This is a genomic window from Streptomyces sp. NPDC058864, assembly GCF_042742985.1.
GTDB lineage: Bacteria > Actinomycetota > Actinomycetes > Streptomycetales > Streptomycetaceae > Actinacidiphila.
Genome location: NZ_JBHYMQ010000001.1, coordinates 1 through 111464, shown reverse-complemented (window position 1 = coordinate 111464; position 111464 = coordinate 1). Strand labels below are relative to the sequence as shown.

The window sequence follows — 111464 nt, the reverse complement described above, 5'->3', positions numbered from 1 at the left end:
CCAAGTACCCAGGAAGCACGTACCGGTACGGGAAGGGAGCACTCCATGGGCATGTTGTCGGTCATCGGGCTCGTCCTGGGCCTCGTCGCGGTCGCCTACTGTCTCCGCTCGGCCTTCCGGGCCAAGACCCCGGCCGGACGCGCCGGCTGGATCATCGCCGCCCCTGCGGCGGTGCTCGCCGGGGTCTACCTCGTGGGCTACATCCTGATCACCGTGCTGCTGCTGGCCGCAGCATGGTTCACCGCCGCGCATTTCCTGCGCTGAGCCGATGACTTCCGGGCGGCCCGCCGGTCCACCTCCGCGTACACCCTGACACCGGAGGAAACCACGATGACCGCCACCGCCACGACCACCCCGTCCCGCGACCGCAGCCGCGCCGACACCGCCGTGTGGGCGCTGCAGATCCTGCTCGCCCTCTTCTTCGCGATCGCCAGCGCCATGCCGAAACTCGTCGCCCATCCCTCGGCCGTCGAGAGCTTCGACGTCATCGGCTACGGCGCCTGGTTCATGTACCTCATCGGCGCGCTCGAACTCGCCGGCGCCGTCGCTCTTCTCGTCCCGCGCCTGGCCGGGATCGCGGCGGTGGCCTTCATCGGCCTGATGGCGGGCGCGTGCACCTTCCAGGTCGTCTGCTTCGACGGCGAGAACACGGCCACGCCGATCGTCATCGCGGCGCTGATGGGCGTCATCTCCTGGCGTCGGCTGCGCCGCGCGTGACGGCGTACGCCACGAAGTCCACCCACGCCGCCGCGGTGAACGTCAGCCGGGCCCCGGCCCGGTCCTTGGAATCGCGCACCAGGACCGCGCCCGGGCCGAACGCGACCTCGACGCACGCGCCGCCCTCGGAATTGCTGTGGCTGGACGTGAACCACACGTGTCCTTCGGTCATGGCCTCCCCGCCAAGTCTTCGATGAACCGCGCGGACTCCTCGGGGCCGAGGGCCTGGCGGGTGATCATGTCGTGGCGCCGCATGACGATACTGACCCGGGCCGGGTCCGCATAGAGGATTCCCGTGGTCTGCCCCTCCTCGTAGACGAGGTGCTGGTGTTCGGCGGTCTCCAGCAACACGAACGGGCCGTGCAGCCCGGGGTGCAGGCCCCGGTCCGCGGGCATGACCTGGATGGTGATGTTCCGGGCCCGCCCCCGCACCAGCAGCGTCCGCAGCTGCTCCCGGTGCGCGTCGCTGTCCGAGAAGGAGCGCAGCGCCGACTCCTCCACCACGAAGCTGAACGAGCGGGTCCGGTTGTCCAACATCAACTGGCGTTCCAGCCGCGCCGCCACGCGTCCTTCGAGCGTCTCCTCGTCGAGCGGTGGCCAATGGGACGCGAGCAACGTGCGCACGTAGGGCTCGCTCTGGAGAAGCCCCGGGATGTACTGGCTCTCGTACCAGTTGACGGCGATCGCCTCGGCCTCGTACCGCATGTACTCCCGGGCGTAGGTCGGGTACTTCTCCGGGGCCAGGAACGCCTCCGCCGCCGTCAGCTTGCCCCGCGCCCCGCAGAGCCCGTCGGCCACCTGGAGAAGCCGCTGCGTCGGGCGGCGGCGCCCCTGCTCCATCGACTTGACGGTCTCGTAGCCGTACCCCGCCTCGTCGGCCAGCTGCTCGCGCGTGACGCCGGCGTGCTCGCGCCAGAGCTTGACCTGGTTGCCGCAGTACCGCCACGCCATCGGGGGCGGGGACACGTCACTCGCCACTCGGGTACAACCACCCTCCGTACTCGCGCCGCTCCTCCCGACCGTACGCCGCGACCTGCACTTTTGAGCCATGAACGAGACAACTCCCCCTGCCGAGTGGTGGTTTTCGCGCCACCCGCGCAGCGTCGGCCGGGCGCGGGCCCGGCTGCGCGAACAGGCCGTCGCGTGGGGCCTGCCCGCCGAGGCGACGGACACCGCGGTCCTGCTGCTCAGCGAGCTGATGGGCAACGCCGTCCGCCACGCGCGGGTCCCGCCGGACCGGAGCATCGCCGCTCGGGCCGTCCTCGTCCCGGGGATCCTGCGGGTGGAGGTCTGCGACGCCTGCGACGACCCGCCCGTACCGCGGCAGGCCTCGGCCACGGACGAGTCGGGGCGCGGGCTGGCGCTCGTGGAGATGCTCGCCGACGCCTGGAACGTTCAACCTCGGCCGTACGGCATCGGTAAAACGGTCTGGTTCGAACTCAGAGTGACAAAACCGTGCGTAAACAGTAGTGACCAGTGGCCGGATCTCGACGTAGGGTTCGCGCCATGGACAGTGACCTGGGACTCCTGAACGTCATCGACGTCGAGGCGACGTGCTGGGACGGCGAACCGCCGCAGGGCTCGGTGAGCGAGATCATCGAGATCGGGCTGACCGTCGTCGACCTCGTCGCGGGCGAACGCGTCGCCCGCCAACGCGTGCTCGTACGGCCCGCGCGCTCCTCCGTGAGTCCCTTCTGCACCCAACTGACCGGTCTGACGCAGGCCGAGGTGGACTCGGGGCTGGACTTCGCGGACGCCTGCAAGCTGCTCGCGGTCGAGCACCGGGCGGGATCGCGTCCGTGGGCGAGCTGGGGCGACTACGACCGCCACCAGTTCAACCGCCAGTGCCGGGCCACCGACACGACGTACCCCTTCGGCAGCCGGCACACCAACGTCAAGACGCTCTTCACCCAGGCCCACCGCCTCACCAAGCGCGCCGGCATGGCGGAGGCGCTGCGGCTCGTCGGGCTGCCCCTGGAAGGCCGCCACCACCGCGGCGAGGACGACGCGTGGAACGTCGCCGCCCTCGTCGTCGACCTGGCCCGGCGGGGTGCCTGGCCGGCGATGCCGGCCTACTGACCGCCGGGGCCCTGCCCGGCTGTCAGGCGGTCCCGGGTTGCTCGGGCCGGGCGGGCCGTCCGCGCTCGGGCTCGGCCGGCTCGCCCGGCCCGCCCGGCTGGTCCTCGCGGGCGGCGGCCTGTTGCGCGCTGTGCGGGGTGGCCGTCCAGGCCGCGCAGTACAGCAGGAGCTTGGCCGTGAAGTTGATCCAGAGCAGCAGCGCGATGGGCACCCCGAAGGCGCCGTACATGCTCTTGGTGGCCACGCTCTGCAGGTATCCGCTGATGAGCAGCTTCAGCACCTCGAAGCCGATCGCGCCGATGAGGCTCGCCACGAGGACGTCGCGGCGGTTCGGTGTGACGCCCGGCAGCAGGGTGAGCAGGTAGGCGAGGATCAGCAGGTCGACGAGGACGGCGATGCAGAAGCCCGCCACCGACAACAGGGCCCGCCCCGGTCCGTGTTCGTCGAGGCCGATGGCGTCGCCGAGACGGCCGACGGCCGTCCCGGCGAGGGCCGAGCAGGCGACGGAGAACAGCGCGACGGCGCCCAGGCCGACCAGGACGCCGAAGTCCTTGAGCTTCTGGAGGAACGGGTTCTCGGACTCGTCGTCCTTGTGCCAGATCGCCCTGAGGCAGTCGCGCAGGGCGCCGACCCAGCTGACGCCGGTCAGGACCAGCAGGACGGCGGCGATGGTGCCCACCGTGCCCGCGTTGTCGACGAGCCCGCCGATGTTGAGCTGGTCGGCGATGCCCGGCACCTGCTCGGCCAGCTTGCCCTCGAGTTCCTTGAGCTGACCGGGGGACAGCAGGGCCGCGCCGACGGCGGCGCCGACCGTCAGCAGCGGGAAGAGCGCGACGAAGCTGACGAAGGTGATGGCGGCGGCCAGCCGCGTCCAGTGCACGCTCTCCAGGTGCTCGTACGTGCGCCAGGCGTGGGTGCGCATGAGCCGCGCGATCCACGGTCCGATCACTGGGAGCCGAGTCAGCCATTCCATACCGCGCGCCTGCCCTCCGTCACGACGTGCACTCTAGGTGGCGGTCGCCGTCGCGGCGGTGATCGCGTCCAGGACACGGTCCGTGTCGGCCTCGGATGTACGCCAGTTGCTGAACGCGGCGCGCACCGCGGGCACTCCGTGGAGGACCGTCGGGGTGAGGAAGGCCTCGCCGGAGGCGGCGACGGCGCGGACGAACGCGCCCACGCGCTCGGCCGTGGGGTCGCCGGCCAGGGTGAAGCAGACGACGTTGAGCCGGACGGGAGCCAGGAGCCGCAGGCGCGGGTCGGCTTCGATGCGCTCGCCGAGGCGCCGGGCGCAGGCGGCGTTGCGCTCGACGACCTCGCGGTGGCCCTCGACGCCGTAGGCGGTGAGGGAGAACCACGCGGCGAGGGCGCGCAGCCGTCGGGAGTTCTCGGGGGTGAGGTGGAGGAAGTCGGGATCGGGGAGGGCGGGCAGGCCCAGGTAGGGCGAGGCGTTGTGGAAGACCCGGACCTGGAGGTCCTGACGGCGGGTGAACTGCACGGCGGCGTCGTAGGGCACGTTCAGCCACTTGTGGAGGTCGACGCAGACGGAGTCGGCGGCGTCGATGCCCTCGGTGAGGTGCGCGTACGCGGGTGACAGCGCGGCGAAGCCGCCGAACGCGGCGTCGACGTGGAGCCAGAAGTCGTGACGCTCCTTCAGGGCGGCGATCGCACGCAGGTCGTCGAAGTCGACGGTGTTGACGGTGCCGGCGTTCGCGACCACGACGGCCGGGCGGCCCTCCAGAGCCGTCAGCGCCGCGTCGAGGCGGTCGACGTCCACCGCCTCGCGGCCACCGGGCAGCACCGGCACGGAGGTCAGGGACGACCGGCCGAGCCCGAGGACGGACAGGGCCTTGTCGACGCTGGAATGCGGGGTGCCGGAGAGCACCGTCACCGGGCCGAGCGCGGCCAGTCCGTCGCGGGAGACGGACAGCCCCCGCCGCTCGCCGAGCCACTCGCGCGCCACGGCCAGGCCCACGGTGTTGGAGACCGTCGCGCCGGTGACGAAGGCACCGCTGTGCTCCGCGCCGAGGCCGAACATCGCGCGGAGCCAGCCGACGGTCTCGCGTTCCAGGGCGGCGGCGGACGAGTCGCCGCCCGCCGAGACGTTCTGGTCGTAGGTGCTGGTGAGCCAGTCCCCCGCGACGGCGGCGGGGGTCGCTCCCCCGGTGACGAAGCCCAGGTAGCGCGGTCCGGCGCTGCCCGAGAAACCGGGTGCCCAGCGCCGTTCGAAGAGCGCGAGCGCGCCGTCGGCACCGGTCCCGGTGACGGGCAGGGGCTGCGGCTCGGGTGCGGGCCCGGGGCGGGCGGCCGGGCGGTCGTCGACGGCCGCCAGCTCACGGGCGGCCAGGTCCCGTACGGCCTGGAGGAGTTCGGGGAGGTGTGCGCGGTCCGCCGCGAGTGTGGGGTGCATGGCGGCAGCGTAGGCGGGCCGTCGTGCGCGGCCCCGCCCGGCGTGCTCACACGTGCGGCGGGCCTCCCGCGGGAGCCGGGCTGAGCGGCTCGCACGCACCGGGCTGGTGCGGCACGAGGGGATGCCCGGCACCGCCGCCGAAGGGATAGTCCCGCACACTGCGCCAGACGCCCTCGTCGTCCTGCTCGTAGAGCGAGAAGCAGCTGACGGTCCAGGCGGCGGCGAAGTCGGCGAGCTCCGTCTCGGCGCGGTCCAGCGCCTCGTCGGGGATGCCGTGGCCGATGGTGACGTGCGGGTGGTACGGGAACTGGAGCTCGCGGCGGACCGGGCCGGAGCGGACCCGCTCCTGCAGCTCGGCGCAGTCGGGGCCGCCCTGGACGAGGTCGACGTAGACGACCGGGGTGACCGGCCGGAAGCTGGCCGTGCCCTCCAGCCGCATGGGGAAGCCGCGGCCGGAGGCGGCGACCTCGGCGAGGTGCTCCCGGAAGGCCGGGAGCAGCGCCGCGTCCACCTCGGTCGGCGGGAGCAGCGTGACGTGGGTGGGGATGCAGTACGCCAGAGGGTCTCCGTAGCCCGCACGGCGCTGCTGCAGCAGGCTGCCGTAAGGCTCGGGGACCGCGATCGACACGCCGATCATGCGGTTTCCCACGCGTTCACCCCTTCCCCGGGTCGGTTCGCGGCATCGTACGCACGCCGTACGACACAACTCCGTCAGAGCCAGTGTGACGCGCGCGCGGCCTCCCGCGCGAGCGTCGTCCGTCACACCTGCGCGGGACCTAAGGCCCCTCTTTCCCGGGCGTCCCGGGGCGGGAAGGGCCGTCAGTGCTTGGCGGGCAGGAAGCCGATCCTCTCGTACGCCTTCGCCAGGGTCTCCGCGGCGACGGACCGGGCCTTCTCGGCACCCTTGGCGAGGACCGAGTCCAGCGTCTCCGGGTCGCCCAGGTACTCCTGGGTGCGCTCGCGGAACGGCGTGACCCATTCCACGAAGACCTCCGCGAGGTCGGTCTTGAGCGCACCGTAGCCCTTGCCCTCGTACTTCTGCTCGAGTTCCGGGATTCCGGTGCCGGTGAGGGTGGAGTAGATGGTCAGCAGGTTGCTGACGCCCGGCTTCTCCTGCTCGTCGTAGCGGATCACGGTGTCGGTGTCGGTGACCGCGCTCTTGATCTTCTTCGCGGAGGCCTTGGGCTCGTCCAGGAGGTTGATCAGGCCCTTCGGGGACGCCGCCGACTTGCTCATCTTCGACAGCGGTTCCTGCAGGTCGTAGATCTTCGCCGTCTCCTTGACGATGTAGGCGTCCGGGACGGTGAAGGTGTCGCCGAAGCGCCCGTTGAAGCGCTCCGCGAGGTCGCGGGTGAGCTCGATGTGCTGGCGCTGGTCCTCGCCGACGGGGACGGCGTTCGCCTGGTACAGCAGGATGTCCGCGACCTGCAGGATCGGGTACGTGAACAGGCCGACAGTGGCCCGGTCGGCGCCCTGCTTGGCGGACTTGTCCTTGAACTGCGTCATGCGGGACGCCTCGCCGAAGCCGGTGAGGCAGTTGAACACCCAGCCGAGCTGCGCGTGTTCGGGGACGTGGCTCTGGACGAACAGGGTGCAGCGCTCCGGGTCGAGCCCCGCGGCGAGGAGCTGGGCGGCGGCGAGCCGGGTGTTGGCGCGCAGCTCGGCCGGGTCCTGCGGCACGGTGATCGCGTGGAGGTCGACGACCATGTAGAAGGCGTCGTGGGACTCCTGCAGGGCCACCCACTGGCGGACCGCGCCCAGGTAGTTGCCCAGGTGGAACGAGCCTGCGGTGGGCTGGATGCCGGAGAGCACACGGGGACGATCGAGAGCCATGGCACTCATTCTCTCAGGTCCGCGCGGATTCCATGGCCGCGGTGGGAACCCGGGGGCGGGCAGCGGTGTAGAAGGGGTGACGGGGGCCGCACGGGGGCGGCGCCGGCGACGGGAGGGGGTCCGCCACGGAGGGGGAGGCGGCGGTGATCGCGCGCGTGCGCGCCGGTGAGCGGGAGGCGTACGCGGAGCTGGTGCGCCTGCACGCGGACGTCGCGCACCGTACCGCCGTGCTGCTCGGCGCGGGCTCCGACGCGGAGGACGTGGTGCAGGTCTCCTTCGTCAAGGCGTACCGCGCGCTCGCGACCTTCAAGGAGGGGGCGGCCTTCCGGCCGTGGCTGCTGCGGATCGTCGCCAACGAGGCGCGCAACGCCGGGCGGGCGGCCCGCCGTCTGCGGTCGGCGGTGGAGCGCAACGCCGCCCTGGAGGCCCTGCCCCCCGCGGCGGACGACCCGGAGTCGCTGGCGGTGTCGCGGGAGCGCCGGACGGAGCTGCTGGCCGCCGTACAGGCGCTGAGCGAACCGCACCGCATGGTGGTCACCTGCCGCTATCTGCTGGACCTGGACGAGGAGGAGACGGCGACGGTGCTCGGCTGGCCGCGTGGCACGGTGAAGTCCCGGCTGCACCGGGCCCTGGCCCGGCTGCGGGCGGGGCTCGGCGAGCCGGTGCCGGCCGGCCGGTACGACGACGGGGGGCGGCGCCCATGACCGACCGGCTCCCGGAGGAGCTGCGCGAGACGGGCCGGTGGCTGGAGATCCCGGCGCCGTCGCCCGACTCCGTCGCCGAGCAGGTGCTGGCCCGGCTGCTGGCCGAGGCGGTACCGGCCCCTGTCGTCCCCCCGCCGGGCCGCGGCGCCCGTGCGCGCGCGTGGGCCGCGGCACGTTGGCGGGCCCTGACGGCGGTGCTGTGCGGGCTGCTGGTGGTGCTGGTGCTGACCCCGCCGGTGCGGGCCGCGGTCGCGGACTGGTTCGGCTTCGGCGGCGTCGTCGTGCACCGGGACCCCTCCGCCCGCCCGTCCGGCGGCGCGCCGCCGCCGGTGCGGGGCGACGCGCCGCTGGACGGGGCGTACGTGCCGGCGGAGCTGGGCGAGCCGGACGGGGTGGCGGTCGTCGACGGGGGGTGGGTGCTGTCGATGAGCTGGCGGGTGGACGGGCGCACGGTACGGCTCGACCAGTTCCGGGCCACGATCGACATGGTCTTCCTCAAAAAGGTCGGCGGGGCGGCCGAATGGGTCGACCTGGGCACCGGGACCGGCTACGGGGTGTGGTTCGCGGAGCCCCACTACGTGCAACTGGTCGACCCCGACGGCCGTACCCGCCGTGAGGCCCCCCGGACCGCCGGGCCGACCCTGGTCTGGCAGCGCGGGGGGACGACGCTGCGCCTGGAGGGCGTACCGGACCTGGCACGCGCGCTCAGCGTCGCGGACTCCGCCCGGCGGCGTTAGGGCCTGTCTCCTGACACGGACGGGAACCTCGCGGGCCCGGGCGGTGTAACAGGGGCAGGACCGAGCGAGAGGGGGAGCGGATGCGGATCAGCAGGTTCGTCACCTGGGCCGGAGTCACCGTGACGGCGTTCGCCGCCGTGATCGGCGGGTCGGGGCCGGCCGCCGCGGGCGGGCCGACCAGCGTGATGCTGGTCGCTCCGGCCAGCGGCAAGGCAGCGGGTGTGTACACCAGTTCACCCGACTACCGGGAACTGGAGCAGTCCATCGGCGACGGGCCGGCGCAGAAGGCGCCGAAGTCGCTGACGGACGTGATGGACGACCGGCACCGCCAGGTCACCCTCACCTGGCTGGTCCACGACGTGTCGGTCTGGAAGGTGGACCACGTGTACCCGGACGGCCCCGGCGGCGCCTGGGTCCACTCCCTCTCGCCGGCGGAGACGGGTCCGCCGGACGAGGGTGTGTGGCGCAAGGCGGCGCGCTCCGAGGACCTCCGTCGCCTCCTCGGCCGGCTGGGCCTCATGGGCGCCGACAAGGGCCTCGGCGTGAGCGCCCCCGACTACCTGCCCGGCTCTGACGACGCCGCGGCCGTCGAGGAGACCCCCGTGGCGGCCCCGCAGCCCGCGGCGGCCGGCGACGGCGGCGGAGCGGACGGCTGGTGGCTCTCCCTGCCCGGGCTCGGCGCCGGCCTGCTGGTGGGCGGCGCAGGCACCTTCCTCGTCCTGCGCCGGATATCCCGCCGCACGCCCGAGGAGGGGCCCCGCCAGGCACTCGTCGACATCTGACGCGACGGGGGTGCGTGCCGTGCCGGCACGCACCCCGTGCGGGCGGAGGGTCAGCCGAGGTCGATCCCGGGGTAGAGCGGGAAGCCTGCCAGCAGGTCCGTCGCGCGCTGCGCGATCTCGTCGGAGACCTTCCCGTCCAGCACGTGCTGAGCCTTGGACGGCTTGCCGGCCGAGGTGACGCCCGCCGTCGTGGCCGTGAGCACCCGGTCGATCAGCCCGGCGATCTCGTCCATCTCGCCCGTGCCGAGGCCGCGGGTGGTCAGCGCCGGGGTGCCGATGCGGATGCCGGAGGTGTACCAGGCTCCGTTGGGGTCCTGGGGGATGGAGTTGCGGTTGGTGACGATGCCCGAGTCCAGCAGGGCGGCCTCGGCCTGCCGGCCGGTGAGCCCGTAGGAGGACTCGACGTCGATCAGGACGAGGTGGTTGTCCGTGCCGCCGGTCACCAGCGTGGTGCCGCGCCGCAGCAGCCCCTCGGCCAGGGCCCGGGAGTTGTCCACGATGCGCTGCGCGTAGGAGTGGAAGTCGGGGCGCCTGGCCTCCGCCAGGGCCACCGCCTTGGCGGCCATGACGTGCGGCAGCGGACCGCCGAGCACCATGGGGCAGCCGCGGTCGACCTGCTCGGCGAGCGAGGAGTCGCACAGCACCATGCCGCCGCGCGGGCCGCGCAGCGACTTGTGCGTGGTGGTGGTGACGATCTGCGCGTGCGGCACGGGGTCGAAGTCACCGGTGAGGACCTTGCCGGCGACCAGGCCCGCGAAGTGCGCCATGTCGACCATCAGCGTGGCGCCGACCTCGTCGGCGATCTCCCGCATGATCCGGAAGTTCACCAGCCGCGGATAGGCGGAGTAGCCCGCCACGATGACGAGCGGCCGGAACTCGCGGGCGGTCTTGCGCAGCGCCTCGTAGTCCAGCAGCCCTGTGGCGGGGTCGGTGCCGTAGCTGCGCTGGTTGAACATTTTTCCGGAAATATTCGGACGAAAGCCGTGCGTGAGGTGGCCGCCCGCGTCCAGGGACATGCCGAGCATCCGCTGGTCTCCGAGCTCGTGGCGCAGCCGCGCCCAGTCCTCCTCGGACAGGTCGTTGACCTGGCGGGCCCCGGCCCGCTCCAGCGCGGGCGCCTCGACCCGCGCGGCGAGCACGGCCCAGAAGGCGACGAGGTTGGCGTCGATGCCGGAGTGCGGCTGCACGTATGCGTGCTGGGCTCCGAAGACCTCGCGCGCGTGCTCGGCGGCGAGCGCCTCGACGGTGTCGACGTTGCGGCAGCCTGCGTAGAAGCGGCGGCCGACGGTGCCCTCGGCGTACTTGTCGCTGAACCAGTTGCCCATGGCCAGCAGCACCGCCGGGGAGGCGTAGTTCTCGCTGGCGATGAGCTTGAGCGAGGCGCGCTGGTCCTCCAGCTCCTGGCCGATGGCGTCGGCCACGCGCGGCTCGACACCCCTGATCACTTCGAGGGCACTGCGGAAGGCGGTGGATTCGGTGGAACCACTCGGCATGTCAGACCTCCTGCTGCACGACACGGCACACGGGACGGCCCAGGCGCACGGCACACAGTTCACGGGCCGCTCCCCGATGGTCAATCCCATCCCAGCGCGCCAGTCACGACCCGTGGCCAGCCTAGCAACGCCGGTCGGGGCGCCGCCCGGCGCGAGGTTTCTTCGCATCCGGGACGAGCGACGATAGAAAGGGGCCCCACCGGGTCCCAGCGCCACAACTCCCGACGTACCACGAACGGAGCACTCACGTGTCGACCGCCGCCGAGCACATCGCCGCCACCGAGGCGCACAGCGCCCACAACTACCACCCCCTCCCGGTCGTCGTCGCCTCCGCCGAAGGCGCCTGGGTGACGGACGTCGAGGGCCGCCGGTACCTCGACATGCTCGCCGGCTACTCGGCGCTGAACTTCGGGCACCGCAACGCCCGTCTCATCGAGGCCGCCAAGGCCCAGCTCGACCGCGTGACGCTCACCTCGCGGGCCTTCCACCACGACCGCTTCGCGCGCTTCTGCGCGGAGCTGGCCGAGCTGTGCGGCATGGAGATGGTGCTGCCGATGAACACCGGCGCGGAGGCCGTCGAGACGGCGGTGAAGACGGCCCGGAAGTGGGGCTACAAGGTCAAGGGCGTGCCGGACGGCCAGGCCAAGATCGTCGTCGCGGCGGACAACTTCCACGGGCGGACGACCACGATCATCAGCTTCTCCACCGACCCCGAGGCCCGCGCGGACTTCGGCCCCTACACCCCGGGCTTTGAGATCGTCCCCTACGGCGACCTGTCCGCCCTGGAGGCGGCCCTGGACGACCGTACGGTGGCGGTGCTGATGGAGCCGATCCAGGGCGAGGCGGGGGTCCTGGTGCCGCCGGCCGGGTACTGGGCGGGCGTGCGCCGGCTCACCAAGGAGCGCGGGATCCTCTTCATCGCCGACGAGATCCAGTCGGGCCTGGGCCGGACGGGCCGGACCTTCGCGTCGGAGCACGAGGGCGTCGTCCCGGACATGTACGTGCTGGGCAAGGCGCTCGGCGGGGGCGTCGTCCCGGTCTCGGCGGTCGTGTCCTCGGCGGAGGTGCTCGGGGTCTACCGCCCCGGTGAGCACGGCTCCACCTTCGGCGGCAACCCACTGGCCTGCGCGGTGGCGCTGGAGGTCCTCGCGATGCTGCGCACCGGGGAGTACCAGCAGCGGGCCACCGAGCTCGGCGACCACCTGCACCACGAGCTGGCGCTGCTGACCGGCAGCGGGGCCGTCACGCAGGTCCGGGGCCGCGGACTGTGGGCGGGCGTGGACATCGCCCCGGAGCACGGCACCGGCCGGCAGATCTCCGAACGGCTCCTGGAGCGGGGCGTCCTGGTCAAGGACACCCACGGCTCCACGATCCGGCTCGCGCCGCCGCTGGTCATCTCCAAGGAGGACCTGGACTGGGGTCTGGACCAGCTGCGGGCCGTGCTGTCGGCCTGAGCCCGGGGGCACGGGCCCGACGCGGGATGCGTCCCGGCGGTCAGACGCCGTCGGGGCGCACCGCCGGGGACATCCGCGTCGTCACGCCGATGCGGTTCCAGGCGTTGATGGTGACGCACATGGCGATCAGCCGGGGCAGTTCCTCCTCGTCGAAGACGCGTGCGGCCTCGTCGTAGACGTCATCAGGGACTCCGCGTTCGCCCAGCCGGGTCACCGCCTCCGCCAGCGCCAGCGCGGCACGCTCGCGGACGGTGTAGAAGGGGGTCTCCCACCACACGGTGAGCCCGTTCAGCTTCTGCTCCGTCAGCCCCAGCTTGCGGGCGTCGGCCAGGTGCTGGTCCACGCAGTAGGCGCAGCCGTTGAGCTGCGAGGAACGGGCCTTCACCAGCTCCGTGATCACCGGGTCGAGGCCACTGGCCGCGGCCGCGTCCAGGGCGATCATCGCCTTGTAGAAGTCGGGGGCTGTCCTGCCGAGCGCCATGCGCGGCGCGTGGGCAGGGACCAGGTCGTCCGGGCCGGGGCCCGACGGCGCAACGGCGGAAGTCGTGATCATCGTCATGCAGGCCAACCTAGTGACGGGGTGGCCTCGTCCCGTGGTCCACTTGAAGGGTGAACGAGTGGGCCATTTCAGGAGTCGACCTTCATCTGGACCTCGCCGGCGGCTCCGGTGCGCGCGCCGGGCTGGAGGACGCGCTGCGCGAGGCGGTGCGCGACGGCAGGCTCGCCCCCGGCACCCGGCTGCCGTCCTCCCGGGCGCTCGCCAAGGACCTGGGTGTCGCCCGCAACACCGTCGCCGACGCCTACGGACAGCTGGTGGCCGAGGGCTGGCTGACGGCCCGCCAGGGCTCCGGCACACGGGTCGGCGACGGCTGGCGCCCGGCCGGCCCGCCCGCCGCCCCGCCGCCCGGCGGTCGCACTCTCGCCGGAACCCCGCGGCCGGACGGCACCACGGACCCGGCCGGCGCCTCGGAGCCGCCGGCCGGACCGCCGTGGCGCCGGGAGCACGTCCCCTACGACCTGCGGCCCGGCTCCCCCGACCTCGGCTCGTTCCCCCGCGCCGCATGGTCCGCCGCCGCACGCCGCGCCCTGGCGGCCGCGCCCAACGACGCCCTCGGCTACACCGATCCGCGCGGCCGCCCCGAACTGCGCGAGGCCCTCGCGGCGTACCTGGGCCGGGTGCGCGGGGTGCGCACCGCCCCGGAGCTCGTCGTGGTGTGCACGGGCTTCGTCCAGGCCGCCGGGCTGATCGGCCGTACCCTGCGGACCCGCGGAGCCCGCCGCGTCGCCGTCGAGGCGCTCGGCTACCCGCACACCCTGCGCATCCTGCGGAAGTCCGGGCTCACCACCGTCCCGCTGACCGTCGACGACGACGGCGCGCAGGTCTGCGCGCTCGACGCCGGCGTCGACGCCGCGCTGCTCACGCCCGCGCACCAGTTCCCGTACGGTGCCCCGCTCTCCCCCGCGCGGCGCACGGCGACCGTGACCTGGGCGCGCGAGACCGGCGGACTGGTCGTCGAGGACGACTACGACGGGGAGTTCCGCTACGACCGGCAGCCCGTCGGCGCGCTGCAGGGCCTCGCGCCCGAGCACGTCGTGTACGCCGGAACCGCCAGCAAGAGCCTCGTCCCCGGGCTGCGGCTGGCCTGGCTCGCCCTGCCGCCCGCCTTCGTGGAGCCCGTGCTCGCCGAGAAGGTCCTCGCCGACCACCAGTCCCCGGTCCTCGACCAGTTGACCCTGGCCGAACTGATCGTCTCCGGCGGCTACGACCGCCATGTGCGCCGGATGCGGCTGCACTACCGCCGCCGCCGCGACCGCCTCGTCACCGCGCTCGCCACCCGCGCCCCCGCCGTGCGGGTGTCGGGCATCGCCGCCGGCCTCCACGCCGTACTGCGGCTGCCGCCCGGCACCTCGGCCGGCGAGCTCGTCGTGCGGGCGCGGGAGCGCGGCCTCGCCCTGCAGAGCGTCGCCGACTTCGGCGGCACGGACGACGACGCCATCGTCGTCGGCTACGGCGCCCCGCCCGAGCACGCCTTCGCCGGCTCGCTGGACGTGCTCTGCGCGCTGCTCGCCGCCCACACGGACTGAGCAGCACGCGAAGCGGCCCTCCGCCGCGCCCTTGCGGGAGCGCGGCGGAGGGCCGCTCGTGGGACTCGGTGTCCCGGGATCAGATGAGGCCGAGGCCGCGGACCGCCTCGCGCTCCTCCTCGAGCTCCTTCACCGACGCGTCGATGCGCGCACGGGAGAACTCGTTGATCTCCAGGCCCTGGACGATCTCGAACCTGCCGTCCTTCGCGGTCACCGGGAAGGAGGAGATGAGGCCCTCCGGCACGCCGTAGGAGCCGTCGGAGACGACACCGGCGGAGGTCCAGTCACCCTCGGCGGTGCCGTTGGTCCAGGTGAAGACGTGGTCGATCGCGGCGTTGGCGGCCGACGCGGCGGACGAGGCGCCACGCGCCGCGATGATCGCGGCACCGCGCTTGGCGACGGTCGGGATGAACTCCTCGGCCAGCCACTTCTCGTCGTTGACGGTCTCGGCGGCGTTCTTGCCGGCGACCTCGGCGTGGAAGATGTCCGGGTACTGGGTGGCGGAGTGGTTGCCCCAGATGGTGAGGCGGCGGATCTCGCTCACCGGCACGCCGGTCCTCTTCGACAGCTGCGAGATGGCGCGGTTGTGGTCCAGGCGGGTCATCGCGGTGAAGCGGTCGGCCGGGACGTCCGGGGCCGAGGACTGCGCGATGAGCGCGTTGGTGTTCGCCGGGTTGCCGACGACGAGCACGCGGATGTCGTCCGCGGCGTGGTCGTTGATGGCCTTGCCCTGCGGGCCGAAGATGCCGCCGTTGGCCTCCAGCAGGTCGCCGCGCTCCATGCCGGCGGTGCGGGGACGGGCGCCGACGAGCAGGCCCACGTTGGTGCCGTCGAAGGCGACGTTCGGGTCGTCGGAGATGTCGATGCCCTTGAGCAGCGGGAACGCGCAGTCGTCCAGCTCCATCGCGGTGCCCTCGGCGGCCTTCAGGGCCGGGGTGATCTCCAGCAGCCGCAGCTTCACCGGGACATCGGGGCCGAGCAGGTGGCCGGAGGCGATGCGGAAGAGCAGCGCGTAGCCGATCTGGCCGGCGGCTCCGGTTACGGTGACGTTGACGGGAGTGCGAGTCATTGCCTTCTCCTGGCCTTCTCCTGCTGGATCCCTTGCCGCCCCGGCAGCGTCCCATGCCCCGGAACGGGGATCTCTCGGCGTCAAGAGACCCACGCCAGGCTATACCCGCGCCGTCGCGGCAGAAGCCACTGCCGGTGTGGCCCCGGTCACCGTCCGCCCCGTGCGCCCCGCCCGCACCGTCCGCCCCGCCCACACCGTCCGCACCGTCCGCCCCGTCCGCCCCACGCCCTTCGACGTCGGCCGGCACGACGCCACCGGCACACCTGCGGCGCGCCGCACGCGGCGACCGGCCACGAAACCCATGCCGGCACCGAGCGTGGCCCGGCGCCGCGCGCCACCGTCCCGCCGACCCCGCTGCCACCCGCGCCGGCGGTCCCATCGGCTCCGCACCCGCCGCGCCGGAGCGGCGTGCCCGCGGGGCGTCCCCCGGTGTGCCGCGCCGCGCGGTCGTCAGCCCGGCGGAGGTGTGGCGCAGCCGCGGGGGCCCGTGGTGAGGGTGGCGCAGGCGCGGGCGGCACCGGGGGTGCGGACGGCGAGCATCGAGGTGTACGCCGCGGGGTCCCGGCCGATGCGGCTGCGCTGGGAGCGGCGGGCCCCGCCCGCTTCCGTGACGCTGACCGTGTCACCCGGGACCCCGGCGGAGATGCGGGCCCAGACGGCCGCGCAGACCCGGCTGTAGCGCATCTCGACGTACGCGCCGCCCACCCAGGCCGCCGCGGCCGTACGGGCGTTGCCGCCGCCGCAGCCCATGCCCTCGGGGTCCTTGCCGGTGCAGTCCTGGCCGGTGCACTTCACCCCGGCGGGGAGTACGGCCGCGTGGGCGGTACGGGACGGGCCGGGCCGGGCGCGGTCGTCGCCGTCACCGCCTCCGGTCAGCGCGGTGGCGCCGACCACCGCCAGCACGACGGCCACGACGCCCACCACGAAGAGCACGACCGGACGGCGCCGTACCGCGGGGGCGGCCGGCGGCGGCCCCTGCACCGCGGCCGTCACCGCGGCGGCCGGGGCCGGGCCGAACTCCCCCAGCGCGGCACGGGCCTCGGCTATCCGGAGGGCCTCCATCGTGACGTCGTGGCGGCCCTCGGCGCGGCTCCAGACCCGCTCGGTGACCTCCCACATCGTGGTGAAGTGGGCCGGGTCGGCACCCGTCGCCCCGGCGAGCGCGACCACGGCGTGACGGGGCGGCAGCAGCCGCCCGTTGAGATACCGCTCCCAGGAACTCCTGCTGTACCCGGTCGCCTCGGCCAGCGCCGCGACGCTCAGACCGCCGCGGTCGACCTGGCGCCGCAGCTGCTCGGCGAACTCCCGTACCCGCGGGTCCAGGTCATCGGCCAGTGGCCGCCAGCGGGCCATCTCCCGTTCCCCCTCTTGCCGTTGCCGTTCTGTCCGGAAGGCTACCGATGAGGATGCTTCGGGCGGCCCGTCCGGTTGCGCCCGTCATCCGATGCAGATGCCCAGGATGATCAGGCCCAGGCAGAGCCCCTTGCCGGGGCTGCGGCTCGGGGACGCGGAGGGCGCCGGCGCCGCCGGGGCGCTCGTCGCGGGCGGGGGTGCCTCGGTGGTGGGTGCGCCGCCACCGGGCGCGGCCGTCGTCGGCCCGGCCGTGCCGGGTGCCGCCGTGTGCGGGTCGCGTCCCGGGGCGGAGGACGTCACGCCGGGCCGCGCCACCTGCGTCGCGGGCGTGCCGCCGTCCGGGGACATGGCGCCCCCTGTACGCGAGGCCGCCGCGTCCGTCGTCCCCGCCGCGGGGGCCGACCCGGGCCAGGAGGTGACGGCGGAACCGGCCGAGCGGGAGGCGGAGGGCACCGGACCGGCCGGCACGCCGGCCGTGGGGCGGCCGGACAGCGGCGCCCCGGCGCGCCCGCTCCCGTCCGTGGCCACCCCGGACGCCAAGAGCAGTGCGAACACCCCGCCGAGCACCAGCCCGCCCGCGACCGCCAGCAGCGCCTTGCGGCGACGCCTCAGGGCGTGCCGGGGCATCCCCTCGACGGGGGCGAGCGGGTCGAGCGGGTCGGCGTACGGGAAGCCCTTCATGGTCTCGGCGACCCCGCGGTCGGCCAGCTCCCACAGGGCCATGAGCCGGTCGTAGTCGGCGCCGCTGAGCTGCCCCAGCACCTCGACCGCGTCGCGCGGCGGGATCCGCACCCCGTTGAGGTACTGCTCCCAGGCACCGGTGCTGCTCGCCGTGCGCGCGGCCAGCGCCGGGACGCTCAGCCCGCTGCGGTCCTTCATCCGGCGCAGATGCACGGCCAGACGGCGCGCGGCACCGTCCAGTGTCTCGGGCAATGGCTCCCACCGTGCCACCACGCACCCCCCGGCTCCGTCGGTCAACCCACGGTAGCGACGCACATACGCTCGATGCATGAAATCCGGAGAATCCTCATGCTCCCCGCGGGGTGACGAGTCCGGTCTCGTAGGCGAGGACGACGGCCTGGGCACGGCTGCCGAGGTCGAGCTTGGCCATGGTGCGGTTCAGATGGGTCTTGACGGTCGCCTCGCTGATGAAGAGCAGGTCGGCGATCTCCGGGTTCGACAGGCCGCGGGCGATCAGCCGCAGCACCTCCACCTCGCGCGCGGTCAGCGCCGCCAGTTCGGCGGGCGGGGCACGGTCGGCGCCGGCGGGCGGGGCGCCCGGGCGCGGCGGGGCGTACGCCTCGATCAGCCGCCGGGTGACGCTCGGGGCGAACAGGGTGTCCCCTCCGGCGACGGCGTGGACGGCGGTGATCAAGCGTTCGGGGCCGGCGTCCTTGAGCAGGAAACCGGAGGCCCCGGCGCGCAGCGCGGTGTAGACGTACTCGTCGAGGTCGAAGGTGGTGAGCACGAGGATCCGCGGCGGCGGTTCCTCCGCGGCGGCCAGGATGCGCTCGGTGGCGACGACCCCGCTGATGCCCGGCATCCGGATGTCCATGAGGATCACGTCCGGCGCGGTGCGCGCCGCCCGCTCGACCGCCTCCTCACCGTCGCCGGCCTCCCCGACCACCTCGATGCCGGGTGCGGCGTGCAGCAGCGCGACGAGGCCCGCCCGGATCAGGAACTGGTCGTCGACGACGAGCACCCTGGTCATGCCTCCGATGCGTCCCCTCGCCGCTCTGTCCCCCGCGCGGACGTGGGGAGCACGAGCCGTACCTCGAAACCCTCGCCGAGCGGGCCGGTGTCCACCGTCCCGCCGTAGAGCCTGGCGCGCTCCCGCATGCCGATCAACCCGTGTCCCGTTCCCCGGCCGAATGTGGCCGGATCGGAACGTCCGGATGGCGCCCCGGTGTCCCCGCCCCTGCCCGTGGTGCCCGCGCCGTCGTCGGTGACGGTGACCGTCAGGTGGTGGGGCTCGTAGCCGACCAGGACCCGGGCCCGTGCGAGGGGGGCGTGCTTGAGCACGTTGGTCAGCGCCTCCTGCACGACCCGGTACGCGCACAGGCCGACGCCGGGGGCGACCGGCCGGGGCTCGCCCTCGGTCCGCAGCTCGACGGCGAGCCCCGCCCCCCGCACCCGCTCGATCATCTCCCCCAGCCGGGTCACCGAGGGCATCGGATCGTAGGAGGCCCAGCCCTCCTCGGGCTCGCCCGGCCCGGCGCGGAGCACCTTCAGCATGCGGCGCATCTCCTGGAGCGCCTCGCGGGTGGTGTCGGAGATGGTGTCGAGCGCGCCGCGGGCGGTCTGCGGGGACGTGTGGAACACGTACGCGGCCATGCCCGCCTGCACCGAGATCACCGACATGTGGTGGGCGACGACGTCGTGCAGCTCGCGGGCGATCCGCGCCTGCTCCTCCGCCACCGCCTCCCGGGCCCGGTCCTGCTGCTCGGTCCGCAACCGCTCGGTGAGCCGGGCCAGCCGCTCCTCGCGCTTGCCCGACACCCGGGCCGAGCGCCCGAAACGGCACATCACCAACGGGAACACCACGGCCTGGGCGGCCACCGTGGCCATCGAGCCCTGGGCCGCGGTCAGTCCGGCGTACACCCAGACCGCACCGGTCAGCGCGGCGCAGGCCAGCGCGGTGCGCACCGGGCGCAGGGCCGCGACGGTGTACAGCGCGAGGAGCGGCGCCATGGAGTTGACGACCGGCCAGTAACCGGCGGCGACGTAGAGCGTCCAGGCGGCGCAGACGAAGACGCAGACACCGACCGGCGCCCGGCGGCGCACCAGGATGGGCAGGTTGACCAGGGCGGTCAGCGCGTAGCCGAACAGGTCGAGGCGTATCCAGTCGTCGGGCGGCCGTTCGTGCCCCAGCAGCATGCTGGCGGCGGTGAAGCCCACCGCCAGCAGGACGTCGACCAGCCCCTTGTTCCCCACGGGCGCAGCGTAGGCCCCGGTCGTACGGGCGTGCGTCAGCCCGCGGCCGTACCGCGGAAGTTGTACGTCCCCTTGCGAAAGGTCAAACCGGCACGGGACGACCCACCGCCCCCGCCGGCCGTAGCGTCGTGGCCGGGGGCCAGAGGGGGGCGCCCCAACACGACGGTGCCCCGTCCTCCGACGGGGGGAGGACGGGGCACCGGGTCGTGGGTAGGTGCCGCGCGGCGTTCGCGGGAGGCCCGCCTCAGCCGGACATGCGCTTGCGCAGGTTCTCGTCGACGGCTGCCAGGAACTGCTCGGTCGTCAGCCACGGCTGCTCCGGGCCGACCAGCACCGCGAGGTCCTGGGTCAGCTGGCCGGCCTCGACGACCTCCAGGCAGGCGCCCTCCAGCGTTCCGGCGAACCGGGCGAGCTCGGGGGTGTCGTCCAGCCGGGCGCGGTGGGCGAGGCCGCGGCTCCACGCGAAGACCATCGCGATGGGGTTGGTCGAGGTCGGCCGGCCCGCCTGGTGCCTGCGGTAGTGGCGGGTGACCGTGCCGTGCGCCGCCTCCGACAGCACGGTCCTGCCGTCGGAGGTCATGAGGAGCGAGGTCATCAGGCCCGCCGAGCCGACGCCCCGGCTGAGGACCCCGGACAGGATGTCGCCGTCGTAGTTCTTGCACGCCCACACGTAGCCGCCGGCGCCCTTCAGGGCCGAGGCCGCCATGTCGTCGACCTGGCGGTGCTCGTGGCCCAGCCCCGACGCCTCGAACTCGCGCCGGAACTCGGTGTCGAAGACCTCCTGGAAGAGGTCCTTGAAGCGGCCGTCGTACTTCCTGAGCACCGTGTTCTTCGTGGACAGGTGGACGGGGAGCCCGCGCGCCAGTCCGTAGCGGAACGAGGCCCGCGCGAACTCGCGGATGGACTCGTCCAGGTTGACCATGCCGAGCGCCACGCCGGGGCCCGGGAAGTGGTGGACCTCCAGGTCGACCGGGTCGGAGCCGTCGGCCGGGGTGAAGCTCAGCGCGAGGGTGCCGGCGCCGGGGATGCGCAGCTCGGTGGCCCGGTACTGGTCGCCGAAGGCGTGCCGGGCGATCACCACGGGCCGGGTCCCCCCGGGCACGGCCCGCGGCACGTTCCGCAGGACGACGGGTTCGCGGAAGATCCCGCCGCCGAGACGGTCGCGGATGGTCGCGTTCGGGGAGCGGTACATCCCCCTGAGGCCGAACTCCGCGACCCGTGCCTCGTCGGGCGTGACGGTGGCGCACTTCACGCCGACGCCGTGCCGCACGACCGCTTCCGCCGCTTCGGCCGTCACCCGGTCGTGGGTGGCGTCCCGGTGCTCGATGCCCAGGTCGAAGCGGACCAGTTCGACATCGAGGTACGGCAGGACCAGCTCGTCCCTGATGAAACGCCAGATGATCCGCGCCATCTCGTCGCCGTCGAGCTCGACGACCGGGTTCCTTGCCTTGATCTTGGTCATGGGAGTCGTTCTCCCTCTCACGCCGTGACGTGTGCCCGGGGTACACGTCGTACGTCAGGACACTCGCCACACAGCGTAACCGGATCAACGCACGGAGAAACGGACCACGTCCTCCAGGAAGGGGATCTCGAGCACCGGGTGCGGCTGCGCCATCAGCGCCAGGAGCACGATCAGCACGCCCAGCGCACCGTAGGTGATCATGTCGGTGAAGCGGCTGCGGACGGCCAGCATGCCGACCGAGGGCAGCAGCCAGCGCATCAGCGCGCCCAGGAGCAGCGCCGAGCCGAGCACCACCAGGCCGGCCCGGGTGACGTCCGCCGCCACCAGCACCAGGCCGAGCAGCACCGCGCCGGAGACCACGAGGATCGGCCACTGACGCGCCGGGGCCGGGGCGTGGGCGCCCATGGCCCGGCCGCCGCCCTCGGGGCGCGCGGTACCGCGGGTCAGCACCTGGAAGCGGCGGCTGCGTCCGGCGTCGCCGCTCTCCTCCGGCGCCGCCTCTCCCGTACGGGGGCCCGTCCCGGTCATGCGTACCGGCCCTCCGCGGCCTCCACGACGTTCGCCAGCAGCATGGCCCGGGTCATCGGGCCGACGCCGCCGGGGTTCGGCGAGATCCAGCCGGCGACCTCGGCCACGCCCGGGTGCACGTCACCGACGATCTTGCCGTTCTCGTCGCGGCTGACGCCGACGTCCAGCACGGCGGCGCCCGGCCGCACGTCCTGCGGCTTCACCAGGTGCGGGACGCCCGCGGCGGCCACGATGACGTCGGCCTGGCGCAGCTGCGCGGACAGATCGCGGGTACCGGTGTGGCAGAGGGTGACGGTGGCGTTCTCCGACTTGCGGGTCAGCAGCAGCCCGATCGAGCGGCCGACGGTGACACCGCGGCCGACCACGGTGACGTGCGCGCCGTTGATCTCGACGCCGTGCCGCCGCAGCAGCTCCACGATGCCGTTGGGGGTGCAGGGCAGCGGGCCGCGCTCGTTGAGCACCAGCCGCCCGAGGTTCGTCGGGTGCAGGCCGTCGGCGTCCTTGGCCGGGTCCATCAGCTCCAGGACGCGGTTGGTGTCGATCCCCTTGGGGAGCGGCAGCTGGACGATGTAGCCGGTGCACTCCGGGTTGTCGTTCAGTTCACGGACGACCGCCTCGATCTCCTCCTGGGTGGCGGTCTCCGGCAGCTCGCGCTGGATGGAGGCGATGCCGACCTCCGCGCAGTCGCGGTGCTTGCCCGCGACGTACCAGCGGCTGCCCGGGTCGTCGCCGACCAGCAGCGTGCCCAGCCCCGGGGTGACACCCCGCTCCTTGAGCGCCTGGACGCGGGTCGACAGTTCGGACTTGATCGCGGCGGCAGTGGCCTTGCCATCGAGAATCTGGGCGGTCATACCTCCATCTTCTCAGGTCCGCACACCAACGCTGGACAGCGGATGACGCCGACCAGGACGATGTGGCCCGTCCCCAGTCCCATCCGCGCGAAAGAAGCCAACGTGAGCTACCCGCCCGGTCCCGGCAATCCGTACGGCCAGCAGCCTCCGCAGCAGCCCCCTCAGCAGCCCTACGGCTACCCGCAGCAGCCCCCGGCCCAGCCCGGTTACGGCTACCCGACGCAGCCCCAGTCCCCCTACGGCGCCGTTCCGCCGCAGGCCCAGGGCCCGTACGGCGCCTACCCGGGAGGTCCGGCCGGCCCCGTTCCGGGCATGCCGCCGTTCGCGAGCTGGGGCGCGCGCGTGGGCGCGACGCTGATCGACTTCCTGGTCGCCGGGCTCGTGCCGATGATCCTCATCGGCATCGGCTACGGGCAGTTCATCGCCGTGGTGGTCGACGCGGCCCGCGACTGCGACACGAGCGGCACCTATGGCACCTGCCCCGCGCCCGCGATGCCGGGCGGCGCGCTCGCCCTGATCGGCCTCGGCTTCCTGCTGTCCCTGCTCGGCGCCCTGTTCCTGTGCTACCGCGAGGGCAAGACCGGCCAGACGCCGGGCAAGAAGGCCCTCGGCATCAGCGTGCTGCGGGAGTTGGACGGCCGTCCGCTGGGCTTCGGCATGGCCTTCGTCCGCCGGCTGTGCCACGGCCTGGACGGCGCCGCCTGCTACATCGGCTACCTGTGGCCGCTGTGGGACGACAAGAAGCAGACCTTCGCCGACAAGATCCTCAACACGGTAGTCGTCAAGTCCCGTTAGAGCCGGGGCGAGAAGGCCCACGTCCCCGGACCCCGTCCCCGCGAAGGAAGTCAGAAGTGAGCTATCCGCCCGGCCCCGGCAATCCCTACGGCCAGCAGCAACCGCAGCAGCCGTACGGATACCCGCAGCAGCCAGCGGCCCAGCCGGGCCACGGCTACCCGACGCAGCCCCAGCCGCAGGCGCAGCCGCCGTACGGCTACCCCCAGCAGCCGCAGCCGGGAATGACGTTCGCGGCGTACCCGGGCGGGCCGGAGGTCATGCCGTCCTCGGCGCGGGCGGCCCGGGCGATGCTCTTCGTGCTCGGCGGGATGCAGATCCTGGGCGGCCTGCTGCTCCTGCTCGGGGCGGCGGCGCTCAAGAGCGTGGACGACACCGACGAACTGGCCATGCCCATCGGCCTGGTCTACGTCATGGGGGTGCTCTTCCTCGCCTTCGCCGTCCTGTCGATCGGCATGGGCGCCAAGTACAGGACCGGCGGCAACGGCACCCGGATCGGGTCCATCGTGATCGGCGTGCTGGTCGCGCTGAGCAGCGTCGCCACCATGTTCAGCGGTGCCTTCCTGCTGATCGCGCCGCTCGCGCTCAGCGTGCTGCTGATCGTCTTCGCGGCGAAGGCCGAGACGGCGGCCTGGTTCAGGCGCCCGCAGTACTGAGGGGGCCCGCCCGCAGGCCGAAGGCCCCCGCGCGGGCGGGGGCCTTCGGCGTTCCGGCGCTCGGGCCGGTCAGTGGAAGAAGTGCCGCGTCCCGGTGAGGTACATGGTCACGCCGGCCTTGCGCGCGGCCTCGACCACGGCCTCGTCGCGCACCGAACCGCCGGGCTGCACCACGGCCTTGACGCCGGCGCCGGTGAGCACCTCCAGCCCGTCGGGGAACGGGAAGAAGGCGTCGGAGGCGGCGTAGGAGCCCGTCGCGCGCTCCTCACCGGCCCGCTGGACGGCGAGCTTGGCGGAGTCGACCCGGTTGACCTGGCCCATGCCGACGCCGACCGTGGCGCCGTCCTTGGCCAGCAGGATGGCGTTGGACTTCACGGCCCGGCAGGCCCGCCAGGCGAACGCCAGGTCGGCCAGCTCGCCGGCGGTCAGCGGCTCGCCGGTGGCGAGCGTCCAGGTGGCCGGGTCGTCGCCGGCGGCCTGCAGGCGGTCCTTCTCCTGCAGCAGCAGCCCGCCCTCGACGGGACGGAACTCCGTCTGCGCGACGGGCGCCTCGGGGCAGCGCAGCACGCGGATGTTCTTCTTGCGGGCGAGGACCTCGACCGCGCCCTCCTCGAAGTCCGGCGCCACGATGACCTCGGTGAAGATCTCGGCGACCTGCTCGGCCATGGCCACGCTCACCGGCCGGTTGACGGCGATGACCCCGCCGAAGGCGGACAGCGGGTCGCAGGCGTGCGCCTTGCGGTGCGCCTCGGCGACGTCGTCGCCGACCGCGATGCCGCAGGGGTTGGCGTGCTTGATGATCGCGACGCAGGGCTCGTCGTGGTCGTACGCCGCCCGGCGCGCGGCCTCGGTGTCGACGTAGTTGTTGTAGGACATCTCCTTGCCGTGCAACTGCTCGGCGTTGGCCAGGCCCGTCCCGCCGTCGGTGTACAGCGCGGCGGCCTGGTGCGGGTTCTCGCCGTAGCGCAGCACGTTCTTGCGCGCGTAGGTGGCGCCCGTGAAGTCCGGGAACGGGCTGTCGTCGACGGGGGCGTACGAGCTCGCGAACCAGTTCGCGACCGCGACGTCGTAGGCCGCGGTGTGCTGGAAGGCCTCGGCCGCCAGGCGCTTGCGGGTGGTGAGGTCGAAACCGCCCTCACGGACGGCGGCGAGCACGTCCGCGTACCGCTCGGGGCTGGTCACGACGGCCACGGACGGGTGGTTCTTGGCCGCGGCGCGGACCATCGAGGGGCCGCCGATGTCGATCTGCTCGACGCACTCGTCCTCCGAGGCGCCGGAGGCGACCGTCTCGCGGAAGGGGTAGAGGTTGACCACGACGAGATCGAAGGGCTCCACGCCCAGCTCCTCCAGCTGCCGGCGGTGGTCCTCCAGCCGCAGGTCGGCGAGGATGCCGGCGTGCACCTTCGGGTGCAGGGTCTTGACCCGGCCGTCCAGGCACTCGGGGAACCCGGTCAGCTCCTCCACCTTGGTGACCGGCACTCCGGCGGCGGCGATCCGCCCGGCCGTCGAGCCGGTGGAGACCAGCTGGACGCCCGCCTCGTGCAGGCCGCGGGCCAGCTCCTCCAGACCGGTCTTGTCGTAGACGCTGACCAGTGCGCGACGGATCTCCCGCTTGGTACTCACGGCAACAGAACCTTTCGTCCCTCAATGCGATAGCCGTCGCGGGACAACCGCCCCACGACGTCGACGAGCAGCGTTCGCTCGACTTCCTTGATGCGCTCGTGGAGCGCTTCCTCCGTGTCGTCCTGCCGGACCTCGACCGCGCCCTGCGCGATGATCGGACCGGTGTCGACGCCGTCGTCGACGAAGTGGACGGTGCAGCCGGTGACCTTCACGCCGTAGGCGAGGGCGTCGCGCACTCCGTGGGCACCCGGGAAGCTGGGCAGCAGCGCCGGGTGCGTGTTGACGAAGCGGCCGCCGAACCGGGCGAGGAACTCCTTGCCCACGATCTTCATGAACCCCGCCGAGACGACCAGGTCGGGCTCGTACCCGGCCACCGCCCCGGTCAGCGCGGCGTCCCACGCCTCGCGGTCGCCGTGGTCGGCCACCCGGCAGACGAACGTCGGCACCCCGGCGCGCTCGGCGCGCTCCAGGCCGGCGATGCCGGTCCGGTCCGCGCCGACGGCGACGACGTGCAGTCCCGCGTCGAGCAGCGCCTGCAGGTTCGTTCCCGAACCGGAGACGAGCACGACGAGTCGGGCGGGGCGGGAAAGGGGCGGAAAGACTGTGGCCACTGCGGGTCATCTCTCGGGGATCCGGCGCTTGGAGGATCGTACGACTCGAAGATCGCCGGAATTCCGGGGAACTCTACGAGGCCGTCGACCGTCAGCAACGATACCGGCACACCCACCCGCCCCCACGGGACGGGGGAGCGCGCGGGCGGTAGCGTCTGGGGTGAGAACGGCGAAGTCACGCGTCCGACAACACGAGGAGTCGACGGCAAGGGGATGACCCAGGCAAACATGAGCGGTGGCCGAGGCCACGAGCAGGACAACCCGTTCGCCCCGCCGCCGGAGAACGCTCCCGAGCAGCCCTGGCAGCCGCGCCGGCCGCAGCAGCCCTCCGACTCCGGGGACGAGCCCCCCACGCCCACCCCGCCTCCGCCGCCCCCGGCGTGGGGCGGTCAGTGGAGCGACCGGCAGCCCGGCCGGCAGGACGGCGGCTACGGCGACCGCCCCGGTGGCGGCTACGGCGGGCGGCGCCCGGACGGACCGCGCTTCGACCCCACCGACCCCGCCCAGCGGCGTGCCCGCTACGCCATGATCTGCGGCATGTGGGGCCTCTTCTTCGCGCTCTTCCTCGGCTGGACGTACGTGGGGCTGCTGCTCGGCGCCCTCGCCCTGTACTGGAGCGTCAACGCGCTGCGGATGAAGCCCGAGGAGCGGGCCAAGGCCCGCGCGGAGGCGGCCGCGCTGCTGGCTGAGGGCGGGGCCACCCCGCCGCCGCAGCGGCCCGCCGACCCACGCAGCAAGCCGCAGCGCCCGGCCGCGCTCGGCGGTCTGATCATGGGCGGGCTCGCGCTGTGCGTCGTGGCGGTGACCTTCACGACCCAGGTGGTCTACAAGGACTACTACGCCTGCACGCGCGACGCGCTGACCTCCTCGTCGCGCGACGCGTGCGAGAAGCTGCTGCCGACCCCGCTGCGCGACGTGCTCCACACGCCCTGACGCACCCGTTGCGCCGGCCCCGGCCGGAGGCTCAGCCCTCCGCCGGGGCGGCGCCGGGGGCGGCCGCCTCGCCCGCCACGTCCGCGGCCGGCGTCCGCCCGTCCGTTCCCTGCGGGTCGTCCTCCTGCCCGCGCTCCGTCGCGGCGGCCGCGCGGCGCACCCGCACCCAGCGCACCAGCAGGGCCGTCGGCGTACCGGCGGCCGCCGTCCACCCGGCCGCCGCGGCGCCGGTGAGCCACCAGGACGGCCCGAAGTCCTCCAGCGCCCCGGTGCCCAGCGGCCCGGCCGCGAACCCCGTGAGCAGCGCCATGACGATCCCGCACACGAGCCCGCCCAGGGCGGCGTGTGCCGCGGTCCGCCCGAGGCCGTACGGCCGGCTGCGGTCGACGGCGAGCACCCCCACCGCGACCCCGGCGAGCACCGGCACGACCAGGGCCACCCAGGTCAGCGTTGTCCCCGGACCGGGCTGGGGCAGCGCCGCGAGCAGCGGGAAGTCCGGCAGCACCGGCTCCCCCACCACCCCGGCCGGACGCACCACGGCCTGGGTGCCGAGCGCGAAACCGGGGCCCAGCGCGTAGGCCGCACCCCAGACGGCCGCGTTCGGGATCAGCGCGACCGCCACCGCCAGCACCGCCAGCCGCCCGGACAGCGCCTCGCTCAACCGCGTGAAGGACGCCCCCGCGGCGCCGGGGTGCAGCGCCAGCGTCACCGCCGTGAGCGCCGCGCCGCCCGCGACGAGGACGCAGACGCCCGCCGCCGCCGAGCGCAGCACGGCGAGGGCCTCGCGCAGCGGCACCGTCACGGGCACCCGGGACAACCAGGCGGGCAGCGGCATCCGCGGCCGGCCCCGCTCCGCCCAGGCCCCGGCGCCCGCCGCGAGGGCGGCGACGAGGGGCAGGTGCAGTGCGGCGGCGAGGGGGTCGCTGCGCACCGGACCGTACGAGGTGTAGACGACCACACCGGCGCCCACCGCGAGGTACCCCCCGATCAGCCATGCGACGGCGGACCGCGCGACCTTGCCGTCCGAGGCGGGTGCGACGGCGTCCGCCCCGGCCCGGTACAGCAGCCACACCGGGAACACCATGGGCAGCAGCGGTGCGACGCCGATGGGCGCGGCGGCCCCGGAGAGGGTCTCGGTGCGCACGAGGTCGCCCCCGTGGGCGAGCAGCCAGCAGTCCGCGGCGACGTGCAGGGCGCCGTCCAGCCCGCTGTCCGGGAACGGGGAGACGACCCACAGGAAGAGCACGAGCATGGCGAAGCCGCCCAGGCCCAGGCCCGCCGCGACCACGCCGCCGGTGAACGCGGGGGCGGATTCGGAGGTGCGCAGGGACGTGTGGGCCGCCCGGATCCGGTGCACGGCGTGACTCAGGGCGCTGGTGGCACTCACGGATCTCATGCTGCCAAGAACATCCCCTTTCGCCGTGGCAGCATGCGAATGACCGTCGTGTCGCGGAATATGGCGTTATGCGTTTCTTCATTCGATCCGAGTGGTCGATCGCATGAGTCGCACATCCACCGCGAAGGCCGAGAAGGCCGTCAAGAAGCGAAGGCGTCACCGGCCGGCGCAGGCCGGGAACGCCGCGCAGGACCCGCAGGCCGCACCGACGGCCGGCGCGGGGGAGGGCGCCGCGCCCGCACGGCGGCCGCAGCCCACGGGAGCCGGCGGCCCCCGCGACCCCGGGCCGGGCCCCGGTTCCGGTCTCACCGGCCCGGCCCCCGCGTCCGCTCCGCCCGGCGAGCAGGCGGTCGAGGCCGTCCGGATCGCCGAGGCCGCCCAGGCGGCCTTCGACGGGCTCTACACCCGCAACGCCCCCGCCCTGCTCCGCCAGGTCGAACTGCTCACCGGCAACATGGGGCTGGCCCGGCACGCCGTGCACCGCGCCTTCGACCTGGCCTGGCAGCGGTGGCCCGAGGTCGCCGTCGACCCGGACCCGGCCGGATGGATCCGGGCGGAGGCGCACCACCACGCCCTGGCGTCCTGGCAGCAACTGCTGCCCTGGTACCGCACCCCGCCCCGGGAGCGCAGCTCGTTCCAGCGGCTGCCGCGCGGCACCCGGCACGCCGTGCTGCTCCACGACGGACTGGGGCTGAGCCTGCAGCGCACGGCGGCGGAGAGCATGGCCACCACCTCCATGACCAGGCGGCGCATCGTCCGGGGGCGTGAGGCCCTGGGCGAGGGCGCGGCCGTCCGGCTGGGCGACCTGCTGGACGAGCAGCCGCAGCCGGAGTACCCGGCGGCCATGGTGCGCGAGCTGAGCGAGCAGTGGCTGCGCATCCGCACGGTGGGCGCCGTGGTGGTGACGGTGCTGATCGCGCTGGTGACCGCGGTCGGGCTGGTCTTCGGGCCGCTCACCGACCGCGTCGCGGCCGACCGCGACCGGGTCGGGCAGCGCACCTCGGCCCCCGCGCCCTGAGCGCGGCCGTCCCCGCACGCGCACGCGGGCCCGCCCCCCGGAGGGAGCGGGCCCGCGTGGGTGCCTCCGTACTCCGTACGGAGGCGGGGATCAGCCCTGGAGGATGGCGCGCGCGAGGCGGGCCGTCTCCGACGGGGTCTTGCCGACCTTGACGCCGGCGGCCTCGAGGGCCTCCTTCTTCGCCTGGGCGGTGCCGGAGGAGCCGGAGACGATGGCGCCGGCGTGGCCCATGGTCTTGCCCTCGGGCGCGGTGAAGCCCGCGACGTAGCCGACGACCGGCTTGGTGACGTGCTCGGCGATGAAGGCCGCGGCACGCTCCTCGGCGTCGCCGCCGATCTCGCCGATCATGACGATCAGGTCGGTCTCGGGGTCGTCCTGGAACGCCTTCAGCGCGTCGATGTGGGTGGTGCCGATGATCGGGTCACCGCCGATGCCGACCGCCGAGGAGAAGCCGATGTCGCTGAGCTCGTACATCATCTGGTAGGTCAGCGTGCCGGACTTCGACACCAGGCCGATGCGGCCGGAGGTGGTGATGTCGGCCGGGATGATGCCCGCGTTGGACTGGCCGGGGGTGATCAGGCCGGGGCAGTTGGGGCCGATGATCCGGGTCTCGTTGCCCTTGCTGCCCGCGTACGCCCAGAAGGCGGCGGTGTCGTGGACCGCGATGCCCTCGGTGATCACGACCGCCAGCGGGATGCCGGCGTCGATGGCCTCGATGACCGCGTCCTTGGCGAACTTCGGCGGGACGAAGATGACGGTGACGTCGGCACCGGTCTTCTCCATGGCCTCGGCGACGGACCCGAACACCGGCACCTCGGTGCCGTCGAAGTCCACGCTGGTGCCGGCCTTGCGCGGGTTCACGCCGCCCACGATGTTGGTGCCCGAGGCGAGCATGCGCCGGGTGTGCTTGGTGCCCTCGGAACCGGTCATCCCCTGGACGATGACCTTGCTCTCCTTGGTCAGGAAGATAGCCATGATGTGGTGACCTGTCCCTTACTTCGCAGCCAGCTCGGCGGCGCGCTCGGCGGCGCCGTCCATGGTGTCGACCTGCTCGACCAGCGGGTGGTTGGCGTCGGTCAGGATCTGCCGACCCAGCTCCGCGTTGTTGCCGTCCAGGCGGACGACGAGCGGCTTGGTGACCTCTTCGCCCTTGGACTTCAGCAGCTCCAGGGCCTGCACGATGCCGTTGGCGACCGCGTCGCAGGCGGTGATGCCGCCGAAGACGTTGACGAAGACGGACTTGACGTCCGGGTCGCCCAGGATGATCTCGAGGCCGTTCGCCATGACCTCGGCGGAGGCGCCACCGCCGATGTCGAGGAAGTTGGCGGGCTTGACGTTGCCGTGGCCCTCACCGGCGTAGGCGACGACGTCCAGGGTGCTCATGACGAGACCCGCGCCGTTGCCGATGATGCCGACCTCGCCGTCGAGCTTGACGTAGTTGAGGCCCTTGGCCTTGGCCGCGGCCTCCAGCGGGTTGGCGGCGGCGTGGTCGACCAGCGCCTCGTGCTCCGGCTGGCGGAAGTCGGCGTTCTCGTCCAGGGAGACCTTGCCGTCGAGCGCGATGACGCGGCCGTCGGCGACCTTGGCGAGCGGGTTGACCTCGACGAGGAGCGCGTCCTCGGAGATGAAGGTCTTCCACAGGGTCTGCAGGATCTCGGTGACCTGGTCGGCGACGTCGGCCGGGAAGGCGGCCGCCTCGACGATCTCGCGGGCCTTCTCCGGGGTCACGCCCTCGATGGCGTCCACCGGGATCTGGGCGACGGCCGCGGGGTTGGTCTCCGCGACCTCCTCGATCTCCATGCCGCCCTCGACGGACGCGATCGCCAGGAAGGTCCGGTTGGCGCGGTCGAGGAGGAAGGAGACGTAGTACTCGGAGGCGATCTCCGGGGCCAGCTCGGCCAGCATCACCTTGTGGACCGTGTGGCCCTTGATGTCCATGCCGAGGATCTGGCCGGCCTTCGCCACCGCGTCCTCGGGGTCCGACGCCACCTTCACGCCGCCGGCCTTGCCGCGGCCGCCGGTCTTCACCTGGGCCTTGACGACAGCCTTGCCACCGAGTCGCTCCGCGACCTCGCGCGCCGCCTCAGGCGTGTCGATGACTTCACCGGCCAGCACCGGTACACCGTGCTTGGCGAAGAGGTCCCTCGCCTGGTACTCGAACAGGTCCACGCGCGTCCGTCCTTGGTAATCGCGGGTTCGTTGTCTGCGTGCGTGCCGGGGGCGGTCGTCGCTGACGTCTTCGTAACGAACCATGCGAACGGTCGTACGGGGGGCGCACACGTCGGCCGAGCACGCGGCATGTCCGTCTCGCAGGTTATCGCCGCGCGGGGGGCACGGGTAAATCGGAGGTGGCGCGAGAGCGGTGAGAACGGTCACAGACCAGCCGAACGAGCGGCTTTCCGGGGTGACGGGAACGCGGCGGACGCGGGCGGACGGCCGCCCCGGCGGCGGCGACCGGAGCGGGGTGGCTCACCGAGGGTGACCGGGCGGCTCCCGCGCGCCCGCCCGGCGTCACCCGTCGGAGGCGGGCTCGGGCACGGGCAGCGGCCGCCTCTCGATGGCGGCCGCCATCACCTCCGGGAAGAGGTCCGGGGTGCAGGCGAAGGCGGGTGCCCCGAGCGCCGCGAGCGCCGCCGCGTGCTCGCGGTCGTAGGAGGGCGCGCCCTCGTCCGACAGCGCCAGCAGCGCCACGAACTGCACCCCGGACGCCTTCATCGCGGCGACCCGTTTGAGCATCTCGTCGCGGATGCCACCCTCGTGGAGGTCGCTGATGAGGACGACGACGGTCTCGGCGGGCCGGCTGATGCGGGACTGGCAGTAGGCAAGCGCCCGGTTGATGTCGGTTCCGCCGCCGAGCTGCGTGCCGAACAGCACGTCGACGGGGTCGTCCAGATGCTCCGTCAGGTCGGCGACCGCCGTGTCGAAGACGACGAGCCGGGTGTCGATGCTGCGCATGGAGGCGAGCACGGCGCCGAAGACGGACGCGTAGACCACCGACGCCGCCATCGAACCCGACTGGTCGACGCAGAGCACGACGTCCTTCCGCACCGCCCGCGAGGCGCGACCGTGACCGATCAGCCGCTCGGGCACGATCGTGCCCTGCTCGGGCAGGTAGTGCCGGAGGTTGGCACGGATCGTGCGGTCCCAGTCGATGTCCCGGTGACGGGGACGTTCCACCCGGGCCGAACGGTCCAGCGCGCCGGTGAGAGTGGCCCGGGTGCGGGTCGCCAGACGTCGCTCCAGGTCCTCCACGACCGCGCGTACGACCGCCCGGGCCGTCTCCTTCGTCGTCGCGGGCATCGCCTTGTTCAGCGACAGCAGCGTGCCGACCAGGTGGACGTCGGCCTCGACCGCCTCCAGCATCTCCGGTTCCAGCAGCAGCGCGGACAGCCCGAGCCGGTCGATGGCGTCGCGCTGCATCACCTGCACGACGCTGCCGGGGAAGTACCGGCGGATGTCCCCCAGCCAGCGCGCGACCTGGGGCGCCGAACCGCCCAGCCCGGCGCTCCTCGGGGGCGGCGCCCCGCCGTCGCCGCGCGGGGCGGTGCCGTACAGCGCCTCCAGCGTCTGGTCCATCGCCGCGTCCCGGCCGGTGAGGCGCCGCCCCGTGCCGTCGGCCTGCCCACCGCCGAGCACCATCCGCCAGCGCCGCAGCCGCTCGTCGGCGTCCGCGCCCGGGTCCGGGCCGTTGCCTGTGTCCGTCATGCGTCCTGACCCCCGCCCTCTCCGCCGGGCCCGAGCAGCAGCCGCACGGTGGACAGCGCCGCCTCCGCCCGCTCCTCGTCGGGCTCCGGGCCGAAGCCCGGCAGTCCGTCTCCCGCGGCGTCGCCCCCTCCCCCGCCTCCCGGGCCGCGCCGGACCAGCTCTCCCACCGTGCGCCGCACCCCCGGGTCGAAGCCGCCGAAGGTGCGCCGCAGCAGCGGCAGCACGTCGTCGAAGGCGGCCGCCGGCACTGCGGACAGCCAGTCGTCGACCAGCGCGAGCAGCCGCTCGTCGTGGACCAGCAGCATCCCGCCCCCGGCGAGGAAGCCCTCCACCCAGGCGGCCGCCTCGTGGGGCGCCGTGCCGTGGGACAGGGCGAGTCCCATCAGCCGGGCCACCTCGCCGGGCTCCAGACGCGCGTCGTCGAGCAGCAGCCGTGCGGCGCCGCCCCGCAGCAGTCCGGGTACGCCGCGGTCGCGTACGGCCAGCTTCCGCAGCACGCCGGCCCAGCGGTCGCGCAGCGCGTCGTCACCGAGCAGGACCAGGGCCTGCTGCACCTCCGTGACATGACCGCGCATCTCGGCGGCGCCGTCCGCGTCGAGCCCCGCGCAGGCGGGTGGCAGCCCGACGCAGATCCGCTCCGCGAGTCCTTCGGCGACACCGCGCAGCGCCCCCGCGTCCGTGCCCCGCACGTCGCCGTACCGCAGGGAGCGGACGAGCGCCGGCAGTGCCTGCGCGAGGTGGGCGACGTCCGTGTCGAGCGCCGCACGGTCGGCGAGCACCCGCATCACCGTCGGCAGGGCGTCCGGCAGCCCGGCGAGCAGGCAGCGTTCGGCGAGGCCCGTCACCTCGGCGAGCGCCCGCGCGTTCACCGCCGCGTCCTCGGCCCGGGCGGTGGCCGCGGACTCCACCGTGGTGCCCCACACCCCGGCCTCCGCGACCGCCACCGCGAGTTCCGGCTCCCAGCGCAGCCGCCAGCTCTCCCGGAAGGTGCCGGTGGCGGCCGTGCGGGACCGGCTCGGCTCGCCCCACCCGATGCCGAGCATCCGCAGCCGGTGCAGCAGGCGGCTCCGTCCCGCGTCGGTGTCCTTGCGCAGGTCCAGGTCCACCTCCTTCTCCAGGGCCTCCGGCTTGATGCGCAGCCTGCGCTGCTCGCGTGCCAGGTCGCGGGCGAGGGGCACCGCCGGCGCGCCCTCCGGGACCTCGCCCAGCACGTCCCCCACCACCAGCCGGTCCCGGATCAGCGCCAGCGGGACGTCCGATCCGTCGCACATCACCGCCCGTACCGCGTCCGTGGTCTCGCCGAGCCCGGGCAGCGGGCGGCCGCGCAGGGCCGCCAGGGTGTCGGCGAGCCGTACCGCCTCGATGACGTGCGCGGAGGAGACCGGGAGGTCCTCCTCGCGCAGCAGGCCGGCCACCTTGGTCATCCACCGGGCGACGGGCCGGTCGGACGAGGTGAACAGATGGCGGTACCAGCCGGGTGAGTCGATGCCCGCCCCGTAGCCACTTGCCCGGGTGAGCCTGCGGTGCGTCCAGGGCACCCAGGTGACCTCCACCTTCGCCTTGGGCAGGCCCTTGAGCAGGGCCCGGTCGGCGGTGACCCCGCCCGCCCGGGCGAGCGCGGGCACGTGCCAGGCCCCGCACACCACGGCCACCCGCTCGTGGGCGCGGCGCGCCTCCCGTATCCGCAGCCGCATGTGGGCCTCGCGCACCGCGTCCCGGGGGTGTCCCCCGTCGCCGTGGATCTCGCGCAGCGCGCCCATGGCCTCGGCGAGCGCCCCGAACGCGGCCAGCGGATCGCCGTCCCCCTCCCCCCGCCCGTCCCGGCCGCGGTGCTCGACGGCGTCCTCCCACCAGCGCTCCGGGTCGTCGTGGCCGGCCGTCCGCGCCAGCACGGCGAGCGGGTCGATGCGCGCGTGCGCCGTCCCGGCTTCCCCTTCTCCCCCTCCTTCTTCTTCTCCTTTTCCTCCTCCTTCCGTTTGCCGTCCCTCCGGCGCGTCCCCCTCGTCGCGCAGCAGGAGCGAGTGGGCGGCGGGAAGGTCGATGAAGCGCACCGGCACCCCGCGGCCGGCCGCCCAGCGGATCGCCGCCCACTCGGGGGAGAACTCGGCGAAGGGCCAGAAGCCGGCCCGGGACGGCTCGTCCACGACGTGGGCGAGCAGCGCGACGGGCGGCCGCATCCCGGGATCGGCGGCGAGTCCCAGCACCGCGTCCGCCTCCGGCGGGCCCTCGACGAGCACGATCGGCGGCTCCAGCCGGTCGAGCGCCGCCCGTACGCCGCGGGCCGACCCGGGGCCGTGGTGCCGCACCCCCAGCAGCGCCACCCCGTCCGCGGATGTCACGGCGTCACCTCTCGGCAGGCGCGGTAGAAGTCCTTCCAGCCCTCCCGCTCGCGGACCACGGTCTCCAGGTACTCCTGCCAGACCACCCGGTCGGCGGCCGGGTCGCGGACCACCGCGCCGAGGATCCCCGCGGCGACGTCCCCGGCGCGCAGCACGCCGTCGCCGAAGTGCGCCGCCAGCGCGAGGCCGTTGGTCACCACGGAGATCGCCTCGGCCGTGGAGAGCGTGCCGGAGGGCGACTTCACTTTCGTGCGCCCGTCGGCGGTGACCCCGCCGCGCAGTTCGCGGAAGACGGTGACGACCCTCCGGATCTCGTCCGCGCCCTCCGGGGCAGCCGGCAGCTCCAGCGAGCGCCCGAGCTGGCCGACACGGCGGCTGACGATGTCGACCTCCTCCTCCACGGTCGCCGGCAGCGGCAGCACGACCGTGTTGAAGCGCCGCCGCAGCGCGCTGGAGAGGTCGTTGACCCCGCGGTCCCGGTCGTTGGCGGTCGCGATCACGTTGAACCCGCGCACCGCCTGGGTCTCGGTGCCCAGCTCCGGTATCGGCAGCGTCTTCTCGGAGAGGATCGTGATGAGCGTGTCCTGGACGTCCGCGGGAATGCGCGTCAGCTCCTCCACACGGGCGATGCGCCCCTCGGCCATCGCCCGCATGACCGGGCCCGGGACCAGGGCCTCCCGGCTCGGGCCGCCGGTGAGCAGCCGGGCGTAGTTCCAGCCGTAGCGGATGGCCTCCTCCGGGGTGCCCGCGGTGCCCTGCACGAGCAGCGTGGAGTCACCGCTGACGGCCGCGGCGAGGTGCTCGGAGACCCAGGTCTTCGCGGTGCCCGGAACGCCGAGCAGCAGCAGCGCCCGGTCGGTGGCGAGCGTGCTGACCGCGACCTCCACGATCCGCCGCGGACCCACGTACTTGGGGGTGACGACCGTGCCGTCGGGCAGCTCGCCGCCCAGCAGGTACGTGGCGACCGCCCACGGCGACAGGTTCCACCGGGCCGGGCGCGGCCGGTCGTCGGACGCCGCGAGAGCCTTGAGCTCATGGGCGAACGCGTCTTCGGCGTGCGGCCGGAGTGCGGTGTCCACGGACATGGTTCTCCCCTGTTCTCCCATGGAGCGGCTGGTGCGGACGCCCCGTCAGCCCCCCGCGGGGCGTCCGCGTTCCCACCATCGCGCACCCCACTGACAATCCCGATCCGCCGTCATGAAGCCGCAGCTCAGACCGGTTTGTCAGTGCCTGCCCGTAGCGTCGTGGCCATGGACGGGATGGACGGACAGCGGACGGAGCGGTGGACCGCGGACCAGGTCCTGGCACTCGCGCCCGACGCGTCGTCGCGCAGGGCCGGGACGGGGCTGGCGACGGACGCCCGCTGGTCCGGGACGGGTAGCTCGGGCACGGCGGTGTGGGGGCTGTGCGCGGGCAGCGGCGGCACCCCGTACCGGACGGTGGTCGACACGGCGGGGCCCGCCTTCGGGTGCGGCTGTCCCAGCCGCAGGTTCCCGTGCAAGCACGCGCTCGCGCTGCTCCTGCTGTGGGCCGGGGGCGAGGTCGGGCCGGCCGCGCACGGGGGTGGCCGGCCCGACTGGGTCACCGAGTGGCTGGACGCGCGCCGCGCGCGCGAGGAACGGACGGAGCCGGGCGGGCGCGGGACGGCCGGCGGTGACCCGGAGGCGGTGCGCAAGCGCGCCGAGCGCCGGGCGGGAAGGGTCGCCGCCGGCGCCAGGGAGCTGGAGCAGCGGCTGGCGGACCTGCTGCGGGGAGGCATGGCGGGCGCCGACCGGGAGGGCTACCGGCGGTGGGAGGAGACGGCGGCGCGCATGGTGGACGCCCAGGCCCCCGGGCTCGCCTCGCGGGTGCGCGAGTTGGGGGCCCTGGCGGGGGCGGGGGGCGACTGGCCGGCTCGGCTGCTGGAGGAGACGGCGCTTCTGCACCTGCTGGCCCGGGGCTGTCTGCGGCAGGACGCGCTGCCCGAGCCGCTGGCGGCCACCGTCCGGTCCAGGGTCGGCTTCACCGTGGACTCGGGGGAACTCCTCGCCGGGCCGACGGTGCGCGACCGCTGGCTGGTCCTGGCACGGCAGGACACCGCCGACGACCGTCTCACCACCCGCAGGACCTGGCTGCTGGGGGAGGCCACCGGCCGCACCGCGCTGCTGCTGTCCTTCGGCGCGGCGGGCCGGGCGCCGGAGCCCGCGCTGCCGGTCGGTCTCGGCCTCGACGCGGAGCTGGCCTTCCACCCGGGGGCCCGTCCGCTGCGGGCGGCGCTCGGGCCGCGGCACGGCGCGCCGCTGCCGGGCCGTGTGCCACCGGGGGTACGGGTCGCGGCGGCGCTCGGCGCGTACGGGCAGGCCCTGTCCGGCGATCCGTGGCTCGACGCCTGGCCGGTCGTGCTCGCCGGCGTCGTGCCGATACCGGGCGGGACGGGCTGGCAGGTGGCGGACGCGGACGGGAGCGACGCCGTCCCGGTCACGGCGGGCGGTGGCGCCGGGGCCGGAGCGGGGCTGTGGCGTCTCGCCGCGGTCTCCGGCGGCCACCCCGTGACGGTGTTCGGCGAGCTGGGCCACCAGGGCTTCCGGCCGTTCACGGCCTGGGCGGGCACGACCGCGGAGCCGGTGCCGCTGGCGGTGTGATCCCGGCCGGTATCCCCGCGGGAGGCCGCGCGGAGACGACGACGATGGGGGACCGATGACGACGACCTGGGCCGACCTGGTCGGCACCGCACTCCTAGGTACGGGCCGCAGGGGCGGCACACCCGAGGAGCTGCTGGACTCCGCCGCGCTCGCCGTCGTACGGCGCCGCGCCGGCCTGCGACCGGCCACGGCGGGGGCCCGGCCGGCCACCGCGCCGCACGACCCGCGTCCGCCGCTGCCCGAGGCGGCGCGACGGCGTCTGTCCCTGCTGCTGGCGGACCGCTCGGTCGGTGGCGGCGGGGGCAGTCGGCGCGGCGCCGCCCCCAACCTCGCCGAACTGCTGCCCCAGTGGCTCGCCGAGGCCAATGCCCGCGGCTGGGCGGCCCCGCCGGAGTTGCTGCCCGCACTGCTGGACGCCGCCCGTGCACGCACCGACCTGCGGCCGGACGCCCTGGCGCTGGCCGGACCTCGCGGGCTGTGGCTGGCCGAGCTGAACGCGGACTGGCGGTTCGCGCTGCGCGCCGGGGCGCCCGGCGTCGTGCCCGACACCGCCGACCCGGGCGCCGTGCGGACGCTGTGGGAGGAGGGGCTCTTCGCCGAACGGGTGGCGTTGCTGGCCCGGCTGCGGGCCCGCGACCCGCGCCGGGCGCTGGAGCTGCTGCGCTCAGGATGGACCGCCGAGCGCGCCGAGGACCGGCTGATGTTCCTGGACTCCCTCCGGGAGGGCCTGTCCCCGCAGGACGAGCCGTTCCTGGAGCAGGCCCTCACCGACCGCAGCCGCAATGTGCGGGCCACCGCCGCCGACCTGCTGTCGGCCCTCCCCGGCTCCGCCCTCGCCGCCCGGATGGCCGCACGGGCCAGGACGTGCGTCGCGTGGGACCCGGCGGGGGGCCGGATCGCGGTGGAGGCGCCGTACGAATGCGACGCGGCCATGGAGCGCGACGGAGTGGTGGCGATACCCCCGGCCGGGCGCGGGGAGCGGGCGTGGTGGTTCGGCCAGGTGGTGGACGCGGCGCCGCTCGCCACGTGGCGGGAGCGGTTCGGCGGCCGGACACCGGAGGAGGTCATCGCGCTGCCGGTCGCCGACGACTGGCAGGCGGATCTGCACGCGGCGTGGTGCCGGGCGGCGGTGCGCCAGGGGGACGCGGCCTGGGCGCGTGCCCTGCTGGGCCCCACCCCGGCGCCCGCGACGGCGGTCAGCCCGGTCGGGGACCCGGCGAAGCTGCTGTCGATCCTCCCGGCCGCGGAACGGGCGGAATGGGTGGCCCGCTTCATCGCGGCGCACGGCCTGTCGGAGGCGTTCCAGATGCTCGCGGTCTGCGCCGTGCCCTGGGCCGGGCCGCTGGGGGCGGCGGTGGTGGACGCCCTGGACATCGCACGGGACGCGGGCAGCTACCCGTGGAGCTTCAGCGGGGTGATGGGCCTGGCCGAGCGCTGCATGGACCCCGCGGAGGCCGACCGGGCGGCCCCGCTGGCCGCGGTGCCCGCGGAGTCCGCCGACACCTCACCGGGGGCGGGGGCGTACTGGGCGGAGGCCTTCCAGCGGCTGGTCGGCACCCTGCGCCTGAGGGCCGCGATGCTCGCGGAACTCGCCTGAGCGCGCGGCCCGCGGGCCGGCCGGTGGTGGTGCGGACGTCGCCCGCACCACCACCGGTGACGATCAGGCCTCGGCCGGATGGCGGATGTTGTCGTTCACCCAGGTGACCACGTCACCGGTCGACGTGCCCGGGGTGAAGATCGCTGCCACGCCCAGCCCCCGCAGGGGGGCGATGTCGTCCTCCGGGATGATCCCGCCGCCGAAGACCTTGATGTCCTCCGCGTCACGCTCTCGGAGCAACTCGATCACCTTGGCGAAGAGCGTCATGTGGGCACCGGAGAGGATCGACAGGCCGATGGCGTCGGCGTCCTCCTGGATAGCGGTGTCCACGATCTGCTCCGGCGTCTGGTGGAGACCGGTGTAGATGACCTCCATGCCTGCGTCCCGCAGCGCCCGCGCGATCACCTTCGCCCCGCGGTCGTGACCGTCCAGGCCCGGCTTGGCGACCACCACACGGATCGGTCCGGACACTCCCATCGCTGCCTCCATACACGATTGCTGCGCTCAGCGGGCACATGTGTGAACGAACGTTATCGCCAGCATCCCCCGTGCGGACAGTTTCACGGAGGGCCCCGAGGGGGAAATCACACATGGGACACGTTCACGTTAGAAACGCGTTCGGCCCGTGGTCGTCCTCCGTTCAGCAGGCGACGCGGGCCGTCGCGTTCTCGGCGCACGGGGGACAGGGCCGTCTCCGTGTGCCCACGGGAGGTAGGCCATGGGCGTCCTGTCTTTCGGTGTCGGAGACCGCCTGGTACGCCAGGCGGCCTACGTACGAGCCGCGGCGATCGAGATCGCCATCCTGACCGGTCATGTCTTCCTCTACCCGACCGGGATCTTCCAGGAACGCGGGCCGCAGCCGGCGGCCGGTGACCCCGAGGAGCCGCCCCGCCTGCCCACCGCGGGCCGGAGCCATCCCCCGGTGCTCCTGCTGCACGGCTTCGTGGACAACCGTTCGGTGTTCGCGATGCTCCGCCGGTCGCTGCGACGGCACGGCTGGCCGCATGTGCAGGCGCTCAACTACTCGCCGCTGACCTGCGACATCCGTACGGCGGCGGCCCTCCTCGGACGCCACGTCGAACAGATCTGCGAGCAGACGGGGCACCGCCGGGTGGACATCGTCGGCCACAGCCTCGGCGGGCTCATCGCCCGCTACTACGCCCAGCGCCTGGGCGGCGACACGCGGGTGCGCACCGTGGTCACCCTGGGCACCCCGCACGCCGGGACCCGGGCCGCGCCGCTGCTGAACCCGCACCCGATCGTCCGCCAGATGCGGCCCAACTCCGACCTCATCGAGGAGCTGGCCAAGCCGGCAGCCGGCTGCCGCACCCGTTTTGTAGCGTTCTGGAGCGATCTGGACGAGCTGATGAGCCCGGTCGAGGCCGCCCGTCTCGACCATCCGGACCTCATCGCCCGCAACGTCCACGTCGCCGGGGTCGGGCATCTGACGATGCCGGTGCACGCGGCCATCGCCGCCGGCATCCGGCAGGCGCTGCTGGGCGAGGAACTGGCGTCCGGGGCCGTGGACGCCGCCTGACGGCCTTGCCCCCATAACCATCGAAAGGCCGTCGAACACAAGGCATCGGGGATGCCTGAATCCCGCCGAAGATTGTGGGTGTCGCCCGCTGGGGGATACAGTCGCCGCTAATTCTCCTGCTGCCGAGGCGAAAGAGAAGCGGTGAACGACCGTCATCCGGCGGGGTACGCCCCCGAGTACAGCGGCTATGGGTACGAGGGGCATTCCGACGCCTCGTACGCGCCCATGGGTGCCACTCACGCGGATGACGATCCTCTCTTCGGCTCCTGCCAGGGCTACCCCGCCTACGACACGGGGTCCTACGCCACCGCCCCGTACGACTCCACCGCCGGCAGCAGCGCGACCGGCTACTGGCCCTCGGGCCAGACCACCGGCAATCCCGGCTACGGCGACCACACGGGCGCGGCCACCGGCACCTGGTACCTGGACCCCTCGCAGACGCAGCCGACGGCGGCCTACGACTACACGCAGTACGAGCACACGGCCGTCCACGCCGCCTACGAGGAGCCCGAGGTCGCCCACGCTCACGTGCCCGAGCCCGCCGCCTACGAGCAGCCGGAGCAGTACGGGACCGAGGCCTACGCCCCGGAGCGGTACGAGACCGAGCAGTACGGCGCCGAGTCCTACCCGGCCGAGCCGTACGAGCCGGAGCCCCACGACGCCGGGACCTACGAGCCCGGCGGCTACGAGCCCGACCTCCACGACGCCGCCGAGGACGACACCGAGCCGGAACCGGAGCACGACTCCTGGGAGGACGCCCCCGCGGCCGCCCTGCCGCGCCCGCGCGGCGGAACCGGCGGCGGGAGCGGGAGCCGCAGGCGCCGCCCCGCCCGGCGCTCGGCCCTGCTCACCGTCGCCGTCCCCTCCGTGGCCGTGATGGGCGTCGCCTGCGCGGCCGCCGTCACCGTCAACACCGACGACCCCGACAGCAGCCGCACCCAGGCGGACGGCGCCCCGGAGGCGGCCAACGCCCCCACCACGAAGCTCGACCAGCAGCTCGCCGGGGTCAACCGGGACGTCGACGACTTCACCGACCGCGCCAGCCGCAGCCAGGAGCGCATCGACCTCAAGGAGCGCCAGGCCCTGGAGCGGGCGAAGAAGGCGGCGGAGGCGGCCCTCAAGGAGCAGCTGCGCCCCAAGTTCCTGCTCCCGGTCAAGCAGCACGGCCTCAGCGCCTACTTCGGGCAGGCGGGCGTGAACTGGATGTCGGTCCACACCGGCATCGACTTCCCGGTGGACTACGGCACGCCGGTGATGGCCGCGACCGACGGCGTCGTGCGCACCCAGTGGAACAGCGCCTACGGCAACATGGCGATAGTGACCGCCCCCGACGGCACCGAGACCTGGTACTGCCACCTGAGCAGCACCAAGATCCGCTCGGGCTCGGTCAAGGCCGGCGACGTCATCGCCTACTCCGGCAACTCGGGCAACTCCACCGGGCCGCACCTCCACTTCGAGGTGCGTCCCGCCGGCGGCGCCGCCGTCGACCCGCTGCAGTGGCTGCTGAAGCACGGGGTCGACCCGCGCTGAGCCCCCGGACCCCGGACCCGGACCCGCCGCAGCGGGACCGGATCGGGACGCAGCCAGATCGGGACGGAGCCGGGACGGGACCCGCCGAGGACGGCTCCCGGAGCACCGCGGCTAGAGCTTCTCCACCGGCGCGTACCGCAGCAGCAGCACCTTCGGCCGCTCGTCGCCGAAGTCGATGGTCGCCTTGGCCTTCTCCCCGCTGCCGTCGACCGCGACGACCGTGCCCAGCCCGAACGTGTCGTGCGTGACCCGGTCCCCCACCGCCAGCGAGATGACCGGGCGGTCCTGGGTGCGCCGCGTCGCGAAACCGGAGGGGCCGCTCTTCGACGGGGAACGCGACAGCATCGAGGCCGCCGCCGACACCGAGGCGGACGGTGCCGCGGAGGCGCCCGTGCGCTTCCACTCGATGAGCGGCTCGGGGATCTCCTCCAGGAAGCGCGAGGGCGGGTTGTACGAGGGCTGGCCCCAGGCGCTGCGCATGGTGGACCGCGTCACGTACAGCCGCTGCCGCGCCCGCGTGATGCCGACGTAGGCGAGCCGCCGCTCCTCCTCCAGCTCCTTGGTCTGGCCGAGCGCGCGCATATGCGGGAAGACCCCGTCCTCCATGCCGGTCAGGAAGACCACCGGGAATTCCAGGCCCTTGGCGGTGTGCAGGGTCATCAGCGTTATGACGCCGCCGCCCTCGTCGTCGTCCGGGATCTGGTCGGAGTCGGCGACCAGCGCGACCCGCTCCAGGAATTCGGCGAGCGTGCCGGGCTCCTCCTCGGTGCGCTCCTGCTCGAACTCCAGGGCCACCGCCGCGAGTTCCTGGAGGTTCTCGATCCGGGTCTCGTCCTGCGGGTCGGTGGAGGCCTGGAGCTCGGCCAGGTAGCCCGTGCGCTCCAGCACGGCCTCCAGGACGGTGGCGGGGCCGGCGCCGGAGTCGACGACCGTGCGCAGCTCCTCCAGCAGCTCGTTGAAGCGCTTGACGGCGTTGACCGAGCGGGCGGCCATGCCGAAGGCCTCGTCGACCCGGCGCAGCGCCGCGGCGAAGGAGATCCGCTCGCGCGAGGCGAGGGCGTCGACCATGGCCTCGGCGCGCTCCCCGATGCCGCGCTTGGGCACGTTGAGGATGCGGCGCAGCGGGACGGTGTCCTCGGGGTTGGCGAGCACGCGCAGGTAGGCCAGGACGTCCCGGACCTCCTTGCGCTCGTAGAAGCGGACCCCGCCGACGACCTTGTAGGGCAGGCCGACGCGGATGAAGACCTCTTCGAAGACACGGGACTGCGCGTTGGTCCGGTAGAAGACCGCGACCTCGCCGGGGCGGGCGTCGCCCGCGTCGGTGAGCCGGTCGATCTCGTCGGCGATGAACTGCGCCTCGTCGTGCTCCTGGTCGGCGACGTAGCCGGTGATGACCGGGCCCTGGCCGGCCTCGGTCCACAGGTTCTTCGGCCGCCGGGAGGCGTTGCGCTCGATGACGGCGTTGGCGGCGGTCAGGATGTTCTGGGTGGAGCGGTAGTTCTGCTCCAGCAGGATGGTGCGGGCCTGCGGGTAGTCCTCCTCGAACTGGAGGATGTTGCGGATCGTGGCGCCGCGGAATGCGTAGATGCTCTGGTCGGCGTCGCCGACCACGCACAGCTCGGCGGGCCCCTCGCCGCCCTCCTCCGCGTCACCGGTCCCGACCAGCTCGCGCACCAGGGTGTACTGGGCGTGGTTGGTGTCCTGGTACTCGTCGACCAGGACGTGCCGGAAGCGGCGCCGGTAGTGCTCGGCGACGTCCGGGAAGGCCTGGAGCAGATTGACCGTGGTCATGATGATGTCGTCGAAGTCGAGCGCGTTGGCCTCGCGCAGCCGCGACTGGTACATCGCGTAGGCCTCGGCGAGCTTCTTCTCGAAGGGGTTCTCGGCCTGGTCGGCGAAGGTCTCCTCGTCGATGAGCTCGTTCTTGAGGTTGGAGACCTTGGCGCTGAAGGACTTCGGCGGGAACTGCTTGGGGTCCAGGTCCAGGTCGCGGCAGACCAGGGCCATCAGGCGCTTGGAGTCGGCCGCGTCGTAGATCGAGAAGCTGGAGGTGAAGCCGAGCCTCTTGGACTCCCGGCGCAGGATGCGGACGCACGCGCTGTGGAAGGTGGAGACCCACATCACATTGGCGCGCGGGCCGACCAGCTGCTCGACGCGCTCCTTCATCTCCCCGGCGGCCTTGTTGGTGAAGGTGATCGCCAGGATCTGGCCGGGGTGCACCTTGCGGGCGCCCAGCAGGTACGCGATGCGGTGGGTGAGCACCCGGGTCTTGCCGGAGCCGGCGCCGGCGACGATGAGCAGCGGGGAGCCGGTGTGCTCGACCGCGGCGCGCTGCTGCTCGTTGAGCCCCTCGAGCAGCGCGGCCGGGTCGACGGCCGGGCGGGGGGCGCCGTCCCGGTAGTACGCGTCCCGGTCGGCGGGCGCGTCGAAGCGCCCCTCGAAGAGGTCGTCGGGGACCGTGTCGGGCTCGTCCTCGGGAGGCGGCGGGGGCTCCTCCTCCCTCGGTTCGAGGCCGGCCAGGAAGCTGTCGTCAAAGAGGCTGCTCATCGCCTCCCGAGTCTAGGCCGTGGAACGGACAGCGTTGCGCCGCTTGCCCGAGCCCGCCGCCCCGGCCCGGTTCCAGCCCGTCACGACCGGACGGGACACGTCCATCCGCGGCCCCGAACGGTGAAGGTCACGAAATGATTGCGGACAAATCGAACACCAGGGTTCCCACGGACCCCCGCAGTTGACTACCGTGCCGGATCAGGCGGTCCGCTCCACGCGGCGGCGACCGTGCCGTCACGGGCCGCCTCCGCTGAGTCCGGCCACCGCCGGAGCCGGGGACCCAACGACCTTGGGGTGAATCGGCCCGTACGAGCGCAGCGCGCCCGCACGGACCGTAGGGCGGCCTTCCGAAGCCCGAACCCGACAGCTAACCCGGTAGGCGGTCCACGGAAGGAGCCGCCTGACTTGGCGACGCACCGCAAGCCGCGCCCGCGCGCGCTGACCGTCCCCGGCCCCCGGGCCGCGGTCGGACTCACGACCGCCGCACTGGCGACCGTCACCCTCTTCGGCGAGAGCGCGAGCGCGGCGCCCGCCTCACCCGACAAACCGTCCATCACCGAGGTGAAGGCCCAGGTCGACAAGCTCTACCACCAGGCCGAGGCCGCCACCGAGCGCTACAACGGCGCCAAGGAGCAGACCGAGCAGCAGCGGGCGCACGCCGACGCGCTGCTGGACCAGGTGGCCCGCAAGACCGAGACGCTCAACGCCGCCCGCCGCACCATCGGCGAGTACGCAGCGGCGCAGTACCGCGGCGGCGGCCTGGACGGGACGACGACCTTCCTGCTCACCTCCGACCCGCAGCAGTTCCTGGACCAGGCGCATCTGATGGACCGCCTGTCGGACCGCCAGGAGCACGCGCTCGAGACCTTCCGCTCCGAGCAGGCCGAGACGACGGTCAAGCGCTCCGAGGCCGTCGAGAGCCTGCAGAAGCTGACCGAGGCGCAGCAGCGGCTGAACGCGGAGAAGACCGCGGTCAAGCAGAAGCTCGCCGCGGCGCAGAAACTGCTGAACAGCCTCACCGCGCAGGAGAAGGCACGGCTGGCGGCGCTGGAGAAGAAGCGCCAGGAGGAGGCCGCCGCGAAGGCGGCCGAGATCGCCGCCAAGGAGAAGGCAGCGCAGGAGGCGGCCTCGTCGGGCTCGTCCACCGGCTCCACAGGCTCGACGGGGTCCTCGGGCACGACGACCCCGGCGTCCGGGACCTACGCCGCCAAGGCGGCCAAGGCGATCGAGTTCGCGCGGGCCCAGCTGGGCAAGCCGTACGTGTACGGCGCCACCGGCCCAAACTCCTACGACTGCTCGGGCCTGACCCAGGCCGCCTGGGGCGCGGCGGGCGTCTCGATCCCCCGCGTCACCTACGACCAGGTCGACTTCGGCACCCGTGTGAGCTCGGACCAGCTGCAACCCGGCGACCTGGTCTTCTTCTACTCGGACATCACCCACGTCGGTCTCTACATCGGCGGCGGCCAGATGATCCACGCGCCCCACACCGGGAGCGTGGTGAAGATCGCCCCGATCACGGAGATGCCGATCTACGGCTACGCCCGGATGGCCTGAGCCCCCGCCCGGCCGTCCGCGGCCGGGCTCAGGTCCACAGCACCGCGATGAAGATGTTGGCGGTGGTCAGCGCGCCGACGGTGCCGAAGGCCGCCGCCGGCAGCTTCTCCTCGTCCCGCTTGACGTAGACCAGGCCGAGGATCACCACCAGGACCGCGAGCTTCACGCCGATCTTGATGTTGTTCACCGGCTGGTCGTCGGCCTGGTTGAGGCCGACCAGCAGCGCGCCCGTGACCAGCATGGTCAGCGCGCCGTGCAGCATGCCCGGCACGAAGCGGGCCTCGCCGCGGCCCATGGCCTTCATCTGGGTGAGGAAGCCGCCCAGGAGGGCGGCGATGCCGATGATGTGCAGGCCGACGATCAGGTTGATGAGTACGTCCATGGCTCAGGACCCTAGCCAGAGCCATATCAGCGCCCGGCACCGAGGTCGCAGTCTTCCGGCAGATCGGTCATGTCCGGACCGGAAGTGACCAGGTCACCCGTCGAACAGCGGTCATCCGCGTACAGTCCGCGGCCGAATCGGACCAGTCCCGCACACTCCGGCGCCCCCTCGCGGCGTCCAGGTTTAGCGTCCTGCACCAGGTGGCCGATCCCCACTGCCGCGCGGACCCCGTCCCCGGCACGGCCGCCCCCGCCGAAGGTCCGGCGGTGGACGGCTCCCCGTCCGCCCGCCGCCGGACCGCCGGGGGGCGTACGGACAGCCCGGAAGGAGTGACGGCGCGTGGCGTCGCACAGCAGGCCCAAGCAGCGCGGTCCGGCAGGCACGACCGCGCGCGCCGCCCTCGGTCTCGCCCTGGCGGGCGCGGCCTCCGTGACGGTGTTCGGGGAGGCCGGGCACGCGGAGCCCCGGCTGACCACGGACGAGGCCAGGGCCCGGGTGGACCGGCTGTACGAGGAGGCCGAGCAGGCCACCGAGCGGTACAACGGCGCGAAGGAGAAGGCGGACACGGCCACCGGGCGGATCGAGCGCCTCCAGGACGAGCTCGCCCGCAGGACCGAGCGTCTCAACAGCACCCGCGACGGCCTCGGCTCCCTCGCCACCGCCCAGTACCGCAGCGGCGGCATCGACCCCGCCGTCCAGCTGGCCCTCGCCTCCTCCCCCGGCGACTACCTGGAACGCGCCGGGATGCTGGACCGGATGAGCAGCCGCCAGAACGCGGCGCTGCGCGCCCTGTCGGCCCAGCGGCGGGACATCGAGCAGCTGCGCGCCGAGGCGGGCGCCGAACTCGACGAGCTGGCCGGCACCCGCGCCGAACTCGCCCGCCACAAGCGCACCGTGGAGCAGCGCCTGGCCTCCGCGCGGCAGCTGCTCGGCCGTCTCACCGCAGGCCAGCGTGCCGAGGTGCTGTCCTCCGGGGGCCACGGTTCCGCCGACCCGGCCCGGGCCGGCCGCGCCGCCGGCTCCCGCGCCGGCCTGGCGCCCGCCGCCGCCCCCAACGCACGGGCCGCCCGTGCCGTCTCCTTCGCCTACGGCTCCCTCGGGCTGCCCTACGTATGGGGCGCCACCGGGCCCTCGGCGTACGACTGCTCGGGCTTCACGCAGGCGGCGTGGCGGTCGGCCGGGGTCTCCCTGCCGCGTACGACGTACACCCAGATCAACGCGGGCACCCGCATCTCGCGCTCCCAACTGGAGCCCGGAGACCTGGTGTTCTTCTACTCGGGGATCAGCCACGTCGGCCTCTACGTGGGCAACGGCATGATGATCCACGCCCCGCGCACCGGTGACGTCGTCAAACTCGCCCCGGTCGACCAGATGCCCTTCGCGGGCGCCACGCGTCCGGCGTGACGCCCGAACCGCGAGGGCTCAGACCAGCCGGCGGGCGGTCGCCCAGCGGGTGAGTTCGTGCCGGTTGCTGAGCTGCAGTTTGCGCAGCACCGCCGAGACGTGCGACTCGACCGTCTTCACCGAGATGTAGAGCTGCTTGGCGACTTCCTTGTACGCGTAGCCGCGCGCGATGAGCCGCAGCACCTCGCGCTCGCGCTGGGTCAGCCGGTCCAGGTCCTCGTCGACCGGCGGGGCGTCGGTGGAGGCGAAGGCGTCCAGGACGAAGCCGGCCAGCCGGGGCGAGAAGACGGCGTCGCCGTCGGCGACCCGGAAGACCGAACTGACCAGGTCGGGGCCGGTGATGGTCTTGGTGACGTAGCCGCGGGCACCGCCGCGGATCACCCCGATGACGTCCTCGGCGGCGTCGGAGACCGACAACGCCAGGAAGCGCACCGGGTGTTCGGCGTCGGCCATGAGCCCCGCACAGCGCTTGAGCACCTCGACCCCGCCGCCGCCCGGCAGGTGGACGTCGAGCAGGACGACGCCGGGCCGCGTCGCGGTGATGACGGAGACCGCCTGGTCCACGTCCGCGGCCTCGCCGACCACGTCGACCCCGGTCCGCTCGGTCTCGCCGATCTCCGCCTGCACCCCGGTGCGGAACATGCGGTGGTCGTCGACGAGGACGACCCTCACGCGTCGTTCCGTGCTCATGACGACCTCCCTGGTCCCTGGGCCCTGTCCATCTCCAGCTCCACTTCCGTCCCCCCGCCCGGTGCGGGGCGCAGCCGCGCCTCGCCGCCGTTGCGCCGCATCCGGCCGATGATCGACTCCCGGACGCCCATCCTGTCCGACGGTACGTCGTCGAGGTCGAAGCCGGGGCCGCGGTCGCGGACCGATACGAAGACCTTGCTCTCCTCGACCTCCGCGTACACCTGCACGGGTTCGTCCCCACCGTACTTGGCGGCGTTGACCATGGCCTCGCGGGCCGCCTGCATCTGCGCCACCAGGCGTTCGTCGAGGGGGCAGTCGCCGACGCACACCACCTCGACGGGAACGCCGTGCGCGTCCTCCACCTCGGCCGCGGCCCGGCGCACCGCTTCGGCGAGGGTGGCCGGTTCGTCGTCCTTGCCGTTGCCCTCGGGCCGGTAGAGCCAGGCCCGCAGCTCCCGCTCCTGCGCCCGGGCCAGCCGGGCGACCTCGCGGGGGTCCTCGGCGTGCCGCTGGATGAGGGTCAGGGTGTGCAGAACGGAGTCGTGGACGTGCGCGGCGACCTCGGCCCGTTCCTGCGCGCGGATGCGGGCCAGCCGCTCGGCGGACAGGTCCTGGGTCATGCGCACGAGGTACGGTCCGGCGATCAGCGCCACCCCGACCAGGACGGCGAGCGCGGCCTGCAGGATGGTGCCCAGGTGGCTGACCGAACCCTGCACGACGAGGAAGCCGGTCACGCCCACGCCGACGAGGATGACCCCGGCGGCGCCGCGCGCGAACGGCAGCAGCCTCTTGCGCCGGCTGAGCTCGGCCCAGCGGGCCCGGCGGGCGTTGTCGGCCTGCCGCCACACCAGGGCGACGCCGAGCCCGATCAGCAGCAGCGGCCACACATAGGCGTTGGCCCTGCCGAGGTTGAGGTTGTCCAGCAGGATGCCGAGGCCGATGGCGAGCGCGATGAGCGCGACGATCTGGCCCCGGTCGGGCCTGCGCCCGGCGAGCCAGGAGCGGGCGTCGCGCGGCTCCTTGGCCTCGACGACCCCGCCGACACCGAGCGGCACCACGAACCAGAAGACCGCGTAGAGCAGGATGCCGAGGCCCTGGATGGTGGCCAGGACGACGAAGACCACGCGCACCCACGCCACGGGCAGTCCGAGGTGCCCGGCCAGTCCGCGGGCGACGCCGCCGATCATCCGGCCCTCGGAACTGCGGTACAGCTTGCGGACCGGGGATCCGGCCGGGTCCGGCGACGCGAAGTACGACGCCCCGTCGGGCGGGCTGGTCGGTGGTCCGGCGGCTGGCATGTCCCGATCGTCACACGTTTCGCGCACGGTGGGTATCAGGGTTGGCCCCCATGCAGGGTCAGGGTCGTTCCGGATACCGGCACTCGTCCCGGACCGCCACCATGGAGCCATGACGGAGCAGCACACGGAGACGGAGGCGGCCGGTTCACCGCCCGGCCGGCGGCTGGCGCGCTGCCGCGAGCGGAAGGTGATCGCCGGCGTCTGCGAGGGCGCGGGACGGTACTTCGACATCGACCCGGTGGTCTTCCGGATCGTGCTCGGCGTGCTGGCGCTCACCGGCGGCCTCGGGCTGGTGGCCTACGGCCTGGCGTGGCTGCTCGTCCCGCTGGAGGGCGAGACCGAGAGCGAGGCGCACCGGCTGCTGTCCGGGCGGGTCGAGGGGACCGCGCTGACGGCGGTGCTGGTCGCCCTGGTCGGCTGCGGGCTGTTCCTGTCGCTGCTGGGCAGCGGCGGGAACCTGGCCTTCTCGCTGGGGCTGCTGGCGGCCTTCGCCGGCGCCGTGTACTGGTCGGTGCACCGGAGGCAGACGGCCGAGGCGCCCGCGCAGCCGGTCGCCCCGCCGCCGACCCAGCCGCCTCCGCAGCCCGCCACGGCAGCGTGGTGGAAGGAGACCGCGGTCGAGGACGCGCCCCCGGTGCCGGGGCCGGGCGGCTACCTGTGGGGACCGGACGACGGTCCCTCGGACGTGGAGCGCGACCGCCGCGAGTGGCGGGACCGGCGCCGCGCGGTGCGGCGCGAGGGCGCCTGGCTCGGCGTGCTCGTGTTCTTCCTGGCGGCCGCCGCGGCGGCGGCCGGCCTGGCCGCGTCCTGGACGTCCCAGCCGCTGGCCACCAGCGTGCAGATCGGCCTCGGCTCCGCGCTCGCCGTCTTCGGCCTGGGTTTCGTGGTCAGCACCTGGTGGGGACGGCTGGGCGGCGGCACCGTCTTCGTGGTGCTGCTGACCGCCGCGCTGCTGGTGGGCTCCACGACACTGCCGCGCTCGGTCGGCACCGACTGGAAGCAGCGCACCTGGACGCCCGCCACGCTCGCGGCGGTGCAGGACTCGTACGAGCTGGGGACCGGCCGGGCGACGCTGGACCTGTCGAAGCTGCGACCGGGCGGGCGCACCGTATCCACACGGGCCCAGGTCGGCGCGGGGCAGCTGGTCGTCAGGATCCCGGACGACGTCACGCTGCGGATGCACGTCCAGGTGGGCGTCGGCGACGTGCAGTTGCCCGGCGAGAAGGAGAAGGACATCGACGTCCAGCCCGGGCTGGACCGGAAGGTGACCCTTGACCCGGTGGACGGGCGGAAGTCCGGGGGCACGGTGGAGCTGGACGTGGAAGTGGGCGTCGGACAGGTGAAGGTGGTGCAGTTCCCGTGAGACGGCATCCGTTCGCGCCCTCGGCGCTGCTGACCGGGCTGGTCCTGCTGGGACTGGCCGCGGTGTTCCTGCTCGACGCCGCCGGTGAGGTGTCGCTGTCCCCGCACACCGCGGTGCCCCTGACCTGTGCGGGTCTGGGGCTCGCGGCACTCGGCTCGGTCACCTCCCGGCTGCTGCGGGGGCGGGCCGCCGCCCGGCGCTCAGACCAGACCGCGCCGGCCCCGGCCGCGGCGTCCGGCGATCATCGAGTCGACGGAGAGTAGCGGGGCGCCGGCGAGGACCAGCGGCAGCCAGGCCATCAGGTAGGCGAGGTCGTTGCCGTAGTAGTACGGCTGCGCGGACCAGCTCACCGTGAGCCACAGGCTCAGCGAGATCAGCGCGCCGCCGAGGGCGGCGATCCGGCTGAGGAGGCCGACGAGGGTGCCCACGCCGACGGCGATCTCGCCGAAGGCGATGGCGTAGCCGAAGCCGTGCGGGTTCTTCAGCGCCAGGTCGATCATCGCCGGGATCGCCGCGGAGCCGCGCACCCCGTTGAGGGTGGCGACGAGCGAGCCCGGGGCGCTGTCGTTGAAGAAGGTGTCGGACATCAGTTTGTCGAAGCCGGCGTAGACGAAGGTCACGCCGAGGAAGATGCGCAGCGGCAGCAGCGCGTAGCGCCGTGCCGTGTCCCGCCACGGTCCCTGGCTGGGGTACCGCTCCGTGTCCCTCGTTCCGCTCATGCCCGTTATGCCCGTCACGCTCATGACGTCCGCCCTCTCGCACGCGACTGCCGTGGACCCCTCCCGGACCGATTCTCCAGGAGCGCCCTGAGAGATACGTAGGCGAACCGGCCGTCGTTCAATCAAAAAGCTCTGAATTATCGCGGGCTATCCGCTCATAGGTGGGCTGGTAGTTGATCCAGGCGACCAGATCGTGACCCAGTTGCTCACGGGTGGCGAGCGCGTCCTCGTGCGCGATCCACACCGGCTTGCCCGCCGCCTTCGCGCTCAGCTGCACCTGGCAGGACTTCTCCATCGTCATGAACCACCACGCGGCCGCGTCCACGGTCTCGCCGACCGTCAGGAGGCCGTGGTTGCGCAGTACCACCCCTTTGTGCGCCCCCAGGACCACCGCGATGCGCCGCGCCTGCGCCTCGTCCACGACGACCCCGGTGTAGGCGTCGAAGAGAGCGTGGTCCTCGTAGAAGGCGCACGCGTCCTGGGTGATCGGCTCCAGCCGCTCACCCAGCGCGGCGAGCGCCCGGCCGTAGGTCGAGTGGCTGTGCACGACGGCCGTCACGTCGGGCCGCGCGGTGTGCACATGGGCGTGGATGGTGAAGGCCGCCTGGTTGACGTGGTGGCGGCCCTCGACGACGGAGCCGTTCTGGTTGACCAGGATCAGCTCGCCCACGGTCAGGTGCCGGAACGGCACCCCGAAGGGGTTCACCCAGTAGTGCTCCGCCAGTTCCGGGTCGCGCACGGTGATGTGTCCCGACACCCCGTCCTCGAACCCCAGCTCCGCGAACGCGCGCAGCGCCACCACCAGCCGCTCCTTGCGGTGGCGGCGTTCGGCACCGGGGTCCTCGAAGGTGGGCGGGAGGGCGAAATGGAGCCGATCGGGCGGTACGGGCTGCGGCGCGGTGTCGGTCATGGCGCGGAAGTTACCCCGAGGTACCGCAGATGAACAGGGGCGATACCAGGTTTCCCCGGTATCGCCCCAAGCCTGCCCCACGTGAGGGGGCTACTCCCACTCGATGGTGCCCGGGGGCTTGCTCGTGACGTCCAGCACGACGCGGTTGACGTCCGCCACCTCATTGGTGATCCGGGTCGAGATCCGGGCCAGCACCTCGTACGGCAGCCGAGACCAGTCCGCGGTCATGGCGTCCTCGCTGGAGACCGGGCGCAGCACGATGGGGTGGCCGTAGGTGCGGCCGTCGCCCTGCACCCCCACCGAGCGGACGTCGGCGAGCAGGACCACCGGGCACTGCCAGATGTCGCGGTCGAGACCGGCGGCGGTCAGCTCCTCGCGGGCGATGGCGTCGGCCTCGCGCAGCAGGTCCAGGCGCTCCTTGGTGACCTCGCCGACGATGCGGATGCCCAGGCCCGGGCCCGGGAAGGGCTGGCGCTGGACGATCTCCTCGGGCAGGCCGAGCTCCTGGCCGACCATGCGGACCTCGTCCTTGAACAGCTTGCGCAGCGGCTCGACGAGCTGGAACTGCAGGTCCTCGGGAAGGCCGCCCACATTGTGGTGGGACTTGATGTTGGCGGTGCCGGTGCCGCCGCCGGACTCCACGACGTCCGGGTAGAGGGTGCCCTGCACCAGGAACTCCACCGACTCGCCGTGGGCGCCGGCCTCGGCGACGATCTCGCTCGCGGCCTGCTCGAAGACCCGGATGAACTCCCGGCCGATGACCTTGCGCTTCTCCTCGGGGTCGGACACCCCGGCGAGCGCGGTCAGGAAGCGCTCCTCGGCGTCGACGACCTTCAGCTGGACGCCCGTGGCGGCCACGAAGTCCTTCTCGACCTGCTCGGACTCGCCCTTGCGCATCAGCCCGTGGTCCACGTACACGCAGGTGAGGCGGTCCCCGATGGCCTTGTTGACCAGGGCCGCGGCGACCGCGGAGTCCACGCCGCCGGACAGGCCGCAGATGGCGCGCTTGTCACCGACCTGGGCGCGGATCGCGGCGACCTGCTCCTCGACCACGTTGTGCGTGGTCCAGTCCGGGGCGATGCCGGCGCCGCGGTAGAGGAAGTGCTCGAGCACCTGCTGGCCGTGCTCGGAGTGCAGGACCTCGGGGTGGTACTGGACGCCGTAGAGCTTCTTCGCGTCGTTCTCGAACGCGGCCACCGGCACCAGGTCGGTGGAGGCGGAGACGGTGAAGCCCTCCGGGGCGGCGGTGCAGGTGTCGCCGTGCGACATCCACACCGACTGCTCGGCCGGGGTGCCCTCGAAGAGCGTGGAGCCGGTCTTGCCGACGTGCAGCGGGGTACGGCCGTACTCGCGCGCGCCGGTGTTGTCGACGGTGCCGCCGAGGGTGATCGCCATCAGCTGGAAGCCGTAGCACATGCCGAAGACGGGGACGCCCGCCTCGAACAGGGCCCGGTCCAGCCGCGGGGCCCGCTCGGCGTACACGGACGAGGGACCGCCCGACAGGATGATCGCCGCCGGCCGCTTGGCCAGCATCTCCTCGACCGGCATCGTGCTCGGCACGATCTCGCTGTAGACCCGGGCCTCGCGGACGCGGCGGGCGATGAGCTGGGCGTACTGCGCCCCGAAGTCGACGACGAGGACGGTGTCGGGGGCGGCTGGGGTCGCTGATGCCACGGTGGGCCTTCCGGCGGTGTCGAACGTGAGGTCCCCACCGAGTCTACCGGGGCCCACGGCTTTACTTCCCCGGCCCGAGGGCGCACACTGTGCCGCATGCTCCACGGCACGCGCTTCGCGTTTACCTATGGCACCGGCTGGTCCGGCTGCCATGGTCGTGCTGTCTGAGCGAGGAAACGCATCCAGACGTCACCAGGCGCCCCGGGCCACACGGCCCGGGGCGCCTGGCGTTTCCCGTCCCGGGCGGCCCGGGGGCCCGGCCCCCGAGGAGGAACCCCATGAGCAGCACCCCCGCGGCACCGCGGACCACCGACCCCGCGGCCGTCATCGCGGAGGCCCGCGAGCGGATCGACGGCCTCGACGCGAGGATCATCGCGCTGGTGAGGGAACGGATGACGGTCTCGGCCGGCATCCAGCGCGCCCGCATCGAGTCCGGCGGCCGCCGTGTGCACCTCTCCCGCGAGATGGACGTCCTCCGCCGCTACAGCGACCAGTTGGGCAAGCCCGGCACCGCACTCGCCATGACCCTGCTGGAGCTGTGCCGCGGCCGGGTCTGAAACCCCGGTGGCACCGGCCCCGTGACCCGTTCGGGGGGCATCACCCGTACGGCACGTGACCGCCTACGGATGCCTTCGTTGAATCCGGTGTCCGTGCCAGCCAGGCGCGGTCACCCTGGGCCAGGGAAGCAAAGACGTCGAACACCACGCGTGGACACCGCTCAGACGCAGCTGGGCGGGGTGCCACCGGAGCGATGAGGCGCGCCCGCGCGAGTGGAAGCAATGCGGCCGCGTCGTGGGACCTCGCTCCGGTGATCCAGTGACCGGACGGCAGGGGACAGCAGCCCGGTCACGACTCAAAGTGGCGGTCGGTTCCGGGGACGCCCGGGACCGGCCGCTCTGCGAGGAACACACTACTCATTTCGCGGCACTTGAGCAGGTATCCGACCCTCGAACGAGTGAGTCGGGCCGTGCACGGCGCTCTCCGCGCGGTCCAGGACCGGCCGGAACACGGCCGGGAGGGCCGCGTCCCGGGCGGATGCGGCCCCCTCGGCGTCCGGGACTCCGGCGGCGTCAGGCCTTGGGCGGCACCGGGGGAACGGGGAGCACCGGCAGCCGCAGCGCGCCGAAGGCGTCCGCGGGGACGACCGGCTGCTTGGGCTCGACCGCGGCGACGCGCCGGTAGGCCTCGCCCTGCGCCGGACGCGGGTCGGAGTCCCCCTTGTTGGGCCACAGCGACATGGCGCGTTCGGCCTGCGCGGTGATGGTGAGCGAGGGGTTGACGCCCAGGTTGGCGGAGACCGCGGCGCCGTCCACCACATGGATGCCCGGGTGCCCGAACAGCCGGTGGTACGGGTCGATCACACCGTGCTCGGCGTCCTCGCCGATCACGCAGCCGCCCAGGAAGTGGGCGGTGAGCGGGGTGCCCATCAACTCGCCGACGTTGCTGCCCGCGAAGCCGTTGATCTCCTCGGCGAGCAGGCGAGCGGCCTCGGCGCCCTCGGGGATGAAGGAGGGGTTGGGCGCGCCGTGCCCCTGCCGGGCGGTGAGCAGGCCCTTCCCCAGGCCCTTGGGCTTGCGGTAGGTGGTCAGCGAGTTGTCCAGGGACTGCATGACCAGCCCGATGATGGTGCGCTCGGACCAGCGGCGGTTGGACAGCGACCGCATGAGCAGGACCGGGTGGCGGGCGCAGTGCGCCAGGTAGGCCAGTCCGCGCGGCAGCCGGGTGCCGTGCGGGACCTGCAGGATCGACAGTCCGCCCATCGAGTTGGAGCCCTTGCCGTAGCGGACCGGCTCGATGTGGGTGTTCGCGTCCGGATGGATCGAGGACGTGATCGCCACGCCGCGTGTGAAGTCCACCCGCTGCTCGCCCGTGCGCCTGCGGTAGCGCCGGCTGTCGGTCTGCGCGCCCACCAGAGCCTCGGAGTTGGTGCGGGTCAGTTCGCCGAGCCGGGCGGACAGGCCCGGCAGCCGGCCCGCGTCGCGCATGCGGTGCAGCAGCGTCTGGGTGCCGTAGGTGCCGGCGGCGACGACCACGTGCCCGGCGCGCAGCACGCGCGGCTTCGCCTTGCGGCGGCGGTCGGTGGGGACGACGGTGACGTCGTAGCCGCCCTCGGGGTTCTCCGACAGGGCGGTGACGGTGGTCATCGGGTGGATCTCGGCGCCCGCCGCCTCGGCGAGGTGCAGGTAGTTCTCGTTGAGGGTGTTCTTGGCGCCGTGGCGGCAGCCGGTCATGCACTCCCCGCACTCCGTGCAGGCCCGCCGGGTCGGGCCGGCGCCGCCGAAGTACGGGTCGGGGACCTCGCCGCCTGGCGCGGCCTCCGCGTCGCCCGCGGCGTCCTGACCGTCGCCGAAGAACACGCCGACCGGGGCCATGTGGAAGGAGTCGCCGACGCCCATCCTCTCGGCGGTCGCCTTCAGGTGGACGTCCGAGGGGGTCATCGTCGGGTTGAGCCGTACGCCGAGCATGCGCTTGGCCTGGTCGTAGTGGGGGGACAGTTCCTCCTGCCAGTCCGTGATGTGGCCCCACTGGCGGTCCTCGAAGAAGGCCTTCGGCGGGACGTAGAGGGTGTTGGCGTAGTTCAGCGAACCGCCGCCGACCCCCGCACCGGCCAGGATCATCACGTTGTCGAGCAGGTGGATGCGCTGGATCCCGTACAGGCCGAGCGCCGGGGCCCACAGGTAGTCCTTGACGTGCCAGGAGTTCTTCGGCAGGGACTCCCGCGTCCAGCGGCGGCCCGCCTCCAGGACGCCGACCGTGTAGCCCTTCTCGGTCAGGCGCAGCGCCGACACGGATCCGCCGAAGCCGGACCCGATCACGATCACGTCGTAGTCGAAAGGCATCCGCTCCCCCTCCATCAGCGCAGCCTCAGCGTCTTCATCACGCGCAGGCTGCGGCTCATGAAGGCCGCGTACCCCGAGTCGTCCATGCCCAGCGACGGGGCCATCGGCAGCAGCCGCTGCGTCGCCACGGTCTGCGCCTCGGTGTACTTGAGGATGCCCTCGGAGCCGTGCCTGCGGCCGAGCCCGGAGTCCTTCATGCCGCCCATCGGGGACTGCACGCTGCCGTACGCCGGCGCGTAGCCCTCGTTGACGTTGACGGTGCCGCTGCGCAGGCGCGCGGCGATGCGGGCGCCGCGACGGGTGTCCTTGGTCCAGACGCTGGAATTGAGGCCGTACGGCGTCGCGTTGGCGCGCTCGACCGCCTCGTCCTCGTCGGTGAACCGGTACACGGACACCACCGGGCCGAAGGTCTCCTCCGCGCACACCGCCATCGGCGGCTCGACGCCGTCCAGGACGGTCGGCTCGAAGAAGTACGGGCCGACGTCGGGCCGGGCCCTGCCGCCGGTGAGGACGGTGGCGCCCTTGGCGACGGCCTCCTCCACGTGCCGGGTGACGGTCTCCAGCTGGCGCTCGCCGGCCAGCGACCCCATCCCGGCCCCGTAGGCGAGCGCGGTGCCGAGCTTGAGGGCCCCGGTGCGCGCGGTGAAGCGCTCCAGGAAGGCGTCGGCGACGGAGGCGTGGACGAAGAGCCGCTCGATGGAGATGCACAGCTGGCCCGCCGAGGAGAAGCAGGCGCGGACCGCGCCCTCGGCCGCCTTGTCGAGGTCGGCGTCCTCCAGCACCAGCAGGGCGTTCTTGCCGCCGAGTTCGAGGGAGGCGCCGATCAGGCGGGCCGCGGCACGGGTCGCCACGTCCCGGCCGGTACGGGTGGAACCGGTGAAGGAGACGTAGTCGGCGTGCTCCACGACCGCCGGGCCGACGACCGGGCCCTCGCCGATGACGACCTGCCAGACGTCGGCGGGCAGCCCGGCCTCGATCAGCTGCTCGCGCGCCCACAGGGCGGTCAGCGCGGTCTCGGTGTCCGGCTTCATCACGACGGCGTTGCCGGCGACGAAGGCGGGCAGCGCGTCGCCGACCGAGAGTTCGAGGGGGTAGTTCCACGGCGCGATCTGGCCGACGACGCCGCGCGGGTGCCGCAGCTCCCGCACCTTGGTGAGGGTCGGGATGGCGCCGGTGTGCCGCTTGGGCCTCAGGTACGACGGGGCCTTGACGCCGTAGTGCCGGGCGGCGACGGCGACCGCCAGCACCTCCTCGTGCGCGTGCAGCCGCGCCTTGCCGGTCTCCAGCTGGATCAGGTCCAGCACCTCGGACTGGCGGGCCAGCACCAGGTCGTGGAAGCGGAGCAGCACCGCGGCGCGGCGGCGCACCGGCGTCGCCGCCCAGGCCTTCTGCGCCTCCCGCGCCCTCTCGTAGGCCGCCGCCACGTCCTGCGGCGTCGACTCCGGGAGCTCCGCCAGCTTCTCGCCGGTCAGCGGCGTGTGGTTCACGGTCCGGCCGCTGCCTGCGACGCCCCGCGTCAGCCGCGCCACGAGGTCCGGGGTCACCACGTCCGCGGCGGTCCTGGTGCCGGAGGGGGCGACCGGATTGCCGTTACCGGCAGTAGGAGAGTCCGTCATGGCGGGAGCGTACGACGGGGTGACACCGCGTGCATACCCGTCAGTAGCCAGTTTTCACAATTACGCCAGCAAAAGCTGGCAGGAACGCCGCGACCCGTGTTCCGCTTGCTCCGGCTGCCCCGCGCGGGCGCTCATCCGGCGCGGAAGGCGGCCCGGGCGGTGTCGAAGTAGTCGCGGCCGCGCTCGGCCTGCCGGAGCGGTGAGGAGACCCACAGGTCGTACTGCCGGCCGCCCTCCTCCCAGCACAGGTCGAAGGTGCGGCGCGGCTCGCCGGGCGTGAAGCCGTCCCAGGTGAACTCCCACAGCGCGGCGGGCCGCCCGTTCTGCGTGGTGGGGGTGACGAAGCCGTCCCGGTAGCCCCGGTACGCGGCCGGGCCGGCGGCGTCCTGGGCCGCCATGACCGCCTCGGGGCCGCGGGGGTCCGGGCGCTGGGTGCGGATGCCGACGCGGAACTCCTTGCCGGCGGAGTAGTAGAAGATCCGCGGCGGTTCGAGGGAGCGCCGGAAGCCCTCCGGCAGGGCGAGGGAGAAACCGGCGGGGTCGTCGACCCTGCGGAAGCCCTCGGGCAGCGGCGAGGGGGAGGACGGTGCGGACGGGACGGCCGGGGCGGGCGTGGAGGACGCGGTGGTGCGCGCGGGTCCGCCGCTCGTGGCGACGGTGCGGCCCGGGGCGGCACCGCCCGCGGATCCCCCGTCCGGCAGCAGGGCCGCGGCCGCGAGACCGGCCCCCGCCAGCACCGCCACACCCAGCGCGGCCGCCAGCGGGGCACGCCCGCGCCGGGTCCGGGGCAGCGGCGCGTCCTGCCGCTCGGTCTCCGGGACGGGCGCCGGCACCGGCACCGCGGTGGGGGGCACACCGGTCTCCGCGTACGCGGCGAGCAGCGCCTCCGTCTCCTTCGCGGTCGGCCGCCGTTCGGGCTCGCGCCGCAGCAGGGCCTCGACGACGGGCAGCAGCGGCCCGGTCCGCTCCGGCGGCCGGATCTCGTCGAACACGACGGCGTGCAGCACCTCCCCCAGGGAGTCCCGGCGGAACGGCGACCGGCCGACGACGGCCGCGCACAGCAGCACGCCCACCGACCACAGGTCGGAGGCGGGCCCCGCGGCCTGCCCGGACATGCGCTCGGGGGCGGTGTACTCGGGCGAGCCCACGAAGTCCCCGGCCTTGGTCAGCGTGGTCGCGCCGGCCACCCGCGCGATGCCGAAGTCGGTCAGCACGATCCGCCCGGTGCCGTGCTCGACGAGGACGTTGCCGGGCTTGATGTCGCGGTGCAGCACCCCGCGTTCGTGCGCCGCCCGCAGCGCTCCGGTGACGGCGGCGCCGACCCGGGCGGCCTCGCGCGGGGGCAGCGGGCCGTCCTGGGCGAGGACGTCGGCGAGCGAGCGGCCGTCGACGAGTTCCATGACGATCCAGGGGCAGCCGTCCTGCTCGACCACGTCGAACAGGACGATCACGTTGGGGTGGCGGATCCGGACGACCGTGCGGGCCTCCCGCAGGGCGCGGTCCTCCTCGCCCTCGGCGTGCAGCTCCTTGACCGCCACCTGACGGCCCAGCAGTTCGTCGTCGGCCCGCCACACCGTGCCCATGCCGCCGCGCCCGAGCCGCCCCGTGATCCGGTACCGCCCGGCGACCAGCCGCCCCCCGTCGCCCGTCATGGGGCCATGATGCCGCACCGTCAGTTCCCGGAGGGTTCCGGCCGCCAGGTCTGCAGGGCCACCTGGAACCCGGCGGAGGCGGCCGCCCAGTCGCCGGCCGGCGCGCCCATGTACAGGGCGTACTCGCTGCCGTCGGCGGTGACGTACGCCTGGTCGGCGGCGCGGCGCGGGCCCGGGTGCTCCTTGGAGTCGGTCCAGGTGAACTCCCACAGGCAGCCGTCGCCGCCGCGGAAGGTGTTCTGGTGCAGCCGGACCCGGTTGTAGCCGGGGAGTTCCCGGACCTTCTCCTCCAGTCGGAGCAGGTGCATGTACGGATTGACGCCCGGCGCCGCGCGGCCGACGCCTATGCGCAGCCGGTGCGCGCCGTTGTCGGGCGTGTAGTCGATCTGGTCGCCGTCCAGTTGCCGCCTCCAGCCGCGCGGCACGGCGAGGCTGAAGCCCGCGGGGTCGTGGACGCGCACATAACCGGCCGGGACCGCGGTGCCGTCGCCGTGGTCCTTGACCACCGCCAGGACGGCACCGCCGCCCGCGAGCAGCAGGGCCCCCGCGACCGTGGCGACCGCGAGCGCCGTGCGCCGCCGGCCGGGGCGGCGGCGCCGGGGGCCACCCGCCGCGATGGCGGTGAGCGTGGTCGCCAGCTGCCCAGCCGGCGGCCGCGCCGCCGGCTCCTTCGCGAGCAGCGCCGTGATCACCGGGCGCAGCGGACCGGCCGCCCGGGGTTCGGGCAGGTCCTCGTACACCACGGCCTGCAGCGTGCCGATCGGCGAGGTGCGGCGGAACGGCGAGCGTCCCTCGACGGCCGCGTAGAGCGTGGCGCCCAGCGACCACAGGTCGGACTCCGGCCCGGGACGCCCTCCGCGGGCCCGCTCGGGCGCCAGGTAGTCGACGGATCCGACGAGTTCGCCGGTACGGGTGATCGCCGAGTCGCCCTCGACGACGGCGATTCCGAAGTCCGTCAGCAGGACCCGGCCGTCGCGGGCGAGCAGTACGTTGCCCGGCTTCACGTCCCGGTGGAGCACGCCCGCGGCGTGCGCCGCGCGCAGCGCCTCCAGCACGGCGGCGGCCACCGCGGCCGCCCGTCGCGGGGGCAGCGGGCCGTCCCGGCGCACCACGTCGTCCAGGGAGCGGCCGTCGACCAGCTCCATGACGATCCAGGGCCGGCCGTCCTGTTCCACCACGTCGTGGACGGTCACCACGTTGGGGTGGTTGATCCGGGCGGCGGCGCGGGCCTCCTGCTTCATCCGCTCCTGGAGCACGGCGCGGTCGTCCTCCGCGAGGTGGGCGCCGAGGGTCAGTTCCTTGACGGCGACGGTGCGCCGCAGCACGACGTCCTGGGCCTCCCAGACCCGCCCCATGCCGCCGCGGCCGATGACGTCACCGAGCCGGTACCGTCCGGCCAGCACGCTTCCGCTCCCGCTCACTCCCCTGCCCCCACGGCCTCTCCGACGCGCGCCGGGACCAGCCGGTTCCGGTCCGGGCACCGCCCTCAGATGGTGCGGTAGGTCTCCGCGGCCTTCTCGAAGTACCGCTTGACGTCGGCGCGCCGGCCATCCGGCCCGATGACCAGGACGACGTGGTACCTGCCGTCGCGGATCATCACCAGGTTGCGCGCGAACAGCTGCCGACCGGATCCGTCGCTCCAGCTGAACTCGCCCTCGGCGGCCGTGATCCCGCCCATGTCCAGACGGCGCAGCCCGGAGGCCGAGGACCAGCCGGAGGCGCGGAAGCCCGCCAGCTCGGGCTCGTCGTTCTGGTAGACGATCGGGTCGCTGCCCTTGTCGGCGACGGTGTCGCGGCCGGGCACGACCAGCAGCTGGTAGTCGCCGCCGGTGTAGCGGACCTGCCCGTCGGCGTTCCGGCCGGTGCGCCGCCAGCCGTTGGGGACCGCGAGGCGGAAGCCCTCCGGGTCGGAGCGCACCCGGAAGTCACCGCCGAGGCCGGTGGTGGCGGCGGTGTCCGCGGGGGCGGATCGCGTGGGCGGCGGGGCGCTCGTGGCGGGGGCCGGACTCCGCGGGGACTTGCCGGCCGACGGCTCGGTCGTCTGCGGCCGCTCGTCGCCGCCGGGCACCTGCGCGGGCAGGGTACGTGTGGCGCCGGCCGCGCCCTCGTCGTCCGCGGGCCCGCCGCGCGGCATGAAGAGCACCGCGTACAGCACGGCGGCGACCATCAGCAGCAGCACCAGCCCGACCAGGGTGACCCCGAGGCTGCGCGGCCCACGTCCCGACCGTTGCTTCCGTTCCTTGGTGCGCTTGTGGCGCCCGTGCGCGGGATGGGCGGGCACGGGGTCGGCGGCGGCCTTGCGGCGGCGGACCAGTTCGCCCCGGCGGCGCACGACGGGCAGTTTGTGCGGATCGTCGGCGGGCACGGGCACCGTGCTCAGCCCCAGGTCCGGCTCCGGCGCGGAGCGCACGAGGGAGCGCAGCCAGCCGCGCAGCTCCTCCACGTCGGGCCGTTCCTCGGGGTCCTGGCGGAGCAGGGACTCCACGACCGGCCGCAGCGGGCCGCACTCCTCCGCGTACGCGGGCGGCTCGGCGATGACCAGCTGGACCAGTTCCGCGGTGCTCTCCTCCGGGAACGGCGGATGCCCCTGGACGCTGCGGAAGAGCAGCGACCCCAGTGCCCACAGGTCGGCGGCCGGGCCGACGGGCGGGGCGAGCTGCCAGTTCTCGTGGACTTCGGTGGCCTGCTCCGGGGCCCACCGCTCGGTGACCGGGCCGACGACGGTGAGCCTGGCCTGCCGGGCGCGTTCCAGCTCCAGCGCGGAATGCGGTCCCTCCCAGCCGCCGGGCGCCTCGCCGCCCCCGGCCATCGCGGGCACCGGCACCGGGTTGTACCCGCACAGCGCCTCCTGTGCGGCGCCCACGGCGAGGCCCGAGAGCATCGCCCGGCCGTCGTCGCAGACCAGCACGGTGCGGCCGGTGACGTTGCGGTGGACCCAGCCGTGCGCGTGCAGCACGCGCAGCGCGGTCAGCACGTCGGAGGCGACTTCGGCGGCCCGGTAGGGGCTCAGCCGCTTGTCGGCGAGGACGGCGGCCAGCGGGCGGCCGGCGACCAGCTCGCTCACTATCCAGACGCTGCCGTCCTCGACGAAGATGTCGAAGACCTGCACCAGCCGGGGGTGGTCGGGTATCGCGGCCGCGGCCCGCGCCGCCTCCAGGGCCCGGCCGGCGGTGTCCCCGCCGCCGTCCCCGTGGTGCGGTCCGGGCTCGGCGCTGACGACCTCGGGCAGCAGGACCTGGCGTATCAGCACCTCCTGGTTGCTGAACGTGTCCCAGGCCCGGGTCTCCACCAGTTCGAACTCATCGGCGGGCGGCCGCGGCAGGCGGTAGCGGTCGGCCAGTACGCGTCCCGCGTAGTCGTCCACGACGCCTCCCCAAAGCGTCAGATCCGATCCGTTGTGGATGCGGACAGTCCGCAATGACTCACGATACGTGCTCGGGCGGCGTCACTTGGCCGGTTTGAAGGTGTTGAAGAAGCTCGCCAGCATGGCCTGGGTCTTCGGGCTGTCCCAGTCCGCGGCGGGCGCCGTGAACAGGATCGCGTAGCCGTGCTTGCCGTCCACCACGAAGCCCCGGTTCACCGCGCGCATCTTCGTGCCGCCGGAGGTGAAGGTGAACTGCCAGTCGGCGGCGGTGCGGTAACCGCGGTAGTCGATCGTCTTGATGAACAGCTGCTGGTAGCCCGGGTACGAGCCCCTTGACCGCGGCTCCTGGTCCCGCCAGGCGGCCGCCGCGTCCGTGCCGGGCGTGGTGGTCCAGTCGACCTGTACGCGCGGCCGGTTGCCGACGTTGAATATCCGGCCGCTGCCGTAGCCGTTGTCCCTGCTGTTCTGGGCCCAGCCGTCGGGCAGCGCTATCGAGAAGTCACCGGTCGAGGAGGTGTAGGTCGTCCAGCCGGCCGGGACGGCGGCGGAGCCGTCCTTCCCGCTGCCGGAGCCGCCGCCGGAGGGCCCGGAGGAGGAAGTGTCCGAGCCCTTGCCGGAGTTGTCGTCCGTGCCCTTGCCGTCGTCGCCGCTCTTGTCGTCGCCGGACTCGCTGCCCTTGCCCTTGTCGTCGCCGCCCTTGCCGTCCTGGACGCCGCCGTCACCGGACTTGGGGCTGGCCGAGGCGGGCGGCTTGGCGGGGTTGCGGGAGCCCGGGTCGTCGTCGCCCTGGGCGGCCAGGATGCCGATGCCGGTCCCGATCAGCACGAGGACGACCACGACCGCCGCGAAGAGCACTCCGCGACGGCGGCGCTCGTCCATCGACGCCAGGAGCGGCAGCCGGGGGGCGGCAGGGGCGGGCACCGGTACCGGTGCGACCGGCGCGGACGCGGTCGCCGGGGTGGCCTCGGGCTCCGGCTTGGCCTTGGCGGCCCGCAGCGCCGCCTGGTCGGCGGCGGCGGCCCGGGTGGCCGGGGGCGCGTCGGTGGGCGTCGGCTGCGGGTCGGAGGGCGGCAGCGGCATGGTGCGCGTGGCCTCGGCGACCGGCACGTCCGGCGCGTGGGCGACGCCCGTGAGCAGCGGGCGCACGCCCGCGTCGTCCAGCCGCAGCTCCGGGTCCTTGTTGAGCAGCCCGTGGATCGCGTCGGCCAGCGGGCCCGCGTTGCGCGGGGTCTGCAGCGACTCGGTCATGACCGCGGTGAGCGTGGCGATGGCCGAGCCCTTGTCGTACGGCGGCCGGCCCTCGACCGAGGCGTACAGCAGCGCGCCCAGCGACCACAGGTCGGCCGGCGGGCCGGGCTTCTGGCCGCGGGCCCGCTCCGGCGAGATGTACGAGGGAGCGCCCACCAGCATGCCGGTGGAGGTGACGGACGGGTCGCCGTCGATCTGGGCGATGCCGAAGTCGCTGAGCACGACCCGGCCGTCGTCGGCGATCAGGACGTTGGACGGCTTCACGTCGCGGTGGAGGATGCCCTCCTTGTGGGCGGCCCGCAGGACGTCCAGCACGGTCAGCCCGACCTCGGCGGCGCGCTTCGGCGAGAGCGGCCCGTCCTCGCGGATCGCGTCCGACAGCGAGCGGCCCTCGACCAGCTCCATGACGATCCAGGGCCGGTCGTCCTCCTCGACGACGTCGAAGACGGTCACGGCGCCGGTGTTGCGGATCCGGGCGGTCGCCTTGGCCTCGCGCAGGGTGCGGGTGATCAGGCGGCGCTTCTCGTCCTCGTCGATGTTGTGCGGGAAGCGCAGTTCCTTCACGGCGACCGTGCGGCCGAGCGTCTCGTCGACGGCCCGCCAGACGGTGCCCATGCCGCCCTTGCCGAGGACTGCGCCGAGTCGGTACCGGTCGGCGATGAGACGCTGGTCGGTGTCGTGCGCCTGGCCCATGAATTCCCTCTGCAGTCGCTGAAGATGAAGCTCCCTCATCGCCCGGTTGCGGCGACCGCGGGATGGAGACCTCCATCATCCCTGACTCGGGGCCGTGGTCCCACCCCGGCCCCGCCGTGTGCTAGTCGTGAACGACGAGTCCGGCCACCGCGTTGTCGAAGACCGTCCGGAAATCGCCCCATTGGGCGGTCGGCGCGGAGAGGTAGACGGCGAACTCGCGTCCACCGGGCTCCCCGAAGCCGAGGTCGATGGCCCGGAATTCGCGGGCCTTGCCCTGGAAGGTGAACTCCCATATCGCGGCCGGGCGGTCACGCCACCGGGTGCTCTGCATCCGCAGCCGCTCGTACCCCTCCAGCTTGGGGATGGTCTGCTGCTCCTCCTCCCCGAAGTGCTCCAGCGGGTCGCTCGCCGCGTAGTCCAGCGTGCCGATCCGCAGGCCGGCCAGTTCCGTCGGGTCGACGTAGATGACCTGGTCGCCCTGCACCTGACGGGTCCACCCGTCGGGCACCGGGACCGAGAAGCCGCGCTCCGGCTCCTCGGCGAGGTGGTAGCCGGCCGGCACGGGCGACGGGCCCGGCCCGGACGGGGAGGGCGAGGGGGGCGGGGAGGACGGCGGCGAGGACGTCGCCGAGTGGCTCTGCCCCGCCGCGTCGCCCCGGGTGCCGGTGGAGTCACTGAAGTGCTGTGCGGCGTAGAAGCCGCCGCCGGCGAGGGCGACGGCCAGCGCCACGGCGAGCAGCGCCCGTACGCCGGTCCGGCGGCGGCGCTCCGGGGCCGCCGCCGGGACGGTGAGCTCCGAGGGGACGGTGGGTGCGTGCGGCGGGGCGGGCCGCGGGGCGGCCGCCGGGGGCCGGACGACGGCGGTCGGCTCCGTGTGGGGCAGGGTGAGGCTCTCGCGGGGGACGCTCGCGGTCTCGGTCTCCGCGGCGCTCGCCCGCAGCATCCGCTCCGCCTCCGCCGCCGGCAGACGCCCCTCCGGCTCCCGCACCAACAACCCCGCGATCACCGGCCCCAACGGCCCCGCACGCCCCGCCACCGGCACCTCATCCGTCGCGATCGCATACGCCGTCTCGATCGCCGTGTCCCGGCGGAACGGCGAACGCCCCTCCACCGCCTGGAACAACGTCGCCCCCAACGCCCACAAATCCGCCCCCGGCCCCGGCACACCACCGGTCAACCGCTCCGGAGCAAGGAAATCGATCGACCCGATCAACTCACCCGTCCGCGTCAGCGTCGACGTCCCCGAAGCCTGCGCGATCCCGAAATCCGTCAGCACCACCCGGCCCGACTCCGCCAGCAGCACATTGCCCGGCTTCACATCCCGGTGCAGCACCCCCGCCGCATGCGCCGCCCGCAACGCCGCGATCATCCCCCGCCCGATCCGCGCCGCCTCCCCCGGCGTCACCGGACCCCGCTCCTTCAGCACATCACCCAGCGTCCTCGACGGCACGTACTCCATCACGATCACCGGCAGACCCTCGTCGTCCACCACGTCATGGACCACCACCACATTCGGATGACTGATCCGCGCCGCACTGCGCGCCTCCCGCCGCGTCCGCTCGAACAACGTCTCCAACTCGTCGTCCTGCAGATGCGGCTGCGGCGGATGCAAACGCTTGACCGCAACCGCACGCCCCAGCAGCTCGTCCTCGGCCCGCCAGACCGTCCCCATACCGCCACGGCCTATCCGCTCCACCAGCCGGTACCTCCCGGCCACCAGGCGTCCGAGGTCGGACATCGCGCGCCCCTTCCTGCAACGTACGAGAAGGAACGATATCCGGCCGGACCACGGATCCCGACAAGGCCGTGGCCCACGCCTCACCCGCCGTACCGGCGGCGGCTACAGCGGGACGATGTCCGGGGCGCCCAGCCGGGCGGCGTCCGCGGTCTGGTCGTCGGGCTGGCGCTGGGACTCCCGCTCGGCCTCGACCCGCTTCTCGTAGTGCTCGACCTCCTTCTCCACCTGCTCCTTGTCCCAGCCCAGGACGGGCGCCATCAGCTCGGCGGCCTCACGGGCGCTGAGCGTTCCGCGGTCGAAGGTCTCGATGGAGATGCGGGTCCGCCGGGTGAGCACGTCGTCCAGGTGCCGCGCCCCCTCGTGCGAGGCGGCGTAGACGACCTCGGCGCGCAGGTAGTCGTCCGCCCCGCCCAGCGGGCGGCCCAGCGAGGGGTCGTCCTCGATCAGCCGCAGCAGCTCCTCGGAGAGCGAGCCGTAGCGGTTGAGCAGGTGCTCGATCCGCGCCACGTGCAGGCCGGTGCGCGCCGCGATCCTGGCCCGGGCGTTCCACAGCGCGTGGTAGCCCTCCGCGCCGGCCAGCGGGATCTCCTCGGTGACGCACTCCGCGACCCGGTGCGCCAGGCCGTGCACGGCCGCGTCGACCGCGTCCTTGGCCATCACCCGGTACGTGGTGTACTTGCCGCCCGCGACCACCACCAGGCCCGGCACCGGGTGCGCCACGGTGTGCTCCCGGGACAGCTGGCTGGTGGCCTCCGACTCCCCCGCCAGCAGCGGACGCAGTCCCGCGTACACGCCCTGCACGTCGTCCCGGGTCAGCGGCACCGCGAGCACCGAGTTCACGTGCTCCAGCAGGTAGTCGATGTCGGCGCTGGACGCGGCCGGGTGCGACTTGTCCAGGCTCCAGTCGGTGTCCGTCGTCCCGACGATCCAGTGGCGGCCCCACGGGATCACGAAGAGCACGCTCTTCTCGGTCCGCAGGATCAGCCCCGTCGCGGAGTGGATCCGGTCCTTCGGCACGACCAGGTGTATGCCCTTGGACGCCCGCACGTGGAACTGCCCGCGCTCCCCGATCAGCGCCTGCGTGTCGTCCGTCCACACCCCGGTGGCGTTCACGATCTGCCGCGCGCGCACCTCGTAGACGCCCCCGGCCTCCACGTCCTCGACCCGGGCGCCCACCACGCGCTCGCCCTCGCGCAGGAATCCGATCACCCGGGCCCGGTTCGCGGCCAGCGCGCCGTATGCGGAAGCCGTCCTGACCAGCGTCATCGTGTACCGGGCGTCGTCCATCTGCGCGTCGTAGTACTGCAGCGCCCCGACCAGGGCGTCCTTGCGCAGGCACGGCGCCACGCGCAGCGCGCTCTTGCGGCTCAGGTGGCGGTGGTGCGGCAGGCCGCGGCCGTGCCCGGAGGACAGCGCCATCGTGTCGTACAGCGTCACACCGGCACCCGCGTAGAAGCGCTCCCAGACGCGGTGCTGCAGCGGGTACAGGAACGGCACCGGCTTCACCAGGTGCGGCGCCAGGCGCTGGAGCAGCAGACCGCGCTCCTTGAGGGCCTCCCGGACCAGGGCGAAGTCCAGCATCTCCAGGTAGCGCAGTCCGCCGTGGATCAGCTTGCTCGACCGGCTCGACGTCCCGGACGCCCAGTCGCGGGCCTCCACGATGCCGGTCGTCAGCCCGCGCGTCGCGGCGTCCAGCGCCGTCCCGGCGCCCACGACGCCCGCGCCCACCACGAGTACGTCGAGTTCCTGTTCCGCCATCCGGGCGAGCGCGGAGGCACGCTCCGCCGGTCCCAGTGTCGCCGTCAGCATCCTGGCCTCCCGTCGTGACGCGGGGTCGCGCCTCAGCGCATTCCCCGTCCCCACGATCGTTACCCGTGTCGTGGCGCCCGGCTACTTCGGGCTCCGCCGGTGCGGGGCGCTGTGTGCGGGTGCGTTGTGGTTGCGGTTTGGGTTTTTCCCGCCCGCCCGCCCGTTGCCCCGGGGACGGTTGGTGCGGGTCTCGCCGGGTTTCGTGGGTGGGCCGGGGGCGGGGCCTCCGGGGTGGGCATTCTGTACCGCATATTTATGTGCATGGCGGGCAATCCGGGTTCGGCACCGCTCTGCCGCACAACAAATACACGTCAGCGTCCAGAACGCCCACCCCTACGACCCCACCCCCTCCGTATCGCGAGCGACCAACGCCCGGTGGGGGGTGATGAGGCAATCCGGGGTTGCCGCGAGTGCCTTACTCACCCCCCACCGGCCGTCATGCGCCCACTCAACGGGAGGGGGTGTGGCGGGGTGCGCCCGGAAGCGACGAGCGGCGGACCCGGGACGGAACGATCCGGCGAATCCGCGAGCGCTGAGGACGTGCGCCGGCGCGCCACCGACCCACAGACGAACAGAGCGCAGACCCGCACTGACCGCACCGGGGCAATCGGGCGGGCGGCGGGAAACCGCCCGCCGCAGGCGTAAACGACCCGCACATGGACAACCGGCCCGCACACGAACGCACAGACCGGATCGGGGAGGCGGGGGACCGGGGGGACCCCGGACCGCGTGGCGTGCAGTCATATCAGCTACCTGTCTGGTTAGCCTGATTTCGCGCCATTTGGGTACCAGGACGCCCCCCGTCGCAGGAGAGGACCCCCATGCCCGCAGACCTCGCAGTCATCGGACTCGGCCACGCCGGCCTGCCCCTCGCGCAGGCGGCCAGCGCCGCCGGCCTCGGGGTGATCGGGTACGACCCGGACGAGCACGTGGTGGAGGCGATCAACGCCGGCAGCCGGGTGCCCTGCGGCGCGCTGGCCGCCGCCGACGTACGGCGGATGCTCGCGGGCGGCTTCCGCGCGACCGCGGACACGGCCGCCCTGGGCCGGGTGCGGGCGGCCGTGCTGTGCGCGCCGACCCCGCCCGGGGAGGACGGGGAGCCGGACCTGACGGCGCTGGCGGAGGCCGCCCGTGCGCTGGCGGGGCAACTGCGGCCGCACAGCACGGTGGTCCTGGAGTCGCCGGTGTACCCGGGCACGACGGAGGACTTCCTGCGTCCGCTGCTGGAGGAGGGTTCCGGCCTGCGGGCCGGCCACGGCTTCCACCTGGCGTACGCCCCGGCGCGGCACCCCGGCGCACCGAAGGTGATCGGCGGGCTCACCCCCGCCTGCACGGAGGCCGCGGCCGTGTTCTACGGCCGGTTCACCGAGCGGATCGTCCGGGCGCGGGGCGTGCGCGAGGCGGAGAGCGTTCAGCTGCTGGAGACCAACTACCGGCACGTCAACATCGCCCTGGCCAACGAGATGGCCGTGTTCTGCCACGACATCGGTGTGGACGTCTGGGACGTCATCCGCTGCGCCGAGACCCGTCCGCAGGGCTTCCATGCCTTCCGTCCCGGACCCGGGGTCGGCGGCCACAGCATGCCGCTGGATCCGGGGCACCCGCCGTACCAGGGCCGGGTGCGCGGGCATCCGCTGCGGCTGGTCGAGTACGCGCGGGAGGTCAACGCCCGGATGCCGCGCTACGTGGTGCAGCGCGCCGCGGCCCTGCTGAACGAGCACGGCAAGTCGCTGCGCGGGGCGCGGGTGCTGCTGCTGGGCGTGACGTACAAGCCGGATCTGCCGGACCAGGAGCGCTCGCCGGCCCGGGAGATCGGCGCCCGTCTTTTCGAGCTGGGGGCGCAGCTGAGCTACCACGACCCGTACGTCCCGCGGTGGCGGGTACTGGACCGCCCGGTCCCCCGCGCCGACTCGCTGTGGGAGGCCGCGGCCGACGCCGACCTCACGGTCCTGCTCCAGCACCACCGCACGTACGACATGCAAGGCCTGGCGGTGAAGGCCCAGTTGATGCTGGACACCCGCGGGGCCACTCCGGTGGGGGCGGCCGCACGGCTGTGACGGCACGCCGAGGGGCCCGGACCGCGCGAGTGGCGGTCCGGGCCCCTGTGCCGTGCGGCGGCGGTCAGCGGTGGTGCGTCGGCGACACCGTGACCTCGACCCGCTGGAACTCCTTCAGTTCGGAGTAGCCGGTCGTGGCCATCGCGCGGCGCAGGGCGCCGAAGAAGTTCATGGAGCCGTCGGGCGCGTGGGAGGGGCCGAGCAGGATCTGCTCGGTCGTGCCGGCGGTGCCCAGGTTCATGCGCTTGCCTCGCGGCAGCTCCTCGTGGGTGGCCTCCATGCCCCAGTGGAAGCCGCGGCCGGGCGCGTCGGTGGCGCGGGCCAGCGGGGAGCCCATCATCACCGAGTCGGCGCCGCAGGCGATCGCCTTGGGCAGGTCGCCGCTGGAGCCGAAGCCGCCGTCGGCGATGACGTGCACGTAGCGGCCGCCCGACTCGTCCATGTAGTCGCGGCGGGCCGCGGCCACGTCGGCGACCGCGGTCGCCATCGGCACCTGGATGCCGAGGACGTTGCGGGTGGTGTGGGCGGCGCCGCCGCCGAAGCCGACGAGGACGCCCGCGGCGCCGGTGCGCATCAGGTGCAGCGCCGCGGTGTAGGTGGCGCAGCCGCCGACGATAACCGGCACGTCGAGCTCGTAGATGAACTGCTTGAGGTTGAGCGGCTCGTGGGAGCCCGACACGTGCTCGGCGGAGACCGTCGTGCCGCGGATGACGAAGATGTCCACGCCCGCGTCGACCACGGCCTTGGAGAACTGCGCGGTGCGCTGCGGGGAGAGCGCGGCGGCCGTGACCACACCGGCGTCGCGCACCTCCTTGATGCGCTGCCCGATCAGCTCCTCCTTGATCGGCGCCGCGTAGATCTCCTGCAGGCGCCGGGTCACGGAGGCGTCGTCCAGCTCGGCGATCTCGGCGAGCAGCGGCTCGGGGTCCTCGTAGCGGGTCCACAGGCCCTCGAGGTTGAGCACGCCGAGGCCGCCGAGGTTGCCGATGCGGATGGCGGTCTCCGGGGAGACCACGGAGTCCATCGGGGCCGCGAGGAAGGGCAGCTCGAAGCGGTAGGCGTCGATCTGCCACGCGATCGAGACCTCCTTGGGGTCCCGCGTACGGCGGCTCGGGACGACGGCGATGTCGTCGAATGCGTATGCCCTGCGGCCGCGCTTGCCCCGCCCGATCTCGATCTCAGTCACTGTCGCTATGCCTTTCCTTCGTGGCCTGCCCGTCCAGTATCCCAGGCAGGGCAGCCGGAAGCCCGCGGCCGTGCGCGGCCGCGGGCTTCGGGTCGTCCGCTCGTACCGTCAGCGCCCGTGGTAGTTCGGCGCCTCGGTGGTCATCTGGATGTCGTGCGGGTGGCTCTCCTTGAGGCCGGCCGCGGTGATCCGCACGAAGCGGCCCTTCTCCTTGAGCTCGGGGATCGTCGCGGAGCCGACGTAGCCCATGGAGGAGCGCAGACCGCCGATGAGCTGGTGGGCCACCGCGGAGAGCGGGCCGCGGTAGGGCACCTGGCCCTCGATGCCCTCGGGGACGAGCTTGTCCTCGGAGAGCACGTTGTCCTGGAAGTAGCGGTCCTTGGAGTAGGACTGGGCCTGCCCGCGCGACTGCATCGCGCCCAGCGAACCCATGCCGCGGTACGACTTGAACTGCTTGCCGTTGATGAAGAGCAGCTCGCCCGGCGACTCCTCGCAGCCCGCGAGGAGGCTGCCCAGCATGACGGTGTCCGCGCCGGCCGCGATGGCCTTGGCGATGTCGCCGGAGTACTGCAGGCCGCCGTCGCCGATCAGCGGGACGCCGGCCGGTCCGGCCGCGAGGGAGGCCTCGTAGATCGCCGTCACCTGGGGGGCGCCGACGCCGGCGACCACGCGGGTGGTGCAGATGGAACCGGGGCCGACACCGACCTTGATGCCGTCGGCGCCCGCGTCGATCAGTGCCTGGGCGCCGTCGCGGGTGGCGACGTTGCCGGCCACCACGTCGATCTTGATGTTGGCCTTGACCTTGGCGACCATGTCGAGGATGCCGCGGCTGTGACCGTGGGCGCTGTCGATGACCAGGAAGTCGGCACCGGCCTCGACCAGCCGCTGCGCGCGGAGGAAGGACTCGTCGCCGACGCCCACCGCGGCGCCGACCAGCAGCCGGCCCTCGGCGTCCTTGGCGGCGTTGGGGTACTTCTCGGCCTTCACGAAGTCCTTGACCGTGATCAGGCCCTTGAGGCGGCCTTCGTCGTCGACGAGCGGCAGCTTCTCGATCTTGTGCTTGCGCAGCAGGTCCATCGCGTCGACGCCGGAGATGCCGACCTTGCCGGTGACCAGCGGCATCGGCGTCATGACCTCGCGGACCTGCCGGGAGCGGTCGCTCTCGAAGGCCATGTCACGGTTGGTGACGATGCCCAGCAGCTTGCCGGAGGCGTCGGTGACGGGGACGCCGCTGATGCGGAACTTGCCGCACAGGGCGTCGGCCTCGGCGAGGGTGGCGTCGGGGTGGACGGTGATCGGGTCGGTCACCATGCCGGACTCGGACCGCTTCACCAGGTCGACCTGGTTGACCTGGTCCTCGATGGACAGGTTGCGGTGGAGGACGCCCACACCGCCCTGGCGGGCCATCGCGATGGCCATCCGCGCCTCGGTGACCTTGTCCATCGCCGCCGACAGCAGCGGGATGTTCACGCTGACGTTCCGGGAGACCTTCGAGCGGGTGTCGACCTGGTTCGGCACGACGTCCGACGCACCTGGGAGCAGCAGCACGTCGTCGTAGGTGAGTCCGAGCAGCCCGAACTTCTCGGCTACTCCGTCGGCGTTCAACGTCATGACACCTTCCCCATGGTCTTGCCCGGCGAGATGTTCAATGCTAATGGGTCCCGCGGGAAACCAGTTCCGGCCCCTGGAGCGGGGCCGGGGCGACGGGTCCTAGGCGCTCAACCCGGGGGCGCCCGCGGCGGCTTCCTCCGCCAGCGCGCGCAGCCGGGACAGCGCCCGGTGCTGGGCCACCCGGACGGCGCCCGGCGACATGCCGAGCACCTGACCGGTCTCCTCGGCGGTGAGGCCCACGGCGACGCGGAGCAGCACCAGCTCCCGCTGGTGTTCCGGGAGGTTGGCGAGCAGCTTCTTCGCCCACTCCGCGTCGCTGCTCAGCAGCGCCCGCTCCTCCGGCCCGAGCGAGTCGTCCGGCTGCTCGGGCATCTCGTCGGAGGGCACGGCCGTCGAGCCCGGGCGGCGCATGGCGGCCCGCTGCAGATCGGCGACCTTGTGGGCGGCGATGCCGAAGACGAAGGCCTCGAAGGGCCGCCCCTGGTCCCGGTAACGGGGCAGGGCGCACAGCACCGCGAGGCAGACCTCCTGGGCGAGGTCGTCCACGAAGTGGCGCGCGTCACCCGGCAGCCGCGACAGCCTGGTACGGCAGTAGCGCTCGGCGAGCGGGTGCACGTGGGCGAGCAGGTCGTGCGTCGCCTGCTCGTCGCCGTCCACAGCTCGACGTACGAGTGCCCCTATGGCTGTCTCATTGCCGGTGGCCTCGTCGCGCATCCGTCCATAGTGCATCGCCGCGGGCCGCTCCGTGGGCTCGGACCCGTGGTTGTGCTCCGAAGCGTTATGCGGCGCGCCGTGCGGGGCGCTTCGAGGGACCGCACCGGCCGTAGTCATGTCATGCACCCGCCGCCCCGCCCGACCGTGTCCCCGAGAGTCCATACCTCAAGCATGCGCCCTCGGCGCGGAAACCGGTACGAGCGGGGCAGCCGCACGGCCGCCCCACAGCTCATCGGCCCCTCAGCCCTCACGAGGCCGCCGCCTCAGCGCACCAGGCCCCAGCGGAAGCCGAGCGCCACCGCGTGGGCCCGGTCCGAGGCGCCGAGCTTCTTGAAGAGGCGTCGCGCGTGCGTCTTGACGGTGTCCTCGGAGAGGAAGAGCTCGCGGCCGATCTCCGCGTTGGAGCGGCCGTGGCTCATGCCCTCCAACACCTGGATCTCGCGGGCGGTCAGGGTCGGGGCGGCGCCCATCTCGGCCGAGCGCAGCCGGCGCGGGGCGAGCCGCCAGGTCGGGTCGGCCAGCGCCTGGGTGACCGTGGCCCGCAACTCGGCGCGCGAGGCGTCCTTGTGCAGGTATCCGCGGGCACCGGCGGCGACCGCGAGGGCCACCCCGTCCAGGTCCTCGGCGACCGTGAGCATGATGATGCGGGCGCCGGGGTCGGCGGACAGCAGCCGCCGTACGGTCTCGACGCCGCCGAGGCCGGGCATCCGGACGTCCATGAGGATGAGGTCCGAGCGGTCGGCGCCCCAGCGGCGGAGGACTTCCTCGCCGTTGGCCGCGGTCGTCACGCGCTCCACGCCGGGCACGGTCGCAACCGCGCGGCGCAGGGCCTCTCGGGCAAGCGGGGAGTCGTCGCAGACGAGAACGGAAGTCATGACCGTCCTCCGCAGCTGATCCGCGTCACGTTGAGCCTCCAGGCTGTACGAATCGTTCACCGGTGGGGATGACGGCCTCGGGCGCCTGCCCGATTAGTTCGACCGCCAACCACTTCCGCACCTTCAACGACCCTCACTCGAAAGAGTTACGGAGTTTGGCGGGCGACTCCCGCACTCTCCGTGCGCGGACCGACACGGATCAGCAACGTCGCAGGTCGCGGCCGTTCGCCGGGCTCCAAAAAGCGGCACAACGGGCGCCCGCTTGCAGCACACATCAGCCGCCGACCGGGGGGCAATGTCAGATTTTGCCTGTTTGGAGGCTTTTTACCCGCATGGCGGGAGTTCGTTGGCGATTTTGTGATGAATCATATTTACATCTACTTCGACAGTAGATGTAACGTCGACAGCACCCTCCCAGAGCTTCGCGCCTGGACGGTGTCCCTGCAGCCCACCTCTCGAGGAGATGAGCAATGGCAGACTTCTCCCGCCTCCCGGGCCCGAACGCCGACCTCTGGGACTGGCAGCTGGTCGCCGCCTGCCGCGGCGTCGACAGCTCCCTGTTCTTCCACCCCGAGGGAGAGCGCGGTGCCGCCCGGAGCGCGCGTGAGGCGGCGGCGAAGGAGGTGTGCATGCGCTGCCCCGTCCGCGCCGAGTGCGCGACGCACGCTCTGACGGTCCGCGAACCCTACGGGGTCTGGGGCGGACTCACCGAGGACGAGCGCGAGGAGATGATGGGCCGGTCCCGCAACCGGGTCATGAGCTCGCACGCCACCGGCAGTCACTGACCCACCGGACGACAGCCAACGAGGAAACGTTTCATCACAAGCGACGGAGGTACCCGCGGTGCCGCGGGCTCAGACCGTCGAGGGGTCGCGCAGGGCCGCGAGCCGCAGCCGCCCCAGCATCATGTCGACAGCCGGCACCTGAGCCAGGTCGGGCAGCGTCAGCGCCGCCACGTCCCGGCGCACGGCCGGCCGTAGGTCCCGTACGGCCACTCCGCGCAGCCGCACCGCCTCCAGCGCGAGGCCGGGCTGCGCCGAGACGCCCATCCCCGACGCCACCAGGCCGACCGCCGCCGGGTAGTCGTCGGTGGCGAAGTCGATCCGCGGCTCGAAGCCCTCCCGCCCGCACAGCTCCACCAAGTGCCGGCGGCAGTGCGGGCAGCCCGCGATCCACGGCTCGTCCGCGAGGTCGGACAGCCGCACCGGACCACCGCCGCGCGCCATCGCGTGCCCGGCCGGCAGCACCGCGAAGAGCCGGTCGGTGAGCAGCGGCCGCACGAGCAGGCCCTCCCACTCGGCCGCGTCCCCGGCGCCGTCGCTCCCGTCGCCGTCCACGTAGCGGTAGGCCAGCGCCAGTTCGCACTCCCCAGCGCGCAGCATCTCCACCGCCTGCGGCGGCTGTGCCTCGGCCAGCGTGATCCGTACGTCCGGGTGCGCGGCGCGCATCGCGGCCAGTGCGGTGGGCACCAGGGACGGGCCCGCGCTCGGGAACGACACCAGCCGCACCCGCCCGGCCCGCAGTCCCCCGATGGCCGCGACCTCCTCCTCGGCGGCGGCCAGCCCCGCGAGGATGCCGCTCGCGTGCCGGGCCAGCGCCTCACCCGCCTCGGTCAGCCGGGTGGTCCGCCCGCCGCGGACGAGCAGCGGGGTGCCCGCTGCGAGTTCCAGCGCCTTCATCTGCTGGCTCACCGCCGGCTGGGTGCAGCCCAGCTCCCGCGCGGCGCCCGACAGCGAGCCGGTACGGGCCACGGCGCGCAGCACACGGAGGTGGCGGGCCTCGAACACGCTCCGAGCATAAGTGTTCCTTGGGGGATGCGTTCGGTGTTCGATGATGGACTTTGAGCAGTCCGGGGCGCAGGCTGGGGAACCATGGACATCGCCGGGGAATTCGCGTTGGACGCCGGGATCACCTACCTCAACACCGCCTCGTCGGGCATCGGCCCGCTCCGCTCCGCCGAGGCGCTGCGCACCGCCGTGGCCGCCTGGTCCGAGGGCACCGACGACTGGGTGCGCGACGAGCGCGCCCTGACCACCGCCCGCACCGCCTACGCCCGCCTCACCGGGGTGACCGCCGACCGCGTCGCCGTCGGCTCCTCCGTCACCACGCACGTCGGCATGATCGCCGCGGCGCTCCCCGCCGGGGCCGAAGTGGTCCTGGCCGACGGCGACTTCAGCTCGCTGGTCAACCCGTTCGCCTCCCGTGCCGACGTCACCGTGCGCACCGTTCCCCTGGAGGGCGTCGCCGACGCCGTACGTCCCACCACCGGCCTCGTCGCGGTCAGCGCGGTGCAGTCCGCGGACGGCCGGGTCGCCGACCTGGCGGCGGTCCGCGAGGCCGCGTCCCGGCACGGGGCGCGCGTGCTCGTCGACGCCACCCAGGCGGTCGGCTGGCTGCCGCTGCGCGCGGATGACCTCGACTACGTCGTGTGCGGCGGCTACAAGTGGCTGCTCGCCCCGCGCGGGGTGTCGTTCCTGACCGTGCGGGAGGGCGCCGAGGACGGGCTGTCCGCGCAGTTCGCCGGCTGGTACGCGGCCGAGAACCCGTGGGGCGACTGCTACGGGCCGGTCGCGCACCTCGCGCGCTCCGCCCGGCGGTTCGACGTGATGCCGCCGCTGCTGCCGTACCTGGCCGGGGCGGCCTCGCTGGGCCTGGTCGAGGAACTGGGCGTCGAGGCCATCGGCGCCCACGACATCGCGCTGGCCGAGCACTTCCGTGCGGGCCTGCTGCGGCTCGGCCACAAGCCGGTGCCGTCCGGTGCGCGGGCCTCGGCGATCGTGGCCGTCCCGGGCCTGGGCGACGCGGCGGAGCGGCTGGCCGCCGCCGGCATCCGCGTCTCGGCCCGCGCGGGAAACCTGCGGGCGGCCTTCCACCTGTACAACACCGAGGCGGACGTGGACCGGCTGCTGCGGGTGCTCGCGGGCTAGGCACAGCGCCCCGCCGGCGGCCCCGGCCCGGCGGAAAACGTCTCGCCGGGTGCCGGGCGGGCGCCGTACGGTCGCGGGATGAAGCTGCTCTCGGTGAACGTGGGCCGGCCCCGTGCGAACCCGTGGAAGACCAGCGGGACGACCGGCATCGACAAGCACCCGGTCCCGGGCCCGGTGGCGGTGACCGCACCGGGTCCCAAGGGCACCGGCGCGGTCGGCCTCGCCGGCGACCGGGTGTACGACGTGGCGCACCACGGCGGCGCCGACCAGGCCGTCTACGCCTACGCCCGCGAGGACCTCGACACCTGGGAACGCCGGCTCGACATGCCACTGCGCAACGGCATGTTCGGGGAGAACCTGACCACCTCGGGGCTGGACGTCAACGCGGCCCTGATCGGCGAGCGGTGGCGGATCGGCGGGCCGGGCGGCGCCGTCCTGGAGGTGTCCTGCCCGCGGATCCCCTGCGCCACCTTCCAGGGCTGGCTGGAACAGGGCGGCTGGATCAGGACGTTCACGCGGGCCGCGCTGCCCGGCGCCTACCTCCGGGTCGCCGAACCCGGTGAGGTCCGGGCCGGCGACCCCGTCGAGGTCGTCCACCGCCCCGGGCACGAGGTCACCGTCGCGCTGACCTTCCGCGCGGTCACCCTGGAGCCCGCGCTGCTCCCCCGGCTGCTGGCGGCGGACGCCCTCCCGCAGGATGTGCGCGCCGCGGCCCGCGGGCGGACGGGGGCTCACTAGCCTGCGGGGCATGACGACTTCACTGATCACGGGAGCCACCGCGGGGATCGGCGCGGCGTTCGCGCGCCGGCTGGCGAAGGACGGTCACGCCCTGGTCCTGGTCGCCCGCGACGGGCAGCGGCTGGAGGAGAGCGCGCAGGAGCTGCGGCACGCGTACGGGGTGACCGTGGAGGTGCTGCCCGCCGACCTGTCCGAGGACAAGGGCATCGCGGCGGTCGAGGCGCGGCTGCGGGACCGCGAGCGCCCGGTCGACGTACTGGTCAACAACGCGGGCTTCGGCAACCGGGGCGGCTTCGGCGACGTGCCGGTGACCGACGAACTGACCATGCTCAAGGTGCACTGCGAGGCGGTGCTGCGGCTGACCTGCGCCGCCACCGGGGCCATGCGGGAACGCGGGCGCGGCTTCGTGGTCAATGTGGCCTCGGTGGCGGCCTTCGTGCCGCGCGGCACGTACGGGGCGAGCAAGGCGTGGGTCGTCAGCTTCACCCAGGGCGTGGCCCGGGAGCTCGCGGGCACCGGGGTGCGGCTGATGGCGCTGTGCCCGGGCTTCGTCCGCACCGAGTTCCACCGGCGGGCCGGGATGGAGACCGGCGGCATCCCCTCCTGGGCGTGGCTGGACGCCGACAAGGTGGTCGCCGCGGCCCTGCGCGACCTGGCCCGCGGCCGGTCCCTCAGCGTGCCCGACCCGCGCTACAAGGTCGCGGTGGCCGCGGCCAGGCTGGCGCCGAGCGGGGCGCTCGGCCGCGTCTCGTCGAAGGCGGGACGGCGCTTCGGGCCGGCCTACCCCCGCGACTGAGGCCGGTCGCCCCGGCAGCCCGAAGGCCCCCGTTCCCGGGCGGGAACGGGGGCCTTCGCGGACGTGCTCAGTGGGAGTGGCCGTGACCGTGGCCGTGACCGGCCTCGGCGGGCTCCTCCTCCTTCTTCTCCACCACGAGGGTCTCGGTGGTGAGGAGCAGGGAGGCGATGGAGGCGGCGTTCTCCAGGGCGGAGCGGGTGACCTTGACCGGGTCGATGACGCCGGACTTCACCAGGTCGCCGTACTCGCCGGTCGCGGCGTTGAAGCCGTGGCCCTTCTCCAGCTCGGAGACCTTGGAGGTGATGACGTAGCCCTCCAGGCCGGCGTTCTCGGCGATCCAGCGCAGCGGCTCGACCGCGGCGCGGCGGACGACCGCCACACCGGTGGCCTCGTCGCCGGTCTTGCCGAGGCCGTCCTCGAGCACCTTGACCGCGTGAACGAGAGCGGAGCCACCACCGGAGACGATGCCCTCCTCGACCGCGGCGCGGGTCGCGGAGATGGCGTCCTCCAGACGGTGCTTCTTCTCCTTGAGCTCGACCTCGGTGGCCGCGCCGACGCGGATGACGCACACGCCGCCGGCCAGCTTGGCGAGGCGCTCCTGGAGCTTCTCGCGGTCCCAGTCGGAGTCGGTCGAGGCGATCTCGGCCTTGATCTGGTTGACCCGGCCGCTGATCTCCGCGGACTCGCCGCCACCGTCGACGATGGTGGTGTCGTCCTTGGTGACGGTCACGCGGCGGGCGCCGCCGAGCACGTCCAGACCGACCTGGTCGAGCTTGAGGCCGACCTCCTCGGCGACGACGGTGCCGCCGGTGAGGGTGGCGATGTCGCCGAGCATGGCCTTGCGGCGGTCGCCGAAGCCGGGGGCCTTCACCGCGACGGCGTTGAAGGTGCCGCGGATCTTGTTGACCACCAGGGTGGACAGGGCCTCGCCCTCGACGTCCTCGGCGATGATCAGCAGCGGCTTGGAGGCGCCGGCCTGCAGGATCTTCTCCAGCAGCGGGAGCAGGTCCTGGATGGAGGAGATCTTGCCCTGGGTGATGAGGATGTACGGGTCCTCCAGGACGGCCTCCTGGCGCTCCTGGTCCGTCACGAAGTACGGGGACAGGTAGCCCTTGTCGAAGGCCATGCCCTCGGTGAAGTCCAGCTCCAGGCCGAAGGTGTTGGACTCCTCGACGGTGATGACACCGTCCTTGCCGACCTTGTCGATCGCCTCGGCGATCAGCTCGCCGACCTGCTTGTCCTGGGCGGACAGCGCGGCGACGGCGGCGATGTCGTCCTTGCCCTCGATGGGGCGGGCGGTGGCGAGCAGCTCGTCCGAGACGGCCTTGACCGCCGCGTCGATGCCCTTCTTCAGGGCGGCCGGGGAGGCGCCGGCGGCGACGTTGCGCAGACCCTCGCGGACCAGCGCCTGGGCGAGCACCGTGGCGGTGGTGGTGCCGTCACCCGCGATGTCGTTGGTCTTGGTCGCCACCTCCTTCACGAGCTGCGCGCCGAGGTTCTCGTACGCGTCCTCGATCTCGACCTCACGCGCGATGGTGACACCGTCGTTGGTGATGGTCGGGGCGCCGAACTTCTTGTCGATGACGACGTTGCGGCCCTTGGGGCCGATCGTCACCTTCACGGTGTCGGCGAGCTTGTTCACGCCGCGCTCAAGGGCGCGACGCGCGTCCTCGTCGAACTTCAGGATCTTGGCCATACCGGCGGAATTCCTCGTCTTTGGGTTCTCGTCGAAGACCGCGCCCCGGGTCCCCGGTCCGTTCGAGGACTCGGTGTGCCCGGGGCGTGGTCACGGCATTTCTCGCTTGCGCGCGGCGCCGGTCCTACTTCTCGACGATCGCGAGGACGTCGCGAGCCGAGAGGACGAGGTACTCCTCGCCGCTGTACTTGACCTCGGTGCCGCCGTACTTGCTGTACAGCACGATGTCGCCGACCTTGACGTCGAGCGGGATGCGGTTGCCGTCCTCGAAGCGACCCGGGCCGACGGCCAGGACGACGCCCTCCTGGGGCTTCTCCTTGGCGGTGTCCGGGATGACCAGGCCGGAGGCGGTGGTCTGCTCGGCATCCAGCGGCTGGACCACGATGCGGTCCTCGAGCGGCTTGATGGCAACCTTGGTGCTGGCGGTCGTCACGATCCGACCTCCCCCTTCAAAGGGCTCACGGGAGTGTCTGTCTGGGGTGGCGACCTGGTAGGCCCGTCGTCGCGGGTGCCGGACCTGCCCGTCGCGTTTGTGCTGGCACTCGGCAAGGCTGAGTGCCAGGTCCGAGACTAGGACGCGCTTAGCACTCGGTCAAGCGGAGTGCCAACGCCGCGCCGTACGATCCGCTCTCCCCCAGGTGGAACGGCATGCCCGGAAGCTCGGTTCCGGGCCCGCCGCGCGCCGGGCGCGGCACGCGTGAGGCAGGTCGCGCACCCCGGCCGGACCGGCATCTTCGTCGTCGCGCCGACGCCGGCGCGCGGCGCGACGCGGGTCCGGCCGTCTTCCGCCCGCCTCGTCCGCACGTGCGCCAGGCCGGTCCGGCGGGCAGCGGCGCCGCGGGACAATGGACGGCGTGGATCTTGACGCGTTCTCGGCTCTCCTGACCGACGAGGGGCAGTCCCTGCTGGCCTCCCTGCGGGACTACGACCCCGCCGCCGAACTGGCGACCGCGACGCGGCTGCGGCGGGAGCACGACGCCGGGCTGGTGGCGGCCGCGCTGACGCAGGCCCGGCTGCGGCAGCGGGCGGCGGCGAAGTTCGGCGAGGACGCGTACCGGATGTACTTCACGCCCGACGGGGTCGAGCAGTCGACGCGGGCCTCGGTCGCCCGGCACCGGGCGGAGCGGTTCGCCGCGCTCGGGGTGCGGCGGCTGGCGGACCTGTGCTGCGGGATCGGCGGGGACGCCGTCCCGCTGGCCCGCGCCGGGGTGGAGGTGCTGGCGGTCGACCGTTCCGAACTGACCTGCGCGGTGGCGCGGGCGAACGCGGAGGCGCTGGGACTGTCCGGTCTGATCGAGGTGCGCTGCGCCGACGTGACGGAGACCTCCGTGGACGGCTACGACGCGGTCTTCGCCGATCCGGCCCGGCGCGGCGGGCGGGGCCGGATCTTCGACCCCGAGGCGTACTCCCCGCCGCTGTCGTGGGCGGTGGCGGCGGCCCGTAAGGCCCCGCTGGCGGCCCTGAAGGTGGCGCCGGGGATCCCGCACGAGGCCGTGCCGGAGGACGCCGAGGCGGAGTGGGTCTCCGACCACGGCGACGTGAAGGAGGCCGTGCTGTGGTTCGGCACCGCCCCGGGGGCCCGCCGGGCGACCCTGCTGCCGTCGGGCGCCACGCTGCCCGCCGCCGGCCTGCCCGACCCGCAGGTGCGCCCCGTGGGGCGCTGGCTGTACGAGCCGGACGGCGCGGTGATCCGGGCCCACATGGTGGCCGACGTGGCGGCGCGGGTCGGCGGCGGCCTGATCGACCCGACCATCGCGTACGTCACCTCGGACGAGCCGCACACGACGCCCTGGGCGACCGCCTACGAGATCACCGACGTGCTGCCCTTCAACCTCAAGCGGCTCAAGGCGCTGCTGCGCGAACGCGAGGTGGGCGTGCTGACGGTGAAGAAGCGCGGCTCGGCCGTCGAACCGGAGGAGGTGCGCCGCCGGGTCAAACCCCAGGGCCCGCACGCGGCCACGGTCTTCCTGACCCGTGTCGCGGGCGCCCCGAGCATGCTGCTGGGCACCCCGGCCCGGACGGACGCTCCGGCCCGCCCCGCGGCCGACGGCGCCTAGCCCCGCCGCAGGAGGCTCCTCGCGACGCCCGGCACGTCGCCGAGGGCACCGGCGAGGACGGTGGGTCCGCAGCTGCCCAGGGCGGGGCCGGTGTAGCCCCAGGCCGCGCCGATCGAATGGATCCCGGCGGCCGCCGCGGCGGCGACGTCGGAGGGGCTGTCACCCACGAAGCAGGCACGCCCCGGCGGCACCCCGAGGCGGTCGAGCGCGAGCAGGATGCCCTCCCCGGAGGGCTTGGGCGCGGCGTCGCCCCACCCGACCACCACGCCGAAGTACGCCGACAGCTCCGCGGGGACGAGCCGCGCCACCCGGCTCGCGGGCTGCATGGTCACCACCCCGATCGCGGTGCCGGAGGCCGCGAGGTCGCTCAGCACGCCGGCGGCGCCAGGGAACGGGGACGCACCCCACGTGGCGAGGGTGAGCGCGTCCTCCCAGGCGGTCCCGAACACGGTCTCCTCGTCGGTCACCCCGAGCCGAGCCAGCAGTTCGTGGTGGGGAAGGTGGTCGAGTCCGGCCGGCAGACGGCTCTCGTCGACGCGCTCGCCCAGAGCCGCGGCGGCGACGTCGAGAATCGCCCGCCGCATCGCCCGCCGGCTGTCGAGGAGGACGCCGTCGAGATCGAAGAGGACGGCACAGCCGGAGTCGGTCATCGGTACTTCTCGCCACCTGAGGGAACGCCTCCCGGACACCGGTCGTCCGGCAGGACGCCTGCTCGGGGGCGCCACGGCAGAAGCCCGGTTGCCTTCGGCGCCGGAGTCATCCTACGACCGGCCCTCCCGGCGCCGGGACCTGCTCCCCCTCGCCCACCGACTCGAAGCGCCAGCGGTGGACGGCCCGCCGGGCCAGCCCCTCGTCCGGCTCGGGCAGTTCGGGCAGCACCGCCTCGTACGGGGCGTCCCACCAGGTGATGACCAGCACGCGGTCCTGGGGGGCGGAGAAGGTCTCCCGGCGCAGCGGGGCCGGCGACAGCGCCCGCGCACGGGCCCACGCCAGAAGCTCGGGCCCGCGCCCCTCGACGGCGCGGGCCTCCCACATGAGGGCGACGGTCACGAGTAGAGGTTGTCCTTGCTGAGCTCGTGGACGTGATCGTGATCGTGGGTGTGGGTGTGGCCGGGCACGGACACGTCCGTGACCTGCAGCGAGGAGTCCGCCGGCAGGTCCCACGTGGACGACGGCCGGCCGCGGGCCACCATCTCCGCGCCGAGGGCCGCGACCATGGCGCCGTTGTCGGTGCACAGCTTGGGCCGCGGCACACGCAGGAGGATCCCCGCGTCCTCGCAGCGCTCCTGCGCCAGCGAACGCAGCCGGCTGTTGGCCGCGACGCCGCCGCCGATCATCAGGTGGTCGACGCCGTTGTCCTTGCAGGCCCGGATCGCCTTGCGGGTGAGGACGTCGACGACGGCCTCCTGGAAGGACGCGGACACGTCCGCGACCGGCACCTCCACGCCCTCCCGGCGCTTGGACTCGATCCACCGCGCCACGGCTGTCTTCAGGCCGGAGAAGGAGAAGTCGTAGAGCGGGTCGCGGGAGCCGGTCAGACCGCGCGGGAAGCGGATCGCGTCCCGGTCGCCCTCGCGGGCCACGCGGTCGATGGCGGGCCCGCCGGGGAAGCCGAGGCCCAGCACCCGGGCGACCTTGTCGAAGGCCTCGCCCGCCGCGTCGTCGATGGTGGAGCCCAGCGGGCGCACGTCGCCGGTGATGTCGGGGGCCAGCAGCAGCGAGGAGTGGCCGCCGGACACCAGCAGCGCCATCGTCGGCTCGGGCAGCGGCCCGTGCTCCAGCTGGTCCACGCAGATGTGCGAGGCGAGGTGGTTGACCCCGTACAGCGGCTTGCCGAGGGCGTAGGCGTACGCCTTGGCCGCGGACACGCCGACCAGCAGGGCGCCCGCGAGCCCGGGGCCCGCGGTGACGGCGATCCCGTCCAGGTCGGAGGCGGCGACGCCGGCCTCCTTCAGCGCGCGCTGGATCGTGGGGACCATCGCCTCCAGGTGCGCGCGGCTGGCGACCTCGGGGACGACGCCGCCGAAGCGGGCGTGCTCGTCGACGCTGGACGCGACCGCGTCGGCGAGCAGGGTGTGCCCGCGCACGATGCCGACACCGGTCTCGTCGCAGGACGTCTCGATGCCGAGGACAAGGGGCTCGTCAGCCATGGGTGGTCTCTGTTCCTTGTAGTCCCGGTACGTCAGGGGAGGCCGGCAGCTCGCCGAGCCTCATCACGAGGGCGTCGACGTTGCCCGGCTGGTAGTAGCCGCGCCGGAAGCCGATCGGCTCGAAGCCGAAGCGCGCGTAGAGCCGCTGGGCACGGACGTTGTCGACGCGCACCTCCAGCAGCACCTCGTGGCATTCGAAGGCGGTGGCCTGCCGCAGCAGTTCCCCGAGCAGCTGTGCGCCGAGGCCGGTGCCCCACTGCTCGGTGGCGACGGCGATGGTCTGCACGTCCCCGGTGCCGGCGACGGCTGCCAGGCCCGCGTAGCCGACGATCCGCCCGGCCTCGTCCTCGGCCGCGACGTAGTGCCGGGTCGCCGAAGGGTGCCGCGCGTCGGCCAGTTCGGACCAGAACATGCCGCGCGACCACGCGTCGTCCGGGAAGAGCCGGTGTTCCAGCTCCATCACCGCGTCCAGGTCCCACCAGCGCATCTCGCGCATCACCGCGGTCACTTCGGCAGGACCGCCTTGTAGCCCGCCGGCACCTGGGCATCCGGGCGGCGCAGGTACAGCGGCAGCGCGGGGAGGAAGTCCTCGCCGTCCGCCAGCTTCACGGCGGCGAGCGCGGCCAGCGCGGCGGCGGACTGGTCGGCGGGCGGGCGGACGTCGGTGAAGACCTCGGGGTAGAGGGCGGCGCCCGCGCCGACCGCGGGCACTCCCGCGACCTCGTCGGCGATGTCGGCGGGCCGGTCCACGGCCGGGTCGGTCAGCCGGGCCCGCGGGCCCTCGTACCGGGCCCAGTAGACCTCCTTGCGGCGGGCGTCCGTGGCCACGACGAACGGCCCCTCGACGCCGGCGGCGTACGCCAGGCCGTCGAGGGTGCAGATCCCGTGGACGGGGACGCCGAGGACGTCGGCGAAGGAGACCGCGGTCACCAGCCCGACGCGCAGTCCCGTGTACGGTCCGGGGCCGACGCCGACCACGATCCCGGTCACGTCGCCCAGTCCCGTCCCGGCTTCTCGCAGCACTCGGTCCACGGCGGGCATCAGCAGCTCCCCGTGCCGTCGCGCGTCGATCTCCGTCGACTCTGCGAGCACGCGCCGGCCGTCGTGCAGGGCGACCGTCACGGCGGGGGTTGCGGTATCGAAGGCAAGCAGCAGCACGCGTTCAGCCTACGGCGTTCACCGGGGTGGCCCTGCCAGGACGGGGGCACCGCGGCCGCCCGGGACGGCGCTCCCGCCGCCGTGCGGCACGGCTGCTAACGTCAACCCAGCGTGACGCCCACCTCCGGAGGAAAGCCGTGGCAAGGATCGGTTCAGGGACGATCGTGACCGGACTGACCGCAGCCGCCCTGGCCGCCGTCGGCGTGCTCGCCGTCCAGGCCTCCGGCTCCGCCGACGAGATGCCCAAGGGCGCCCGCCCCGCGGCCGCCGCCGGTGCCGGCCCCACCACGAAGGCCTCCGCCTCGCCCTCCCCGGAGAAGAAGAACGAGCTCCCCCCGGCATCCGGCAGCGGCACCCGGGTCGTCTACTCGCTCCGCTCGGACCGCGTCTGGCTGGTCGGCGAGGACGGAACGGTGCGCACCACCTACGCGGTCGTCCCCGGCACGGTCGACCCCGCCCCCGGCAGCTACTCCGTGACCTCCCGCAGCGCCGCCGGGGTCGGCGGCGACGGCGTGGCCGTGGAGAACGTGGTGCGGTTCACGACCGTGGACAGCGTGGTGATCGGCTTCAGCGCGGCGAAGGACGGCTCCCTGCCGGACGCCCCGCCCCCGGGCCAGCAGACGGGCGGCATCCGCGAGAAGCGGAAGGACGGGGCCGCGCTGTGGAAGTTCGCGACCATCGGCAGCAAGGTCGTCGTCGTCCGCTGATTTCCCCCGGACGAGTGAACGCCCGTGGGGCCCTTACGACGGACGGCACGCGTCCCGCGCCCCGCCGCGTCCGCCTAGGCCGCGTCCGCCTCGGGCCGCGTCGTGGGCTCGTCCTGTGCCGCGTCCGGTTCCGGCTCCTCGTGCTCCTCCGGCGGGGTGCACACCGCGTTCGCCGCCGCGGACGCCGCGAGCAGCGCCTGCATCGAGTAACCCGGCTCCGGGGCCGTGTGGGCCGACATGGATGCCTCCTGGGTCCGACGGGGTCGGGTTAGGCTGCCCTAACCAGCTCCTGGACTCCAGCAGAACACGTGGGACGTGCCGTACGCAACATCTTCCCGACACCTTGTCGGAACGGTTACGCGCTCAGATGCCGAGCCCCGTCAGGTCCTCACCGGCCCAGCGCGCACCGACACCGGTGACGACGACCTCGCGCACGTCGTGGTCCTCCTGCCCGTTCGCCGCGACCTCGCCCACCGCACGGTGGATCACCAGCTGCAGCCGGTCGTCGGAGAGCTCCTCGACCTTGCCCTCGCCCCACTCGACCACGACCACCGACTCCGGCAGCGAGACGTCGAGGTCCAGGTCCTCCATCTCGTCGAGACCGCCGGTCAGCCGGTACGCGTCCACGTGCACCAGGGCCGGGCCGCCACGCAGCGAGGGGTGCACCCGCGCGATCACGAAGGTCGGCGACGTCACCGCCCCCCGGACGCCCATGCCCTCGCCGAGGCCACGGGTCAGCGTGGTCTTGCCCGCGCCCAGGTCACCGCTGAGGACGACGAGGTCGCCGGCGCGCAGCAGCGGCGCGAGACGGCGCCCCAGCTCGCGCATCTGGTCGGGGGTCTTGACCGTGACCCTGATCGCTTCCATGCCGATGGCTTCCATGCCCATGTGCCCGAATGCTACGCGCCGCCGGAGACCACCCGGTCCGCCCTGCCCGGCCCGGCGGGCGGCGGCACCGCCAGTTCGCGCAGCGCCTGCGGGACGGGGGCGCGCGAGGCGTCGGCCGCCTCGGCAAGCAGCGCGGCCAGATGCGTGCTGACCAGCTCGGGGTGTTCCAGCATCACCAGGTGCCCGGCCCCGGGCACCACCACCAGCTCGGTGTCCGGCAGCCGCTCGGCGATGGCCCGGCTGTGCTCACTGGGCGTCAGCAGGTCCTTGTCCCCCGCCAGTACGAGCCCTGGCAGGCCGTCCAGCACGTCCAGGGCCTCGCTCTTCTCGTGCTCGGTGAAGGCCGGGTAGAACTCGGCGACGACGTCGATCGGGGTCGACTCGATCATCCGCTCGGCGAAGCGCGCGACGCCCGGGTCCACGTCGGAGCCGAAGGAGTAGCGCTTGATGATCCCGGCGAAGAGGTCGGCCGTCGCCCGGCGCCCCCGCTCCACCAGGTCGACCTGGGTGCCCAGGATCCGCAGCACCCCCGGCGCCAGCGCCCGCAGCGCCCGCGCGCCCGCCGCCGGCAGGCCGAGCGTCACACTGGCCAGTTTGCCGGAGGACGTGCCGACGAAGGCGAAGCCGGCCACCCGCTCGGCCACCACTTCGGGGAACTGGTCGGCGAAGGCCATGACCGTCATGCCCCCCATGGAGTGCCCGACGAGGACCAGCGGGCCCTCCGGCGCGGCGGCGTCGAGGACCGCCTTCAGGTCGCGGCCGAGCTGGTCGATCGTGGCGGGGCCGCCGTCCGCCTGGTCCTTGCCCCGGCCGGAGCGGCCGTGGCTGCGCTGGTCCCAGTAGACGGCGCGTATCGCCCCGCGCAGCGCGGCGCGCTGGAAGTGCCAGGAGTCCTGGTTGAGGCAGTAGCCGTGGGAGAAGACCACGGTCAGCGGCGGCGCCTGGCCGCCCCGGCGGAAGAACTGCCAGCGCCGCGGCGGGGCGGCCGCGTCGATCGCCGCCGGGTCCGCCTCCTCGACCTCGTAGTAGAGCTCGGTGCCGTCCTCGGCGGTGGCCCGGCCCGGCATCCCGCGCAGCGAGCCGTAGGGCCCGGCCAGGTCGAGGGCGAGCCTGGCGCGCTTGCGCATGCCCCGGCCGACGGTGGCCCGCTCCAGGGCCACGCCCGCGGCGGCGCCCGCCGCCACGACGCCGATGGCGGCGCCCACGATCCCGGCGCGCTGCCAGCGGCCGGAAGCGGCGGCCGCTTCGGCCACCGCCTCGATCGCCCCCGTTGCCTTACCGCTCTCGGTCATGGTCGTTACCGCTGCTTCCCCTCGGCTACGCGTTTACGTACCCACGTAGACGCGCGGCACCCGGGTCCCGATCCGAGTGACGATCTCGTACGCGATGGTGCCCGCCGCCCGCGCCCAGTCCTCGGCGGTCGGCTCACCGCGGTCACCGGGGCCGAACAGTACCGCCTCGTCGCCGGCGTCGGCGGAGTCGCCCCCGAGGTCGACCACGAACTGGTCCATCGCCACTCGCCCGGCGACCGTCCGCCACTTGCCCGCCACCAGCACCGGGCCGGTGCCCGAGGCGTGCCGCGGGACGCCGTCGGCGTACCCGACGGGCACCAGCGCGAGGGTGGTCTCGCCGGGGGTCGTGTAGTGGTGCCCGTAGGAGACCCCGTGGCCGCCGGGGACGCGCTTGGCCGAGGCCAGCCGCGCCGACAGCGTCATCACCGGCCGCAGGCCGAAGTCGGCCGGGCCGCCGACCTGCGGGACCGGTGAGATCCCGTACATCGCCACGCCGGTCCGGACCAGGTCGAAGTGCGCCTCGGGCAGGGTCAGGGTGGCCGGGGAGTTCGCCATGTGCCGGACCTCGGGGCGCAGTCCGGCCCGCTCCGCGGTCTCCAGGGCGGTGCGGAAGACGGCGAGCTGCGCCGCGATGGAGGGATGACCGGGCTCGTCCGCGCACGCGAAGTGCGACCACAGCCCGGTGACCTTGACCAGGCCCGCCTCCTCGGCGGCCCGGGCGGCGGCGACCAGGTCGGGCCACTCCGAGGGCTGGGCGCCGTTGCGGCCAAGGCCCGTGTCCGCCTTCAGCTGGACGCGCGCGGTACGGCCCGCGGCCGCGGCGGCCTCCGAGACCTCGCGCAGCGCCCAGAGCGCGCTGACCGTCACATCGACGTCCGCCTCCACGGCGTCCCGCCAGGGCCCGCCCGGCGTCCACAGCCAGCACAGCACGGGGGCCGTGATCCCGGCCGCGCGCAGCGCCAGCGCCTCATCGGGCGTGGCCGCGCCGAGCCAGCCGGCCCCCGCCTCCAGGGCGGCCCGGGCGCACGGCACTATCCCGTGGCCGTAGGCGTCCGCCTTGACCACGGCCATCAGCCCGGAGCGGGGCGCGCGGGCGCGCAGCGCCACGACGTTGGACCGCAGGGCGGCGAGGTCGATCGTGGCCTGGGCGCGCAGATTCGTCTCATCCATCGCGCCCAGTGTCTCAGGCCGGGCCTGTGCCACCGTCACGTGGCGGGTTTGACGCCCCACACGTACACCGCCTCCTGGATCTTCAGGAAGTTCCACAGCAGGCGCGCGTTGCGGTTGGAGAGGTTGATGCAGCCGTGCGACCCGGGGGCCTTGTAGACGCTCCCGGGGGTGGCGTGCATCGCCTGGCCGCCGCTGAAGAACTGGCTGTAGGGCATCGGGGCGTCGTAGATGTCGGAGACGTGGTTCTTGTGGCGCCAGTAGACGGAGAAGCGGCCGGTCCTGGTGAGGTAGCCCTTGCGGCCGCTGCGGATGGCGACCGGGCCGAAGACGACCTTGGTGCTGCTGCTCTGCACCCACAGCAGCTGGCGGTTGAGGTCGATGCAGACGATCCGTTTGCCCCGGGCCGGGGCCGGGCAGCGGCGGGAGGCGTTCGGGCCCTTGCTGGTGGCCTCGTCGAGGCGGAGGTGACCCCAGGTCGTGGGGCCCGCGAAGCCGCTGGCCGGGACGATGCCCTTGGACTTCTGGTAGTGGCGGATCTCCGCGCAGTCCTCGGCGGACTGGTCGCCGTTCACGCGCAGCCGCAGCCGTTTCTCCACCTCGCGCTGGAAGGGGCCGGTGAAGGAGGTGCAGTACTCGCCGCTCTCCGGGTTCTCCCCGTCCCCTTCGTCGTAGTACGGGTCCTCGTTCTCCTCCCGCGCGGCCCGCTCCTCCTGGAACTTCCGGGCCCGCTCGACGTCCTCGGCCGGCACGAACTCGACCAGCTGCGGGTCCACCCAGTCGTCGTCCTCGTCCGCGGCGGGCACGGCGCTGCGTACGGGCTCGGTGGGCGACATGCCGATCCGGCGGGGCGGGGCGCCCTGGTCGGGGGTGTCGACCTGCCGGGAGGCGTCCGGGCCGAAGGGGACCCCGGGGACGAGCCGGTCGACCGGCACCGGCCGGTGGTCGTCGTCCGCTGCGGCCGTCGTGTGCGTACCGAGTGCCGCCAGGGCGATCACCGCCGCGACGAGCAGCCGGGCCCTGCTTCTGGCATACGTTCCCATGAACACACAAATTGACGTGCGGCCGCCCGGCAGAACGCCGCGTCGGCGGAGTCCACCCGTTTCGCCCAGTTGACGGCGGCTCAGGACCTGATGTCGCGCCAGGCGCCGGGAAGGGCGGCGGCCACGTCGTGCGCGGCGATCGGCGCGCCCACCTGGCCCGCGGCGACGCGCGCCGACAGGCCGTGCAGATAGGCGCCGACGGAGGCCGCGTCGCGCGGGGCGAGCCCGGCGGCCAGCAGGGACCCGGTGATCCCAGAGAGCACGTCACCGCTGCCGGCCGTCGCCAGCCAGGACGTCCCCGTGGGGTTGACCCGGACCGGCACCCCCGGCTCCGGGGACGCGACGAGCGTCGTGGAGCCCTTCAGCAGCGCCGTCGCCCCGAACGCCTCGGCCAGGCGCCGCACATGGTCCAGCCGCGCCGCCTCCACCTCCTCGCGGGCCACACCGAGCAGCGCGGCCGCCTCCCCCGCGTGCGGGGTCAGCACGGTGCCCGCGGTGCGGGAGCGCACGACGGCCCGGTCCAGCAGCCGCAGGCCGTCCGCGTCGACGAGCACGGGCACGTCCGAGGCGAGCACGTCGTCCACCGAGCGCCGTGCCTCCGGGCCGTCGCCCAGCCCCGGGCCCACCACCCAGGCCTGCACCCGGCCGGCCTTGTGCGGCGGCCCCGCCGACACCAGCGTCTCCGGGAAGCGGTCCAGCACGGCCCGCGCCCCCGGGCCCACGTACCGCACCGCCCCCGCGCCCGCGCGCAACGCCCCCGCCACCGCGAGCACGGCGGCGCCGGGGTAGCGCTCAGAGCCCGCGACAACGCCCACCACCCCGCGCCGGTACTTGTCGCTCTCGGCGTCCGGGACCGGCAGGAGGGCGGCGACGTCGGCGTGCTGCAGCGCCTCCAGGTCGGGCGGGGTGCCGTCCAGGCAGGCGCCGAGGCCGATGTCGACCAGGCGCAGAGCGCCCGCGTGCCCGGCGGCCGGGTCCACGAGCAGGCCCGGCTTGTACGTGCCGAACGTCACCGTCAGGTCGGCGCGCACCGCCGCGCCCCGGACCTCGCCCGTGTCTGCGTCCACGCCGCTGGGCAGGTCCACGGCGACCACGACCGCCCGGGACGCATGCGCGGCCTCCGCCAGCGGCACCGCCTCCAGGCGCAGGCCGCCCTTGCCGCCGATGCCCACGATGCCGTCCAGCACGAGGTCGGCGCGGTGGACCAGGGCCACCGCGTCCACGTCCTCCGGGGTGACCGCCCGGCCGCCCGCGGCGCGCAGGGCCGCCAGGCCCCCGCGGTGCGCCTTCTGCGGCGCCAGCAGGACGGCGGTCACCCCCGCCCCGCGCCGCGCCAAGCGCGCCCCCGCGTACAGGGCGTCGCCGCCGTTGTCCCCGCTCCCGGTCAGCACGACGACGCGGGACGCGTAGACGCCGCCCCCGGTAGCGAGCGCGTTCGCGCACGCGGCCGCCAGGCCGGCCGCCGCCCGCAGCATCAGGGCCCCCTCCGGAACCCGCGCCATGAGCGCCCGCTCCGCCGCCCGTACGGTCTCCACGCTGTAGGCCTGCCGCATGCGCCCATGTTCCCACCGCGGGGCGTTCGTTGCCCGCCGTCCCGCGTGCGCGGGTCGTTTGTGGTTGCGGTTGGGGTTCTTTTCCCCGCCGCCCGCCCTCCCCCAGCCTTCGACCGGGGGACCCCCACAGCGCTCGCGGATTCGCCGGGCCATTCCGTCACCGGCATCACCGCTCGTCTCCCCCAGCCTTCGGCCGGGGGGGACCCCCATGGGCGCACCCCGCCACACCCCCTCCTGCTGTGTAGGCGACTGACGGCCGGAGGGGGTGAGGAGGCAATCCGGGGTCATTCCGGTTCGCCTTCTCACCCCCCACCGCGCGTTGGTCGTGGGACCGGCGGAGGGGGTCACCGGCGTCTGCGGGTGCTTCGGAGTGCGGTTGAGGGGACCGTGGGAGATCATGCCCGCTATCGCCGACTACGTCGGCGGAACAGGGCCCGATCTCGGAAACTGACCAGCCGAGCCCGTTGCCTATAGGGGAATTACCCGCAGACGCCGGTTACGGCGGGCACGCCACCCACGAACGGTGGGCGTGGCAACCAGCCATCTGCACCCGCGGACGGCAACGAGACCCCAGCCGCAGGAAGGGCAGCCCGCTCCGGCGCCTGAACCCCGCCACGCACCCACTCGCACACCGCCGGCCCGCCCCAGACCGGCACCCTCCCGTCCGCAGCCCGCCGCTTTGCGACCGAAGGGAGCGAGACGGCGGGACACATGACGACACACCGCGCCCGGCAGTCGACGCCCGTCAACCGGCCGGCGCCCACCGCACCTGGATGCCGAAGCGCCAAGACGCCGGCGGAGCACGCCGCGCATGACGTGGGCAGCGCCGCGGATGCGACCAACCCGGACCAACCATCCGGTGCACCGGGCGGGGCGCGGGGAAAATGCCCGCCGCAGGCGCAAACGATCGCACAGACAACCGGCCCGCAGAAACGACCCCGGTCCGCGGCGTCACCCCTCCGCGATGACCACCGCGGACGCGACCCCCGCGTCGTGGCTGAGGGAGACGTGGAACGCCCGCACCCCCAACTGCTCGGCCCGCGCCGCCACCGTCCCCCGGACGACGAGCCGAGGCTGCCCCGAATCCTCCGTGACGACCTCCGCGTCCGCCCAGTGCAGCCCCGCAGGCGCTCCCAGGGCCTTGGCCACCGCCTCCTTCGCGGCGAACCGCGCCGCGAGGGAGGCGCCGCCCCGGCGGGCCCCACTGGGAAGGTGGAGCTCGCCGGGGAGGAAGAGCCGCTCGGCGAGGCCGGGCGTGCGCTCCAGGGACTGCTCGAAGCGGTCGATCTCGGCGACGTCGATGCCCACCCCGATGATCACGGCGCGATCACTCGACCGTGACGGACTTCGCGAGGTTCCGCGGCTGGTCGACCTCGTTCCCGCGGGCCGTGGCCAGTTCGCACGCGAAGACCTGCAGCGGCACGGTCGCGACCAGCGGCTGCAGCAGTGTCGGCGTCTGCGGCACCCGCACCAGGTGGTCCGCGTAGGGGACGACGGACTCGTCGCCCTCCTCCGCGATGACGATGGTGCGCGCGCCGCGGGCGCGGATCTCCTGGATGTTGGAGACGATCTTGTCGTGCAGCACCGAGCGCCCGCGCGGCGACGGCACGACCACCACGACCGGGAGGTCCTCCTCGATCAGTGCGATGGGGCCGTGCTTGAGCTCGCCGGCGGCGAAGCCCTCGGCGTGCATGTAGGCGAGCTCCTTGAGCTTGAGCGCGCCCTCCAGCGCCACGGGGTAGCCCACGTGGCGGCCGAGGAAGAGGACGGTCTTCTTGTCCTTGAGGGAGCGGGCCAGTTCGCGGACCGGCTCCATGGTCTCCAGGACCTGCTCGACCTGGCGGGAGATCTGGGAGAGCTCGCGGATGACGGCGACGATCTCGTCGCCCCACTTCGTGCCGCGCACCTGGCCCAGGTAGAGGGCGACGAGGTAGCAGGCGACGACCTGGGTGAGGAAGGCCTTGGTGGAGGCGACGGCGACCTCGGGGCCGGCGTGCGTGTAGAGCACGGCGTCGGACTCGCGCGGGATGGTGGATCCGTTGGTGTTGCAGATGGCCAGCACCTTGGAGCCCTGCTCGCGGGCGTGCCGCAGGGCCATGAGGGTGTCCATGGTCTCGCCGGACTGGCTGATGGCGACCACCAGGGTGCGCGGGGCCAGGATCGGGTCGCGGTAGCGGAACTCGCTGGCGAGCTCGACCTCGCAGGGGATGCGGGTCCAGTGCTCGATCGCGTACTTGGCGATCATGCCCGCGTGGAAGGCGGTGCCGCAGGCGACGATGACGATCTTGTCGACCTCGCGCAGCACGGAGGCGGGGATGCGCACCTCGTCGAGGGTCAGCAGGCCGCTCGCGTCGATCCGGCCCAGCAGCGTGTCGGCGACGGCCTTGGGCTGCTCGGCGATCTCCTTGAGCATGAAGTAGTCGTAGCCGCCCTTCTCGGCGGCGGAGGCGTCCCAGTCGATGTGGTACGGCCGGACGTCCGCGGGCTTGCCCTCGAAGTCCGTGACGGTGACGCCCTCGCGGCGCAGCTCGACGACCTGGTCCTGGCCGAGTTCGATGGCGTCGCGGGTGTACGCGATGAAGGCCGCCACGTCGGAGGCGAGGAAGTTCTCGCCGTCGCCGACGCCCACGACGAGCGGGGAGTTGCGCCGGGCGCCGACCACCACGTCCGGCTCGTCGGCGTGGACGGCCACCAGGGTGAAGGCGCCCTCGAGACGGCCGCAGACCTGGCGCATGGCCTCGGCGAGGTCCCCGGTGGAGGAGTAGGCCTCGGCGAGGAGGTGGGAGACGACCTCGGTGTCGGTCTCGGAGAGCAGGTCGTGGCCGCGCTCGGCGAGTTCGGCGCGCAGGACGGCGAAGTTCTCGATGATGCCGTTGTGGACGACGGCGACCCGGCCCGCGTTGTCCAGGTGCGGGTGCGCGTTGGCGTCCGTGGGGCCGCCGTGGGTGGCCCAGCGGGTGTGCCCGAGGCCGGCGAGGCCGGTCGGCAGCGGGCGCTCGTCCAGCAGCTTCTCCAGGTTGGCGAGCTTGCCGGCCTTCTTGGCCGCTGCCAGGCCGCCGTCGGCGAGGACGGCGACGCCCGCCGAGTCGTAGCCCCGGTACTCCAGCCGCTTGAGACCCGCGATGACAACGTCGAGGGCGGACTGGCCGCCCACGTATCCAACGATTCCGCACATGAGGAGAACTCTAGGCGGCGGAGGGCGGACGCGAACCCGGCGGCGGACACCGCGGGGCCCCGGACCGGGACGGCCCGGGGCATCCCTGGGCGTGCGTTCAGCTGCGCGCGCGGTAGGCGCGCATCACCAGCGGGACGAAGACCACCGCGATCCCCGCGGCCCACAGCAGCGACCACATGACCGGTCCGGCGACCGCACCGGAGCCGGTCATCAGCCCTCGTACGGCGTCGGCCAGGCGGGTGACCGGGTTCACGTCCGCCCACGCCCTGAGCCAGCCGGGCATGGTGTCGGCCCGCACGAAGGCGCTGGAGGTGAAGGTGAGCGGCATGACCAGCACGAACCCGAAGGTCATCACCTTCTCGGGCTCGGAGACCAGCATCCCGATCAGCAGCGTCATCCAGGACATGGCGACCGCGAAGGCCAGCAGCAGGCCCGCGGCGCCCAGCACGCCGGGCACGCCGCCGTGCACGTCGAAGCCCATGACCACGCCCAGGCCCAGCATCAGCAGCAGCGACCACAGTTGCTTGCCGAGGTCCGCCACGACCCGCCCCATGAGCGGCGCGGAACGGGCGATCGGCAGCGAGCGCAGCCGGTCCAGGACGCCCTTGGTGAGGTCGATGTTGAGGCCCATCGCGGTGTTCATGGTCGCGAAGAGGGCGTTCTGCACGATGATCCCGGGCAGCGCGTACTGCAGGTAGGCGTCCGGCGAGCCGGCCATCTGACCGCCGAAGACGTAGGTGAAGAGCAGCACGAACATGACGGGCTGGACGCTGAGGTCCATCAGCTCCATCGGGTTGTGCTTGATCTGCACCAGGTTGCGCCAGGCGAGGGTGCAGGTCTGCTGCAGCCCGTCCCGGAGCCGGACCTTGGCGACCGGCATCACGTCCACGGTCACGGCGCTCATACCAGGGCCTCCGTCTTGTCCTCGTCCGTCGTCGTCTCCTCCACGGCGCGGTGCCCGGTCAGGGACAGGAACACCTCGTCGAGGCTGGAGCGGCGCAGCGTGAGCTCACTCACCCGCACCCCTGCCTCGTCCAGCCGCCGTACGACGGCGGGCATCAGCTCCGGGTCGTTGACCGGCGCGGTGACCAGGCCGGACTCGGCCTTGGCGGTGGGCCCGGCGGTCGCCGAGACGATCGCGAGGACCTTCTCCAGCTGTTCCGCGACCATCGGCCGCACTTGGAGCACCTGCCCGCCGACCTGCTCCTTGAGCCCGTCCGGCGTGCCCTCGGCGATCACCCGGCCGCGGTCGACGACCGCGATGTCGTCGGCGAGCTGGTCGGCCTCCTCCAGGTACTGCGTGGTCAGCAGCACCGTCGTGCCGTCCCCGACCAGGCCGCGGACGATGTCCCACAACTCGTTGCGGCTGTGCGGGTCCAGACCGGTGGTGGGCTCGTCGAGGAAGAGCACCCGCGGCCGGCCGACCAGGCTCGCGGCGAGGTCCAGGCGCCGCCGCATGCCGCCGGAGTACGTCTTGGCGGCCCGGCCGCCCGCGTCGGCGAGCCGGAACTCCTCCAGCAGCCGGGTCGCCCGGGCACGGGCCTCACGGCGCGGCAGGCCCAGCAGCCGGGCGATCATCAGCAGGTTCTCGTGGCCGGTGAGCATCTCGTCCACGGCCGCGTACTGCCCGGTGAGCCCGACCAGGGCGCGCACGGCGCCGGCCTCGCGCACCACGTCGTGCCCGCCGACGAGGGCCCGGCCGGCGTCCGGCCGCAGCAGGGTGGCCAGGATGCGCACCGCCGTCGTCTTCCCCGCCCCGTTGGGGCCGAGCACGCCGAGCACCGTGCCGCTGCGTGCGGCCAGGTCCACGCCGGCCAGGGCCGTGGTCTCCTTGAAGCGTTTGACCAGGCCCTCCGCCTGGATCGCGTAACTCATCCGCGATGTCCTCCCCGTCGTGGTTCGCTCGGTGTTGTTCCGTTGCGCACCACTGTCCCGGATGCCACTGACAACGGGCTGACATCCCGCTGACGCGGCCTTCGGTCAGCAGCCCGGACGACCCCGGCGTGAGTGGCGTTCACCCCGGCGCAACAATGAATCCGTGCCGCCGACCATTTCGCCCCACCCGACCCGCCGCCGCGCCGAGCCCACGCCGTACGTCGACCTGACGCGGGCCGAGTGGAGCGCGCTGCGCGACCGCACACCGCTGCCGCTCACCGCGGAGGAGGTCGAGCGGCTGCGCGGCCTCGGTGACGTCATCGACCTGGACGAGGTGATCGACGTCTACCTGCCGCTGTCGCGGCTGCTCAACCTCTACGTCGGCGCCACCCACGGCCTGCGCGGCGCGGTCAACACCTTCCTCGACGACACCGGGGAGGGCCACGGCTCGCAGGACGGCACGCCCTTCGTCATCGGCGTCGCCGGCAGCGTGGCGGTCGGCAAGTCGACCACCGCGCGCATCCTGAAGGCGCTGCTCGCCCGCTGGCCGGAGCACCCGCGGGTGGAACTGGTCACCACCGACGGCTTCCTGCTGCCCAAGGCAGAGCTCCAGCGCCGCGAGCTGATGTCGCGCAAGGGCTTCCCCGAGTCCTACGACCGGCGCGCCCTGACCCGGTTCGTGGCCGACGTGAAGGCCGGCAAGGACGAGGTGCGCGCGCCCGTCTACTCGCACCTGATCTACGACATCGTGCCGGACGAGGAGCTCGTGGTCCGGCGGCCGGACATCCTCATCGTCGAGGGCCTGAACGTGCTGCAGCCCGCCCTGCCGGGCAAGGACGGCCGCACGAGGGTCGCGCTCGCCGACTACTTCGACTTCAGCGTGTACGTGGACGCGCGCACCGAGGACATCGAGCAGTGGTACCTGGCGCGCTTCCGCAAGCTGCGCGAGACCGCCTTCCAGAACCCGCTGTCGTACTTCCACCGCTACACCGAGGTCTCCGAGGAGGAGGCCATGGAGTACGGCCGCCACACCTGGCGCGCCATCAACCAGCCCAACCTTCTGGAGAACGTGCTCCCGACCCGCGGACGGGCCACCCTGGTCCTGCGCAAGGGCCCCGACCACAAGGTGCAGAAGCTCTCCCTGCGCAAGCTGTAGTCCGCGGACCGCCCGGTAGCCTGCCCCGCATGCTGCATCTCCGGATGATCGTCCCGCAGGGAAGAACCGACGAGGTCGTGTCGCTCGTCGAGGGGACCGTGGGCGCCACCCACGTCGCCGTCCTTCCCGGAGCGGCCCGTGTCCCCCGCGGGGACATCGTGATGTGCGACGTGGCGCGCGAGGCCGGTGACGAACTGCTGCGGGCCCTGCGGCGCATGGGTGTCGCCGACGCGGGCTCGATCGCGGTGGAACACATCGACCTGTCGCTGTCGGCCCGCGCCGACGAGGCCGAGGAGGAGGCGCCCGGGGAGGGCGCGGACGCCGTGCTGTGGGAGTCGCTGACGGACGCGACCCACGAGGAGTCCACCCTCACCGTGACCTACCTGGCGTTCCTGGCGCTGGCCACGATGCTGGCGGCGTGCGGCGTGATGCTGGACAGCGCGATCCTGATCGTCGGCGCAATGGTGGTGGGTCCGGAGTTCGGGCCGCTGGCGGGTGTGTGCACCGGCCTGGTCCAGCGCCACGGGCGGCTGACGCGGCGCTCGCTGGTGGCGCTGGTGGTGGGCTTCCCGGTGGCGATGGTGCTCACCGGCGGTTTCAACTACCTGATGGACGTCCTCGGCGTCTTCAGCCTGGACGACTTCACGGCGCCGCATCCGTCGACCGCGTTCATCTGGCAGCCGGACGCCAGCTCCTTCGTGGTGGCGTTCCTCGCCGGAATCGCCGGGATCCTGTCGCTGACGTCCGCCAAGTCCGGTGCGCTGGTCGGCGTGGCGATCTCGGTGACCACCGTCCCGGCGGCCGCCAACGCCGCCCTCGCACTGTCCTACGGCGACTACCGCGAGCTGTGGGGCTCGTCGGCGCAGCTGGGCGTCAACCTGGCGGGCATCGTCATCGCCGGCGTCCTGACGCTGCTCGCCCAGAAGGGCTTCTGGACGATGCAGCGCAGGCGCCGTACGGTGTCGCGCGCGTCCTAGCCGAGCGCGGACTTCACGGCGTCGGCGAGCCGTCCGGCCACGGAGCGGGCGTGGTCGATGTCGGCGGCCTCGACCATGACGCGGACCACCGGCTCGGTGCCGGAGGAACGCAGCAGCACCCGGCCGGTGGTGCCCAGCTCGGTCTCCGCCTCGGTCACGGCCGCGGACAGCTCGTTGGAGGACTCGACGCGGCTCTTGTCGACGTCCCGGACGTTGATCAGGACCTGCGGCAGCCGTTCCATGACGGTCGCCAGGTCGGCCAGCGAACGGCCGGTCGCGGCCATCCGGGCGGCCAGCATGAGGCCGGTGAGGGTGCCGTCGCCGGTGGTGGCGTGGTCCAGGATGATCACGTGGCCGGACTGCTCGCCGCCGAGCGCGTAGCCGTGCTCCTTCATCGACTCCAGCACGTAGCGGTCACCGACCGCGGTCTGCACCAGGTCGATGCCCTCGCGCTCCATGGCGAGCTTGAAACCCAGGTTGGACATGACGGTGCCGACCACCGTGTTCTTCCGCAGCCGGTCCGCCTCGCGCAGGGCGAGGGCCAGCACGGCCAGGATCTGGTCGCCGTCGACCTCGTTGCCCTCGTGGTCCACGGCCAGGCACCGGTCGGCGTCACCGTCGTGGGCGATGCCGAGGTGCGCGCCGTGGTCGATGACGGCGGCCTTGATCAGGTCCAGGTGGGTGGAGCCGCAGCCGTCGTTGATGTTGAGGCCGTCCGGCTGGGCGCCGATGGTGATCACCTCGGCGCCGGCCCGGGCGAAGGCCTCGGGCGAGACGCGCGCGGCGGCGCCGTGGGCCTCGTCCAGGACGATCTTCAGGCCGTCCAGGCGGTTCGGCAGGACGGCGATCAGGTGGGCCACGTACTGGTCGAAGCCCTCGTCGTACTCCCGCACACGGCCCACTCCGGCGCCGGTGGGGCGGTCCCAGGGCGCGCCGGTGCGGTGCTCCTCGTAGACGGACTCGATGCGGTCCTCGAGTTCGTCGGCGAGCTTGTGGCCGCCCCGGGCGAAGAACTTGATGCCGTTGTCCGGCATCGGGTTGTGGCTCGCGGAGAGCATCACGCCCAGGTCCGCGCCGAGCGCGCCGGTGAGGTAGGCCACGGCCGGGGTCGGCAGTACGCCCACCCGCAGCACGTCGACGCCGGCGCTGGCGAGCCCGGCCACCACCGCGGCCTCCAGGAACTCTCCGGACGCGCGCGGATCCCGTCCCACCACGGCCACCGGCTTGTGGCCCTCGAACGTGCCCGCCTCGGCGAGCACGTGCGCCGCCGCCACCGACAGTCCGAGCGCGAGCTCGGCCGTCAGATCCGCGTTCGCGACACCGCGCACACCGTCCGTACCGAAGAGTCGTCCCACGTCTTTCCTCCGAGATGTTGCCGTGCTGCGCCCCGTGCCGGTCGGGCGTTCATCCGGTTATACGTCTATACCCCCCGGAATGCGTACGCCCCGGAGACGCACAAAGTGCCTCCGGGGCGTACGTGCAGTGCAGCCTGCGCGATGATCAGCGCTTGCTGTACTGCGGCGCCTTGCGGGCCTTCTTCAGACCGGCCTTCTTGCGCTCGATCTCACGCGCGTCGCGGGTCAGGAAGCCGGCCTTCTTGAGCGGGCCGCGGTTGTTGTCGACGTCCGCCTCGTTCAGCGCACGGGCGACGCCCAGGCGCAGCGCACCGGCCTGGCCGGAGATGCCGCCGCCGTTGATGCGGGCGATGACGTCGTAACGGCCGTCGAGCTCAAGGATCTTGAACGGCTCGTTGACTTCCTGCTGGTGCACCTTGTTGGGGAAGTACTCCTCCAGGGTGCGACCGTTGATCGTCCACTTGCCGGAGCCCGGGATGATCCGGACGCGGGCGACGGACTCCTTGCGGCGGCCCGTGCCGGCGGCCGGCTGGGGCTCGCCGAAGCGGGAGGCGAGGGACTCGGAGGTGTACTCCTCCGGGATCTCGATGGTCTCCACGATCTCGCCGTCCTCGACGAGAGGGGTCTCAGGGGTGGTCTCGGCCACGATGCTCCTCAGATGCTTTCTGTGTCGGTGGTGGCCGGGACTAGCCCTGCGCGACCTGGCTGATCTCGAACGGAACCGGCTGCTGGGCGCCGTGCGGGTGCTCCGCACCCGCGTAGACCTTCAGCTTCGAGAGCATCTGGCGGCCCAGGCTGTTCTTGGGCAGCATGCCCTTGACGGCCTTCTCGATGGCCTTCTCGGGGTTCTTGTCGAGCAGCTCGTCGTAGCGGACGGAACGCAGACCGCCGGGGAAGCCCGAGTGACGGTAGGCGAGCTTCTGCTGCTTCTTGTTGCCGGAGAGGTGCACCTTGTCGGCGTTGATGATGATGACGAAGTCACCGGTGTCGACGTGGGGCGCATAAATCGGCTTGTGCTTGCCCCTCAGGAGGGACGCGGCCTGGGACGCCAGACGACCCAGGACGACGTCCTGCGCGTCAATGACGTGCCACTGGCGCTGGACATCGCCGGGCTTGGGGCTGAACGTACGCACGGTCGTAGCCTTCGCTTCTTCAGTGAGTGGGTACTGACAAGGCCACCCGGACGATCACGACAGCCCTATCGCCTGCGGCGACGCATACCGCAGGACGAACGCTGGTCATCGGCCCGGTGGACCGGCGTAGCGGCCTCTCACGTGAGAACGAGCAAGCCAATACGCATAACGAACCTGCAGAATACCCGCGCCTGCCCGTTCGGGTCAAAACAGCCCGCGCCCGGGGCGCGGCCCGCCCCCGCCGCCCCCGCCCGTGCCTCCGTCCCGCGGGCCCCGGTCACCGCTCCCGCACGACCCGCGTCTCGTCCCACACCGGCTCCGGCACCTCCCGGACGAGCCCGTCCGCGCCGAAGACCAGGTACCGGTCGAAGCTGCGGGCGAACCAGCGGTCGTGCGTGACCGCGAGCACGGTCCCGTCGAACGCCTCCAGCCCCTCCTGCAGGGCCTCCGCCGACTCCAGGTCCAGGTTGTCCGTCGGCTCGTCCAGCAGCAGCGCGGTCGCCCCGGCCAGCTCCAGCAGCAGGATCTGGAAGCGTGCCTGCTGCCCGCCCGAGAGCTGGTCGAAGCGCTGGTCGCCCTGGCGGTCGAGTTCGTAGCGCCGCAGCGCGGACATCGCCTTGCCGCGGTCGCGGGCGTGCTCGGTCCACAGGATGTCGACGAGGGTGCGCCCCATCAGCTCCGGGTGCGCGTGAGTCTGCGCGAAGTGCCCCGGCACGACCCGCGCGCCCAGCTTCCACTCCCCCGTGTGCCGCACGCCGGGGTCCCCCGCCAGCAGCCGCAGGAAGTGCGACTTGCCGGAGCCGTTCGAACCCAGGACGGCCACCCGCTCCCCGTAGAAGACCTCCAGGTCGAACGGTTTCATCAGCCCGGTCAGCTCCAGCCGCCCGCACGTGACGGCGCGCAGGCCGGTGCGCCCGCCGGACAGCCGCATGCGGATGTCCTGCTCGCGCGGCGGCTCCTGCGGCGGCCCCGCCTCCTCGAACTTCCGCAGCCGGGTCTGCGCGGCCCGGTAACGGGAGGCCATGTCGGGGCTGATCGCGGCCTGCTGACGGAGGGTCAGTACGAGCTTCTTCAGCCGGGCGTGCTCCTCTTCCCAGCGCCGCCGCAGTTCCTCGAAGCGGGCGAAGCGTTCGCGTCGCGCCTCGTGGTACGTGGCGAAGCCGCCGCCGTGCACCCACACGTCCGAACCGGCCGGTCCCGGCTCCACGCTGACGATCTTCTCGGCGGAGCGGGCCAGCAGCTCCCGGTCGTGGGAGACGAACAGCACCGTCTTCCTGGTCTGCCGCAGCTGCTCCTCCAGCCAGCGCTTGCCGGGGACGTCGAGGTAGTTGTCCGGCTCGTCCAGCAGCAGCACCTCATCGGTGCCGCGCAGCAGCGCCTCCAGCACCAGCCGCTTCTGCTCGCCGCCCGACAGCGTCCGCACCTCGCGCCACTGGGCCCGCTCGTACGGGACGCCCAGCGCGGCCGTGGTGCACATGTCCCAGACCGTCTCGGCCTCGTAGCCGCGGGCCTCGGCCCAGTCGCTGAGCGCCTGCGCGTAGGCCAGCTGGGCGGCCTCGTCGTCCTGCGCCATGATCTCCAGCTCGGCCGCGTCGACGGCCGCCGCGGCCTCGCGGATCCGCGGCGGCGCCACGGACACCAGCAGGTCCCGCACGGTGCGGTCGTCCCGCACCGAGCCGACGAACTGCGGCATCACGCCCAGCCCGCCGCTCACCGTGACCGTGCCGCCGTGCGGCTTCAACTCGCCGGAGATCAGCCGCAGGAGGGTCGTCTTGCCGGCGCCGTTCGCCCCGACGAGGGCCACCGCGGCACCCTCGCCCACCCGGAACGAGACGTCGCCCAGCAACACCCGGCCGTCCGGCAAGTAGTACTCCAGATGCGCAACGTCCACATGTCCCATGTGTGGATTCTCGTAGCGCGGCCGCCCGCCGCCAAACTGGTTTTCTCCTCTATAGAATCCGCGCCATGACTGACGGGCCGCAGCAGCCGTACAACCCGAACGAGGGATGGACCGCACCGCCGGGACGGCAAGGCGTCCCCGGCACCCCCGAGGAGCAGCGCCAGGTGCTCCGCGGCCAGGTCGTCGGCGGCCCCGACCACCAGCCCCAGCAGCCCGCCTGGACCCCGCCGGCCGACTGGGCGCCCCCGCAGCCCGGTCAGGGCACCCGGGGCCCCGCGCAGCCGCAGTACGCGCCGCGCACCGCCGACGAGCCGGACTGGTCCGCGCTCGCCGACGAGGCGGAGGCCGGTGCCAGGCGCCGCCGGCTGCTCCTCATAGGCGGCGGCGTGCTCGGCGCCGCGGCCGTCGCCGGAATCGTCGCGGTCGCGGTGGTCAGCTCCGGCAGCGGCCCCGCCCCCTCCCCCACCGCGACCGCCTCGGCCCCCGCCTCCGACGTCGCCCTGCCGCCCGAGCCCTCCTTCTCCGAGGTCTCCCCCGGCCCCACCTACGGCCCGCTGGACTTCCTCTCCACCGCCGCCAAGGACACCGCCCCGCTGGGCGTGGGCACCCTCTTCCCCGGCAAGAAGCTGGACTACTCCGGCGGCCGCTCCTACGTGAAGAGCGCCACCAAGGAGAACCGCGACTGCGCCGACGCCGCTTCCGGCCCGCTGGCCACCGCCCTCGCCCGCAGCGGCTGTACCCGCATGATGCGCGTGACGTACACCCGCGGCGGCTCCGCGGTCACCGTCGGCGTGGCCGTGTTCAAGGACGCGGCCGCCGCCAAGAAGCTGGCCGGGAACAACAAGTTCGTGCGCCCGCTGAACGGCGGCGGCGTCGCCGACTTCTGCCACGCCGTGGCGTGCTGGTCCAAGTCCGGCGCCGTGGGCCGCTACGCGTACTTCACCATCTCCGGTCCCAAGAGCGGCAGGGCGGCCACCGGCTCCGACACCGCCTCCCGGCAGGCCGGCCAGGACGGCTTCAACTACGCCTTCAACCGCATCGTCCAGCGCGGCAGGGACCAGGCCGACGCCGCGATGGCCTCCGAGGCCGCCTCACCGGCCAACTGACCCCACCCCACCCGGACCGGAACGGCATGCCCTCCCTGCGTACGCTGCTGACCCTGCCCCGCATGCTCCGCCACGGCGCCGCCGTCGGGGCCGGCCTGCCGCCCGACGAGGCCGTCGTCCTGGACGTCCCCGACGTCCCGCTGCGCGACGCGCTCGCCGCGGCGGGCAGCGGGAACCACGGGCCCGCCCGGGAGCTGCTGTCCGCGACCCGGCTGGGCTGCCAGTGGGAGCTGCGCGACACCTACGTCTCCGAGCTGGCGCAGTTCGCCCTCCACAACCCCGGCTGGCTGGACGCCTGGCTCGCCGCCGCCCCCGAGGACCCGGACGCGGCGCTGGTCAAGGCCGATCTGTGCATCCACCAGGCCTGGGAGATACGCAGCGGCGCCCGCGCCTCGCAGGTCTCGCCGGAGCAGTTCAAGGCCTTCTTCGCCCTGCTCAAGGACGCGGTCCCGGTGATCGGCGCCGCCGCCGAGCTCAACCCCGCCGACCCCGTGCCGTGGCGCGTCGCCCTCACCCACGCGCGCGGCATGCAGTCCTCCCGGGAGATCTTCGACGCGTACTGGACCGAGGCCGTCGAACGCGCCCCGCACCACTACGGCTGCCACGCCTCCGCCCTGCAGTACCTGTGCGCCAAGTGGTACGGCACCCACCGCGAGATGTTCGGCTTCGCCGAGCAGGCCGCCGAGGAGGCCCTGCCCGGCTCGAAGATCAACGCACTCCCGCTGCTCGCCGCGGTCGAGTACGAGATCGTCGCGGGCGGCCCCGCGGCCGACGACGCGTCCGGCGCGGACGCCGTCGAGCCGGCCCGTATCGCCGCCGCGGTGGACCGTGCCATGGAGCTGTCCGGCTGGTACGACCCGGGCGACCCGGAGGCGGCGGAGTTCCGCAACCACCTGGCGCTGATGCTGGTGCGCGCCGGCCGCTGGCAGGAGGCGCTGGGCGTCTTCCGCGACATCGGTGTGCACGCCACCGGCTTCCCCTGGGCCTACCTGGGCGCGGATCCCCGCCAGGAGTTCCTGGACTTCCGCACCGGGGTGCGCATGCAGGTCGCCACCCGCACCCCGTTCTTCGGCGCCCCGCCCGTGGTCCCCGTCCCGGCAGGCGCCTCCGACTGGACGCCGCGCACCCTGGCGGTGGCCTCCGCACCGCTCACCGCCGTCGCGCAGGCGGCGCTGCTGTGCCGGACCGGGCTGCGGCTGGCCCCGGCCGGGGCGGGCTTCACCCATGTCGAGCTGACCGGGGAAGGCAGCCTGGCGGGGGCCGTCGACCTGTTCACGGCGGGTGAGAAGTGGCCCGCCGTCGTCCTGCAGCGCTCGGGCGACCGGTACGGGATCACCCTGTACGCCAAGGGCCGGAGGGTCGCCGCGCACGAATGGGCACCGGGGGCGCCCGTACCGTCGCTGGAGGCCGCCGGGGCCACGGCCGCCGCCCTCGCCGCGGCCTACGGCGTCCGCGACGCACGGCCCCTCACCGCGCTGCTGCGCGGCATGGACGCCCCGGGGCGGCGGCTCGCGGACACCGTGACGGCACTGGGCCTGCCGGCCCTGCCGGAGGGCTTCGGCGAGCGTCCCGCGGCGCTCGACGGTGTGCCCGGCGCCCGGGTGCTCGCCCCGCGCGGCTTCCTCTCCGGGGTCAGGGACACCCTCGCCACGGAGGACGGCACGATGCCGCTCCCCCCGCGGGACACCGCGGTGCGGCTGCCCGGCCGCTGGTGGGCCACGCGTGCCCTGTACCTGCTGCTGCTCCTCCCCGCCGCCTGCTTCTCCTGGTGGGGCGCCTTCCACGACCGGCTCCGCCCGGTCCCGCTGCTGCTGACCTCCCTGGGCTCGGGCTACGTCCTCACCCAGGTGGTCACGGCACTGCGCCGCCGCGGATGAGCGCGCGGGCCGGCGGCGGCCCCGGGCCCGGCGGGCCGGCCCGTCAGGCGCGCGGCAGCGGCAGGGTGCGCATGTTGCGGGCCTCGCGGTTGCGTGCGGCCAGCAGTTCGTCCGCCGGGTAGCCGACCTCCTCCAGGGTCAGCCCGTGCGGCCGCACGACGTTGACCGCCGAGTGCCGCACCCGCCCCGCCAGGACCTCGCCGGGGAAGCCGGCCGCCCGGTGCCCGTCGCCGACCAGCAGCATCGCCCCGACCAGGGCGCGCACCATGTTGTGGCAGAACGCGTCGGCGCGTACCGTCGCCACGGCCAGTCCGGAGGCGTCCCGCTCCCAGTGCAGTTCCAGGAGGGTACGGATGGTCGTGGCGCCCTCCCGCTTCTTGCAGTAGGCCGCGAAGTCGTGCTCGCCGAGCAGCTTCCGCGCCGCCTCGTTCATCAGGTCGACGTCCACCGGCCGGTCGTGCCACAGCACGTGCCCCCGCAGCAGGGGGTCGACACCGCCCTGGTGGTCGCCGACCCGGTAGGCGTAGCGGCGCCAGATCGCGGAGAACCGCGCGTTGAAGCCGGCCGGGGCCCGCGAGACCTTCCACACCCGTACGTCCCAGGGCAGCCGTCCCGCCAGCCGGCGCAGCAGCTTGCCGCCCTCCAGCTCCCAGACGTCCTCCGGCAGGTCGACGTGCGCGACCTGTCCCCGGGCGTGCACACCCGCGTCCGTACGCCCGGCGACGGTCAGTTCGACCGGGTCGGGCAGCCGCAGCACCGTCCGGAGGGCCGACTCCAGTTCCCCCTGCACCGTCCTCCTGCTGCGCTGCTTCGCCCAACCGGAGAACTCGGCCCCGTCGTACGCCAGGTCCAGCCGCACCCGGACGTACCCGGGCTCCACCTCATCGCTCGCCACACTCACCCGCAGATCCTCTCAAACACGCGGACGGGCCCGCCCCCAGCGATCTGGGTGCGGGCCCGTCCGGTCGGGACGTCAGGCGTCCTTGGACTCCTCGGCCGGAGCCTCGGTGGCCTCCGCCTTGTCCTCGACCTCGGCCGGAGCCTCGGTCTTGGCCTCGGCCTCCTTGACCGCGCGCTTGGTCGCGGCCTCCGCCTCGCCCGTGGCCTGCTGGGCCACGGTCAGCGCCTCCACCAGCTCGATGACGGCCATCGGCGCGTTGTCGCCGCGACGGTTACCGATCTTGGTGATGCGGGTGTAACCACCCGGGCGGTTCTCGTACCGCGGGGCGATCTCGGTGAAGAGCGTGTGGACGATGCCCTTGTCCGTGATCGTCTGCAGCACCAGGCGACGGTTGTGGATGTCGCCCTTCTTCGCCTTGGTGATCAGGCGCTCCGCGACCGGGCGCAGACGGCGCGCCTTGGCCTCGGTGGTGGTGATGCGACCGTGCTCGAACAGCGACTTCGCGAGGTTCGCGAGAAGCAGACGCTCGTGCGCGGCGCTGCCGCCCAGACGGGCACCCTTGGCGGGCTTCGGCATGGTGTTTCTCCTCTAATCTGCACCGGCCGTGTCAGGTACCGGTGTCAGGACCCCCCAGGCGGACGCCTGGAGGCAGTCGGATCAGTACTGCTCGGTCTCGACGAAGCCGGCGTCGGCGTCGTCGTCCGCACCGAAGGTGTCGGCGGCGGAGGTCGGGTCGAATCCGGGCGGGCTGTCCTTCAGGGCCAGGCCCATGCCGGCCAGCTTCGCCTTGACCTCGTCGATCGACTTCGCACCGAAGTTGCGGATGTCGAGCAGGTCGGCCTCGGAGCGCGCCACGAGCTCACCCACGGAGTGGATGCCCTCGCGCTTGAGGCAGTTGTAGGAACGGACGGTGAGCTCGAGCTCCTCGATCGGGAGCGCGAGGTCCGCCGCCAGGGCGGCGTCCGTCGGGGACGGGCCCATGTCGATGCCCTCGGCGTCGACGTTCAGCTCGCGGGCGAGACCGAACAGCTCGACGAGGGTCTTGCC

The 111464-nt window shown here is 73.5% G+C and carries 102 protein-coding genes and 2 riboswitches; of the genes, 33 read left to right on the top strand and 69 right to left on the bottom strand.

What is annotated here, in order from left to right; genetic code table 11:
- The first annotated feature begins 45 nt into the window (after positions 1-45).
- Both ACFW3D_RS00510 and ACFW3D_RS00505 read left to right on the top strand, forming a co-directional pair.
- Positions 46-264, top strand: a complete 219-nt coding sequence (locus ACFW3D_RS00510; RefSeq protein ID WP_500499691.1) for a hypothetical protein — start codon at positions 46-48, stop codon at positions 262-264.
- Positions 265-330: 66 nt separating this feature from the next.
- A complete protein-coding gene (locus ACFW3D_RS00505; protein ID WP_500499689.1) occupies positions 331-717 on the top strand; it encodes a DoxX family protein in 387 nt (128 codons plus the stop codon).
- On the opposite strand, the gene ACFW3D_RS00500 is transcribed toward ACFW3D_RS00505, so the two are convergent.
- Positions 686-889, bottom strand: a complete 204-nt coding sequence (locus ACFW3D_RS00500; RefSeq protein ID WP_500499687.1) for a DUF397 domain-containing protein — start codon at positions 887-889, stop codon at positions 686-688. The genes ACFW3D_RS00505 and ACFW3D_RS00500 overlap by 32 nt on opposite strands.
- Positions 886-1695 carry a helix-turn-helix domain-containing protein gene (locus tag ACFW3D_RS00495; protein WP_500499685.1) on the bottom strand — a complete coding sequence of 270 codons (810 nt, stop codon included), beginning with the start codon at positions 1693-1695 and terminating at the stop codon, positions 886-888. The genes ACFW3D_RS00500 and ACFW3D_RS00495 overlap by 4 nt, the downstream gene beginning before the upstream one ends.
- 70 nt (positions 1696-1765) lie before the next feature.
- On the opposite strand from ACFW3D_RS00495, the gene ACFW3D_RS00490 reads away from it, so the two are divergent.
- A complete protein-coding gene (locus ACFW3D_RS00490) occupies positions 1766-2248 on the top strand; it encodes an ATP-binding protein (protein ID WP_500499682.1) in 483 nt (160 codons plus the stop codon).
- Positions 2224-2796: a 3'-5' exonuclease gene (locus ACFW3D_RS00485; protein ID WP_500499679.1), complete on the top strand. Its 573-nt coding sequence runs from the start codon at positions 2224-2226 to the stop codon at positions 2794-2796. Before ACFW3D_RS00490 ends, ACFW3D_RS00485 begins: the two co-directional genes overlap by 25 nt.
- 22 nt (positions 2797-2818) lie before the next feature.
- Here the strand turns inward: ACFW3D_RS00485 and ACFW3D_RS00480 are convergent, their stop codons facing one another.
- The 4 genes from ACFW3D_RS00480 to trpS form a co-directional block, all read right to left on the bottom strand.
- Positions 2819-3769, bottom strand: coding sequence for a YihY/virulence factor BrkB family protein (locus tag ACFW3D_RS00480; protein ID WP_500499676.1), 951 nt, complete (start codon positions 3767-3769; stop codon positions 2819-2821).
- A 33-nt stretch (positions 3770-3802) separates the two neighbouring features.
- Positions 3803-5203 (bottom strand): pyridoxal phosphate-dependent decarboxylase family protein, encoded by a 1401-nt coding sequence (locus tag ACFW3D_RS00475; protein ID WP_500499673.1) that lies wholly within the window; start codon positions 5201-5203, stop codon positions 3803-3805.
- Positions 5204-5249: 46 nt separating this feature from the next.
- The gene (locus ACFW3D_RS00470; protein WP_500499670.1) at positions 5250-5852 is read right to left on the bottom strand and encodes a 2'-5' RNA ligase family protein; all 603 of its coding nucleotides are present in this window, start codon (positions 5850-5852) and stop codon (positions 5250-5252) included.
- 170 nt (positions 5853-6022) lie between these two features.
- On the bottom strand, positions 6023-7036 hold the full coding sequence (gene trpS / locus ACFW3D_RS00465) for a tryptophan--tRNA ligase (RefSeq protein WP_089224382.1): 1014 nt from the start codon (positions 7034-7036) through the stop codon (positions 6023-6025).
- Between the two features lie 143 nt (positions 7037-7179).
- Here trpS and ACFW3D_RS00460 point away from each other — a divergent pair, with 143 nt between their 5' ends.
- From ACFW3D_RS00460 to ACFW3D_RS00450, 3 genes are all read left to right on the top strand, one after another.
- A complete protein-coding gene (locus ACFW3D_RS00460) occupies positions 7180-7740 on the top strand; it encodes an RNA polymerase sigma factor (protein WP_500499667.1) in 561 nt (186 codons plus the stop codon).
- Positions 7737-8477, top strand: a complete 741-nt coding sequence (locus ACFW3D_RS00455) for a hypothetical protein (RefSeq protein ID WP_500499665.1) — start codon at positions 7737-7739, stop codon at positions 8475-8477. The genes ACFW3D_RS00460 and ACFW3D_RS00455 overlap by 4 nt, the downstream gene beginning before the upstream one ends.
- A gap of 80 nt (positions 8478-8557) precedes the next feature.
- Positions 8558-9259, top strand: a complete 702-nt coding sequence (locus ACFW3D_RS00450; RefSeq protein ID WP_500499663.1) for a hypothetical protein — start codon at positions 8558-8560, stop codon at positions 9257-9259.
- A 50-nt stretch (positions 9260-9309) separates the two neighbouring features.
- Here the strand turns inward: ACFW3D_RS00450 and ACFW3D_RS00445 are convergent, their stop codons facing one another.
- The gene (locus ACFW3D_RS00445; protein ID WP_500499661.1) at positions 9310-10752 is read right to left on the bottom strand and encodes a glycine hydroxymethyltransferase; all 1443 of its coding nucleotides are present in this window, start codon (positions 10750-10752) and stop codon (positions 9310-9312) included.
- Between the two features lie 30 nt (positions 10753-10782).
- A riboswitch (ZMP/ZTP riboswitch) is annotated at positions 10783-10869 on the bottom strand.
- Between the two features lie 131 nt (positions 10870-11000).
- On the opposite strand from ACFW3D_RS00445, the gene rocD reads away from it, so the two are divergent.
- Positions 11001-12206 (top strand): ornithine--oxo-acid transaminase, encoded by a 1206-nt coding sequence (rocD, locus tag ACFW3D_RS00440; protein WP_500499659.1) that lies wholly within the window; start codon positions 11001-11003, stop codon positions 12204-12206.
- Between the two features lie 40 nt (positions 12207-12246).
- Here the strand turns inward: rocD and ACFW3D_RS00435 are convergent, their stop codons facing one another.
- Complete coding sequence (locus ACFW3D_RS00435; protein ID WP_500499658.1) at positions 12247-12765, bottom strand: carboxymuconolactone decarboxylase family protein; 519 nt, start codon at positions 12763-12765, stop codon at positions 12247-12249.
- Positions 12766-12815: 50 nt separating this feature from the next.
- On the opposite strand from ACFW3D_RS00435, the gene pdxR reads away from it, so the two are divergent.
- Positions 12816-14291: a MocR-like pyridoxine biosynthesis transcription factor PdxR gene (gene pdxR / locus ACFW3D_RS00430; protein WP_500499656.1), complete on the top strand. Its 1476-nt coding sequence runs from the start codon at positions 12816-12818 to the stop codon at positions 14289-14291.
- Between the two features lie 79 nt (positions 14292-14370).
- Here the strand turns inward: pdxR and ACFW3D_RS00425 are convergent, their stop codons facing one another.
- The 8 genes from ACFW3D_RS00425 to ACFW3D_RS00390 all read right to left on the bottom strand — a co-directional run bounded on the left by ACFW3D_RS00425 (position 14371) and on the right by ACFW3D_RS00390 (position 22488).
- Entirely contained in the window at positions 14371-15360 is a 990-nt protein-coding gene (locus ACFW3D_RS00425) for a malate dehydrogenase (RefSeq protein ID WP_500499653.1), read from the bottom strand.
- 450 nt (positions 15361-15810) lie between these two features.
- On the bottom strand, positions 15811-16713 hold the full coding sequence (locus ACFW3D_RS00420; protein ID WP_500499651.1) for a helix-turn-helix domain-containing protein: 903 nt from the start codon (positions 16711-16713) through the stop codon (positions 15811-15813).
- A gap of 84 nt (positions 16714-16797) precedes the next feature.
- Positions 16798-17646 carry a helix-turn-helix domain-containing protein gene (locus ACFW3D_RS00415; RefSeq protein ID WP_500499649.1) on the bottom strand — a complete coding sequence of 283 codons (849 nt, stop codon included), beginning with the start codon at positions 17644-17646 and terminating at the stop codon, positions 16798-16800.
- Positions 17647-17740: 94 nt separating this feature from the next.
- On the bottom strand, positions 17741-18424 hold the full coding sequence (locus ACFW3D_RS00410; RefSeq protein ID WP_500499647.1) for a response regulator: 684 nt from the start codon (positions 18422-18424) through the stop codon (positions 17741-17743).
- Positions 18421-19590, bottom strand: coding sequence for a sensor histidine kinase (locus ACFW3D_RS00405; protein WP_500500139.1), 1170 nt, complete (start codon positions 19588-19590; stop codon positions 18421-18423). Before ACFW3D_RS00405 ends, ACFW3D_RS00410 begins: the two co-directional genes overlap by 4 nt.
- A 301-nt stretch (positions 19591-19891) precedes the next feature.
- Positions 19892-21109: an NADP-dependent isocitrate dehydrogenase gene (locus ACFW3D_RS00400; RefSeq protein WP_500499645.1), complete on the bottom strand. Its 1218-nt coding sequence runs from the start codon at positions 21107-21109 to the stop codon at positions 19892-19894.
- Between the two features lie 84 nt (positions 21110-21193).
- The gene (locus tag ACFW3D_RS00395) at positions 21194-21637 is read right to left on the bottom strand and encodes a DUF3017 domain-containing protein (protein ID WP_500499643.1); all 444 of its coding nucleotides are present in this window, start codon (positions 21635-21637) and stop codon (positions 21194-21196) included.
- Positions 21634-22488, bottom strand: coding sequence for a bifunctional methylenetetrahydrofolate dehydrogenase/methenyltetrahydrofolate cyclohydrolase (locus ACFW3D_RS00390; protein WP_500499641.1), 855 nt, complete (start codon positions 22486-22488; stop codon positions 21634-21636). Before ACFW3D_RS00390 ends, ACFW3D_RS00395 begins: the two co-directional genes overlap by 4 nt.
- Positions 22489-22590: 102 nt before the next feature.
- Here ACFW3D_RS00390 and ACFW3D_RS00385 point away from each other — a divergent pair, with 102 nt between their 5' ends.
- Positions 22591-23283 (top strand): RDD family protein, encoded by a 693-nt coding sequence (locus tag ACFW3D_RS00385; protein WP_500499639.1) that lies wholly within the window; start codon positions 22591-22593, stop codon positions 23281-23283.
- 56 nt (positions 23284-23339) lie between these two features.
- Positions 23340-23936, top strand: coding sequence for a hypothetical protein (locus ACFW3D_RS00380; protein ID WP_500499637.1), 597 nt, complete (start codon positions 23340-23342; stop codon positions 23934-23936).
- A 69-nt stretch (positions 23937-24005) separates the two neighbouring features.
- On the opposite strand, the gene purH is transcribed toward ACFW3D_RS00380, so the two are convergent.
- Together purH and purN are read right to left on the bottom strand one after the other, a co-directional pair.
- On the bottom strand, positions 24006-25559 hold the full coding sequence (gene purH, locus ACFW3D_RS00375; protein WP_500499636.1) for a bifunctional phosphoribosylaminoimidazolecarboxamide formyltransferase/IMP cyclohydrolase: 1554 nt from the start codon (positions 25557-25559) through the stop codon (positions 24006-24008).
- On the bottom strand, positions 25556-26170 hold the full coding sequence (gene purN, locus ACFW3D_RS00370; protein ID WP_500499634.1) for a phosphoribosylglycinamide formyltransferase: 615 nt from the start codon (positions 26168-26170) through the stop codon (positions 25556-25558). Before purN ends, purH begins: the two co-directional genes overlap by 4 nt.
- A 228-nt stretch (positions 26171-26398) precedes the next feature.
- Here purN and ACFW3D_RS00365 point away from each other — a divergent pair, with 228 nt between their 5' ends.
- Positions 26399-27103 (top strand): hypothetical protein, encoded by a 705-nt coding sequence (locus ACFW3D_RS00365; RefSeq protein ID WP_500499632.1) that lies wholly within the window; start codon positions 26399-26401, stop codon positions 27101-27103.
- 31 nt (positions 27104-27134) lie between these two features.
- On the opposite strand, the gene ACFW3D_RS00360 is transcribed toward ACFW3D_RS00365, so the two are convergent.
- Positions 27135-28490 (bottom strand): cell division protein PerM, encoded by a 1356-nt coding sequence (locus ACFW3D_RS00360; protein WP_500499631.1) that lies wholly within the window; start codon positions 28488-28490, stop codon positions 27135-27137.
- A gap of 112 nt (positions 28491-28602) precedes the next feature.
- On the opposite strand from ACFW3D_RS00360, the gene ACFW3D_RS00355 reads away from it, so the two are divergent.
- A complete protein-coding gene (locus ACFW3D_RS00355) occupies positions 28603-29517 on the top strand; it encodes an RNA polymerase sigma factor (protein ID WP_500499629.1) in 915 nt (304 codons plus the stop codon).
- Between the two features lie 90 nt (positions 29518-29607).
- Here the strand turns inward: ACFW3D_RS00355 and sucD are convergent, their stop codons facing one another.
- From sucD to ACFW3D_RS00330, 5 genes are all read right to left on the bottom strand, one after another.
- Positions 29608-30492: a succinate--CoA ligase subunit alpha gene (gene sucD / locus ACFW3D_RS00350; RefSeq protein ID WP_500499626.1), complete on the bottom strand. Its 885-nt coding sequence runs from the start codon at positions 30490-30492 to the stop codon at positions 29608-29610.
- Positions 30493-30510: 18 nt separating this feature from the next.
- Positions 30511-31686 (bottom strand): ADP-forming succinate--CoA ligase subunit beta, encoded by a 1176-nt coding sequence (sucC, locus tag ACFW3D_RS00345; protein ID WP_500499624.1) that lies wholly within the window; start codon positions 31684-31686, stop codon positions 30511-30513.
- Positions 31687-32028: 342 nt separating this feature from the next.
- Complete coding sequence (locus tag ACFW3D_RS00340) at positions 32029-33222, bottom strand: VWA domain-containing protein (RefSeq protein WP_500499622.1); 1194 nt, start codon at positions 33220-33222, stop codon at positions 32029-32031.
- Entirely contained in the window at positions 33219-35561 is a 2343-nt protein-coding gene (locus tag ACFW3D_RS00335) for a DUF5682 family protein (protein ID WP_500499619.1), read from the bottom strand. Before ACFW3D_RS00335 ends, ACFW3D_RS00340 begins: the two co-directional genes overlap by 4 nt.
- Complete coding sequence (locus tag ACFW3D_RS00330; protein WP_500499616.1) at positions 35558-36646, bottom strand: ATP-binding protein; 1089 nt, start codon at positions 36644-36646, stop codon at positions 35558-35560. Before ACFW3D_RS00330 ends, ACFW3D_RS00335 begins: the two co-directional genes overlap by 4 nt.
- A 165-nt stretch (positions 36647-36811) precedes the next feature.
- Here ACFW3D_RS00330 and ACFW3D_RS00325 point away from each other — a divergent pair, with 165 nt between their 5' ends.
- Together ACFW3D_RS00325 and ACFW3D_RS00320 are read left to right on the top strand one after the other, a co-directional pair.
- Positions 36812-38182 (top strand): SWIM zinc finger family protein, encoded by a 1371-nt coding sequence (locus ACFW3D_RS00325; protein WP_500499614.1) that lies wholly within the window; start codon positions 36812-36814, stop codon positions 38180-38182.
- Between the two features lie 55 nt (positions 38183-38237).
- Positions 38238-39779, top strand: a complete 1542-nt coding sequence (locus tag ACFW3D_RS00320) for a DUF5691 domain-containing protein (protein WP_500499612.1) — start codon at positions 38238-38240, stop codon at positions 39777-39779.
- A 63-nt stretch (positions 39780-39842) separates the two neighbouring features.
- Here ACFW3D_RS00320 and icmB read toward each other — a convergent pair whose 3' ends face one another.
- Positions 39843-40256 (bottom strand): coenzyme B12-dependent isobutyryl CoA mutase small subunit, encoded by a 414-nt coding sequence (icmB, locus tag ACFW3D_RS00315; RefSeq protein ID WP_500499610.1) that lies wholly within the window; start codon positions 40254-40256, stop codon positions 39843-39845.
- A gap of 241 nt (positions 40257-40497) precedes the next feature.
- On the opposite strand from icmB, the gene ACFW3D_RS00310 reads away from it, so the two are divergent.
- Together ACFW3D_RS00310 and ACFW3D_RS00305 are read left to right on the top strand one after the other, a co-directional pair.
- A complete protein-coding gene (locus ACFW3D_RS00310) occupies positions 40498-41316 on the top strand; it encodes an esterase/lipase family protein (protein ID WP_500499608.1) in 819 nt (272 codons plus the stop codon).
- A 141-nt stretch (positions 41317-41457) separates the two neighbouring features.
- Positions 41458-42846 carry a M23 family metallopeptidase gene (locus ACFW3D_RS00305; RefSeq protein ID WP_500499606.1) on the top strand — a complete coding sequence of 463 codons (1389 nt, stop codon included), beginning with the start codon at positions 41458-41460 and terminating at the stop codon, positions 42844-42846.
- A gap of 111 nt (positions 42847-42957) precedes the next feature.
- Here ACFW3D_RS00305 and pcrA read toward each other — a convergent pair whose 3' ends face one another.
- Positions 42958-45393, bottom strand: coding sequence for a DNA helicase PcrA (gene pcrA / locus ACFW3D_RS00300; RefSeq protein WP_500499603.1), 2436 nt, complete (start codon positions 45391-45393; stop codon positions 42958-42960).
- A 238-nt stretch (positions 45394-45631) separates the two neighbouring features.
- Positions 45632-45790: riboswitch (cyclic di-AMP (ydaO/yuaA leader) on the top strand.
- Positions 45791-45798: 8 nt separating this feature from the next.
- Here pcrA and ACFW3D_RS00295 point away from each other — a divergent pair.
- The gene (locus tag ACFW3D_RS00295) at positions 45799-46947 is read left to right on the top strand and encodes a C40 family peptidase (protein WP_500499601.1); all 1149 of its coding nucleotides are present in this window, start codon (positions 45799-45801) and stop codon (positions 46945-46947) included.
- A 28-nt stretch (positions 46948-46975) separates the two neighbouring features.
- On the opposite strand, the gene ACFW3D_RS00290 is transcribed toward ACFW3D_RS00295, so the two are convergent.
- Positions 46976-47329, bottom strand: coding sequence for a hypothetical protein (locus ACFW3D_RS00290; RefSeq protein ID WP_500499598.1), 354 nt, complete (start codon positions 47327-47329; stop codon positions 46976-46978).
- Between the two features lie 339 nt (positions 47330-47668).
- On the opposite strand from ACFW3D_RS00290, the gene ACFW3D_RS00285 reads away from it, so the two are divergent.
- Complete coding sequence (locus tag ACFW3D_RS00285; protein WP_500499596.1) at positions 47669-48733, top strand: C40 family peptidase; 1065 nt, start codon at positions 47669-47671, stop codon at positions 48731-48733.
- A gap of 18 nt (positions 48734-48751) precedes the next feature.
- On the opposite strand, the gene ACFW3D_RS00280 is transcribed toward ACFW3D_RS00285, so the two are convergent.
- Both ACFW3D_RS00280 and ACFW3D_RS00275 read right to left on the bottom strand, forming a co-directional pair.
- Complete coding sequence (locus tag ACFW3D_RS00280) at positions 48752-49423, bottom strand: LuxR C-terminal-related transcriptional regulator (protein ID WP_018561203.1); 672 nt, start codon at positions 49421-49423, stop codon at positions 48752-48754.
- Positions 49420-50721: a PspC domain-containing protein gene (locus ACFW3D_RS00275; RefSeq protein ID WP_500499594.1), complete on the bottom strand. Its 1302-nt coding sequence runs from the start codon at positions 50719-50721 to the stop codon at positions 49420-49422. The genes ACFW3D_RS00280 and ACFW3D_RS00275 overlap by 4 nt, the downstream gene beginning before the upstream one ends.
- Positions 50722-50830: 109 nt before the next feature.
- On the opposite strand from ACFW3D_RS00275, the gene ACFW3D_RS00270 reads away from it, so the two are divergent.
- Together ACFW3D_RS00270 and ACFW3D_RS00265 are read left to right on the top strand one after the other, a co-directional pair.
- Entirely contained in the window at positions 50831-52084 is a 1254-nt protein-coding gene (locus tag ACFW3D_RS00270) for a PspC domain-containing protein (protein ID WP_500499592.1), read from the top strand.
- On the top strand, positions 52081-52347 hold the full coding sequence (locus tag ACFW3D_RS00265; protein WP_500499590.1) for a hypothetical protein: 267 nt from the start codon (positions 52081-52083) through the stop codon (positions 52345-52347). The genes ACFW3D_RS00270 and ACFW3D_RS00265 overlap by 4 nt, the downstream gene beginning before the upstream one ends.
- Here ACFW3D_RS00265 and ACFW3D_RS00260 read toward each other — a convergent pair.
- The 3 genes from ACFW3D_RS00260 to guaA form a co-directional block, all read right to left on the bottom strand.
- Positions 52285-52803, bottom strand: a complete 519-nt coding sequence (locus ACFW3D_RS00260; protein ID WP_500499588.1) for a DoxX family protein — start codon at positions 52801-52803, stop codon at positions 52285-52287. The genes ACFW3D_RS00265 and ACFW3D_RS00260 overlap by 63 nt on opposite strands.
- Positions 52804-52921: 118 nt before the next feature.
- Positions 52922-53713, bottom strand: coding sequence for a class II aldolase/adducin family protein (locus tag ACFW3D_RS00255; protein WP_500499584.1), 792 nt, complete (start codon positions 53711-53713; stop codon positions 52922-52924).
- A 90-nt stretch (positions 53714-53803) separates the two neighbouring features.
- Positions 53804-55387: a glutamine-hydrolyzing GMP synthase gene (gene guaA, locus ACFW3D_RS00250; RefSeq protein ID WP_500499582.1), complete on the bottom strand. Its 1584-nt coding sequence runs from the start codon at positions 55385-55387 to the stop codon at positions 53804-53806.
- 278 nt (positions 55388-55665) lie between these two features.
- Here guaA and ACFW3D_RS00245 point away from each other — a divergent pair, with 278 nt between their 5' ends.
- Positions 55666-55944: a chorismate mutase gene (locus tag ACFW3D_RS00245; protein ID WP_500499579.1), complete on the top strand. Its 279-nt coding sequence runs from the start codon at positions 55666-55668 to the stop codon at positions 55942-55944.
- Positions 55945-56457: 513 nt separating this feature from the next.
- Here the strand turns inward: ACFW3D_RS00245 and ACFW3D_RS00240 are convergent.
- From ACFW3D_RS00240 to ACFW3D_RS00205, 8 genes are all read right to left on the bottom strand, one after another.
- Positions 56458-58227 carry a GMC oxidoreductase gene (locus tag ACFW3D_RS00240; protein ID WP_500499577.1) on the bottom strand — a complete coding sequence of 590 codons (1770 nt, stop codon included), beginning with the start codon at positions 58225-58227 and terminating at the stop codon, positions 56458-56460.
- A gap of 14 nt (positions 58228-58241) precedes the next feature.
- Positions 58242-59843 carry a succinic semialdehyde dehydrogenase gene (locus ACFW3D_RS00235; RefSeq protein WP_500499574.1) on the bottom strand — a complete coding sequence of 534 codons (1602 nt, stop codon included), beginning with the start codon at positions 59841-59843 and terminating at the stop codon, positions 58242-58244.
- A gap of 131 nt (positions 59844-59974) precedes the next feature.
- The gene (locus tag ACFW3D_RS00230; RefSeq protein WP_500499572.1) at positions 59975-61495 is read right to left on the bottom strand and encodes a serine/threonine-protein kinase; all 1521 of its coding nucleotides are present in this window, start codon (positions 61493-61495) and stop codon (positions 59975-59977) included.
- A gap of 20 nt (positions 61496-61515) precedes the next feature.
- A complete protein-coding gene (locus ACFW3D_RS00225; RefSeq protein ID WP_500499570.1) occupies positions 61516-62898 on the bottom strand; it encodes a serine/threonine-protein kinase in 1383 nt (460 codons plus the stop codon).
- Between the two features lie 83 nt (positions 62899-62981).
- Positions 62982-64859 carry a serine/threonine protein kinase gene (locus ACFW3D_RS00220; protein WP_500499568.1) on the bottom strand — a complete coding sequence of 626 codons (1878 nt, stop codon included), beginning with the start codon at positions 64857-64859 and terminating at the stop codon, positions 62982-62984.
- Between the two features lie 81 nt (positions 64860-64940).
- Positions 64941-66800 (bottom strand): protein kinase domain-containing protein, encoded by a 1860-nt coding sequence (locus ACFW3D_RS00215; RefSeq protein WP_500499566.1) that lies wholly within the window; start codon positions 66798-66800, stop codon positions 64941-64943.
- Between the two features lie 121 nt (positions 66801-66921).
- A complete protein-coding gene (locus tag ACFW3D_RS00210; protein WP_500499564.1) occupies positions 66922-68538 on the bottom strand; it encodes a serine/threonine-protein kinase in 1617 nt (538 codons plus the stop codon).
- 102 nt (positions 68539-68640) lie between these two features.
- Entirely contained in the window at positions 68641-70347 is a 1707-nt protein-coding gene (locus ACFW3D_RS00205) for a glycerol-3-phosphate dehydrogenase/oxidase (protein WP_500499561.1), read from the bottom strand.
- 821 nt (positions 70348-71168) lie between these two features.
- Between ACFW3D_RS00205 and ACFW3D_RS00200 the strand changes: the two genes are divergently transcribed.
- A complete protein-coding gene (locus ACFW3D_RS00200) occupies positions 71169-72404 on the top strand; it encodes a nucleotide sugar dehydrogenase (RefSeq protein WP_500499560.1) in 1236 nt (411 codons plus the stop codon).
- A gap of 64 nt (positions 72405-72468) precedes the next feature.
- On the opposite strand, the gene ACFW3D_RS00195 is transcribed toward ACFW3D_RS00200, so the two are convergent.
- The 4 genes from ACFW3D_RS00195 to ACFW3D_RS00180 form a co-directional block, all read right to left on the bottom strand.
- Complete coding sequence (locus ACFW3D_RS00195) at positions 72469-73590, bottom strand: GuaB3 family IMP dehydrogenase-related protein (RefSeq protein WP_499513468.1); 1122 nt, start codon at positions 73588-73590, stop codon at positions 72469-72471.
- A 108-nt stretch (positions 73591-73698) separates the two neighbouring features.
- A complete protein-coding gene (gene guaB, locus ACFW3D_RS00190) occupies positions 73699-75201 on the bottom strand; it encodes an IMP dehydrogenase (protein WP_500499557.1) in 1503 nt (500 codons plus the stop codon).
- Positions 75202-75300: 99 nt separating this feature from the next.
- Positions 75301-75915 carry a sigma-70 family RNA polymerase sigma factor gene (locus ACFW3D_RS00185; RefSeq protein WP_500499556.1) on the bottom strand — a complete coding sequence of 205 codons (615 nt, stop codon included), beginning with the start codon at positions 75913-75915 and terminating at the stop codon, positions 75301-75303.
- A gap of 263 nt (positions 75916-76178) precedes the next feature.
- Complete coding sequence (locus ACFW3D_RS00180; protein ID WP_003948568.1) at positions 76179-76790, bottom strand: response regulator transcription factor; 612 nt, start codon at positions 76788-76790, stop codon at positions 76179-76181.
- Between the two features lie 470 nt (positions 76791-77260).
- Between ACFW3D_RS00180 and ACFW3D_RS00175 the strand changes: the two genes are divergently transcribed.
- Positions 77261-77575 carry a WhiB family transcriptional regulator gene (locus ACFW3D_RS00175; RefSeq protein ID WP_319138961.1) on the top strand — a complete coding sequence of 105 codons (315 nt, stop codon included), beginning with the start codon at positions 77261-77263 and terminating at the stop codon, positions 77573-77575.
- 69 nt (positions 77576-77644) lie between these two features.
- On the opposite strand, the gene ACFW3D_RS00170 is transcribed toward ACFW3D_RS00175, so the two are convergent.
- Positions 77645-78577, bottom strand: coding sequence for a LysR family transcriptional regulator (locus tag ACFW3D_RS00170; RefSeq protein ID WP_500499554.1), 933 nt, complete (start codon positions 78575-78577; stop codon positions 77645-77647).
- Positions 78578-78661: 84 nt separating this feature from the next.
- Here ACFW3D_RS00170 and ACFW3D_RS00165 point away from each other — a divergent pair, with 84 nt between their 5' ends.
- The 3 genes from ACFW3D_RS00165 to ACFW3D_RS00155 all read left to right on the top strand — a co-directional run bounded on the left by ACFW3D_RS00165 (position 78662) and on the right by ACFW3D_RS00155 (position 81251).
- The gene (locus ACFW3D_RS00165) at positions 78662-79717 is read left to right on the top strand and encodes an aminotransferase class V-fold PLP-dependent enzyme (RefSeq protein WP_500499552.1); all 1056 of its coding nucleotides are present in this window, start codon (positions 78662-78664) and stop codon (positions 79715-79717) included.
- Between the two features lie 78 nt (positions 79718-79795).
- Positions 79796-80455, top strand: coding sequence for an MOSC domain-containing protein (locus ACFW3D_RS00160; RefSeq protein WP_500499551.1), 660 nt, complete (start codon positions 79796-79798; stop codon positions 80453-80455).
- A 10-nt stretch (positions 80456-80465) separates the two neighbouring features.
- Complete coding sequence (locus tag ACFW3D_RS00155; RefSeq protein WP_500499549.1) at positions 80466-81251, top strand: SDR family NAD(P)-dependent oxidoreductase; 786 nt, start codon at positions 80466-80468, stop codon at positions 81249-81251.
- A gap of 67 nt (positions 81252-81318) precedes the next feature.
- Here the strand turns inward: ACFW3D_RS00155 and groL are convergent, their stop codons facing one another.
- Both groL and groES read right to left on the bottom strand, forming a co-directional pair.
- A complete protein-coding gene (gene groL / locus ACFW3D_RS00150; RefSeq protein ID WP_500499545.1) occupies positions 81319-82947 on the bottom strand; it encodes a chaperonin GroEL in 1629 nt (542 codons plus the stop codon).
- Between the two features lie 124 nt (positions 82948-83071).
- Positions 83072-83380 carry a co-chaperone GroES gene (gene groES, locus ACFW3D_RS00145; protein ID WP_018562788.1) on the bottom strand — a complete coding sequence of 103 codons (309 nt, stop codon included), beginning with the start codon at positions 83378-83380 and terminating at the stop codon, positions 83072-83074.
- A 412-nt stretch (positions 83381-83792) separates the two neighbouring features.
- Here groES and ACFW3D_RS00140 point away from each other — a divergent pair, with 412 nt between their 5' ends.
- Positions 83793-85004: a THUMP-like domain-containing protein gene (locus ACFW3D_RS00140; protein WP_500499543.1), complete on the top strand. Its 1212-nt coding sequence runs from the start codon at positions 83793-83795 to the stop codon at positions 85002-85004.
- Here the strand turns inward: ACFW3D_RS00140 and ACFW3D_RS00135 are convergent.
- The 5 genes from ACFW3D_RS00135 to tsaB form a co-directional block, all read right to left on the bottom strand.
- Positions 85001-85654: an HAD family hydrolase gene (locus ACFW3D_RS00135; RefSeq protein WP_500499540.1), complete on the bottom strand. Its 654-nt coding sequence runs from the start codon at positions 85652-85654 to the stop codon at positions 85001-85003. The two genes, ACFW3D_RS00140 and ACFW3D_RS00135, sit on opposite strands and share 4 nt — an antisense overlap.
- 106 nt (positions 85655-85760) lie before the next feature.
- Positions 85761-86054 carry a hypothetical protein gene (locus tag ACFW3D_RS00130; RefSeq protein ID WP_500499538.1) on the bottom strand — a complete coding sequence of 98 codons (294 nt, stop codon included), beginning with the start codon at positions 86052-86054 and terminating at the stop codon, positions 85761-85763.
- Positions 86051-87154: a tRNA (adenosine(37)-N6)-threonylcarbamoyltransferase complex transferase subunit TsaD gene (gene tsaD, locus ACFW3D_RS00125; protein WP_500499535.1), complete on the bottom strand. Its 1104-nt coding sequence runs from the start codon at positions 87152-87154 to the stop codon at positions 86051-86053. Before tsaD ends, ACFW3D_RS00130 begins: the two co-directional genes overlap by 4 nt.
- Positions 87147-87641, bottom strand: coding sequence for a ribosomal protein S18-alanine N-acetyltransferase (gene rimI / locus ACFW3D_RS00120; protein ID WP_500500137.1), 495 nt, complete (start codon positions 87639-87641; stop codon positions 87147-87149). The genes tsaD and rimI overlap by 8 nt, the downstream gene beginning before the upstream one ends.
- A 17-nt stretch (positions 87642-87658) precedes the next feature.
- The gene (gene tsaB / locus ACFW3D_RS00115) at positions 87659-88312 is read right to left on the bottom strand and encodes a tRNA (adenosine(37)-N6)-threonylcarbamoyltransferase complex dimerization subunit type 1 TsaB (RefSeq protein ID WP_500499533.1); all 654 of its coding nucleotides are present in this window, start codon (positions 88310-88312) and stop codon (positions 87659-87661) included.
- A gap of 164 nt (positions 88313-88476) precedes the next feature.
- Here tsaB and ACFW3D_RS00110 point away from each other — a divergent pair, with 164 nt between their 5' ends.
- Entirely contained in the window at positions 88477-89019 is a 543-nt protein-coding gene (locus ACFW3D_RS00110; protein ID WP_500499531.1) for a hypothetical protein, read from the top strand.
- A gap of 74 nt (positions 89020-89093) precedes the next feature.
- Here ACFW3D_RS00110 and ACFW3D_RS00105 read toward each other — a convergent pair whose 3' ends face one another.
- The 10 genes from ACFW3D_RS00105 to ACFW3D_RS00060 all read right to left on the bottom strand — a co-directional run bounded on the left by ACFW3D_RS00105 (position 89094) and on the right by ACFW3D_RS00060 (position 100012).
- Positions 89094-89258, bottom strand: a complete 165-nt coding sequence (locus ACFW3D_RS00105) for a hypothetical protein (RefSeq protein WP_500499528.1) — start codon at positions 89256-89258, stop codon at positions 89094-89096.
- A 124-nt stretch (positions 89259-89382) separates the two neighbouring features.
- A complete protein-coding gene (gene tsaE, locus ACFW3D_RS00100; RefSeq protein WP_500499526.1) occupies positions 89383-89907 on the bottom strand; it encodes a tRNA (adenosine(37)-N6)-threonylcarbamoyltransferase complex ATPase subunit type 1 TsaE in 525 nt (174 codons plus the stop codon).
- Positions 89908-89918: 11 nt separating this feature from the next.
- On the bottom strand, positions 89919-91199 hold the full coding sequence (locus tag ACFW3D_RS00095; protein ID WP_500499523.1) for an alpha/beta fold hydrolase: 1281 nt from the start codon (positions 91197-91199) through the stop codon (positions 89919-89921).
- A 33-nt stretch (positions 91200-91232) separates the two neighbouring features.
- Positions 91233-92369, bottom strand: coding sequence for an alanine racemase (gene alr / locus ACFW3D_RS00090; RefSeq protein ID WP_500499521.1), 1137 nt, complete (start codon positions 92367-92369; stop codon positions 91233-91235).
- A 35-nt stretch (positions 92370-92404) separates the two neighbouring features.
- The gene (locus ACFW3D_RS00085) at positions 92405-93409 is read right to left on the bottom strand and encodes a L,D-transpeptidase (protein ID WP_500499518.1); all 1005 of its coding nucleotides are present in this window, start codon (positions 93407-93409) and stop codon (positions 92405-92407) included.
- Between the two features lie 80 nt (positions 93410-93489).
- A complete protein-coding gene (locus tag ACFW3D_RS00080) occupies positions 93490-94962 on the bottom strand; it encodes an NAD(P)H-hydrate dehydratase (RefSeq protein WP_500499516.1) in 1473 nt (490 codons plus the stop codon).
- 951 nt (positions 94963-95913) lie between these two features.
- Positions 95914-96282 carry a holo-ACP synthase gene (locus ACFW3D_RS00075; protein WP_500499513.1) on the bottom strand — a complete coding sequence of 123 codons (369 nt, stop codon included), beginning with the start codon at positions 96280-96282 and terminating at the stop codon, positions 95914-95916.
- 7 nt (positions 96283-96289) lie between these two features.
- Positions 96290-98137 carry a glutamine--fructose-6-phosphate transaminase (isomerizing) gene (glmS, locus tag ACFW3D_RS00070; RefSeq protein ID WP_500499511.1) on the bottom strand — a complete coding sequence of 616 codons (1848 nt, stop codon included), beginning with the start codon at positions 98135-98137 and terminating at the stop codon, positions 96290-96292.
- Positions 98138-98234: 97 nt separating this feature from the next.
- Positions 98235-99041, bottom strand: a complete 807-nt coding sequence (locus tag ACFW3D_RS00065) for an ABC transporter permease (RefSeq protein ID WP_500499509.1) — start codon at positions 99039-99041, stop codon at positions 98235-98237.
- Entirely contained in the window at positions 99038-100012 is a 975-nt protein-coding gene (locus tag ACFW3D_RS00060; protein ID WP_500499506.1) for an ATP-binding cassette domain-containing protein, read from the bottom strand. The genes ACFW3D_RS00065 and ACFW3D_RS00060 overlap by 4 nt, the downstream gene beginning before the upstream one ends.
- 163 nt (positions 100013-100175) lie before the next feature.
- Here ACFW3D_RS00060 and coaA point away from each other — a divergent pair, with 163 nt between their 5' ends.
- Together coaA and ACFW3D_RS00050 are read left to right on the top strand one after the other, a co-directional pair.
- A complete protein-coding gene (gene coaA, locus ACFW3D_RS00055) occupies positions 100176-101168 on the top strand; it encodes a type I pantothenate kinase (protein WP_500499503.1) in 993 nt (330 codons plus the stop codon).
- Between the two features lie 29 nt (positions 101169-101197).
- Complete coding sequence (locus ACFW3D_RS00050; protein ID WP_500499501.1) at positions 101198-102145, top strand: DUF389 domain-containing protein; 948 nt, start codon at positions 101198-101200, stop codon at positions 102143-102145.
- Here the strand turns inward: ACFW3D_RS00050 and glmM are convergent.
- The 4 genes from glmM to ACFW3D_RS00030 form a co-directional block, all read right to left on the bottom strand.
- Positions 102142-103500, bottom strand: a complete 1359-nt coding sequence (gene glmM, locus ACFW3D_RS00045) for a phosphoglucosamine mutase (protein WP_500499498.1) — start codon at positions 103498-103500, stop codon at positions 102142-102144. The genes ACFW3D_RS00050 and glmM overlap by 4 nt on opposite strands.
- Positions 103501-103645: 145 nt before the next feature.
- A complete protein-coding gene (gene rpsI, locus ACFW3D_RS00040; protein WP_319140461.1) occupies positions 103646-104146 on the bottom strand; it encodes a 30S ribosomal protein S9 in 501 nt (166 codons plus the stop codon).
- Positions 104147-104186: 40 nt separating this feature from the next.
- Positions 104187-104633, bottom strand: coding sequence for a 50S ribosomal protein L13 (gene rplM / locus ACFW3D_RS00035; protein WP_018562765.1), 447 nt, complete (start codon positions 104631-104633; stop codon positions 104187-104189).
- A 277-nt stretch (positions 104634-104910) separates the two neighbouring features.
- On the bottom strand, positions 104911-106533 hold the full coding sequence (locus ACFW3D_RS00030; protein WP_500499496.1) for an ATP-binding cassette domain-containing protein: 1623 nt from the start codon (positions 106531-106533) through the stop codon (positions 104911-104913).
- Positions 106534-106598: 65 nt separating this feature from the next.
- On the opposite strand from ACFW3D_RS00030, the gene ACFW3D_RS00025 reads away from it, so the two are divergent.
- Positions 106599-107639: a hypothetical protein gene (locus tag ACFW3D_RS00025; protein ID WP_500499493.1), complete on the top strand. Its 1041-nt coding sequence runs from the start codon at positions 106599-106601 to the stop codon at positions 107637-107639.
- A gap of 26 nt (positions 107640-107665) precedes the next feature.
- Positions 107666-109516, top strand: a complete 1851-nt coding sequence (locus tag ACFW3D_RS00020; RefSeq protein ID WP_500499491.1) for a hypothetical protein — start codon at positions 107666-107668, stop codon at positions 109514-109516.
- A 43-nt stretch (positions 109517-109559) separates the two neighbouring features.
- Here ACFW3D_RS00020 and truA read toward each other — a convergent pair whose 3' ends face one another.
- The 3 genes from truA to ACFW3D_RS00005 all read right to left on the bottom strand — a co-directional run.
- A complete protein-coding gene (gene truA / locus ACFW3D_RS00015) occupies positions 109560-110417 on the bottom strand; it encodes a tRNA pseudouridine(38-40) synthase TruA (RefSeq protein ID WP_500499489.1) in 858 nt (285 codons plus the stop codon).
- Positions 110418-110489: 72 nt separating this feature from the next.
- A complete protein-coding gene (gene rplQ, locus ACFW3D_RS00010) occupies positions 110490-110993 on the bottom strand; it encodes a bL17 family ribosomal protein (RefSeq protein ID WP_499513436.1) in 504 nt (167 codons plus the stop codon).
- Positions 110994-111074: 81 nt separating this feature from the next.
- On the bottom strand, positions 111075-111464 hold a 390-nt coding region (locus ACFW3D_RS00005; protein WP_500499487.1), incomplete at its 5' end, for a DNA-directed RNA polymerase subunit alpha C-terminal domain-containing protein.

What these genes read in the sequence shown, in the direction of transcription:
- ACFW3D_RS00510 (WP_500499691.1), top strand. Translation starts at nt 46, where the DNA reads ATGGGCATGTTGTCGGTCATCGGGCTCGTCCTGGGCCTCGTCGCGGTC.
- ACFW3D_RS00505 (WP_500499689.1), top strand. Translation starts at nt 331, where the DNA reads ATGACCGCCACCGCCACGACCACCCCGTCCCGCGACCGCAGCCGCGCC.
- ACFW3D_RS00500 (WP_500499687.1), bottom strand. Translation starts at nt 889, where the DNA reads ATGACCGAAGGACACGTGTGGTTCACGTCCAGCCACAGCAATTCCGAG.
- ACFW3D_RS00490 (WP_500499682.1), top strand. Translation starts at nt 1,766, where the DNA reads ATGAACGAGACAACTCCCCCTGCCGAGTGGTGGTTTTCGCGCCACCCG.
- ACFW3D_RS00485 (WP_500499679.1), top strand. Translation starts at nt 2,224, where the DNA reads ATGGACAGTGACCTGGGACTCCTGAACGTCATCGACGTCGAGGCGACG.
- ACFW3D_RS00480 (WP_500499676.1), bottom strand. Translation starts at nt 3,769, where the DNA reads ATGGAATGGCTGACTCGGCTCCCAGTGATCGGACCGTGGATCGCGCGG.
- ACFW3D_RS00475 (WP_500499673.1), bottom strand. Translation starts at nt 5,203, where the DNA reads ATGCACCCCACACTCGCGGCGGACCGCGCACACCTCCCCGAACTCCTC.
- trpS (WP_089224382.1), bottom strand. Translation starts at nt 7,036, where the DNA reads ATGGCTCTCGATCGTCCCCGTGTGCTCTCCGGCATCCAGCCCACCGCA.
- ACFW3D_RS00455 (WP_500499665.1), top strand. Translation starts at nt 7,737, where the DNA reads ATGACCGACCGGCTCCCGGAGGAGCTGCGCGAGACGGGCCGGTGGCTG.
- ACFW3D_RS00450 (WP_500499663.1), top strand. Translation starts at nt 8,558, where the DNA reads ATGCGGATCAGCAGGTTCGTCACCTGGGCCGGAGTCACCGTGACGGCG.
- ACFW3D_RS00445 (WP_500499661.1), bottom strand. Translation starts at nt 10,752, where the DNA reads ATGCCGAGTGGTTCCACCGAATCCACCGCCTTCCGCAGTGCCCTCGAA.
- ACFW3D_RS00435 (WP_500499658.1), bottom strand. Translation starts at nt 12,765, where the DNA reads ATGACGATGATCACGACTTCCGCCGTTGCGCCGTCGGGCCCCGGCCCG.
- ACFW3D_RS00425 (WP_500499653.1), bottom strand. Translation starts at nt 15,360, where the DNA reads ATGACTCGCACTCCCGTCAACGTCACCGTAACCGGAGCCGCCGGCCAG.
- ACFW3D_RS00420 (WP_500499651.1), bottom strand. Translation starts at nt 16,713, where the DNA reads ATGGCCCGCTGGCGGCCACTGGCCGATGACCTGGACCCGCGGGTACGG.
- ACFW3D_RS00410 (WP_500499647.1), bottom strand. Translation starts at nt 18,424, where the DNA reads ATGACCAGGGTGCTCGTCGTCGACGACCAGTTCCTGATCCGGGCGGGC.
- ACFW3D_RS00405 (WP_500500139.1), bottom strand. Translation starts at nt 19,590, where the DNA reads ATGCTGCTGGGGCACGAACGGCCGCCCGACGACTGGATACGCCTCGAC.
- ACFW3D_RS00400 (WP_500499645.1), bottom strand. Translation starts at nt 21,109, where the DNA reads ATGACCAAGATCAAGGCAAGGAACCCGGTCGTCGAGCTCGACGGCGAC.
- ACFW3D_RS00395 (WP_500499643.1), bottom strand. Translation starts at nt 21,637, where the DNA reads ATGACCGGGACGGGCCCCCGTACGGGAGAGGCGGCGCCGGAGGAGAGC.
- ACFW3D_RS00390 (WP_500499641.1), bottom strand. Translation starts at nt 22,488, where the DNA reads ATGACCGCCCAGATTCTCGATGGCAAGGCCACTGCCGCCGCGATCAAG.
- ACFW3D_RS00365 (WP_500499632.1), top strand. Translation starts at nt 26,399, where the DNA reads ATGAGCGGTGGCCGAGGCCACGAGCAGGACAACCCGTTCGCCCCGCCG.
- ACFW3D_RS00355 (WP_500499629.1), top strand. Translation starts at nt 28,603, where the DNA reads ATGAGTCGCACATCCACCGCGAAGGCCGAGAAGGCCGTCAAGAAGCGA.
- sucD (WP_500499626.1), bottom strand. Translation starts at nt 30,492, where the DNA reads ATGGCTATCTTCCTGACCAAGGAGAGCAAGGTCATCGTCCAGGGGATG.
- ACFW3D_RS00340 (WP_500499622.1), bottom strand. Translation starts at nt 33,222, where the DNA reads ATGACGGACACAGGCAACGGCCCGGACCCGGGCGCGGACGCCGACGAG.
- ACFW3D_RS00330 (WP_500499616.1), bottom strand. Translation starts at nt 36,646, where the DNA reads ATGTCCGTGGACACCGCACTCCGGCCGCACGCCGAAGACGCGTTCGCC.
- ACFW3D_RS00325 (WP_500499614.1), top strand. Translation starts at nt 36,812, where the DNA reads ATGGACGGGATGGACGGACAGCGGACGGAGCGGTGGACCGCGGACCAG.
- ACFW3D_RS00320 (WP_500499612.1), top strand. Translation starts at nt 38,238, where the DNA reads ATGACGACGACCTGGGCCGACCTGGTCGGCACCGCACTCCTAGGTACG.
- icmB (WP_500499610.1), bottom strand. Translation starts at nt 40,256, where the DNA reads ATGGGAGTGTCCGGACCGATCCGTGTGGTGGTCGCCAAGCCGGGCCTG.
- ACFW3D_RS00310 (WP_500499608.1), top strand. Translation starts at nt 40,498, where the DNA reads ATGGGCGTCCTGTCTTTCGGTGTCGGAGACCGCCTGGTACGCCAGGCG.
- pcrA (WP_500499603.1), bottom strand. Translation starts at nt 45,393, where the DNA reads ATGAGCAGCCTCTTTGACGACAGCTTCCTGGCCGGCCTCGAACCGAGG.
- ACFW3D_RS00290 (WP_500499598.1), bottom strand. Translation starts at nt 47,329, where the DNA reads ATGGACGTACTCATCAACCTGATCGTCGGCCTGCACATCATCGGCATC.
- ACFW3D_RS00280 (WP_018561203.1), bottom strand. Translation starts at nt 49,423, where the DNA reads ATGAGCACGGAACGACGCGTGAGGGTCGTCCTCGTCGACGACCACCGC.
- ACFW3D_RS00275 (WP_500499594.1), bottom strand. Translation starts at nt 50,721, where the DNA reads ATGCCAGCCGCCGGACCACCGACCAGCCCGCCCGACGGGGCGTCGTAC.
- ACFW3D_RS00270 (WP_500499592.1), top strand. Translation starts at nt 50,831, where the DNA reads ATGACGGAGCAGCACACGGAGACGGAGGCGGCCGGTTCACCGCCCGGC.
- ACFW3D_RS00260 (WP_500499588.1), bottom strand. Translation starts at nt 52,803, where the DNA reads ATGAGCGGAACGAGGGACACGGAGCGGTACCCCAGCCAGGGACCGTGG.
- ACFW3D_RS00255 (WP_500499584.1), bottom strand. Translation starts at nt 53,713, where the DNA reads ATGACCGACACCGCGCCGCAGCCCGTACCGCCCGATCGGCTCCATTTC.
- ACFW3D_RS00245 (WP_500499579.1), top strand. Translation starts at nt 55,666, where the DNA reads ATGAGCAGCACCCCCGCGGCACCGCGGACCACCGACCCCGCGGCCGTC.
- ACFW3D_RS00240 (WP_500499577.1), bottom strand. Translation starts at nt 58,227, where the DNA reads ATGCCTTTCGACTACGACGTGATCGTGATCGGGTCCGGCTTCGGCGGA.
- ACFW3D_RS00235 (WP_500499574.1), bottom strand. Translation starts at nt 59,843, where the DNA reads ATGACGGACTCTCCTACTGCCGGTAACGGCAATCCGGTCGCCCCCTCC.
- ACFW3D_RS00230 (WP_500499572.1), bottom strand. Translation starts at nt 61,495, where the DNA reads ATGACGGGCGACGGGGGGCGGCTGGTCGCCGGGCGGTACCGGATCACG.
- ACFW3D_RS00215 (WP_500499566.1), bottom strand. Translation starts at nt 66,800, where the DNA reads ATGGGCCAGGCGCACGACACCGACCAGCGTCTCATCGCCGACCGGTAC.
- ACFW3D_RS00210 (WP_500499564.1), bottom strand. Translation starts at nt 68,538, where the DNA reads ATGTCCGACCTCGGACGCCTGGTGGCCGGGAGGTACCGGCTGGTGGAG.
- ACFW3D_RS00205 (WP_500499561.1), bottom strand. Translation starts at nt 70,347, where the DNA reads ATGCTGACGGCGACACTGGGACCGGCGGAGCGTGCCTCCGCGCTCGCC.
- ACFW3D_RS00200 (WP_500499560.1), top strand. Translation starts at nt 71,169, where the DNA reads ATGCCCGCAGACCTCGCAGTCATCGGACTCGGCCACGCCGGCCTGCCC.
- guaB (WP_500499557.1), bottom strand. Translation starts at nt 75,201, where the DNA reads ATGACGTTGAACGCCGACGGAGTAGCCGAGAAGTTCGGGCTGCTCGGA.
- ACFW3D_RS00185 (WP_500499556.1), bottom strand. Translation starts at nt 75,915, where the DNA reads ATGCGCGACGAGGCCACCGGCAATGAGACAGCCATAGGGGCACTCGTA.
- ACFW3D_RS00180 (WP_003948568.1), bottom strand. Translation starts at nt 76,790, where the DNA reads ATGACTTCCGTTCTCGTCTGCGACGACTCCCCGCTTGCCCGAGAGGCC.
- ACFW3D_RS00175 (WP_319138961.1), top strand. Translation starts at nt 77,261, where the DNA reads ATGGCAGACTTCTCCCGCCTCCCGGGCCCGAACGCCGACCTCTGGGAC.
- ACFW3D_RS00165 (WP_500499552.1), top strand. Translation starts at nt 78,662, where the DNA reads ATGGACATCGCCGGGGAATTCGCGTTGGACGCCGGGATCACCTACCTC.
- ACFW3D_RS00160 (WP_500499551.1), top strand. Translation starts at nt 79,796, where the DNA reads ATGAAGCTGCTCTCGGTGAACGTGGGCCGGCCCCGTGCGAACCCGTGG.
- ACFW3D_RS00155 (WP_500499549.1), top strand. Translation starts at nt 80,466, where the DNA reads ATGACGACTTCACTGATCACGGGAGCCACCGCGGGGATCGGCGCGGCG.
- groL (WP_500499545.1), bottom strand. Translation starts at nt 82,947, where the DNA reads ATGGCCAAGATCCTGAAGTTCGACGAGGACGCGCGTCGCGCCCTTGAG.
- ACFW3D_RS00140 (WP_500499543.1), top strand. Translation starts at nt 83,793, where the DNA reads ATGGACGGCGTGGATCTTGACGCGTTCTCGGCTCTCCTGACCGACGAG.
- ACFW3D_RS00135 (WP_500499540.1), bottom strand. Translation starts at nt 85,654, where the DNA reads ATGACCGACTCCGGCTGTGCCGTCCTCTTCGATCTCGACGGCGTCCTC.
- tsaD (WP_500499535.1), bottom strand. Translation starts at nt 87,154, where the DNA reads ATGGCTGACGAGCCCCTTGTCCTCGGCATCGAGACGTCCTGCGACGAG.
- rimI (WP_500500137.1), bottom strand. Translation starts at nt 87,641, where the DNA reads ATGCGCTGGTGGGACCTGGACGCGGTGATGGAGCTGGAACACCGGCTC.
- ACFW3D_RS00105 (WP_500499528.1), bottom strand. Translation starts at nt 89,258, where the DNA reads ATGTCGGCCCACACGGCCCCGGAGCCGGGTTACTCGATGCAGGCGCTG.
- tsaE (WP_500499526.1), bottom strand. Translation starts at nt 89,907, where the DNA reads ATGGGCATGGAAGCCATCGGCATGGAAGCGATCAGGGTCACGGTCAAG.
- ACFW3D_RS00095 (WP_500499523.1), bottom strand. Translation starts at nt 91,199, where the DNA reads ATGACCGAGAGCGGTAAGGCAACGGGGGCGATCGAGGCGGTGGCCGAA.
- alr (WP_500499521.1), bottom strand. Translation starts at nt 92,369, where the DNA reads ATGGATGAGACGAATCTGCGCGCCCAGGCCACGATCGACCTCGCCGCC.
- ACFW3D_RS00085 (WP_500499518.1), bottom strand. Translation starts at nt 93,409, where the DNA reads ATGGGAACGTATGCCAGAAGCAGGGCCCGGCTGCTCGTCGCGGCGGTG.
- ACFW3D_RS00080 (WP_500499516.1), bottom strand. Translation starts at nt 94,962, where the DNA reads ATGCGGCAGGCCTACAGCGTGGAGACCGTACGGGCGGCGGAGCGGGCG.
- glmS (WP_500499511.1), bottom strand. Translation starts at nt 98,137, where the DNA reads ATGTGCGGAATCGTTGGATACGTGGGCGGCCAGTCCGCCCTCGACGTT.
- ACFW3D_RS00065 (WP_500499509.1), bottom strand. Translation starts at nt 99,041, where the DNA reads ATGAGCGCCGTGACCGTGGACGTGATGCCGGTCGCCAAGGTCCGGCTC.
- ACFW3D_RS00060 (WP_500499506.1), bottom strand. Translation starts at nt 100,012, where the DNA reads ATGAGTTACGCGATCCAGGCGGAGGGCCTGGTCAAACGCTTCAAGGAG.
- ACFW3D_RS00050 (WP_500499501.1), top strand. Translation starts at nt 101,198, where the DNA reads ATGCTGCATCTCCGGATGATCGTCCCGCAGGGAAGAACCGACGAGGTC.
- ACFW3D_RS00030 (WP_500499496.1), bottom strand. Translation starts at nt 106,533, where the DNA reads ATGGGACATGTGGACGTTGCGCATCTGGAGTACTACTTGCCGGACGGC.
- ACFW3D_RS00025 (WP_500499493.1), top strand. Translation starts at nt 106,599, where the DNA reads ATGACTGACGGGCCGCAGCAGCCGTACAACCCGAACGAGGGATGGACC.
- ACFW3D_RS00020 (WP_500499491.1), top strand. Translation starts at nt 107,666, where the DNA reads ATGCCCTCCCTGCGTACGCTGCTGACCCTGCCCCGCATGCTCCGCCAC.
- rplQ (WP_499513436.1), bottom strand. Translation starts at nt 110,993, where the DNA reads ATGCCGAAGCCCGCCAAGGGTGCCCGTCTGGGCGGCAGCGCCGCGCAC.